This is a genomic window from Streptomyces sp. NPDC094143, assembly GCF_040303825.1.
In the GTDB taxonomy this organism is placed as follows: Bacteria; Actinomycetota; Actinomycetes; order Streptomycetales; family Streptomycetaceae; genus Streptomyces.
In genome coordinates, this window is sequence record NZ_JBEOTZ010000031.1 from 1 (window position 1) to 96980 (window position 96980).

Sequence of the window (96980 nt, forward strand, 5' to 3'; positions counted from 1 at the left end):
CGTGCCGGGCCTGCGCCGGGGCTTTTGAGCCGCTGCTCCCCCTCGCCGGGACACGGGCCCCGGCCGGGCGGCCGACCGGAGGGGGCCTCGGCGCACCGGGTCAGCGGGTGAGCTCGCCCGCCTCCGCGGCGAACACGACGGTGCCGCGGCGCAGTTCGCCCGCCTCCCCGGCGAACGCGACGGTGCCGCGGCGCAGTTCGTGGACCAGCGCGGGCCGGTTCCGCAGGGCGGGCGGCAGCCGCTGCCCGGCGATCACCACACACGCCCGGAGCGCGGCCAGCAGCTCGTACGTGCGGGCCGCCAGCGCGGGCGACATGCCCTGAGCGGGCTCGTCGACCAGCACCACACGCGCGCGTGCCAGCAACGCCCGGGACAGGGCGAGCATGCGCTGCTCCCCACCGGAGAGCGTGCCGGCGCGCCGCTCCAGCAGGGGACGCAACTGGGGGTAGGCGTCCAGGGCCGTGCCGTGGTCGGGTGCGACCAGGCCGAGGTTCTCGCGGACGGTGAGCGAGCCGAACACCGCCTGCCGCTCGGGCACCAGGCACATCCCGCGCCGGGCCCGCTCGTACGGCGGTACGCGGGTCACGTCGGTGCCGTCCCACACCACCGCGCCGCCCGACAGGGGCACCGTCCCGGCCAGTGCGCGCAGGGCGGTGGTGCGGCCCGAGCCGTTTTCGGCCCAGCAGCACGGTCAGACCCGGGCCCGCGGCGGCGAGCGTGACGCCGTGCAGGGCCTCCACGGGGCCGTAGCGCACGCGCGCGTGGCACAGGGAGACGGTGGTCACCGGCCGGCCCCCGTCGCCAGGGCGTCCAGCACGCGCCCGGGCGGGCCCGAGGCGACGATCCGGCCCGCCGTCATCACGTGGACGACGTCGGCGAGACCGGCGACCAGGTCCAGGTCGTGTTCGACGACCAGGAGGGCTGTGCCGTCGGCGGCCAGCGCCCTGAGCACCCGGGCCAGGGCGGTCACCTCCGCGGTGTCCAGACCGGCGGCGGGCTCGTCGAGCAGTAGCACGCGAGGGGCGCCCGCGAGGATCCGCGAGTTCGACGCGGCGCACCGTCCCGGTGGGCAGCCCGGCGGCGGGCCGTGCCCGTACCGGCCCGTCCAGCCCGAGCAGCCTGAGGGTCCGCTCGACAGCGCCCGGATCGGCCACCCGGCCCTGCTCGGCACCCACCCGGACGTTCTCGACCGCCGTCGACGAGGGGAAGACGGCCAGTCGCTGGAAGCTCCGCGTGACACCGAGCCGGGTGCGGGCGTGGGCGGGCAGCGCGGTGATGTCCCGCCCGGCGAACAGCACCACCCCGCGCGCCGGCCGCAGCGTCCCGGCCAGACAGTGGAACAGGGTGCTTCCCGGCCCCGTTGGGCCCGACGACCGCGGTGACCCGCCCGGGGAACAGGCCCAGGTCGACTCCGTCGAGAGCGGTGAATCCGCTGTAACGGGCGTACAGGCGGCGGGCGGTGAGGACGGGGGGGGGAGGCGGGGGAGGGCGACCGTATGTCGCGCGCGGGCGGGGCCGGGCGCGGGGGTACCGGCGAGGCGGGGCCCGCCTCGGGCCTTGCCGGGGTCGGGGGAGGGGCCTTGGGGGTGCGCTGAGGGCATGCCCTCGGCCGCAACCGTGGCCTCGGCCGCTCGGCCGCTCGGCCGCTCGGGCTGCTCGGGCTGCTCGGGCCGCTCCGGCTGCTTCGTCCGTTCCGTCCGCTCTGGTCGTTCCGGTTGTGCCGTCCGTTCCGGTCCTCCCGGTCGCGCAGTCCGCTCCGTCTGCACCGTCTGGCCCGGCTGCTCCGTCCGCTCCGGCTGCCGGAGCAGCCGGGACGACCGGCATAACCGGAGCCTCCGGAGCAGCCGGGAGGACCGAAACGGCCGGCGCCTTGAGGGACAGACGCCTTGAGGACAGTGGCTGTCCGCAACGGCTGGCAGACTCGCCCCCATGTTGGAGACCTCGGCACGCCTGCTGCGTCTGCTGTCCCTGCTCCAGGCCCACCGCGAGTGGTCCGGCGCCGACCTGGCCGGCCGGCTCGGGGTCAGCGCCCGCACCCTGCGCCGGGACGTCGACCGGCTGCGCGAACTCGGCTACCCGGTCAACGCCAGCCCCGGCACCGGCGGCGGCTACCAGCTCGGCGCCGGTGCCCAGCTGCCGCCGCTGCTCCTGGACGACGACGAGGCGGTCGCCGTGGCGGTCGGGCTGCGCACCGCCGCCGGCCAGGGCATCGAGGGCATCGGCGAGACCTCCGTGCGCGCCCTGGCCAAACTGGAGCAGGTGCTGCCCAGCCGGCTGCGCCGCCGGGTGAGCGCCCTCAACGCCGTCACCGTGCCGATGCTGCGCGGCTCGCTGCCCTCCTCGGTCGACCCGGCCGTCCTCACCGAACTGGCGCACCTGTGCCGGGACGCCGAACGGCTCCGCTTCGCCTACGAGGGCCACGACGGCACCCCGTCCCGCCGCAGCGTCGAACCGCACCGGCTGGTGTGCACCGAACGCCGCTGGTACCTGGTCGCCTGGGACCTCGACCGCGAGGACTGGCGGACCTTCCGCGTCGACCGCATCACCCCCCGGCCCCCGCACGGCCCGCGCTTCGTCCCCCGCGACCCGCCCGCCGAGGACCTGGCCGCCTACGTCTCCCAGGGCGTCTCCACGCGCGCGTACGCCACCCACGGCGTCGTACGGCTGCTGGCGCCCCTTGAGGAGGCCGCCGCGCACATCTCGCCCTCCGCCGGAGTGCTGGAGGCCGAGGGTCCGGACACCTGCCTGCTGCGCTGCGGGGCCGGCAGCCTCGACGTGATGGTCATCCACGTCGTCATGCTGGGCTTCGAGTTCGAGGTGCTGGAGCCGGTCGAACTGATCGACGCGGTCAGGAGGACTCGGGACCGGCTTGATGGCGCTCTGGCTCGGGCTGCGCAGTCACCGCCGCGTACTGCGGATGGTGCAGGTCGAACGCCGGCGACTCCGACCGGATCCGGGGCAGCGTGGTGAAGTTGTGCCGCGGCGGCGGGCAGGAGGTCGCCCACTCCAGGGAACGACCGAAGCCCCAGGGGTCGTCGACCTCGACCTTCTCGCCGTACTTGGCCGTCTTCCACACGTTGTAGAGGAACGGCAGCGTCGACATGCCGAGCAGGAACGCGCCGATCGTCGACACGGTGTTGAGCGCGGTGAAGCCGTCGGCCGCGAGGTAGTCGGCGTAGCGGCGGGGCATGCCCTCGGCGCCCAGCCAGTGCTGCACCAGGAACGTGGTGTGGAAGCCCGTGAACAGCGTCCAGAAGTGGATCTTGCCGAGCCGCTCGTCGAGCATCCTCCCGGTGAACTTGGGCCACCAGAAGTAGAACCCGGCGAAGATCGCGAAGACGACCGTGCCGAAGACCACGTAGTGGAAGTGCGCGACCACGAAGTACGTGTCCGTCACATGGAAGTCCAGCGGCGGCGAGGCCAGGATCACCCCGGTCAGCCCGCCGAACAGGAACGTCACCAGAAAGCCCGTCGCCCACAGCATCGGCGTCTCGAACGACAGCGAGCCCTTCAGCATGGTGCCGGCCCAGTTGAAGATCTTCACGCCCGTCGGCACCGCGATCAGGAAGCTCATGAAGGAGAAGAACGGCAGCAGCACCGCGCCGGTGGCGAACATGTGGTGCGCCCACACGATCATCGACAGGCCGGTGATCGCCATCGTCGCCCCGACCAGTGTCAGGTAGCCGAACAGCGGCTTGCGGCTGAAGACCGGGATGATCTCCGTGATGATGCCGAAGAACGGCAGCGCGATGATGTACACCTCGGGGTGGCCGAAGAACCAGAACAGGTGCTGCCACAGGATCGCCCCGCCGTTGGCCGCGTCGAACACCTGGGAGCCGAACCGCCGGTCCGCCTCCAGCACCAGCAGCGCCGCCGCCAGCACCGGGAACGCCATCAGGATCAGGATCGACGTGAACAGCGTGTTCCAGGTGAAGATCGGCATCCGGAACATCGTCATGCCCGGGGCGCGCATCCCGATGATCGTGGTGATGAAGTTGACCGCGCCGAGGATCGTGCCGAAGCCCGACAGGGCCAGCCCCATGATCCACAGATCGGCCCCGATGCCCGGCGAGCGCTCCGCGCTGCTGAGCGGGGCGTAGGCCGTCCAGCCGAAGTCGGCCGGGCCCGAGGGCACCAGCAGCGAGCCGAGCACCATGAGCCCGCCGAACAGGAACAGCCAGTACGAGAACATGTTCAGCCGCGGGAAGGCCACGTCGGGCGCGCCGATCTGCAACGGCATCAGCTCGTTGGCGAAGCCCGCGAAGGTCGGGGTGGCGAACAGCAGCAGCATGATCGTGCCGTGCAGCGTGAACGCCTGGTTGAACTGCTCGTTGTCGATGATCTGCAGGCCGGGGCGGGCCAGTTCGGCCCGCATCAGCAGCGCCATCACCCCGGCGACCAGGAAGAACACGAACGCCGTGACCAGGTAGAGGTGGCCGATCTTCTTGTGGTCCGTCGTCGTGAGCCAGTCGACCGCCACCCGGCCGTGCCGCGTCCGCTGCTCGGGCTCCACCGTCGCCTGTACGGTCTGCGTCCCCATCGCTCGCTCGCCCCTTCGCTCCTCGCGTGCCGGGCCCGCCGCAGCCCGCGCCTGACGTACCCGCGAGCTCACGCCATGATGCTCGCGTCGCCGCGGCCCGGACAGGGGGCGTACCGGCCTCTTCCGTGCCGGAGGCCTGCATTTCCCCGCGCGGGGCCGGCTCTGCCCGGCCGGTCCGGCGCCGGAATGGAAGCAGGCGCGGGGAGCACTTCTCCCCGCCCTTTCCGCCGGTCTTTTCCAGGGGCTCACGGAACGCGCGGGAATTACGGCCGAATGCCTGCGGAAGGCCTACGGAACCGCTCGTCCGTGTGACCGGCACCGCCCGAAACGCCTGTCGTGATCTTGTGACAGAAGCGTGACCGGGAGCGGACAGTGACCGCCGGTGCGGGCCCGGACTTCCGTGCCCGACGGACAGGACATAGCGTGGCGGCATGGCACCGACACCTTCCGCGGAACCCGACGACAGTCCGGACGCCTACGTCGGCCTGGAGGCCGGCCGGGCCGAACGCCTCGCGCGCGAGCGCGGCTGGCCCACGGTGCGTTCCCTGCCGCCGGGGACGATCATCACCATGGAGTACCGGGTGGGACGGCTGAACTTCGAGGTCAAGGGCGGCCGGGTCGCCCGGGCCTGGAAGGGCTGAGACCCGGCGAAGGCCCCGGTTCCGCGCGGAACCGGGGCCTTCGCGCTGCCGGCCGGGGTGCGTACCGGGCCGTGGTCAGCCGCCCGTGAGGGGGCGGGCCGAGGAGGCGGAGCCGCGCGGGTGCCGCTCCGGGTGGGGCGGACGGCGGCTGCCGGCCGGGGTGATCGGCGTGCGCTCGGAGCGGGCCGTGTGCGGGCCCGGCGCCAGGAAGACGGGGGCCCGGGAGGAGCGGGCCGGTACGTCGTCCCGGTCGACGGGCAGCGGCGTGACCACCACGGGCGGCACGCTGACCGGGGCGGCCGCGGTGCTGCGGCGGTCCCGCCAGCGGTCGCGCAGATCGAGGATCCGGGCCTCGCTGCGGGCGATCAGCGGCTCGAACCAGGGCAGGGCCAGCAGGATCAGCAGGCCGGCGGCCCAGCCGAGCAGCACGTCGCTCAGCCAGTGCGTACCGAGGTAGACGGTGGCCATGCCGACGCCGAGCGAGGTCACGGCGGACACGGCGGACAGCCAGCGGCGCGCTCTCGGGGTGGAGGCCATGTAGGCCAGAATTCCCCAGGTCACCACGGCGTTGGCGGTGTGACCGCTCGGAAATATATCGCCGCCGCGCCACATCTCGTTCGAGCCGATCACGGTCGCGTAGTGCGGGCCCAGCCGCCCCATGCCGTACTTCGCCGCGCCGACGGTGACGTTCAGCAGCAGCAGCGAGACGCCGAGGGCGAGCAGGGGGCGCAGGGTGTGCTGCCGCCAGGAGCGCCAGCCCAGCCAGGCCGCGACCATCACGGCGGTCGGGCCGCGCTGGCCGAGCACGACGTAGTAGTCGACGAACCAGTGGATCTCCGACCACTGCTGGTACGGCCGGAAGAACATCACCTGCCAGTCGAGCCGGACCAGCCAGGACGTGATCACCACGGCCCACACGATGGCGCCGTAGAAGGCGAGCGTCGCCGCGAGGAGCACGATGCGGTGTCTGCTCATCTTCGGCACATCGATGTGGGCCGGTCGTTCCGGCTCACGGTCCAGCCGGGCGAACACCCGGTCCAGACGGGTGAGCTTCGGTTCGGTACGCACCCAATCGACGTTACAGCGAGTGAGCTCGGATCCCGGTCGAATCAACGGCTTTGTGATGACGATGTGATGTGGGATTCCTCTCAGGAGCAGGTTTATTTCCAGCGAATCCACAATCGCCGGGGGCTGCGACCTTCAATTCCTTTGATCATTCCGGAGGCGGGTTTTATTGCGCTTTTGAATTCGTTCACCGGAGGATGGGCCGGAATTCTCCCGGCGCTCACAGCCGGTCAGGGCGGACCGGAGCCGTTCAGCCAGAACGCCCCGTACCCCGCACAGACGACGGCGGCGACCCCCAGCACCCATGCTGACCTGCGCGTACGCTGCCTCGCCAGGGCCAGGGCGAGCGGCAGCAGGAGGGGGAAGGCGGGCATCAGCAGCCGCGGTTTCGAGCCGAAGTAGCTCGACGCGCACAGGGCGAGCGCGGTGACGACCCCGGTGTAGACGAGCAGCGGCAGCGGCTGGCGCTGACGAACGCCGACCGCGTACAGCCAGACGACTGACACGACCCCGAGGAGCAGCCCCGCACCGGCGAGCGCCGAGGGGAACGAGGTGAACTTCCCGGCGACGAACCGGGCGAAGGCGTAACCGCCGTCGAAGCCGTTGCGCCATCCCGCCTGCACGTAGAGATAGCCGAGCGGGCCCTCGCCGGTGCGGTGTCCGACCCAGAGCACGTAGCCGGCGGTGCCGAGGGGAGCGAGGAGCATGCCGAGGACACGACGGGCCCGGGGGGCCGCCGGGCCGGGCACACCGAGCGCCTCGGACCCGCTCCCCTCCACGACGGCGGTCGTGCGCCCGTCCTGCTCGACGGTGTTCGCGCTTCTTTCCCGCTCGACGGTGTTCGCGCGCCTTCCCCGCTCGGCGGCGGTCGCGTGCCCGTTGTGTTCCGCGCCGGCCGCGCGCCGCTGCGCGAGGAAGGAGGCGATCGCCGCCGCCCACACCGCCGCCGCCACCGCCGTCCCCACCGGCCGGGTCAGCCCGGCCGCCAGGGCCAGCGCGCCCGCCGTCACCCAGCGGCCGGTCAGCACCGCGTACAGCGACCACGCCGCGAGCGCGGTGAACAGCGACTCGCTGTACGCCATCGACTGCACGATCCCGACGGGCAGCACGGCCCACAGCAGCACCGCGCACACCCCCGCCCGGCGGCCGTACAGGTGGTCCGCCACCGCGAAGATCCCCCAGGCCGCGGCGACCGAGGCCAGCAGGGCGACGAGAAACCCGCCGTCGGCGTACGACAGCGGCGACACCGCGGCCACCAGCCGCTCCAGCCAGGGAAGCAACGGGAAGAACGCCAGGTTCGAATGCACGTCCCCGTTGGCCAGACGCACCTCGTAGCCGTATCCCAGCTCGGCGACCCGGACGTACCAGAGCGCGTCCCAGCGGGCCGTCAGCAGGGTGTACGCGCTCTTGTCCCGCGCCGCGCTCCACACGAACAGGGCGAGCAGACCCAGGGCGCGGACGGCCGCGTACCCGAGGAGCGCCGGAGCCGCCCGGCGCAGCGCCCCGGCGCGGGCCGGAACCGCGCGCGTCTCAAGATCGGTCACGGGCCCGATTATCGACCGCGGCGGGAACCGGCCGGTCGGGCGGGGGCGTGCTGGACGGAGAGGACAGTGGCGTACGCCACATCCTTCCGCGGGATGTGTGAGAGGTCCGCCACTAGGCACCGGCGCGGACTCGCGTACGCTGACGTGTCACTCGCTTTTCGTTTGCGCGGGCCGGAGACCACCGCTCCTCTCCGGCCGAGTCGCGGGGGCGTCCCCCACCCCGTGAGCCCGCCGATCGCGAGGAACATCTTGGAGGTACGTACATGTCCGGGACGACCACGGCCGCCGCTGCGCTGCGCCGTCGGGCGGCCGGGGCCGGTGCCAACCGCTGGGTGGTTCTGGTCGTCCTCTGCGTCAGCCTGCTGCTGGTCGCCGTCGACGCCACCGTGCTGCACGTGGCGGTCCCCGCCGTCACCGAGGACCTCAGGCCCGGCGGGATAGAGCTGCTCTGGATCGTCGACGTCTACCCACTGGTCTGCGCCTCGCTGCTGATCCTCTTCGGAACGCTCGGCGACCGCGTCGGCCGCAGGCGGATCCTGCTCCTCGGCTACGCGCTGTTCGGCGTCGCCTCGGGCCTCGCGGCCCTGGCCGACAACGCCCAGGTGCTGATCGTGGCGCGGGCGCTGCTCGGCGTCGGCGGCGCGATGATCATGCCCGCGACGCTGTCGATCCTGCGGCAGGTCTTCCCCGACCGGCGCGAGCGGGCGCTCGCGATCGGCGTCTGGAGTGCCGTGGCCGCGGTCGGCGCGGCGGTCGGGCCGCTGCTCGGCGGCTTCCTGCTGGAGCACTTCTGGTGGGGTTCGGTCTTCCTCGTCAACATCCCGTTGATGCTGGTCAGCCTCCCGGTGGGGCGGCTGCTGCTGCCCGAGTCGAAGGGCGAGCGCGACGGGCCCTGGGACGTGGTCGGCGCGCTGATGGCGGCGGCCGGTCTGTTCGGTGCGGTCCTGGGCGTCAAGCGGCTCGGGAGCGGGGAGCCGGTGGGGAGCCCGGCCACCGTGCTGCCGCTGGTGGTGGGCGCGGCGCTGCTGATCGCGTTCGTGCGGCGGCAGCGGCGGCGGACGCATCCGCTGGTCGACCTCACGATGTTCGCGCGGCCGGCCTTCAGCACGTCCGTCGGGTGCATCGTGCTGGCGATGCTCGCGCTGGTGGGTCTTGAGCTCATCGCGGCGCAGTACCTGCAGCTGGTGCTCGGACTGTCGCCGCTTGAGACGGGGCTGCGGCTGCTGCCGCTGACGTTCGCGGCGATGGCGGCCGGGCTGGCCGGGGCGCGGATGCTACGGCGGTTCGGGCCGCGGCGGATGGTGTGCACCGGGTTCTGCCTGACGGCGTTCGCTGTGGTGCTGCTCACGGCGCTGGGGCCGACCGACGACTGCGCGCTGATGGTGGGCGGGTTCGTGCTGCTGGGCTTCGGCCTGGAGACGACGCTGTTCGGGGCGTACGAGTCGATGCTGAGCGAGGCGCCGCCGGAGCAGGCCGGCGGGGCGGCGGCGATCGGGGAGACGTCGTACCAGCTGGGGGCGGGGATCGGGATCGCCCTGCTGGGCACGGTGATGAACGCGGCGTACGCGCCGGGGCTGTCGGGCGTGCCGGGCGTTCCGGAGCCGGCGTCGTCCGCGGCGGGGCATTCGCTGGGGGAGGCGTACGAGGTCGCCGGGCAGCTGGGCGGGGCGGCCGGGACCGCCCTGCGGCATGCCGCGCGGGACGCCTTCGTGCACGGGCTGCATGTGACCTTGCTGGTGAGTGCGGGGTTGTTGCTGCTGGGGGCGGCGATGGCGTTGCGGTTGCCGCGGGTCATGCAGTGTGAGGCGGGGCCGGTGGAGGTACCCGCGCCCAGGGAGCCGGCGGACTCACGCGTCTCGGTGTGACGCACCCCTTCGCCTCCCCCACGCGCCCCCAGTGACTGCCGGTCGAGTCGTTGAGGCCGCCCCTGGGGGTGGCGCGCCATCGGCGGCTGCCGGGCGTGGGGCTTTGCCGCTTGCGGCTTGTGGTCTCGGGGCCTTGTGGTCGTGGCTCGCCCGCGGGTCGAACCGTGGCGGTCCGCTGTGACGTTGTCCGGGGGCAGGTGCAGGTGGCCCGCGGGCGCCGATGGTGAAAGGCCCCCGAGGGCGACCTCTACCTCGCGATTGGCAGGTACGGGTGGTGCGTGGGTGGGCCGAGGCCTTAGCGTCTCGGCTAGCGGTGCTAGTTAAAGAGTCTCGGAGGGATGTCGATCATGTCCGGTTCGTCCAAGCTGCCTCCCTTCGATCCCGGCGATCCGCTCGGGCTGGACGACCTGCTGGAGCCGGAGGACCTCGGTATCAGGGACACCGTGCGGTCCTGGGCCGCGGACCGGGTGCTGCCGTACGTCGCCGAGTGGTACGAGACGGGTGAACTGCCGGGGATCAGGGAGCTGGCCAGGGAGCTCGGGAGCATCGGCGCCCTCGGCATGTCCCTGGAGGGATACGGCTGTGCCGGTGCGAGCGCCGTGCAGTACGGCCTGGCCTGCCTGGAACTGGAGGCCGCGGACTCCGGCATCCGCTCCCTCGTCTCCGTGCAGGGCTCCCTCGCCATGTACGCCATCCACCGCTTCGGCAGCGAGGAGCAGAAGCAGCAGTGGCTGCCCCGCATGGCCGCCGGCGAGGTCATCGGATGCTTCGGGCTCACCGAGCCCGGCCACGGCTCCGACCCCGCCTCCATGCGCACGTACGCCAAGCGCGACGGCACGGACTGGATCCTCAACGGCCGCAAGATGTGGATCACCAACGGCTCGGTCGCCGGGGTGGCCGTCGTGTGGGCGCAGACAGAGGACGGCATCCGCGGTTTCGCCGTGCCCACCGACAGCGACGGCTTCTCCGCGCCGGAGATCAAGCACAAGTGGTCCCTGCGCGCCTCCGTCACCAGCGAGCTGGTCATGGACGACGTACGGCTGCCCGCCGACGCCGTCCTGCCGGACGTCACCGGCCTGCGCGGACCGCTCAGCTGCCTGTCCCACGCCCGGTACGGGATCGTCTGGGGCGCCATGGGCGCGGCCCGCAGCTGTTTCGAGGCCGCGGTCGACTACGCGAAGTCACGGGAGCAGTTCGGCCGGCCGATCGGGGGCTTCCAGCTCACCCAAGCCAAACTCGCCGACATGGCGGTGGAACTGCACAAGGGGATTCTGCTCGCCCACCATCTGGGGCGGCGGATGGACGCCGGCCGCCTGCGGCCCGAGCAGGTCAGCTTCGGCAAGCTCAACAACGTGCGGGAGGCGATCGAGATCTGCCGTACGGCCCGCACGATCCTCGGGGCCAACGGGATCTCCCTGGAATATCCCGTCATGCGGCACGCCACGAATCTGGAGTCGGTGCTCACCTACGAGGGCACCGTCGAGATGCACCAGCTCGTGCTGGGCAAGGCGCTCACCGGACTCGACGCCTTCCGGTAGACCCGGTCCGGTAACCCTGCGCGGGGGCAGGGCCGGTGAGCGGCCCTGCCCTAGCTCTGGTTGAAGAAGCCGTCCGCGCGGTGCGCGGCCGGGTCGCCGTTCACGATCTCCGTGTGGGCGGGGGTCAGCAGGAACACCCGGGTCGACACTCTTTCGATCGAGCCGCGCAGGCCGAAGATGAGTCCGGCCGCGAAGTCGACCACGCGCTTGGCGTCGGCTGCCTCCATGGCCGTGAGGTTCATGATGACGGGCACGCCCTCGCGGAACAGCTCGCCGATCGCCCGGGCGTCCCGGAAGCTGTCCGGGGTCACCGTGCCGATGCGGCGGCCCTTCTCCTCGGCGACGTCCGTGGCCACCTTGACGCGCGGATCGGTGACCCAGGCATCCCCGGGCTCGGTCCCGTCGGAGTAGTCGTCGTCGTAGTAACGCTCGTCTTCGTTGTCGTCGACGAGGCCAAGCCAGGCACTTGCCTTGCGTACCGATCCCATGGACGCCTCCTCTCACAGCGGTCTTTCTGCTTTCCGCATCCCTATGGTCGTCCATGATGCGGATGGCGCGCCAAGTGGATAGACGCCGCGCGGGGGGTTTGTGACGGTACTGGTGCACAGCGAATCCGTCGAGAGTCCGTGTGTCCCAAGGGTCGTTTCTCAAACGGCTGCTGACTGTGAGTGAAATATGATTCTTCTCGGCGTCCGGGTGACGGCCGGGGCGTACGGGTGAATGCGCGGGCCGATACGATGCCGCGGCAAGGCGTCGCAATGAAGCTCGGGGGAGCGCCGTGTTCGGAATCGTCAGGCCCTGCAGACACCATCTCGGGGAGAAGCTCACCAGCCAGTGGATGGCGCATTTGTGCGGACTGTGTCTCGCGCTGCGCGGAGACCACGGACAGTTCGCTCGAATCGTGACGAACTATGACGGGCTCCTCATATCGGTTCTGACGGAGGCTCAGAGCGAGCTGCCCGGTGCCGGGCGGCGCAAGGCCGGTCCGTGCCCGCTGCGCGGAATGCGCACCGCCTCCGTCGCGCACGGCGAGGGCGCGCGGCTCGCCGCGGCCGTCTCGCTGGTGCTGGCCTCCGCCAAGGTGCGCGACCACGTCGTCGACGGCGACGGGCTGCTGGCCCGCGCGCCGGTCGCCCGCGCCGCGCGCCGGGTCGCCGCGGGCTGGGACCGGGCCGGGGCGCGCACCGGCTCCGCCGTCGGCTTCGACACGGCCGTCCTGGTCGACGCCGTGGACCGGCAGAGCGGCATCGAGGCGCTGGCCGGGCCCGGGACGCCACTGCTGACGGTCACCGAACCGACCGAGACCGCGACCGCCGCCGCCTTCGCGCACACGGCCGTCCTCGCCGGCCGGCCGCACAACGCCGGGCCGCTCGCCGAGGCCGGACGTCTCTTCGGACGCCTCGCCCATCTCCTGGACGCCGTGGAGGACCTGCACGCCGACGCCGCGTCCGGCGCCTGGAACCCGATCGCCGCGACGGGCACACCCCTGATCGAGGTCCGGCGGCTCGCCGAGGACGCGGTCCAGGGGGTGCGACTCGCGCTGCGCGACGCCGAGTTCGCCGACGCGAAGCTCGTGCACCTGCTGCTCGTGCACGAACTGCGGCGTTCGGTGGACCGGGCGTTCGGCACGGTGCCGGTGTGCGCGTCGCACCAGGGCGGCGGACCGTACGGACAGCAGCCGCCGCACGGACCGTACGGGCAGCAGGGGCCGTACGGGCAGCAGGGGGCGTACGGCTCTCCGCAGCACCCTTACGCGGGCGGGGGAGGGAACCCCTACGGCGGGGGCGGTATCGGCGGGGGCGGTTTCGGTGGGGGCGCGCCGGTGCCCCAGCCGCCGCGGCGCGGGTTCTGGGCCGGCTGCGGGATGTTCTGGCTGCTGTGCTGCACCTGCAAGCTGTGCTGCGCCAAGGAGTACGAGGGGCCTTGGTCCCGCAAGAAGCGCGAGGGCTGCTGCCGGGACTGCGACTGCGACGGCTGCGACTGCTGCTGCCCCTGCGACGGCTGACCCCTCCCCGTCCGGCAGGGGCGCCCGTATGACGACGGACGCATCCGAGGACTGGCGGCGCCGGCACGAGGGGCGCGTCGAGACGGTGTCGGCCCCCTACGGGCCGCACGCCCTCGTCGGCGCGCACGGGATCCCGGACTATCCGGATGGTCGACTTCCGGACATCCCCGGGCTCTGGCGGGCCTACGGTGACGCGGTCGTGCTGGTCGCCGCCGAAACGGACCGTCTGACGGTGGACGAACAGCCGTTCACCGGCGAGGTGCGGCTCACGGCCGACCCGGGACCGGTCGGCCGGGCGCGCGTGGCGTACGGCGAGCGGAGGCTGGTTGTGCTGGTGCGCGAGGGGTTGTGGGGCGTGCGGGACGACGACCCGGAGTCCTCCGCGCGCCGGGCGTTCCGCGGCCTGCGCGTCACGCCGTACGACCCGCCTGGGTGGTGCCCGGGCGCTTCACGCCTCACGACGCCGGCGCCCGTACCGTTCGGGTGCCGAACGCCGACGGGCGCGTGCGGGGGCTCGGGCTCGGCGGGGAGCCGGCCTTCGAGCTGGGCGGCCGGGAGCCGAGCCTTCAGGTGACGGTCGAGCAGGACGGTTCGCCGTGGGCCGTGTTCGCCGACGCCACCAGCGGGAACGGCAGTTACCGCTTCCGGTTCCCGCGGCCCGGCGCACCGGACGCCGGGGGCGCACGACGGTCGACTTCAACCGGGCGCTGCTGCCACCGTGCGCCTTCGCCGACCACTTCGTCTGCCCCTTTCCGTCGCCGGGGAACACCCTGGATGTCGTAATTGCCGCCGCAGAGCGCACACTCGGGTGACGGGGGTGTTCCGAGGGGCTGAACGCAAAGATCGTTCAAAGGTTGACGGCCGAAAGGCACCCTTGCGCCGACCGGCCGTTCGGCCGAATACTCCCCCTCAGCGCTTGTCAGGGACACGGTGTGTTCGGAATCCGGACAGCCGGTCCCGGACTGCGCCTCACGGGCCCACAACCCCACGAGGGCCCCCTACTTCCTTTGTGGAGGAACGAAAAGTGAGGATCAAGCGCACCACCCCCCGTAGCGGCATTTCGAGACGGACCCGGCTGATCGCCGTTTCCACCGGCCTCGTCGCCGCTGCAGCGATCGCGATCCCCAGCGCGAACGCGGCCGACACCCCCAGCACCTTCAGCGCTGCCGAGCTCAAGAGCGCCAGCAGCTCCATACTCAAGGCCGACATCCCGGGCACGGCCTGGGCCGTCGACAGCAAGACCAACCGCGTGCTGGTCACGGTCGACAGCACGGTCAGCCAGGCCGAGATCGCGAAGATCAAGCAGCAGGCCGGCGGCAACGCCGACGCGCTGACGATCAAGCGCACGCCCGGCAAGTTCAACAAGCTGATCCAGGGCGGCGACGCGATCTACGCGAGCAGCTGGCGCTGCTCCCTCGGCTTCAACGTCCAGAACAGCAGCGGCCAGCAGTTCTTCCTGACCGCCGGCCACTGCACGGACGGCGCGGGTACCTGGTACTCCAACTCCGGCCGCACCACGGTCATCGGCTCGACGACCGGCTCCAGCTTCCCGGGCAACGACTACGGCATCGTCCGCTACAGCGGCTCCGTCAGCCGGCCCGGCACCGCCAACGGCGTGGACATCACGCGGGCGGCCACGCCGAGTGTGGGCACCACCGTCATCCGCGACGGTTCCACGACCGGTACGCACAGCGGCCGGGTCACCGCCCTCAACGCCACGGTCAACTACGGCGGCGGCGACGTCGTCTCCGGCCTGATCCAGACCACGGTCTGCGCCGAGCCCGGCGACTCCGGCGGCCCGCTCTACGGCAGCAACGGCACCGCGTACGGTCTGACCTCCGGCGGCAGCGGCAACTGCTCCTCCGGCGGTACGACGTTCTTCCAGCCGGTCACCGAGGCCCTGAGCGCCTACGGCGTCAGCGTCTACTAGGCCGGTCCGGCCCGCAGTTCGCAGCATCCTGTGCCCCCGTGCGCTTCGGCGTGCGGGGGCTTTTTCCGCTGTGCGGCGGGGGCGAGAATCAGCCAGGTGTAGATCTCACAGAGTACGCACATATTACTCACGCGTAATGTTTGCAGTGGGAACGGGAGTTGATTGGGTCCGATTTGACCATGGACGGTCAAAGTAAGGGGGCGTGCGAAGCGCCGTCTACGCGCGTCTCGAACTCACCCTTGTGTGCTCCCCGTTGTCCTCGGAATAGTGGGCGCTCGTCAACGAAGCCTTCCGGCCCGGCCAGGTCCCCACAACCTCCCGGGCCGACCCCCCACAGGAGGACAGAAGTTGAAGCACCGACGCATACCCAGGCGGCGTGCAGCCGTGGCCGGTGCGGGCATCGCCGCACTCGTCGCCGCGGGAGTGACGTTCCAGACCGCGAACGCCAGTGAGACCCCTGAGGCGTCCGCACCCCGCACGCTGTCCGTCGCGGCGGCCGGAAAGCTCGCCTCGACGCTGGCGGCGGACCTGGGCGCCGACTCGGCCGGGACGTACTACGACACCAGGAGCCGGACGCTCGTGGTGAACGTGCTCGACGAGGCCGCCGCGCAGGCCGTCGAGAAGGCCGGCGCCAGGGCGAGAGTCGTGGCGAACTCCCTCGCCGAGCTCAAGAGCGCCCGCGGCACGCTGAAGCAGGACGCGACGATCCCCGGCACCTCCTGGGTGACGGACCCGACGACGAACAAGGTCGTGGTGACCGCCGACCGCACGGTCTCCGAGGCCGAGTGGGCGACGCTGACGAAGGTCGTGGACGGGCTCGGGGCGAAGGCCGAACTGAAGCGGACGCGGGGGGAGTACAAGCCCTTCATCGCCGGTGGCGACACGATCACCGGGGGCGGCGGCCGCTGCTCGCTGGGCTTCAACGTGGTCAAGGGCGGCGAGCCGTTCTTCCTGACCGCAGGGCACTGCACCGAGGGCATCTCCACGTGGTCCGACTCCAGCGGCAACCAGATCGGGACCAACGCGGACTCCAGCTTCCCGGACAACGACTACGGGCTGGTCAAGTACACCGCGGACGTGGCACACCCGAGTGAGGTGAACCTGTACGACGGGTCCACCCAGACGATCTCCGGTGCCGCGGAGGCGACCGTCGGCATGCAGGTCACCCGGAGCGGGTCGACCACGCAGGTGCACGACGGGAAGGTCACGGGGCTGGACGCCACCGTGAACTACGGCAACGGCGACATCGTGAACGGGCTGATCCAGACCGACGTGTGCGCGGAGCCGGGGGACAGCGGAGGGGCGCTGTTCTCGGGTGACAAGGCGATCGGGCTCACGTCCGGTGGCAGTGGTGACTGCACCTCGGGCGGGGAGACGTTCTTCCAGCCGGTGACCGAGGCGCTGTCCGCCACGGGGACGCAGATCGGCTGATCATCGCCCGGTGAGCCCCGCCCCCCTGTTTCCGGGGGGCGGGGCTTTCGTGCGTGGGTGCGACTGTTCGGTGCGCGGCCCACGCCGGGTGCTGGTCGGGGCCGCGCCGGGGGATGTCCGTCCTCGGAACGGCGCGATGGACCCACTTACCGACTCGCTCGCGTTGACGCGCCAACCGCTGCGGGCGGACACCCCCCGACACGGCCCCTTGCGTACGACGGCGAGTGCGGGAGCGTCGTGGCTCACGTCCTGCGACGCGTCGCCGCTGCCATCGTGATGGCCGTGCCGACGGCTGCCCAGGCCGCCAGTATGAGGAGGGGGCCGGTCATCGCGTTGTTGTCGAAGTAGGCGATCGAGCGGGTCGACCAGGTGCCGGCGCCCGGGGGCAGGGCCGGGCCGATCGCCTGCCAGAAGGGCGGGAGCAGGGGTGGGGGCAGGGCGCCGCCCGCGCTCGGGTTGCCGAGGACGACCACCAGCAGGATGACCAGGCCGATGCCGATCGTGCCGAAGAGGCCTTGCAGGGCCAGGGTGGCCGCTCCCACGGCGAAGACGATCAGGGCGCCCAGGCCCCAGAGGGCAGCGCCCCCACGTACGAGGCGATGAAGAGCAGCTGGAGTGCGACCACACCGAGGATGAGCAGGGTGGCACGGGGGGTGACGGCGTCGGTCACCTCGGCGCGGAACGAGCGGTGCGGCATGCCCCCACGGTCGGGGGCCGCCGGGTGTTTCCGCAGGTGGGGCGGGGCCGAACGGATGTCGCACATACATTCGAGGATGGGGGTATGGTGGGGGTGAGGTAGCTGGGAACAGATGTTCGAGAGCGGGTTGCTCACGAGTGCGGGAGGTGCGTGTGCCGGGGTTCACGCATCTGCACACCGTCTCCGGATTCTCCTTGCGCCATGGCGCCTCGCACCCGGAGCGGCTGGCCGAACGTGCCTCCGAGCGGGGCATGGAAGCCCTGGCCCTCACCGATCGCGACACGGTCGCCGGTGCGGTCCGGTTCGCCAAGGCCTGCGCCAAGCACGGGGTCCGTCCGCTGTTCGGGGCGGATCTCGCGGTCGGGCTGGGCGCCGGGAAGCAGGAGCGGCGCCGGACGCCGGTGCGCGGAGGTGCCTTCGTCGACGAGTCGGCCCCCCGTGCGGTCTTCCTCGCCCGGGACGGTGCCAGGGGATGGGCCGCGCTGTGCCGGCTCGTCTCGGCGGCGCACGAGGGGGAGGGGACGACGCCCCTGCTGCCCTGGGAGCACAACCGTGGCGAGGGACTGACCGTGCTGCTCGGGCCTGACTCCGACGTCGGGCGCGCCCTGGCCGCGGGACGCCCCGACCGGGCGGCCCGGCTGCTGGCGCCCTGGCGGGAGGTCTACGGCGACGACCTGCGGCTGGAGGCCGTCTGGCACGGCCGGAACGGGACCGGGCCCGGATCGCTGCGGCTGGCCGCCCGTACCGTCGGGTTCGCCGCCGAGCAGGGCGTCCGGCCCGTGCTCAGCAACGCCGTACGGTACGCCGACCCGGGTCTGGGGCCGGTCGCCGACGTCCTGGACGCGGCCCGGCGCCTGGTGCCCATCGACCCCACCAAGGAGCTGGACTCCGGTGAGGCCTGGCTCAAGGACCCGGGGGCCATGGCGCACGCGGCCGAGCGGATCGTGGAGGCCGCCGGGTTCCGGCGGGAGCTCGCGCACCGGCTGCTGGAGCAGACCGCGGCCACCGCCGCCGCGTGCCTGGTCGACCCCGAGGACGATCTCGGGATCGGCACCGTCCGCTTCCCCGAGCCGCATCTGGTCGGTGCCGGGCGCCGCACCGCCCAGCGGGCACTGGCCTCACGGGCGGCGGCGGGGATGGTGCTGCGCGGATACGACCGGCGGCGGGAGTACTGGGAGCGGATGCACCACGAGCTGGACATCATCGCCCACCACGGGTTCGCCTCCTACTTCCTCACCGTCGCCCAAGTGGTCGACGACGTCCGGGAGATGGGCATCCGGGTGGCCGCCCGGGGGTCCGGGGCCGGGTCGCTCGTCAACCATCTGCTCGGCATCGCGCACGCCGACCCGATCGAGCACCGGCTGCTGATGGAGCGGTTCCTGTCCAAGGAGCGGGTCGTGCTGCCCGACATCGACATCGACGTGGAGTCCGCGCGCCGGCTGGAGGTGTACCGCAAGATCATCGACCGGTTCGGCGCCGAGCGGGTCGCCACGGTCGCGATGCCGGAGACGTACCGCGTACGGCACGCGATCCGGGACGTGGGGGCCGCCCTGTCCATGGACCCGGCCGAGATCGACCGGGTCGCCAAGTCCTTTCCGCACATCCGGGCGCGGGACGCCCGGGCCGCGCTGGAGGAACTGCCCGAGCTGCGCGCGCTGGCGGGGGAGAAGGAGAAGTACGGCAGGCTGTGGGAGCTGGTCGAGGCGCTGGACGCCCTGCCGCGCGGGGTCGCCATGCACCCGTGCGGGGTGCTGCTGTCCGACGCCTCCCTGCTGGCGCGCACGCCGGTCATGCCGACCAGCGGCGAGGGCTTCCCGATGTCGCAGTTCGACAAGGACGACGTCGAGGACCTCGGGCTGCTGAAGCTGGACGTGCTTGGTGTGCGGATGCAGTCGGCCATGGCGCACGCGGTGCGGGAGGTGGAGCGGGTCTCGGGGGAGAAGGTCGACCTGGACGCCCTGCCCGAGGGGGATCCGGAGGCCTACCGGCTGATCCGGTCCACCGAGACGCTCGGCTGCTTCCAGATCGAGTCGCCCGGGCAGCGGGACCTGGTCGGGCGGCTGCAGCCGGCCACCTTCCACGACCTCGTGGTCGACATCTCGCTGTTCCGGCCCGGGCCGGTCGCCGCCGACATGGTGCGGCCGTTCATCGAGGCGCGGCACGGGCGGGCGCCCATCCGGTATCCGCACCCGGATCTGGAAGGGCCGCTGGAGGAGACGTACGGGGTCGTCGTCTTCCACGAGCAGATCATCGACATCGTCGACATCATGACCGGCTGCGGGCGCGGTGAGGCCGACCGGGTGCGGCGCGGGCTGTCCGACGCCGAGTCGCAGGGGCGGATCAAGGTGTGGTTCGCCCAGCACGCGGCGGCGAACGGCTATGACGCAGAAACGATTCAGCGCACCTGGGAGATCGTCGAGGCCTTCGGGTCCTACGGCTTCTGCAAGGCGCACGCGGTCGCCTTCGCCGTGCCGACCTACCAGTCGGCGTGGCTGAAGGCGCATCACCCGGCCGCCTTCTACGCGGGGCTGCTCACGCACGACCCCGGGATGTATCCGAAGCGGCTGCTGCTGGCGGACGCGCGGCGGCGCGGGGTGCCCGTGCTGCCGCTGGACGTGAACAAGTCGGGCGTCGCCCACCGTATCGAACTGGTGTCCGGTAAATGGGGCCTGCGGCTGGCGCTCTCCGATGTGCACGGCATCAGCGAGGCCGAGGCGGCGCGGATCGCCGAAGGGCAGCCGTACGCCTCGCTGGTCGACTTCTGGGAGCGGGGCCGCCCCAGCCGTCCGCTGGCCCAGCGGCTGGCGCAGGTGGGCGCGCTGGACGCGTTCGGCGCCAACCGCCGCGACCTGCAACTGCATCTGACCGAGCTGCACCGGGGCGCGCGGGGCGCGGGCGGTGGACAGCTGCCGTTGGCCGACGGGCGGCGGACGGCACCGGCCGGACTGCCCGACCTCACCTCCGCGGAGCGGCTCAGCGCCGAGCTGGGCGTGCTCTCCATGGACGCCTCGCGCCATCTGATGGACGACCACCGGCAGTTCCTCGACGAGCTGGGCGTGGTGTCGGCGCGCCGGCTGCGCGAGGCGCGGCACGGGGAGACGGTGCTGGTCGCAGGAGCCAAGGCGGCCACCCAGACGCCGCCGATCCGGTCCGGCAGGCGGGTCATCTTCTCCACCCTGGACGACGGCACGGGCCTGGTCGACCTCGCCTTCTTCGACGACTCCCACGACGCCTGCGCCCACACCGTCTTCCACTCCTGGCTGCTGCTGGTGCGCGGGGTGGTGCAGCGGCGCGGGCCGCGCAGTCTCAGCGTGGTGGGCAGCGCCGTCTGGAACCTCGCGGACCTGCTCGACGTGCGCCGGGAGGAAGGTCTTGAGGGGGTCGCGGCCCGGCTGGCCGGGGGCGGAGAGGCCGGCGGTGGCGACGGTTCCGGTGAGGACGGCGAGGGAGCCGCGCGCCGGCGGCTCGCCGGGTCGGAGGGCGCGCCGGCGCCGACGGGTTCCGCCGCCCAGGACCCGATGGAACGGCGGAGGATCCGCATGGCCACGGGGTACGAGATGCACCCCTGGGCCGATCTGCGTCCCGCGGGTGAAGGGCCCGCGGTGGGAAGGAAGTTGTGGCACCAGAGTCCGGGGAGTGCGGGATGACCATCCTCTGCGTACGTTTCCAGCTGCCTCCGACGAGCGAGGGCGGGCTGCCGCGGCTGCTCGGGATGCTGGAGGAGTTCACACCCGTCGTCCAGGCCCTGCCGCCGGACGGGGCGCTGGCCGACCTGCGGGGTGCCGAGCGGTACTTCGGGCGGGACGCCGTCGAACTGGCCTCGGTGATCCGGGTGCGCGCCCTCGCCCTGTACGGCGTGGACTGCGTGATCGGCGCGGGGCCCGGGCCGATGCTGGCCCGGGTGGCGCTGCGCCACGCCGTGCCCGGGGTGACGTGCGCGGTGCCCGAGGAGCCGGACGCCATCGCGGAGTTCCTCGCGGACAAGCCCGTCTCGGCGCTGCCCGGCGTGGGCGCCGCGACCTCGCGCACCCTGACCGACTACGGCCTCGACACCCTCGGCCGGGTCGCCACCGCGCCGCTGTCCACACTCCAGCGGCTGGTCGGCGCGAAGGCGGGCCGCGAGCTGCGCGAGAAGGCGAACGGTGTCGACCGCGGCCGGGTCGTGCCGAACGCCGTCTCCCGCTCCCTCGCCGCGGAACGCCCCTTCGGACGCGACGAGCTGGACCCGGACCGGCACCGCCGGGCGCTGCTCTCGGCCGCCGAGGAGATCGGCGCCCGGCTGCGCGCCCTGGAGAAGGTCTGCCGTTCGCTCACCCTGACCGTGCGCTACGCCGACCGCTCGGCCACCACCCGCAGCCGCACCCTGACCGAACCGACCGCGCACTCGCCGGCGCTGACCAGGGCCGCGTACGGCATGTACGAGGCGCTCGGGCTGCAGCGCGCCCGGGTGCGGGCGATCGCCCTGCGCGCCGAGGGGCTCGACCCCGCCGAGCAGGCCGCCCACCAGCTGACCTTCGACCCGGTGGACGAGAAGGTCCGGCGCATCGAGGAGGTCGCGGACCGCGCGCGGGCGAAGTTCGGGCCGCGGGCGGTGATGCCCGGGGGGTTGGGCGGGGTGGCGGCGTAGAGCCGTCCCCCTGACGTCAGTTGGCCCACGGCGGCGTGATGCGGGTGCCGTCGGCCAGTCGTGCCTCCAGGCCGATCGAGGTGGTGACCCAGGAGTGCGCGGTCCGGTCGGTGGGGTTCTCGACGGTCAGGGTGGCACCGGGGTTGACGATCACGGTGTCACCCGCCGCGATCCGCTCGGTGCGGCCGTCGAGGGTGATCAGCAGTTCGCCGTCGAGCAGGTGGAAGATCTCCTCCCGGTTGACGGTGTGCGCCGGTGCCCTGAGGCCGGCGGGAATCTCACCGCGCCAGGCGCACAGCTCCGTGCTGCCGCTGCGGGGCGTGGCGTGGGAGACGAAGCGGGCGCCGTGGATCTCGTGGGTGACGGCCTCGGACGAGCGGACGACGGGCATGACGGCCTCCGGAGTAATGGTCAAGTTGCTTGACTATATGGTCAAGGAGCTTGACCATCGCGTCAAGGGTGTTTCAATGCAGGCGTGCAGAACTCCGAGGCCATGGCCCTGTCCGCCACCCTGCTCGCCGTCGCCGGCGGGCTCACGCACCGCATCCACGAGGGTGTCCTCGCCCGCGGGTTCGAGGGGCTGCGGCCCGCGCACGGATTCGCCTTCGCCCGGCTCGCCCCCGACGGCGCGACGGTCACCGACCTGGCCGTCCACCTCGGGGTGACCAAGCAGGCGGCCAGCCAGCTGGTCGACGAGCTGGTCCGCAAGGGGTATGCCGAGCGGCGGCCGCACCCCGGGGACGCCCGGGCGCGGCTGGTCGTGCTGACCGGACGCGGACGGGAGTGCACCCGGGCCGCGGAGGAGGCGGCCGCCGAGGCCGTGGGGGAGTGGCAGGGTCTGCTGGGGGAGCCCGGACTGCGGGTGCTGCGCGAGCAGTTGCTGCGGATCGCGCCCCACGGGCCCGTGCGGCCCGCCTGGTGAGAGAGCGTCAGGCGGCGTCGGTTACCACCGCAAGTTTTTACTGACGCGTAACTTCCCACTTTGACTACTCACCCGTAACTTGACGAGTGAACAGCATCCCGTGATCCGGATCACAGGGCGTCGTGCCGTCGCACCTCCCTTGAGCCGCAAGGAGATCACCCGATGCTGCCCTGGAAACGAGTGCTCAGACCCCTGGCCGCGCTGCTGCTGACCGCCGCGGCCGTCACCGTCCCCGCCACCACCGCCCAGGCCGCCGGTGCCCCGGGCTCCGGCTGGAACGACTACTCCTGCAAGCCCTCCGCCGCCCACCCCCGCCCCGTCGTCCTGGTCCACGGCACCCTCGGGAACTCCGTCGACAACTGGCTGGGCCTCGCCCCGTACCTCAAGGTCCGCGGCTACTGCGTCTTCTCCCTCGACTACGGCCAACTGGAAGGCGTCCCCTTCTTCCACGGCCTCGGACCCGTCGAGAAGTCCGCCGCACAACTGAGGGACTACGTCGACCGGGTGCTCGCCGTGACCGGCGCCGCCGAGGCCGACCTCGTCGGGCACTCGCAGGGCGGCATGATGCCCCGCTGGTACCTGCGCTTCCTCGGCGGGGCCGCCAAGGTGAACGCCCTCGTGGGCATCGCGCCCAGCAACCACGGCACCGACCTGGGCGGCTTGACCCGCCTGCTGCCCTACTTCCCGGGCGCCGCCGACCTGCTCTCGGAGAACACGCCCGCCCTCGCCGACCAGGTCGCCGGCTCCGGCTTCCTGACGAAGCTCAACGCCGGCGGCGACACCGTCCCCGGCGTGCGCTACACCGTCATCGCCACCAAGTACGACGAGGTCGTCACACCGTGGCGCACCCAGTACCTGAGCGGGCCGGACGTGCGCAACGTCCTGCTGCAGGACCTGTGCCCGCTGGACCTGTCCGAGCACGTGGCCGTCGGGCTGTTCGACCGGATCGCCTTCCACGAGGTGGCCAACGCCCTCGACCCGGGCCGCGCCACGCCCACCACCTGTGCTTCGGCGTTCGAATGACACGTGTCAGGGAAACGTTTCGGGGCCTGTCCGGCCTGAGCCGCCGGACAGGCCCCGAGCCCTGGGTCAGCGGCCGTGCCGCCCGCCGCTCACGGCCCGGCGCCGGGCCGACAGGAACAGGGCCGACGCACCCAGCGCCAGTGCCGCCGCGCCGCCGATCGCGACGTACGGGGTGCTGCCGTCACCGCCGGTCTCGGCGAGGTTCGCCGGGGCACCGGCGGCCTTCGGCGCGTTGGGAGCGGGGACGGCCGCTTCCGTCTCGTCCCGGGTGGTGTCCCGCGGGGCCGACGCGGGCTCCGCCGAGGTGCTGGGGTCGTCGTCGCCGTGCCCGCCGTGCTCGATCGTCGACTTGTCGTTGCCCTGCTCGATCTGCTCCTCGGTGGGGGCGGAGGCGGACGGGGCCGGTGCGGTACCCCCGCCCGCGGACTCGCCGCCCTCAGCCGCGTCGCCGCCCCCGGCCGCCGTACCACCGCCGAAGCTGACGTCCGAGCAGGAGTAGAACGCCTCCGGGCTGTCCGAGCGCTGCCAGACCGCGTACAGCACGTGCCGGCCGGAGCGCTCGGGCAGGCTGCCGGAGAAGGTGTAGAAACCGCCCGTGGCCGCCGGGTCGGTGGACGTCGCCACCGGGTTCTGCAGGTCCAGGTCGCTCCAGGCGAGCGGCTTGGCCGGATCGTAGCCGGGCTTGGTGACGTACACCTTGAAGGTGCCCTTGTGCGGGGCCGTCACGCGGTACTTGAAGGTGTGCGCGCCGCTCTTCACGGTGGTCGCCGGCCAGTCGGCGCGGGCCAGGTCGAGCCCCTTGAACTGCTCGTTGTTCGCGCTGCACAGCTTGCCGTCGGGTATGAGCTGCTGGTGGCGTCCGCCCGCGTCACCGATGCGGATGCCGTTCCAGTCGTAGAGGGCCTGGGTGCCGCCCGCCGCCACCGCCGCCTTGCAGGCGGCCGACTTCGGGCTCTCCGGACCCTCGCCGAAGCACTGCGCGACCCGGCTGACCGGGTCGCCCATCGAACCGTGCGCGGCCGCCGGCGTGGCAGTCAGCGCGGTGAGGGCGAGCGGGAGGGCGCCGAGGGCGGCGACGCTGGCTACCGAGCGGCGTGCGGGCATGCGGGAACTCCTCGAAACGGTGCGTGGATCAGGGCCGGGCCCGAACGGGCCGAATCCCGTGGGGTGATCCGAAGCTAGCCCCCGGCGAGCGGGAAATCGCCTGCTGAGGACGGACGGAGGAAATCCTTATGGTCGCGTTAAGGGAGTGCTCAGACTGGCATCAGGTAGGTACCGTCACGGCATGGCGGACGAGGAGATGTGCCGCAGCCCATGGAGGAGGACCACGCGGCGAACGTGGCCGCCGGGAAGGTGTTCGTGACGGGGGATCCGGTGGCGGCGGCTGCTGCGTTTCGTGGACGCACACGCGCGTGCGCTGGGGCTGCCCGAGGTCAGGCTCTGCACGAACGCGCTGATGTGGGAGAACCGGAAGATCTGTCCGAGGTACGGCTACGAGTTGGTGGAGCGCCGCGCCGACGGTCCCTACGACCGTGTCCACTACCGCAAGCGGCTGCTGCTCCGACACGTCTCATGAGGGCGCCGGCCGGTCAGCCTTCCGGCCACCAGGTGCGTGCGATGTCCTTGCGGACCTCCGGGCGCCCGGCCGGGCGCGCGTCGGCGTCCTCGCGGATCCGGCGGAGGTCCGTCTTCTTCAGGGGCTTGTGCACGGTCACACGGCGCATGGCTGCCTCCTTCAGGGTCTACCGGGTTCCGCGTTCTCACGGAGGTAGACCTTTCGGGGGAGAGTTCCTCATCACTCCTGGTCTGTCTGTGGCCGCAGTCACGAATGGACTGTCAGTGGTGGGTGTAATTCTTGGGCCCATGACGAACGACCGTGACGGGATGACCTGGGCGGACACCGGCGGAGCCGTGGACTGGGACGCGCGGGCCGCGCTCTTCGACGAGCAGCCCGACCACGGGCTGCGCGACCCCGAGGTGCGTCGCGCCTGGGCGGAGCGGCTGCGCGGCTGGCTGCCCGGGCGCGCGGGCGACGTCCTCGATCTCGGCTGCGGCACGGGCAGTCTGTCACTCCTCGCCGCCGAGCAGGGACACCGGGTGACGGGCGTGGACCTCTCCGCGGCCATGGTGCGGCTCGCCCGGGAGAAACTGGCCGGCCGTGACGCCGTGTTCGTCGTCGGTGACGCGGCGGCACCGCCGGTCGGAGGGCAGCGCTTCGACGCCGTGCTGGTACGGCACGTCCTGTGGGCCCTGCCCGACCCGGCCCGTGCCCTGCGGCACTGGTACGGGCTGCTGCGGCCGGGCGGACGGCTCGTGCTGGTCGAGGGCGTGTGGGGGAGCACCGACCCGGTGGGCATACCGGCGGAGCGGCTCACCGGCCTCCTCGCCCCGATCGCCGGGCGGGTGCGCGTGGAGCGGCTGTCGGGCGACGCGCTGCTGTGGGGCGGGGAGGTCACGGACGAGCGGTACGCGGTGGTCGCGCCGGTGCCCTGACCGGACGGACGCGGGGACTCGTCGCGCCGGTGCCCTGACGGACGCTAGGCGGCCGACGCGCCGGTGCCCTGACGGACGCGCGGGCGGTCGACGCGCCGGTGCGGTGAGCCGCGGTCAGGCCAGCAGCGCGGTGAAGCCGCCGCCGCGGGCCAGGGCCTCCAGCTCGTCGAGCGCGCCCAGGGCGGCCCGTGCCGCTACGGGGTCCGTCGCGGCGAGGCCGCTCGCCGTGAACTCGTCCTCGTCCAGGCGCCGCACGTCCGCGCCGTCCGCGGAGCGCCACAGGTCCAGGTCGAGGTCCTCCACGACCAGCTCCGCACCGGACAGGACGGCCGGGCGGGTGACGTCGCAGTACCAGCCCTTCAGCGCGCCCGTGGCGGAGCGGACCTCCTTGACCGCGTACCAGCGGTCGCGCCAGTAGTACTCGGTGAAGACATCCCCCGGCTCGAAGCGGACGAAGCCGAAGTCGCGGACGCCGGAGCCCGCCCACGAGGCCCGCACGGCGAGCCGGGTGCCGTCGTCCGCCAGGAGTTCACCGGCGTAGCGGATCTTCGTGCGGCCCGCCTTGACGAGCACCACGTCCAGCCGCGCGGGACGGTCAGCCGAGTTCGCGGACATAGCGCACCTCCGTCGCGCCGATCTCGTAGCCGAACCACTTGTTGATGGCGATCATCGGCCCGTTGCCCGTGTCGTTCCCGGTGAACGCCTCCGTGTACCCCGCGGCGCGCGCCCGGTGCAGGGAGTCGTTCTTGGCGAGCTTCGCCAGGCCCCGGCCGCGGAAGTCCCGGGCGGTGCCGGTCATGGCGGTGCCGTAGCGGGTGCCGTCGGTGTGCGCCACGCTGAAGGCGGCCGGCCGGCCGTCGACGACGGCGACCGTCGTCAGGTCGCGGTCCAGCAGCGGGTGCCGCCAGTTCTCCTCCAGCCACGCCTGGTAGTCGGTGAACTCCACGGCGATGTCGCCGGGTTCGTCCGACACCACCTCCGCGTCCAGTTCGAACAGCGGGCGCGGGTCGTCCGCGAAGTCGGCGGCGGTGCGCAGCTCGACGCCGGGCGGCGGGGCCTGGCGGGGCGGCAGGCTGCCCGCCGCCAGGTCGAGGCGGAGGAAGCAGGCGGACCGGCTGGCCCGGAAGCCGTGGCGCTCGGCGAAGGCGCGGTTCTCCGGCTCGTCCAGCACCCAGGCGAACAGCTTGGTGACCCCCAGCGCCGCGAGACGCTCCTCGGCGGTGCGCAGCAGGAGCGAGCCGGCGCCGCGGTGCCTGCGGTCGGGACGCACGTAGATGTTGGCGGAGCCCTGGCCGGGCTCCGGGCTCTCGTGGGCGACGCTGACCTGGGCCGTGCCGATGATCTCCCCGTCCTCCTCGGCGACGAGCTGGGTGAAGTGGGCGTCCGGGTGGGCGTGGGTCAGGGTGTGCACCACGGACTCGGGCGTGGAGAGCATGAAGGGGAGAGCCAGGCGGCGGGTGGCGGAGAACCCCTCGGCGTCGGCTCGGACATCGGGTCGCAGGTCGCGCACGGTCACGGTCATGGGGGCGCACGTTACGTCGGGGGGTGCCCCGGGTGCCTCTCATTTTCCGTCCCGTGCGGGACAATCGGCCCTGTGACCTTGAAGATCGACATCGACGACAGCGCCCCTCCGTACGAGCAGGTGCGGGCGCGGATCTCCGAGCAGGCGAGGTCGGGCGAACTGCCGGTGGGATACCGGCTGCCGACCGTGCGGGGGCTGGCCGAGTCGCTGGGCCTCGCGGCGAACACGGTCGCGAAGGCGTACCGCGCGCTGGAGGCGGACGGGGTGATCGAGACGCGGGGCCGCAACGGCACGTTCGTGGCCGCCGCCGGCCCGGCGGCGGAGCGGGAGCTGGCGGCCGCCGCCCAGGCGTACGTGGAACGGGCCCGCCGGCTGGGGCAGGGGGAGGACGAGGCGCTCGCCGCGGTCCGGGACGCCCTGCGGGCGGCCTACGGGGAATGACCGCGGCGCGCGTCGCTCACGTGCGGACGCCGCGCGTCCCTCACGTACGGACCAGGTGTTCCGGCGTGCGGGTGATCTCCAGGCCCGCCGCCCTCCCCGCCCGCGCGAACGCCATCGCGTCCACCACGGCCGCGCCACCGGGGTCGTTGTTGAAGTACGCGTAGACCTCCTCGCCGCCCGGCCAGGTGGTGGCGATGCGGTCGAGCCAGGTGGCGAGGGAGCGGCGGCCGTAGCGGGGCCACGGGTGGGCCCGGCCCTGGTGGAAGCGGACGTAGCCCCAGTCGGCCGTGCGCCACAGCGGCGTCGCGGGGCGGGCCAGCACGTCGGCCCAGCACAGGGCGGCGCGCCGGGCCTTTAGGACCGCGCGGACCTGCGGCGTCCACCAGGAGTCGTGACGGGGCTCGACCGCGACCCGGGTCGAGGCCGGGAAGCAGGCCAGGCAAGCGTCGAGCAGACCGGGGTCGGCGCGCAGGGTGGGCGGGAGCTGCAAAAGGACCGGGCCGAGCCGGTCGCCGAGGCCCGCCGCGTGGGTCATCAGCCGGTGCACCGGCTCCTCGGGCTCCTTGAGCCGCTTGATGTGGGTCAGATAGCGGCTGGCCTTGACCGCCACGACGAAGTCCGGCGGCACCCGGCCGCGCCAGTCCTCGAAGGTCTCCCGGGACGGCAGCCGGTAGAAGGCGTTGTTGATCTCGACGGTGGCGAAGTGCCCCGTGTACTCCTCCAGCCAGAGCCGCATCGGCAGCCCGGACGGATACAGGACGTCCCGCCAGTCCTTGTACTGCCATCCGGACGTGCCGACGAACAGGGTCATAGACCCATCAAAACACCGGCGGGCGCGGACCTCCTACAGATACAGGCCCGCGTCGACGTCCCCGCGCGGCTCGGGCAGCGACGTCGGGGAGGTGCCCCGGCGCAGCGCGTACAGCTCCGCCAGCGTCGCGCCCTCGCGGCCGACGCCGTCCTCGCGGCCGAGCCAGCCCACCGCCTCCGCGCGGGTCAGCGGGCCCACCTCGATCCGGGCGAGACACCGGCCGGGGCGGACGACAGCGGGGTGCAGGCGCTCCAGGTCCTCGTTGGTGGTGACGCCGACCAGGACGTTGCGGCCCTGACCGAGCAGACCGTCGGTCAGGTTCAGCAGCCGCGACAGGGCCTGGCCCGCCGTGTGCTTGGCCTCGCCGCGGATCAGCTCGTCGCAGTCCTCCAGGAGCAGCAGCCGCCAGCGGCCCTTGCCCGTCGCGTCCTCCTCGCCGATGGCGATGTCCATGAGGTAGCCGACGTCGCCGAAGAGCCGCTCGGGGTCCAGGACGCAGTCGACCTGGCACCAGTCGCGCCAGGACCGGGCGAGCGTGCGCAGCGCCGACGTCTTGCCGGTGCCCGGCGGGCCGTGCAGCAACAGCAGGCGGCCCGCGATGTCCTCCGGGGTGGTCTTCATCAGCCGGTCCATCGCGTCCGCCACCGGCGCGGTGTAGTTGGGCCGGACCTCGTCCCAGGTGCCCGCCGCGATCTGGCGGGTCGTGCGGTGCGGTCCGCGGCGCGGGGAGACGTACCAGAAGCCCATCGTGACGTTCTCCGGCTGCGGTTCGGGTTCGTCCGCCGCGCCGTCCGTGGCCTGGTCGAGGATCTTCCGGGCCAGCTCCGCGCTGGTCGCCGTCACCGTGACGTCGGCGCCCCGGTTCCAGCGGGAGACCAGCAGGGTCCAGCCGTCGCCCTCCGCCAGCGTGGCGCTGCGGTCGTCGTCCCGGGCGGCGCGCAGCACCCGGGCGCCGGACGGCATCAGCGTCGCGCCGGAGCGGACGCGGTCGATGTTCGCCGCGTGGGAGTACGGCTGCTCGCCCGTGGCGAAGCGGCCGAGGAACAGCGCGTCGACGACGTCGGACGGGGAGTCGGAGTCGTCGACGGTGAGCCGGATCGGCAGCGCCTCGTGCGGGTTGTCAGGCATGCCGACATGATCCGGCACGGGCGCGCCGCGTGCACCCGGTTTCCGGGTGCCCGCGGCATGTCGCCCGGGCGCAGGTCAGCCGCCGGAGCGCGCGAGGAGCCGGCGCGCCTGCCGGGCCCTGCGGACCAGGGCGTACCCCTTCGTCAGGGCCCGGTCGCCGGCGAACGTACGGGCGATCGCGCGGCCCTCGACCAGTCGTTCGAACTCCGCGATGTCCGTGCTGCGGCGCACCGTCACGCGCCGCAGGGCGTACGGCCCATGCGCCCGGCGCGCCAGACCGTTGCCGACGGCGAGGGCCTGGGCGTAGCCCGTCTCGCGCACCGCCTGCCGGACCCGCCGGCTGGAGTAGCCGTACGGGTAGGCGAACGAGGCCGGTACGGTCCCCAGTTGGTCCGAGACGATCTCCTTGCAGTGGATCAGCTCGAACCGCAGGGTGGCGTCGGAGACCTGGTCGAGCTGCGGGTGGCTGTGGCTGTGCCCGCCGATCTCGACGCCCGCGGCCGCGAGCTCGCGGACCTGGTCCCAGTCGAGCATGGTGTCCAGGCCACCGCCGGTGTCGTAGGGGCCCCTCAGCCACCCGGTCGAGACGAACAGGGTGGCCGGGAAGCCGTGCTCGGCCAGGGCGGGCAGGGCGTGCCGGTGCACGCCCTCGTAGCCGTCGTCGAAGGTGATGAGGACCGGCCGTTCGGGCAGCGGGCGGCCCGAGCGCCAGCGGGCCGCGAGGCCGGCCGTGGTGAGCGGGGTCATGCCCCGGTCCGCGAGCACCGCCATCTGCCCGGCGAACGCCTCCGGGGTCACGGACAGGGCACGGGTCGCCTCGTTCGGGTCGGTGGCGACCGCGTGGTACATGAGGATGGGTACGCGGGTGTCGTCACTCACGGGCCGTCACCTCCACGGCGGGCACCTGGAAGGTGGTGCCGCCGCGGCGTGCCCGGACGCTGCCGACGACGTAGCCGCCCGCCGCCGTCAGCACCCCGGCCATGATCGCGCCCGCCCGTCGCGCGCCCCCGGGTCTGGCCAGCAGGGCGTCCCGCAGCCCCCGGGCGACCCCGGCCGGCAGCACGTGGGTGGCGTACCGGCGTTCGGACTCCAGGCCCTTGTCCGCGCCGACGCTCCGGGCCACCAGGGCCTTGGACAGGCCCTCGGCGTAGGCGCGCGTGCGGAAGTAGCGGAAGCGCTCGCGCACCTCGGGCACCCGGTGGTGGATGACGGCCCGGTCGTCGATCAGCAGCACCGCGTCGGGCCGGGCGCGGCTGAGCCGGATGCACAGTTCCGTCTCCTCGCAGCCCAGCGGGCGTTTGTCGCCGTCCCTGCCGATGCCGGTGGCGAAGCCACCCGCCGTGTCGAAGGCGCTGCGCCGGAACGAGGCGTTGCCGCCCAGCACGTTGCGCACCCGGACCCGGCCGCGCGGCAGGCCCCGGTAGGTGCAGCCCACCACCCAGTCGAACTCCTCCGGGAACCAGCCGGGGCGCCGCCCCGACGCCCAGACCGGCACCGTGCGCCCGCCGACCGCCAGCACCCGGGGGTCCTCGTACCCCTCGGCGAAGTACCGCAGCCAGTCGCGCTCGGCCACGGCGTCGTCGTCGAGGAACGCCACGATCTCACCGCGCGCGGCGGCGATGCCGGTGTTGCGGCCGGCGGACAGGCCGCGGGGGCCCGCGTTGGCGAGCACCCGCACCTCGTCGGCTTCCTTGTACTCCTTGCCGAGCCGGTCCAGCAGGGCCTGGTTGTGGTCGACGACCAGCAGCGTCTCCAGGGCCGGCCGGGACTGCGCCCGCACCGAGGAGACCGCCGCGAGGATGTCCTCCCAGCGGTCCTCGGTGTAGGCGCAGATCACGACGGAGACGTCGGGACCGCTCAACGCGCCTCTCCCCGGACGGCGTCGAGCATCGGCGACGGTGCCGAACGGCGGCGCAGCGCCCGGCGGTTGGAGCGCTCCTGGAGGATCACCCTGAGCACGCGCAGCCCGTCGCGCACGGCCCGCAGGTTGCTGGTGCCGTGGATGCGCAGATACTCGTGGCTCGGGATCTCCTGCACCTTGAGGCCGGCCTTGACCACCCGGATGTTCATCAGGGTCTCGACCTCGAAGCCGGTGCAGTCCAGGTCGATCTTGTCGAGGCAGTGCCGCCAGAAGGCGTTGTAGCCGTAGCACAGGTCGGTGTAGCGGGCGCCGAACTTGCGGTTGACGACCGTGCACAGCGCCCAGTTGCCCATCTTGCGGATGAAGGTCATGTCGTCGGTGCCGCCGCCGTTGGCGAAGCGGGAGCCCTTGGCGAAGTCGGCGCCCGAGACCAGGGCGGAGACGTAGGAGAGGATCTCGCCGCCGTCGGCCGAGCCGTCCGCGTCGACCATCACGATGATGTCGCCGGTGCACGCCTGGAACCCGGTGATCAGGGCGTCGCCCTTGCCCTTGCCGCGCTGCTCGACGACCTTGACCTCGGGCCACAGCTCGCGCGCCACCTCGACGGTGTCGTCGGTGGAGTTGCCGTCGACCAGGACCACCTCGTGGATCCAGTCGGGCAGGGTCTTGAAGACGTACGGAAGGTTCTCCGCCTCGTTCATGGCCGGGATGACCACGCTCACCGGCGGGGCTATCGCCAGGTGCGAGGAGACGGGCCGGTACCTGGCTGCGGTCGGCGGATGCTCTTCCGTCACGGCCGGCTGCAGAACTGAGCTCATGAGTCTGGTCCCTCTCGTCCGGTGGACCGCCCCCCCAGGGCAGTCCGGATCCAGTCCGGTTCGAAAGGGGGGTTCTCACCCGGGGCACGCCGACATGGAGCTTCGGCACGCCGGGTGAGCTGGCAAAGCTGGCCGGCCCCGAAAACGGCAGCCGACCGCGCGGCACGGCCCGGAGCCCTTGCGGTCACCGAGCACGGCACCCCCCTACCGCGCCCCGCGCCGGTACGTCGCGGTCCTTGAGCCCTCCCCTAGAGCCGCGTACTGACGGACCGATGCGGGTGAGATGTATGACGGTATTGACGATTGAACCCGTATGGCAAGACCTGGAACGGCCTCGCACGTTTTTGATGGTTTGGTCGTTGCGGGAGGTGCATGGTGGGGCGCAAGTTGACAGGTTCCCGCTCCATGAACGTCCGTTCCCCGACAGGCGCGTCATGCCTGCCGGGGAACGGACGTTCAGATGTTCGTGCTTACGGGACGAGCTGCAGCAGCCGGTTCGGCGAACCCGAGCCCGCGCTCGTGACCTTGCCGGTGACGGCGCCGCCCACCAGGGCCGAGGCGACCTGGGCCGGAGTGGAGGCGGTGTGGCCGGCCAGGTAGACCGCCGCCGCGCCCGCCACGTGCGGGGTCGCCATCGAGGTGCCGGAGATGGTGTTGGTGGCGGTGTCGCTGGTGTGCCAGCCCGCGGTGATGGAGGAGCCGGGCGCGAAGATGTCCAGGGCCGAGCCGTAGTTGGAGTAGCTGGCCTTGGCGTCCGTGCTGGTGGTGGCGCCCACCGTGATCGCCTCGGCGACCCGGGCCGGGGAGGACGAGGAGGCGGTGGTGCTGCTGTTGCCCGCGGCGACGGCGTAGGTGACGCCGCTGGCTATGGAGTTGCGGACGGCCGTGTCGAGGCTGGTGGAGGCGCCGCCGCCGAGCGACATGTTGGCGACCGAGGGGCCCGAGTGGTTCCGCGTCACCCAGTCGATGCCCGCGATCACGCCGGCGGTGGTGCCGGAGCCGCTGTTGTTCAGCACGCGCACGCCCACGATCTTCGCCTTCTTGGCGACGCCGTAGGTCGAGCCCGCGATCGTGGTGGCCACATGGGTGCCGTGGCCGTTGCCGTCGGAGGCGTTGGTGTCACCGTCGACGGCGTCGTAGCCGTGGGCCGCACGGCCGCTGATCTGCTGGTGGGTGATGCGCACACCGGTGTCGATCACATAGACCGTCACGCCGCTGCCCGCGCTGTCCGGGTAGGTGTAGGTGCCGGAGAGCGGGAGCGAGGCCTGGTCGATGCGGTCCAGGCCCCAGGGGGCGTTGGTCTGGGTGGCGGCGAGCGTGACGCGCTGGTTCTGCTCGACGGAGGCCACCGCCGGGTCGGCGGCAAGCCGCCGGGCCTCGGTGGCGGAGAGCTCGGCGGAGTAGCCGTTCAGGGCCGTGCCGAACGTCCTCTCGACCGTGCCGCCGTACTCCTTGACGAGGCCCTTGCCCGCGGCCGAGGACGCCTTCAGGCCCGCGCTCTTCTTGAGCGTGACGATGTAGCTGTCCTTGATCGCGGCCGGGGAGTCCGCGGCGAGCACCCGGCCCTCGGCGGGGGCGGCCTGGGCGGGGAGGGCGGTGAGGCCGCCGACGAGGGCGGCGGTCGCCGACAGGGTGATGGCGGCGAGTCCGAGTCTCTTGCTACGCAGTTGTGCCATTACGAGGGAGTCCTCCTCTAGGCGGCGCGCGCCTGGGTGGGGCGCGCGTCATGTGGGGGAGTGCGCGTGCTCGCGCACACGGCCGGGGGAGCGTCGCGTTCCGCTCCCGGCCGGAGTAAAGCGTCGACCATCTACCGGGGTAGAACAAGGGAGTTGAGCAGCCATCAACAAATCTGTCATGAACACGCAACACGAGTGGCCGGATACGTGGGCACAGGCGCGGTGAACGCGCCATGTGTCGTGAAAAGGGCTGAAAGACTTGGCATGGACACTTCCTGTCAACACGCGTAGCTGCTACGACGGTTGTGGCAGAGATCCTGCTAAAGGGAGGTTCCATGAGACGTTCCCGATTTGTCGTGCTCGTGAGCTCGCTCCTCCTCGCCGTCGGCACTGCCCTCACCGGGGCAGCCACGGCGCAGGCGTCCTCACAGGCCGCAACCGGTGGCTACGTGGCCCTCGGTGACTCCTATTCATCCGGAGTCGGAGCCGGCAGTTACATCAGCTCCAGCGGCGACTGCAAGCGCAGCACGAAGGCCTACCCGTACCTCTGGGCCGCCGCCCACTCACCCTCCACCTTCGATTTCACGGCCTGTTCCGGCGCCCGAACGGGTGATGTTCTCTCCGGACAGCTCGGCCCGCTCTCCAGCGCCACCGCCCTCGTCTCCGTCAGCGTCGGCGGCAACGACGCCGGGTTCGCCGACGTCATGACGACCTGTGTGACCCAGTCCGACAGCGCCTGCATCTCCCGCATCAACACCGCCCGCGCCTACGTCGACTCCACGCTGCCCGGCAAGCTCGACAGCGTGTACTCGGCGATCCGCTCCAAGGCGCCGAGCGCCCGGGTCGTCGTCCTCGGCTACCCCCGCTTCTACCAGCTCGGCACCACCTGCCTCGGCTTGTCCGAGGCCAAGCGCAAGGCCGTCAACGACGCCTCCGACCACCTGAACACCGCGATCGGCAAGCGCGCCGCGAGCCACGGCTTCGTCTTCGGCGACGTCCGCTCCACCTTCACCGGCCACGAGATCTGCTCCGGCGACTCCTGGCTGCACAGCGTCAACTGGCTCAACATCGGAGAGTCCTACCACCCGAAGGCCCCCGGCCAGTCGGGCGGCTACCTGCCTGTGCTCACCGCCAACGACTGACCGCTCAGGAGGACCCGGACCCGCCGTCCGGGTTCTCCTCCGTGTCCGGCTCCGTGTCCGGCTCCGTGTCCGAAGGAGAAGGGGAGGCCCCGCCCGTCGGGGTCTCCGTCTCGCACGTGATCGAGAACGGCACCGACTCGGACGTCGTCCGTACCGGCTCCCGCACCTCGACGGCGATCTCGTTCCCGAACGTGCCGGACCGCGCCTCGGTCGTGACCGTCACGGCGTCCTGCTTCGTCCGGCCGCCGCCCTCGGGGAACGACGCCGTCTTCCAGCCCCCGTCCAGCACCGAGCCGTCCCGCGTCACCCAGCGGTAGCGCACCTCGGCCGGCAGCCGCCCCACCGTGAGCGTCGCCGTGAACCTCGGCGCCCGCGCGCCCGGCGGCGGGCACGGGCCCGTGTAGTCCGTGCGCGACCCCTCCAGCGCGACCCGCACCGACTGCGGCGGGGGACTGCTCCGCTCGCTCTCGCTCGGCGTCGGCGAAGGACTGGACTTCCCGCTCCCCGTGTTCCGCGGCGGGTCCTTCGTCTCGGCGGGCGTGCTCGCCTCCGCGCCCCGGTCGCCGTCCCCGCCGCCGTCGTTCAGCAGCGCGTAGGTCAGCCCGCCCACCGCGACCGCCAGCGCGACCACGCCCGCGACCAGCACCCGGCCCGCCCGCCGGTCGCGTTCCTGCCGGGCGACCGGCGCCGTCCCGCCCGGGTCCGTGGCCGCCGGCTGTCCGGGGAAGGCCATCGGCGGGGTCGGGGAGGGCTCGGCGCGGGCCGCCGCGGCCGGCGGGTACGGGACCGCCCGAACGGTGTCCGCGCGGGGTGAGCCGCCCGCGCCGATCACCCGCAGCTCCTGCTCGGCCCGCTCGGCCGGCAGCCGCTGCTCCGGCTCCTTGCGCAACAGCCCCTCGATCACCGGGGCCAGCGGCCCGGCCCGGTACGGCGGTGGCAACTCCTCGTCCACGATCGCGCGCAGCGTGCTCAGGGGCGTGTCGTGGCGGAAGGGGGAGTGACCCTCCACCGCCGCGTACAGCAGCACGCCGAGCGACCACAGATCGGACTCGGGACCCGGCGTGCGCCCGAGCGCACGCTCCGGGGCGAGGAACTCGGGCGAGCCGATCACCTCCCCGGTCATGGTCAGCGCGGAGCTGCCCTCCACCATGGCGATGCCGAAGTCGGTGAGCACGATCCGGCCGTCATTGGCGATCAGCACGTTGGCTGGCTTCACGTCCCTGTGCAGCACCCCGGCCTCGTGCGCGGCCCGCAGCGCGGCCAGCACCTCGGCGCCGATGTGCGCGGCCCGCTGCGGCGACAGCGGTCCCTCGGCGTCAAGGACCTCGGCCAGGGACAGGCCACGGACCAGCTCCATGACGACCCAGGGCCGGCCCTCGTCCGTCGCCACGTCGTACACCGTGACCACGTTCCGGTTGGTGACCCTGGCCGCCGCCCACGCCTCCCGCTCCAGCCGGGCGTACATTCGCTGGACGTCGTCGCCCCCCAGCCCGGCCGGGGCGCGCACCTCCTTGACGGCCACCTCGCGGTGCAGCAACTCGTCGCGGGCGCGCCAGACCGTGCCCATGCCGCCCTCGCCGAGCGGTGCCAGGAGCCGGTAGCGGCCCGCGATCACCCGCTCATGGCCCGGTTCTTCGGACACGGCGCCCCCATTCGCAGCCGGGCGGAATCTCCCTGAGGCCCGTATTCCCCAGGACGTCGGATTTTCTCACGAACGTAACTCAGCCCAGCGCGGATGCCGCCCCCTTGAACACGAGTCCGGCGCCGAGGACGACGACGGCGAAGGCCGAGCCCAGCGGGGCGGTCCGGCGCACCAGGGCCGCCAGCGGGCCCGCCGTCCAGCGGGGGCGCCGGTCCAGGAGCCGGGTCATGCCGCTGCCGGCCTTGACGACGGCGTACCCGGCGGCCGTGAGGGTGAGGGCCAGGCCCACGCCGTAGGCCACGACGAGCAGCAGGCCGAACCAGGCCTGCCCGAGCGCCGCGGCACCGACCAGCACCACCACGGCCGAAGGGCTGGGCACGAGCCCGCCCGCGAAGCCCATGAGGATCGTGCCGCGCAGGGTCGGGGCGACGGGGTGGCTGTGGGTGAGCCCGCCGTGGGTGTGCTCGACCGTGTGGGGGTGGGGGTGGGGGTGGGTGTGGGTGTGGTCGTGCGGGTGGCTGTGGGCGTGGGCGTCGTCGTGGGCGTGGGTGTCGTGGTGATGGTGATCGTCTTGCTCGTGCTCGTGCTCGTGCTCGTGCTCGTGCTCGTGCCCGTGCCCGTGCCCGTGCCCGTGCCCGTGGCCCGGGGCGTGCGGGTGGGTGTGCGTGCGGTTGCGCAGGGCGCGGCGGAGGAGGCTCGCGCCGGCCAGGGTCACCAGGATGCCGCTGGCGACGCCGAGCCAGGCGATCACCGACGGGGCCGCCGCCGAGCCCGCCGTGACGAGGAGGCCCAGGGCGACCACGCCGAGGGTGTGGGTGACCGTCACCGAGGCGGCCATGGGCCAGACGTCCTTCATCCGGGCCCGGCCGCCCCGGGCCGCGGCCGTCGCGGCCATGATGGTCTTGCCGTGGCCCGGGGCGAGCGCGTGCATCGCGCCGAGGACCACGGCGATGCCGAGGGCGAGCGCGGCGAAGCCCGCGGTGAGGTCGTGCCGGGCGACCAGCTCGTCCAGCGCGCGCGTCCAGCGGTCGGCGCCGCGCGGCAGCACCGAGGCGGCGGGGGCGTCCGACTCCTCGTCGGCCAGGGCGGGTCCGCCCGGGCGGACCCGCAGCGCGGCGGCGGCCGTGTCGGCCGGCGAGGACAGCAACTCTTCCGGATAGCCGGTCAGTTCGCCCGAGACCGACGTCTCCGGCACGTCCGACGCGGCGAGCGTCATACGGTCGCCGCGGGCCGTGATCTCCCGCCAGCCCGGCCCGGACGAGGCGCCCGCGCCGCGGAAACCCAGCAACACGGACTTCCGGTCCCGGGGAAGGGGAGCGGTCAGCGCGCACTCCACCCGGAGGGTGTCGAGCCCCGCCTGCCCGGGCCGCACGCGCGCGTGACTGCGCTCGGCGGTCAGGGCGACCGCGCGGCCGTCGACGGTGACGCGGCTGTCCTCGGCGGCCGTGGCGCACCGCTCTCGGGCCCACATCGCCATGCCGAGGCGCTCGATGTCCGGCTTCGCCTGGGTCGCCGGGATCTCGGCGAGGTCCTCGACGTGCCGGACCCGCAGTTCGCCGGGCGCGGCGACCAGGCCGTCGTAGCGGTTGACGGTGAAGTTGCCCAGCGGGTGGGCGCTCGCCGTGGCGGCGGGCAGCAGGGTGAGCGTGCAGGCGGCCGTGAGGACGGCGGCGCCGGACGCGAACAGCCGGCGCACGGTCACCGGTTCCCCTCCAGGGCGTCGAGTGCGGTCCGGGCCTCACGCGCGCCGAGGGGCGAGAAACCGGGGTTCAGGTCGAGCGCGGCCTTCAGGTGCTCGCGGGCCGCGCGCTCGTTCCCGGTGGCGCGCTCGATGACCCCGCGGTGGTACAGGAAGGCCGCGTTGCGGTAGCCGGTGGCGGTGGCCCGGCGGGCGTACGGCAGGGCCTCCTCGTCGCGGCCGTTGACGTGCAACGCCCAGGCGAGGGCGTCGGCGGTGTGCACGCTGTGGCGGCGGTCCCACTCGGCGCGGGCGGCGCGCAGGGCCGCCTCGTGGTCGCCGTGGTCGGCGGCGGCCAGGGCCGCGTCGAGGTCGGCGTTGACACCGCCCGCCCGGGCGAGGGACGTCCAGGCGTCCACGAGGGCGTACTGGTCACCGGCCCTGGCCCGGTCGCCTTCGCCGCCGCGGGCCTCGTACAGCTCGCCGAGCGCGACGAGGGGGCCGGGCAGCGGGGAGCGCGCGACGACCTGCTCCAGTCCCCGTACGGCGGCGGCCCGGTCGCCCCGCGCGGCCTGGGCGCGGGCGCGGCCCTCCAGGGCGGGGAGGTACTCGTCGTCGGCGGCGAGGGCGCGGGCGTAGAGGCCGAGGGCCGACTCGTAGTCGCCCTGGTTCCAGGCCAGTTGGCCGAGTGCGGTGGCCACGTAGGCGACATCGGCGGGAGCGCTCGCGGCGTCCAGGGCGCGCTGGAGCACCTCGCGCGCCGTGCGGATGTCGCCGCGCAGTTCGTGCACGTACGCGTACCGCGTGAAGACCGGCACCCCGGGGCGCCGGTCGTCGGCGGTCCCGGCGGCCTCGGCGGCGTCGTCGTAGCGGCCGAGTTCGACGAGCGCGTCGATACGGGTGCACAGGGCGCGTTCGTTGTAGGGGTTCTGCTGCAGGGCCCGGTCGGCGTGGGCCAGGGCGCCGGGGAAGTCGTGCCGGGCGGCGGCGAGGGCGGCCCGGCCGGCGAGGGCCTGGTCGTTGCCGGGCCGGAGGGAGAGGGAGCGCTGGAGCGCGCGTTCGGCCTGCGGGTAGCGCGAGGGGTCGCCCTTGGCGCGGGCCTGCTCGACGTAGGCGACGCCGAGGGTGGCCCAGCTGCCGAAGTCCCGGGGCTGGGCGCGCAGGTGCCGCTGCAGGGACGCGATGCCCGCGCCGAGATCGCCCCGGGCGAGATCGCCGGGCGACAGGGCCCCGGCGGCGGACACGGCGGCGACCCCGCCGGCCTCGCCCCCACCGCCCCCGAAGGCCACGGCCCCACCGGTCAGCGCCACGGCCAGCAGCGCGGCACACCCGGCCAGATGAGCGGCCCGCCAGCGCCGCCCCCGGTCGGCGGCCCGTCGCACCACGTCCACGCGCCGGCCGGTGTCGGTGCCGGTGCTGTCGGTGGCGTCGGTGGCGTCGGTGTCCTCGGTGTGAGGCGAGCCGGCGTCGGTGCGGCGGGTGCGGGCAGCGCTGTCCGTGCGGCCGGTGCCGTCGGTGTCGGCGGCGTCGGCGTCCGCGTCCGACTGGTCGGTGGCAGGGGAAGCCGGCGCGGCGGGGCAGGTGTCCGGGTGGGCCCCGGCCCCGGCCGTCTCGGTCCTCGCGTCGCTCTCGGTCCCCGCCTCCTCCGCAGCCGGCGTCACGGCAGCCGCACCGCCGGCCCGTCCCACGGGCCCCGGTGCGCCGGTCCCGGCCTCGGGGTCCGGCGACGGCGGCCGGTCGCCGGACCTGCCCGGTGTGCTGTCGGTCGTACGCGGAGGCATGACCTCTCCTCGGTCGGATGTGCGGGTGGGGATGCGGGAGGTGGCGGCGCGGCCCGTGCCGTGGGGGGTGGGGGACGGGCCGCGCCGGTCGGGGGCGGAACGGGGCGGTGCGGTCAGTACGCCCGGTTCCGCATGCGGCGCCACCACATCAGGGCCGCGCCGATCAGGACGATGCCGCCCGCCCCGGCGCCGGCGGACGCGGCGATCAGGCGCATGTCGTCCGAGCCCTGCGCGCCGGCCGGCTGGAGCGCGTCGCCCAGCTGGCTGCGGACGTCGTTGCCGCCGTCCACGCCCTTGGCGAGCGGACCGCGCGAACCCTCCGTCGGCAGCGCGACGTACGGGAAGGACTTCTCGAACTCCTTGTCGTTCTTGTCGACCGCGTCACCCAGGTCGTTCTTCGCGCCCAGCAGCTCGCCCTCGACGACCTGGAGCGAGGCGTCGATCACGTCGTCGGTGAGGCGGCGGCCGTTCGGGAAGCCCGCGGTGTCACCGTCCAGGACGCCCAGCCGCTTCGGCTCGGCGGCCGGCTTGACGGACGTGTTCAGCCGCAGTTGCTCCGACGGCGTCACGTGCGGCGGCTGGTTGAGGTCCTTGACACCCTTGAGGAAGACGTCGACCAGGTCGTTGCGCGGCTCGTCCGGGGCCGGGATCTTGTAGATCGCCTCGATGAGCTTCGGCAGCTCCGGGTTGGTGACGTTCCTCAGGAACTGGGCGTCGTCCCGCGGCGCGGACGCGTTGAACTTGTCCTTGTCCTTCAGCGGGTTGACGACCTCGTTGACCAGCGGGTTGCCGAGGCGCGAGACCTGTGAGAAGTAGCCCCGCGCGTTCTTGCGCTGGGTCGTGGACCAGATGCCGACGACCGGCTGGTCGTGCGACTCGGTCAGGAAGCTGTTGGGGACCTGCAGGGCTATGGAGTTGACGTTGTAGCCCTTGAGGGTGTCGTTGCCGACCTCGGAGAGGTTCCCGCCGTACAGCAGGTCGAAGACGCGCAGATCCAGGAAGAACGGGTCGTCGGCCTGCCCGGCGAACGTCTGCGCGCCCCCGGCGAGCTTGTGCACCGCCTGCTTGCGCAGCGCGGCGTAGTCCCGCATCGACGCCTTGCCGACGTTCGACGGCGCCACCGGCACGTCGTCGGCGACCTTGGTCTTCGACACCGCCTTCAGATGGCGCAGCTTGATCAGTTCCAGGTCGTACGTCTGCGTGATGTTCAGATCCGGATCATCCAGGCTCTCGACGGGACCGGTGTTGTAGAGGAACGTCTTGTCGTTCTTCGTGTGCGTCTTGAACGTGTAGCGGAACAGCAGGTCTTCCTGCGCGTCCCCGTCGTTGTCGACGCGCAGGTCGTACTGCGCGTCCTCGGCGAAGGTGAAGAAGTTGGGGCCGCCGGCCGGTTCCTCGAAGGGGATCCAGTTGGCGATGATGGTCGTCGTGTCCGGCTTGTCCGGGCTGACGAACGCGTACACGTCCGTGTTGTCGTACTGCGGGGTCCCCGAGATCAGCGGGGCCTCCCGGTGACTGGAGGCGGAGGCCGCCTCAGGTTCCAGCGCGGTCACGCCGGCGGCCGCGAGCCCGCCGGCGGCCAGCGCACCACAGATCGCGGTCGCGATGCTCCCGCGTCCCGCACCGGTCCTGGAGATAGGTGTCATGCCGTCCGTCCTCCGTGCCAACTTGCCTGACACACACCCTTCGGAGCGGCCGGCGAAGCGGATTGGTCGAATCCCAAACGTTCTTACGGCGCGCCTGAAAAGTTGTTTCATCGCCGGCGACCCGCGTTTTCGGCGCGCTGATCCGTAACCCCGTCCGGAGGTGTGTGCGTTGCGAATGCCTCGCGTGAGGGGACAGGCCCGGTGCGGCCTCGGAGAGGGGGACCGAGTGGAGGCGGACGAACTGCTGCTGCTCGTGGCGAGCGGAGACCAGAGGGCGTTCGAGGATCTGTACGGACTGGTGTCCGGCCCGGTGTTCGGGCTCGTACGGCGTGTGGTGCGCGACCCCGCCCAGTCGGAGGAGGTGGCTCAGGAGGTGCTGCTCGAACTGTGGCGGTCCGCCGCGAGGTTCGACCCGGGGCGCGGCAGCGCCATGTCCTGGATCCTCACCCTGGCCCACCGCCGTGCCGTCGACCGGGTGCGCAGCGCCCGCGCGGCCGGGGAGCGGGAGCGGCGCGAGGCACTGCGCGCCGGCCAGCCGGCCTTCGACCACGTCACCGAGGAGGTCGAGGCGGGCCTGGAACGCGAGTGGGTGCGCCGCTGCCTGGACCGGCTCACGGTCCTGCAGCGCCAGTCCGTCACCCTCGCCTACTACGAGGGCTACACCTACCGTGAGGTGGCCGAGCAGCTCTCCTTGCCGCTCGGCACGGTCAAGACGCGGATGCGTGACGGGCTGACCCGGATGCGCGAGTGCCTGGGAGGCGTGGCATGAGCCTGTTCCGCCGCGAGGACCTGCACTCGCTCGCCGCGCCCTACGCGCTCGACGCTCTCGAACCGCCCGAGCGGATCCGCTTCGAGAGGCACCTGACGGACTGCGACCGCTGCGCCGCCGAGGTACGCGCCCTGTCCGAGGACGCCGTCCGGCTGGCCTGGTCCACCGCCGCCCCGGCCCCGGCCGCGCTGCGTGACCGGGTGATGGCCGCCGTCCGGACGACGCCGCAGGACCCCGCGCCGCAGGAGGCGCGCGAGAGGGCACGCGCGCGTGTGCCGCAGTTGCCGCCGCACGTGTGGGGCGCCCAGCCGCCGCCCCGGCAGCGGGCGCGGACCCGGATGCCGCTGTTCGTGCCCTTCGCCACGGCCACCGCCGCCGCGGCCCTCGTCGTCGCCTCGCTGTTCGCCGTGCAGGCGAACCGGACCCAGGACGAACTGGCCGCCGAGCGCGACCGGTCACGTGAGATCGCCCACGTTCTGGCAGCTCCGGACGCCCGTGCGAGCAGCGGACGCGACGGGCGCGGCCGCACGATCGGAGTGATCGCTTCCGCCACGGAGGGGAGCGCGGTGGTCACCCTCGGCGGATACGACGCCCCGCCGGGCGGCCGGGTGCACCAGTTGTGGCTCATGCGCCCGGGCGCGCAACCGCGCTCCCTCGGCCTCTTCCAGGGCGACACGCCGCTGGTCGCGACGGGTCTCGGCACCTCCGCGACGTCACTGGCCGTGACCGTCGAGCCCGCGGGCGGATCGCCGCAGCCCACTACGCTGCCGATCGTCCAACTCGCCCTGAAATCTGTAGGATTCGGAGAGTGACCGGGGATACATCGTCAACCCCCTTATGGGGAAGGTGAATCCTGTGACCGCGATACACGTGTGCCGGGACGGGGCGATAGGGTTAACCTGCCCGGGCCGGGTGGACTCGTACGGGTGGGGAGTGACATGGAACAGATAACAGTGCGCAGCAGGGCCAGGGTCCCTGCGATCACCTGCGGGAGCAGCGCGACCAGTTCGCGCCTCGACCGCCACCTCTCGGTGCTCGGCGGCCCTGCCGTCCCGCAGCGGGAGACGGTCGAGGCGACCTCGCTGATGCGTGAACTGACCGCGCGTCAGCCGCACGACCGCAGCGGCAGGGGTGCGCGCGTGCGTCGCGTCTCGCTCTTCGCGCCGCTGCGCCGGCTGCGCCGTTCGCTCTTCGGCAGCAGGTAGGGGTCCGTGCTCGGGCGGTCGCACCGCCCCCGGCGCACGCTGCGCACTCGTCGTCCGTCATCCCCGCGGCACGCAGCGGCGCCAGGTGTGTTCCCGAGCGCGGTACGCCCCCGGTCGGTGTCCCGACCCACCCGGCAGTGACCGGGGGCTCCGCGCGGCCCCGGTGTCCGAACCGCCCGCTCACCGCTCGCCGTGCGCGTACCGCCGCACGGCCAGGGGCACGAACACCCCCAGCAGTACGGCGCACCACAGCAGTGACCCGGCGACCGGGTGGGCCACCGGCCAGGCCGCCCCGTCGGGCACCGGGGCGTTGCCGAAGAGTTCCCGCAGAGCCGTCGCCACCGCGCTGATCGGATTCCACTCGGCGACCGTCCGCAGCCGGCCCGGCAGCCCGCTCGTCGGGATGTACGCGCTCGACAGCAGCGGCAGCAGGAACGTCGCCCCGCCGAGCTGACCGGCCGCGTCCTCACTCCGGGTGAGCAGGCCGAGGTAGATTCCGGCCCAGGTGCACGCGAAGCGGAACAGCAGCAACAGCCCCATGGCCCCCGCCGCTTCCAGCGGCCCGCCCTCGACGCGCCAGCCCACCGCGAGCCCCACCAGCAGGAACGGCACCGTCCCGGCCGCCGTCACCACCAGGTCCGCGACGGCCTGCCCCAGCGGTACGGCCGCCCGGCTCATCGGCAGGGTGCGGAAGCGGTCCGTCACGCCCCGGTGCGTGTCCTGGGCCGCCTGGAACATGCCGGTCATGATCCCGCCCGCGGCGGTCGCCACCAGCAGGCCTGGCACGAGGAACGACCGGTAGGCCTCGCCCGGCACCGCCAGCGCACTGCCGAAGACGTAACCGAAGAACAGCAGCATGCTGACCGGCATCGTCTGGGTGAGGATCAGCAGACCCGGGTTGTTGCGCATCCGCAGCAACTGGCGGCCCAGCATGGCGGTCCCGTCGTGAGCCAGCGTGCTCATGCGGCACGCTCCTTCACGGCGCCGGCGGTGCCGGTCCCGGTGAGGCGCAGGAACACGTCGTCCAGAGTCGGGGGCCGCAGGCTCACGTCGAGCAGGGGCACGCCCGCCGTGTCCAGGGCGCGCACCAGCAGCGGCAGCGTGAGCGTCGGGTCCTTGCTGACCGCGCCGACGGCGTTGCGCTCCCGGTCGAGCGAGGGCTGCGTGCCCGTCAGCCGGTCGAGCACGCCCGCCGCCTTCGCCAGTACGTCCGGGTTCGTCACGACGACCTCGGCGTGCGCCCCGACGAGCGCCTTGAGCTGCGCCGGCGACCCGGTGTGCGCGACCCGGCCGCGATCCACCAAGGCGATGTCGTCGGCGAGGCGGTCGGCCTCCTCCAGGTACTGCGTGGTGAGCAGCACGGTCGTGCCCCCGGCGGTCAGGCCGCGCACCGCGTCCCAGATGAGCGTGCGGCTGGCCGGGTCGAGTCCGGTCGTCGGCTCGTCCAGGAACAGCGCCTCGGGGCGGCGGATCAGACTCGCGGCGAGGTCGAGGCGGCGCCGCATGCCGCCGGAGTAGGTGGAGGCGGGCCGGTCGGCGGCCTCCGTCAGGCCGAAGCGGTCGAGGAGTTCCGCGGTCCGGTCCGCCGCGCCACGCACTCGGTGCAGCCGGCCGAACAGCCGCAGGTTCTGACGCCCCGTGAGGTCGCCGTCGATCGAGGTGTCCTGCCCGGTGACGCCGATCCGGCTCCGCACGGCGGCCGCCTCGCGGACCAGGTCGTGGCCCGCGACCCGAGCGGAGCCCGCGTCCGGCCGCAGCAGCGTGGTCAGCAGGCGCAGGGCCGTGGTCTTCCCCGCCCCGTTCGGCCCGAGGATCGCGCACACCGTCCCCTCGGCCACCGCGAGGTCCAGCCCGCGCAGGGCACGGACCTCGCCGAACCGCTTTTCGAGACCTTCACTAAGTACAGCGTACGTAGAAGTCATGGCAGGACCATAGCGCACTACGTACGATGTACGTAACTAGGATGGTGGCCGAGGTGATGACCGATGGCGGGCCGACCGGCCGTACCCGAAGTGATCTGGGCGCGCCCCGAGCGCACCGGCCGTGGACCGAAGCCGGCGTTCACGCGCGCCGACATCGCGGCGGCGGCGGTGCGGATCGCGGACGAACGGGGGCTGGACGCGGTGTCGATGCGGCACGTGGCCGCCGAGCTGGGCTGCGGCACGATGTCGCTGTACAACTACGTCCCCCGCAAGGAGGACCTGTACGAGCTGATGATCGACGCCGTCGGTGCCGAACACGAGCTGTTCGAGCCCACGGGCGACTGGCGCGCCGACATGCTCCGCAACGCTGAGGAGACCCGGGCCATCATGCGCCGCCACACCTGGCTGCCGCGGCTGATGGCCGGCGTGTACGGCTTCAGCCCCAACACCCTGCGCTACCTGGAGCACTGCCTGGCCTGCCTCGAACCGCTGGACGTCCCGGCCGGCACGAAGACGGAGCTGATCGCGCTGCTCAACGGCGTGGTCACGACGTACACCGCGAACGACATCGCGACCGTCGAACGCACCCGCTCCATGCCGTGGTCGGTGGCGGAGGAGAACGCCGCCCGCATGGCCTACCTGGGCAGCCAGGTGGCCACCGGCGCCTACCCGCGGCTGGCCGCGGCGTTCGCAGAGCAGAGCGGGCAGAGCGACCCGATCGACCTGGAGGAGGTCTTCCGGCGGGCACTCGAACGCGTCCTGGACGCCTTCGACCCGAAGCGGCGCTGACCATACCGCGGGAAACCGACGACGAGCCCTGCGCAGGCGTGGACCAAGCCCCGTTCGCTACGCCGGCCCCCGCGCTAGAGCAGCGCCAGCTGTCCCTCGGGGCCTTCCTCCGGGCCGGTCAGGACCGAGGCGGGGTGGCGGGCCGTCGCCGGCACCGGGAGCACGCCCGCCGCGCGCAGCTCCGCCGCCGTGATCGGGTCGGGCACCGAAGACTCCTCCAGGGGCCGCAGGTCGGACAGCAGGGCCAGGACCGTGATCAGCTCCAGGAGTTCCGACGTCCACACCTGCGGCCAGGTCGCCGGGCGGATCGCCGCCAGCGTGCCCGGCTCGGGTGCGGTGACGCGGGCCGCGAACCACTGCTCCAGGACGCGCACGCCGCCCACCTCGTAGTCCCAGGCCTCCGGCGGAACCGGGGAGACGCGGCCCTCGTCCAGCAGCAGGGCCTCCTCGTCCCGGTCGTAGCGCAGGGCCACGGGCCGGGACGGCAGCGGGGCGCGGACATACGGGCGGCGACCGCCGGGGAGCCTCGGGCGCTCACCGTCGCGGCGCATCAGCCACAGCAGCCGGTGGCCGTGCTCCAGGCCCCGCTCCCACGCGTCGGCGTCCCCGGTGAGCGGGACGGTGCGGTCCGGGCGGGCCGTGGCCGTGATCCAGGCCAGCACGTCGAGCGGCGCGGGGGCGCCGCCCAGGCGCCCGGCCAGGTGCTCCAGCAGACCCGGGGCCAGGTTCGGCTCCAGGCCACCGGGGCGGCGGAACAGCGGACGCACGCGGCCGGGGCGGAGCAGGGGGAGCAGCGAGGTGGCCAGGAGGGTCTCCGGCGCCTCCACCAGGAAGACCTGCCGTTCGTCCGACACCCGCCACAGCTCCGGGCGGGCCGCGTCGATCAGCCGCTGGTCGGGGATGAGCCACTGCTCGTCGAAGGGCGCGTACAGCACCCGCACCGGCTCCGGGCACGGGCCCGAGGCGCGGACCAGCTTCTCGGTGCCGCTGTCCGCCCGGCCGGGCAGCTGACCGACCGCGCTGTGCAGCGTGCGCGAGCGGCTCGGCTCGAACAGGGCCTCGCGGTCGGGTCCCCCGGCCTTCACCAGGGCGTCCCAGCGGGCCTTCAGGGACCCCGCGTCGGGCCCCGCCGGCCAGCCCCGGCCGAGCCGCGGCGGTGCGACGGACCACGGCATGAGGTCCGCCAGCAGCGGAGCGTCGTCGTGCGTCACGCCCCGCATCGTACGACGTGTCCCGGGCTCCCCAGGGGCGCGGGGAAGCCCGCTCGCGGGCCCGCGGCGCTCACGTGGCCTCCAGGGTCACCGTGAAGGAGAACCGGTCACCGCGGTAGTGGATGACGGCCACGTCCAGGGGGCGCCCCTCGGCGTCGTACGTGACGCCCGTGTAGTGCAGGATCGGGCTCAGCAAAGGGACCTGCAGCAGCCGGGCCGTCTCCGGATCGGCCAGCCGCGCCTCGACCGTGTCCGTGATGCGGCTGATGTCCACCCCCACCACGTCCCGCAGCACCTTGGTCATCGGCCACCGGGCCAGATCGTCCAGGTCGATCCGCGCGGCCAGCTCGGGGCGCACGTAGTTGCGGGCGTGGTTGGTCGGCTCACCGGTCTTCTCGTCGCTGCGCAGCCGGTGGTACGTCGCCACCTCCGCCACCTCCGGGAAGAACTCGGCGAGTTCGCCCGGCACGGGGGTCGTGCCGTGGTCCAGCAGCCGGGTCGTCATGCCGGACTGCTGGGCCACGATCGCGTCCACCGAGCCGAGCAGCCGCACCGGCGCTCCCCGGCGCGCGTCCGGCTCGATGAACGTGCCCCGCCGCCGGTGGCGTGAGATCAGCCCTTCGTCCTCCAGCTCCTTCAGCGCCTGCCGCATGGTCAGCACGCTCACCCCGTAATGCCCGGCCAGCTGCTCCTCCGTGGGCAGCCGCAGCGGGTCCTGGGGCGAGCGGCCGAGGATCGAGGCGCGCAGCGACTGCGACACCTGGTACCAGAGCGGCAGCTTGCGGTTCAGGACGATCGAGTCCGGGGCGAAGGAGGTCACGGGCCATCCGTACCGTCAGGAAATGATCAGTGCAAGGGGCGGAAGTGCCGCTGCAGGCCCTGCCACACGTCGTCGTAGCGCTGCTGGAGGTGCTCGGCCCGGGCCGCGTGCGGCGTGAGGGTCACCGGCCAGCGGGTCTCGAACATGAAGGCCAGGCCGTCGTCGATCTTCTGCGGCTTCAGCTCGGCGGCGCTCGCCCGGTCGAAGGTCTCCCGGTCCGGGCCGTGCGCCGACATCATGTTGTGCAGTGAGCCGCCGCCCGGCACAAAACCTTCTGCCTTGGCGTCGTAGGCGCCCTCGATCAGGCCCATGTACTCGCTCATCACGTTCCGGTGGAAGTACGGCGGACGGAACGTGTCCTCGCCCACGAGCCAGCGCGGCGCGAACACCACGAAGTCGACTCCGGCCAGGCCCGGGGTGTCCGACGGGGAGGTCAGCACCGTGAAGATCGACGGGTCCGGGTGGTCGTAGGTGATGGAGCCGATCACATTGAACCGGCGCAGGTCGTAGACGTAGGGCACATGGTTGCCGTGCCAGGCCACGACATCGAGCGGGGAGTGGTCGTAGGTGGCGGTCCACAGGTTGCCACAGAACTTGTTCACCACCTCCACGGGGCCCTCGACGTCCTCGTAGGCGGCGACCGGGGCCTGGAAGTCCCGGGGGTTGGCGAGGCCGTTGGCGCCGATCGGACCCAGGTCGGGCAGCCGGAAGGGCGCGCCGTAGTTCTCGCACACATAACCGCGGGTGGACTCGTCGAGCAGCTCCACACGGAAACGGACCCCACGCGGGATCAACGCCACATGTCCCGGCTCCGCATGGAGCAGCCCGAACTCCGTGCGCAGCAGCAGTCCGCCGCGCTCCGGGACGATCAGCAGCTCGCCGTCGGAGTCGCTGAACACCCGCTCCATGGAGGCGTTGGCGGAGTAGAGGTGGATGGCGATGCCGGTGCGCTGGGTGGCGTCGCCGTTGCCGCCGAGCGTCCACAGACCCCCGAGGAAGTCCGTCTCGGGCGCCGGGTCGGGCAGGGGGTTCCAGCGCAGGCGGTTGGGGTCGGGCACGGTCTGGGTGAAGGGGGCCGTGCGGAGCGTGCCGTTGTGGGTCCGGGTGAACGCCGGGTGCGCCGCCGACGGGCGGATCCGGTACAGCCACGAACGGCGGTTGTTCGCCCGGGGCTCGGTGAAGGCCGTGCCGCTCAGCTGTTCCGCGTACAGCCCGAGCGGGGCCCGCTGGGGCGAGTTGCGGCCCTCGGGCAGTGCGCCCGGGACGGCCTCGGAGCTGTGCTCGTTGCCGAAGCCGGAGAGATAGGTCAGCCCTTCGGCGGTCTTCCGCGCGTCCGCGCCCATATTCGCTGCTCCTTGCGGTCCGATTCCTATATATCACCGTAGGATTGCGTTTTCCCCCGCGCAAGAGGGACGCGGCCCTCCTCTCGACGGATGACCCGAACCCGACTTGAGGACGATCCGCCGTGCCGGACGTGTGTTCTAGGCTCCCCGCCATGTCGTGGACACGCAGACCCCTCGCCGTGCTCGCGGTCTGTGTCCTCTCCCTGGCCGGATCAGCGGGCTGCGGCTCCAGCGACGCGCCGGACAGCGGTGCGTCGCCCTCACCGGTGGGCAAGCTCCTGGAGGACCGGGACAGGGAGGGGCGGCCCTATCGCGAGGTGGAGCGCGACGGCGCCCCCGACGTCGGCGTCGAGGTGCAGCCCGACGCGGACGGCGGCTGGGACGTGCGCCTGACCGTGCGCAACTTCCGCTTCTCGCCGGCCGGGTCGCCGGCACGGGCGGTGGCCGGGCGCGGCCTCGCGCACCTCTACGTCGACGGTCGCCTGGTCGCCCGGCTGCGCGTCCCCGAGTACCGGCTGTCCGCCCGTCTCGTCCCGCGCGGCACGCACCAGGTCACGGCCCGCCTCTACGCCGACGACGGCACGGTGTGGGCGGTGGACGGCGACCCGGTGGAGACCACCGCCGACGTCACGACCTCACAGCCGGGCCCGGCCGAGACCTCGGCCCCCGCCGGCCGACGGTGGGCACGCACGCACGTGGCACGGAACGCGACCGCCGTCCGGGGACGGGCCGGTATGGACGCGGCGGAGCTTCGACGGTGGGCCGGCACGGGCGCGACGGGCGCGACGGGCGCGACGGGCGCGACGGGCGCGACGGGCGCCCGGGAGCGGGGCCCTGCCGACGCGGCGGGCGCCCGGCCGGGGGTGCGGGCCGGGGTGGCGGGCCGAGGTGGCGGATGTCGGGCCGGGGTGGCGGGCCGGGGTGACTGACGCCGGGCCGGGGGTGCGGGCCGAAGCGGCGGACGTCGGGCCGGGGGTGTGGGCCGAGGTGGCGGACGTCGGGCCGGGGGTGCGGGCCGAGGTGGCGGGTGCCGGGCCGGGGGTGTGGGTCGGGGTGTCGGGCGCCCGGCTGGGGGCGCGTGCCGAGGTGGCGGACGTCGGGCCGGGGTGGCGGGCCGAGGTGGCGGACGTCGGGCCGGGATGGCGGGCCGAGGTGGCGGATGTCGGGCCGGGATGGCGGGCCGAGGTGGCAGACGCCGGGCCGGGGGTGCGGGCCGAAGCGGCGGACGTCGGGCCGGGGTGGCGGGCCGAGGTGGCGGATGTCGGGCCGGGGTGGCGGGCCGAGGTGGCGGATGTCGGGCCGGGGTGGCGGGCCGAGGTGGCGGATGTCGGGCCGGGGGTGCGGGCCGAAGCGGCGGACGTCGGGCCGGGGGTGCGGGCCGAAGCGGCGGATGTCGGGCCGGGGGTGCGGGCCGAAGCGGCGGATGTCGGGCCGGGGGTGTGGGCCGAGGTGGCGGACGTCGGGCCGGGGGTGCGGGCCGAGGTGGCGGGTGCCGGGCCGGGGGTGCGGGTCGGGGTGGCGGGCGCCCGGCTGGGGGCGCGTGCCGACGCGGCGGACGTCGGGCCGGGCGCGCGTACCGAATTGGCGGGCGTCCGGCCCTGGGTGCGCGTCGAGGTGGCGGACGCCTCGTGGGCGACGAGGGGGCGAGGTTCACCGGAGTGGGCCGGAAGGGCATCATGAAGCCCGTGCCCCACGCGACATCGCTCCGTCGTGCGCCCGTGCAGCGGCGCAGTGCCGAACGTCTGGCCAGGATCCTCGACGCCTGCGCCGACCTTCTCGACGAGGTCGGTTACGACGCCCTGAGCACCCGCGCCGTCGCCGAGCGCGCCGGTGTCCCCATCGGCTCCGTCTACCGCTTCTTCGGCAACAAGCGCCAGATGGCCGACGCGCTGGCCCAGCGCAACCTGGACCGGTACTCCGCACGCGTCACCGAGCGCCTGCGCGAGGCCGGCGGCGGGGGCTGGCGCGAGGCCATGGACGCCGTGCTCGACGAGTACCTGGAGATGAAGCGCACCGCGCCCGGCTTCTCCCTCGTCGACTTCGGCAACCAGATCCCGGTCGGCGCCCGCCACGCCGAACCGAACCACCGCGTCGCCGACCGCCTCACCGAGCTGCTCTCCGGCTACCTCGACCGCGAGCCGGACGAGGATCTGCGCCGGGTGTTCCTGATCGCCGTGGAGACCGCCGACACCCTCGTCCACCTGGCCTTCCGGGTCGCGCCCGAAGGGGACCGGAAGATCATCGACGAGGCGCGGGAACTGCTGCGCTCCTATCTGGCCCGGGCCCTCGACTGACCTTGTGACCCCCGAGGCCTCGCCGCCATGCATACCGATCGGTATGCTCGGCCGCGTCAGCGCGTCGCCGTAGCCGCCGCCCCGGGAGGACCCGTGTCCCGCACCGCCCTGCGTATCTGCCCCCTGTGCGAGGCCACCTGCGGCCTGACCCTCACCATCGAGGGAACGCGCGTCACCCACGCCCGCGGTGACCGCGACGACGTGTTCAGCCAGGGGTTCATCTGCCCCAAGGGCGCCTCCTTCGGAGCCGTCGACTCCGACCCGGACCGGCTGCGCACCCCCCTGGTGCGCCAGGACGGCGAGCTGCGCGAGGCCACCTGGGAGGAGGCCTTCGACGCGGTCGCCGCCGGCATCCGGCCGGTCGTCGAGCAGCACGGCCCGCACGCGGTCGGCGTCGTGCTCGGCAACCCCAACGTGCACACCATGGCCGGGGGCCTCTACCCGCCGGTCCTGCTCGCCGGGCTCGGCACCCGCAGCGTCTTCACCGCCTCCACCGTCGACCAGATGCCCAAGCACGTCTCCAGCGGCCTGCTCTACGGAGACGCGAACGCCATCCCCGTGCCCGACCTGGACCGCACCGACCATCTGCTCCTCATCGGGGCCAACCCGCTGGAGTCCAACGGCAGCCTGTGCACCGCCCCCGACTTCCCGGGCCGGCTCAAGGCGCTCAAGGCCCGCGGCGGCACCCTCGTCGTCATCGACCCGCGGCGCACCCGCACCGCCCGGCTCGCCGACCGGCACATCGCCGTGCGGCCCGGCACCGACGCGCTGCTGCTCGCCGCGATGGCCCGCGTGCTGTTCGACGAGGGCCTCGTCGACCCCACCCCGCACGTCCAAGGCGTCGAGGAACTGTCCGTCGCCCTGAGGGAGTTCACCCCCGAGGCCGTCGCCGGGGCCTGTGACGTCGACGCCGGGCTCATCCGCACCCTGGCCCGTGATCTCGCCGCCGCCCCGACCGCCGCCGTCTACGGCCGCATCGGCAGCTGCACCGTCCCGCACGGCACCCTCGCCAGCTGGCTCGTCGACGTACTGAACATCCTCACCGGCAACCTCGACCGCCCCGGCGGCGCGCTCTTCCCGCAGTCCGCCACCGACCGGACCCCGCGCCCCGCCGGACCCGGCCGCGGTTTCGCCCTAGGGCGCTGGCACTCCCGGGTGAGCCGGCACCCCGAGGCGAAGGGCGAACTGCCCCTGTCCGCCCTCGCCGAGGAGATCGACACCGCCACCGAGAAGGGCGAGCCGGTCCGCGCGCTGATCGCCGTCGCCGCCAACCCGGTGCTGTCCGCGCCCGACGGCGACCGGCTCGACAAGGCGCTCGCCTCGCTCGACTTCATGGTCAGCGTCGACCCGTACCTCAACGAGACCTCGCGTCACGCCCACGTGGTCCTGCCCCCGCCCCCGCCCGCCCAGAGCCCGCACCACGACTTCGCCTTCAACACCCTCGCCGTCCGCAACCAGGTCCGCTACACCCGCCCCGCCGTCCCGCTGGAGCCGGGCCGCATGGCCGAGACGGAGATCCTGGCCCGGCTGATCCTCGCCGTGACGGGGATGCACGGGGCCGATCCCGGAGCCGTCGACGACATGGTCGTCGGCCAGACCCTCGGCAAGGCCGTCAAGGAGCCCCACTCGCCCGTGCACGGCCGCGATCCGCGGGAGCTGGCCGCCGCGCTCACCGGCGACAACGGCCCCGAGCGCCGGCTCGACCTGATGCTGCGCCTCGGCCCCTACGGTGACGGCTTCGGCGCGACGCCGGACGGGTTGACCCTGGAGAAGCTGCTCGCGCACCCGCACGGCATCGACCTCGGCCCGCTGCGCCCCCGCCTGCCGCAGCCGTTGAAGACCGCAAGCGGCAAGGTGGAGCTGCTGCCCGGCCCGATCGCCGCCGACCTGCCCCGCCTGCGCGCGGCCCTGGCCGAACGCCCCGAAGGACTCGTCCTGGTGGGCCGCCGGCACCTGCGCTCGAACAACAGCTGGATGCACAACGTGCCCGCCCTCACGGGCGGTTCCAACCGCTGCACCCTGCACATCCACCCCGAGGACGCCGAGCGGCTGGGCGTCGAGGACGGCGCGCCGGTGCGGGTGCGGGGCGCCGGGGGAGAGGTCATCGCGCCCGCCGAGGTCACGGACGCCATCCGGCGGGGCGTGGTGAGCCTCCCCCACGGCTGGGGCCACGACCGCCCCGGAACCCGCCTGCGCCATGCCTCGACGGACCCGGGCGTCAACGTCAACCAGCTCCTCGACGGCCGGCTGCTCGACCCGCTGTCGGGCAACGCCGTGCTCAACGGAGTGCCCGTCGACGTCGCCCCCGCGCCGGCCCCGGGAGGACCGGCGGTGACCGAAAAGCACACCGCTCTGACCTGAGCAAAGCTGTGACCAGCAGTTTTGCGCTTATTGCTCGCACGTCAACGTCTTGTTAACGCTGCTTGAACGGACCTAACGTCTCGGACACCGCCGGCCCTGGTGGGATGTTCAAGGGCGAACGTTAGGTATCCACTCATGCTGACCATCCTCGGCTTCGCCATGATCGCGACCTTCCTGGTCCTGATCATGATGAAGAAGATGTCGCCGATCGCGGCGCTCGTGCTGATCCCCGCGCTGTTCTGCGTGTTCGTCGGCAAGGGCGCCCACCTCGGCGACTACGTCATCGACGGCGTGACCAGCCTCGCCCCCACCGCGGCGATGCTGATGTTCGCGATCGTCTACTTCGGCGTGATGATCGACGTCGGTCTCTTCGACCCGATCGTCCGCGGCATCCTCAAGTTCTGCAAAGCCGACCCGATGCGGATCGTCGTCGGCACCGCCGTGCTCGCCGCGATCGTGTCGCTGGACGGCGACGGCTCCACCACCTTCATGATCACCGTCTCGGCGATGTACCCGCTGTACAAGCGCCTGAAGATGAGCCTGGTCGTGATGACCGGCGTCGCCGCCATGGCCAACGGCGTGATGAACACCCTCCCCTGGGGCGGCCCGACCGCCCGCGCCGCGACCGCGCTCAAGCTCGACGCCAGCGACATCTTCGTCCCGATGATCCCCGCGCTCCTGGTCGGCCTGCTCTTCGTCTTCGTCCTCTCCTACGTCCTCGGCGTGCGCGAGCGCCGGCGGCTGGGCGTGCTGACGCTGGACGAGGTGCTGGAGGAGGAGAAGGAGACCGAGACGGTCCTCGTCGGTGCCGGTGCCGGTGCCGGTGCCGGTGCCTCCGGCGACGACACGGTCTCCCTGCGCAAGACCGGCCCGGGCGGCGCCGGTTCCGGCACGGACGCGCCCGAGGGCACCGGCGGCGCCGGGGGCCCGGCCGAGGACGACGGCTTCCAGGGCCTCGACCCCGACCGCTCCACCCTGCGCCCGAAGCTCTACTGGTTCAACGCGCTGCTCACGGTCGGCCTGCTGACCGCCATGATCCTGGAACTGCTCCCCATCCCGGTGCTGTTCCTGCTCGGTGCCGCACTCGCCCTGTCGGTGAACTTCCCGCACATCCCCGACCAGAAGGCCCGCATCGCCGCGCACGCCGACAACGTCCTGAACGTCTCCGGCATGGTCTTCGCCGCCGCCGTCTTCACCGGCGTCCTCCAGGGCACCGGCATGGTCGACCACATGGCCAAGTGGATGGTGGACGTCATCCCCGGCAGCATGGGCCCGCACATGGCCCTCGTCACCGGCCTCCTGAGCCTGCCGCTGACGTACTTCATGTCGAACGACGGCTTCTACTTCGGTGTCCTGCCTGTCCTCGCCGAGGCCGGCGCCGCGCACGGCGTCTCCCCGCTGCAGATGGCCCGCGCCTCCCTGGTCGGCCAGCCGCTGCACATGTCCAGCCCCCTCGTCCCCGCCGTCTACGTCCTGGTCGGCATGGCCAAGGTCGAGTTCGGCGACCACACCAGGTTCGTCGTGAAGTGGGCCGCCCTCACCTGTCTGGTCATCCTGGCGGCGGGCATGCTCTTCGGCATCATCTGACCGCGCGTACGACACTCCATGGAGGACATCGTGAGGCCCGGTGGGAACCGCGGCTGGCTGCTCCGCCTCGTCATCGCCTTCTCCTTCGCGCAGGGGGCGGTGTCGATGGCCCGGCCCGCCGTCTCCTACCGGGCCCTCGCGCTGGGCGCGGACGAGCGGGCCGTCGGTGTGATCGCCGGCGTGTACGCGCTGCTGCCCCTGTTCGCGGCCGTGCCCCTGGGCCGCCGCACCGACCACGGCCGCTGCGCGCCCCTGCTGCCCCTCGGAGTGGTCCTGATCGCCGGCGGCTGCGCCCTCAGCGGCGTGGCCGGGTCCCTGTGGACGATGGCGCTGTGGAGCGGGGTGATGGGCCTCGGCCACCTCTGCTTCGTCATCGGCTCGCAGTCCCTCGTCGCCCGCCAGTCCGCGCCGCACGAACAGGACCGCAACTTCGGCCACTTCACCATCGGCGCGGCCCTCGGACAGCTGGTCGGCCCCGTCGCCGCCGGCGCGCTGATCGGCGGCGAGGACATGGCCGGCACCAGCGCCCTGGCCCTGCTCGCGGCCGGCGCGACGGCGGCGGTCGCGTTCACCTCGCTCTGGCGCATCGAGCACCGCCGTACGGCGTCCGCGTCCCGCGCGGCCAAGGGCGAGCGTGTCCCCGTGCGGGGCATCCTGCGCACCCGGGGCGTGCCCGCCGGCATCTTCATCAGCCTCGCCGTGCTGTCCGCGACCGACATCCTCACCGCCTACCTCCCGGTGGTCGGCGAGCACCGGGGCATCGCGCCGTCGGTCATCGGCCTCCTGCTCAGCCTGCGCGCGGCGGCCACCATCGCCTGCCGGCTGGTCCTCACGCCCCTGCTGCGGCTGATCGGCCGGACCCTGCTGCTCACCGTCACCTGTCTGCTGGCGGCCCTGCTGTGCGCGGGCATCGCCCTGCCGGTGCCGGTGTGGGCGCTCGGGCTGCTGCTGGTGCTCCTCGGCTTCTGCCTCGGCGTCGGGCAGCCGCTGTCCATGACGACGGTCGTCCAGGCCTCGCCGGAGCACGCGCGTTCCACGGCCCTCGCGCTGCGCCTGACGGGCAACCGGCTCGGCCAGGTCGCCGCGCCCGCCTCGGCCGGTGTGGTCGCCGGGGTCGCGGGAGTGGCGGCGCCGTTCGTGATGCTGGGGGTGCTGCTGCTGGTCTCCGCCGGGGTGGCGCTGCGGTCGCGGGGGAGCGCCCCGCCCGAGCCGGCCGGAGGGGTGGCGAAGACCGGCCGGCGGCGGGTGTCACTGCGCCGTGAGAGCGATACCTGACGCGTCGCCGGGCGGCGCTGCACGTCTTCCGGGCGGTGAGGTGACACAGAGTCAGGTGGCGTGGGGTTTGTATGAAAATCGTCCGACTTGGAGGCAGCTCCCGGCCGCCGGCTTTCCTGCCCGTCGTACCCCTCGCGCGCCGTGCCGGCACCCGTACCGCCGTCCTCGCCGCGTCCACCTTCGACGCGGGGGAGGAGGTCAACTGGACCATCCAGACCCAGCCCGGAAAGGCCCGCCGGGCGGACGGGCGGACCGCCGTCCACGCCGTGGACCGGATCACGTCGTACGAGAAGCCGCACTTCCCGCGCCAGGAGGTGTACGGCGCCCGGGGCCGCCCAGAGTCGCGCCTGATCACCTGCGGCGGCACGTACGACCGCCGGAAGGGCTACTCGGGCAGCGTCGTGGTCTTCGCCCACCTCACCGGCATCCGCTGACGGCCGGGCACCGGCACCGCCCCCGCCCGAATCAGGGATTCCGCCTTCTCACCAGTCGGAACGCCGCCCCCGATCCGGTTCGGTGTCTTCCCCCGGCCGGGCACAATCCGTTAACTTCCGTGACCCACAGCCCCGTACGGCCCGTACGGGGCTTCCGACCGCGGAGCACCAGCGCCCTGAAGACCCCTCGGGGGCACCTCATGACACGCGCCATCTCCCTGCACGACGTGAGCAAGGCCTACACGCGGGGCGCCCGCGTGGTGGACCGGCTCTCGCTGGACATCGCACCCGGCGAGTTCCTCGTCCTGCTCGGCCCGTCCGGCTGCGGCAAGTCGACCGTGCTCAGGATGATCGCCGGACTGGAGGAGATCGACGAGGGCGAGCTGCTGCTCGACGGCGAGTACGCCAACGACCTTCCACCGTCCGGCCGGGACATGGCGATGGTCTTCCAGAACTTCGCCCTCTACCCGAACATGACCAGCCGGAACAACATCGGTTTCCCGCTGCGCCTCGAGTCCCCGGGCACGGACCCCGCCCCCCGCGTGGACGCCACCGCCCGCATGCTCGGCATCGAGGACCTCCTCGACCGCCTGCCCGGCCAGCTCTCCGGCGGTGAACGCCAGCGGGTCGCCATGGGCCGGGCCATCGCCCGCCACCCCTCCGCGTTCCTCATGGACGAGCCGCTGTCCAACCTGGACGCCAAGCTCCGCACCCATCTGCGCGCCGAGATCTCCCAGCTGACCAAGGAGCTGGGCGTCACCACCCTCTACGTCACCCACGACCAGGCCGAGGCCATGTCGCTCGGCGACCGGGTCGCGGTGCTGCGCGGCGGCGTGCTCCAGCAGGTCGGCACCCCACGGGCCGTCTACGCGCTGCCCGCCAACGTCTTCGTCGCCGCCTTCATCGGCACCCCGCGCATCAACCTGCTGCGCGGCCTGGTCCGTGCCCCGCTCGACGGGGCGATGACCATCAGCCTGGGCAAGCAGTTCCTGCGCCTGCCCGAGCCGCTCTCGCTGGACCACCAGCTGCTGCGGGTCCAGCAGGGCCGCGAGGTCATCGTGGGCCTGCGTTCGGAGGCCGTGCGGATCGCCAGGCACAGCGCGGCCCGCCCCGGTGAGGTGCCGCTCACCGGCCTGGTCGAGCACGTGGAGTTCCAGGGGCACGAGATCCTCGTCCACTTCGACACCGGCTCCAGCCCGGCCGTCGTCCCGGAGCTGGAGGCCCCGCGCCCGCGCCCCGGCCGTCCCGTACGGCGCCGCCGCCGGGAGGGCTCGGTCCTCACCCGGCTGCGGGAGCGGACCGGAGCCGGCCGGGCCGGGCCCGTGGTGGCCCTGGAACACCCCGGTGACGCCGATCCGCGCCCCACGGCCGCCCAGCCCCGGCTGCCCGGCGACCTCATCGTCCGCACCACCCCGGACCTGGCCCTGCGGCACGGCATGCAGGTGCCGCTCCTGGTCGACCTCGCCCACCTGTTCGTCTTCGACCAGCACGGCGACCGTATCTGCCCGAGCCCGGCGCACCTGCCCGACCTGGAGGAGTGAGCAGCGCAGGGTGAGCGGCGGGAGTGAGCAGCCGCACACCCGGGCCGGGCCCGGCCGTGCTGTGATGGGCCGGGACCCGGCGAGCCCGGGTCCCGGAACGTCTGGCGCCAGAAAACTATCGCCGCTAGTTTATGTGCCGGACGACGACGCCCCCGCCCCGGAGGAAGCGCGATGAAGGCACACGACGGCATGTACATCCAGGGCGCCTGGCGCCCCGCCGCCGGCCAGGACGTGATCGAGGTCGTGAACCCGGTCGACGAGCAGGTCATCGGCACGGTCCCGGCCGGCACCGCCGAGGACGTCGACGCCGCCGTACGGGCCGCCCGGGAGGCACTGCCCGGCTGGGCCGCGACCCCGCCCGCCGAGCGGGCCGCCCGCCTCTCGGCCCTCCGGGACGTCCTGGCGGCCCGGGCCGACGAGATCGCCGAGACGGTGACGTCCGAACTCGGCTCACCCCTGAAGTTCTCGCAGGCCGTCCACGCGGCCGTGCCCGTCGCGGTCGCCGGCTCCTACGCCGAGCTGGCGGCGACGTACGCCTTCGAGGAGAAGACCGGCAACTCGGTCGTGCACCACGAGCCGATCGGGGTCGTGGCCGCGATCACGCCGTGGAACTACCCCCTGCACCAGATCGTCGCCAAGGTCGCCCCGGCCCTCGCGGCGGGCTGCACGGTCGTGGTGAAGCCCGCCGAGGACACCCCGCTGGTCGCCCGTCTCTTCGCCGACGCCGTGCACGAGGCGGGGGTACCGGCGGGCGTGTTCAACCTGGTCACCGGCCTCGGCCCGGTCGCCGGGCAGGCCCTCGCCGAGCACCCCGGCGTGGACCTGGTCTCCTTCACCGGCTCCACCGCCGTCGGCCGCGGGATCGCCGCGATCGCCGGGGGGCAGGTCAAGAAGGTCGCCCTCGAACTCGGCGGCAAGTCCGCCAACGTCATCCTGCCGAGCGCCGACCTGGCCAGGGCCGTCAACGTCGGCGTCGCCAACGTCATGTCCAACTCCGGGCAGACGTGCAGCGCCTGGACCCGGATGCTCGTCCACCGCGACCGGTACGACGAGGCGGTGGAACTCGCCGCCGCGGCCGCGGCCAAGTACGGCGACCGCATCGGGCCGGTCGTCAACGCCAGGCAGCAGGCCCGGGTGCGCGGCTACATCGAGAAGGGCGTCGCCGAGGGTGCCCGCCTGGTCGCCGGCGGCCCCGAAGCCCCGCGCGAGACCGGCTACTTCGTCAGCCCGACCGTCTTCGCCGACGTCACCGAGGACATGACCATCGCGCAGGAGGAGATCTTCGGCCCGGTCCTGTCGATCCTCCGCTACGAGGACGAGGAGGACGCCCTGCGGATCGCCAACGGCACGGTCTACGGCCTGGCCGGCGCCGTCTGGGCCGGGGACGAGGCCGAGGCGGTGGCCTTCGCCCGCCGGATGGAGACCGGCCAGGTCGACATCAACGGCGGCCGCTTCAATCCGCTCGCCCCCTTCGGCGGCTACAAGCAGTCCGGCGTCGGCCGCGAACTCGGCGTGCACGGCCTGGCCGAGTACCTCCAGACCAAGTCCCTCCAGTTCTAGTCAGGGGAGTCCCTTCCGTCATGGCTGTCCGCGCCGCCGTCCTGCCCGCCGTCGGCTCCCCGCTGGAGATCACCGGCATCGAACTGCCCGACCCCGGACCCGGACAGGTCCACGTCCGGCTCGCCGCCGCCGGGGTCTGCCACTCCGACCTGTCCTTGTCCAACGGCACCATGCGCCTGCCCGTCCCGGCCGTCCTCGGCCACGAGGGCGCCGGCACGGTCGTCGCCGTCGGCGAGGGCGTCACCCACGTCGCGCCCGGCGACGGGGCCGTCCTCAACTGGGCCCCGTCCTGCGGCGTCTGCCACGCCTGTTCGCTCGGGGAGATCTGGCTGTGCGCCGACGCCCTGAGCGGCGCCGCCCGCGTCCACGCCCGTACCGCTGAGGGCACCGACCTCCACCCCGGCCTGAACGTCGCCGCGTTCGCCGAGGAGACCGTCGTCCCCGCGTCCTGCGTGCTGCCGGCCCCGGACGGCGTCCCGCTCGCCGACGCGGCCCTGCTGGGCTGCGCCGTCCTCACCGGCTACGGCGCCGTGCACCACTCCGCCCGCGTCCGGCGGGGCGAGACGGTCGCCGTCTTCGGTGTCGGGGGAGTGGGCCTCGCCGCGCTCCAGGCCGCCCGGATCGCCGGCGCCTCCAAGATCATCGCGGTGGACGTCTCCCCGGCCAAGGAGGAACTCGCCCGCACGGCCGGAGCCACCGACTACCTCGTCGCCTCCGGCACCACCGCCCGCGAGATCCGCGGCCTCACCGGCAAGCAGGGCGTGGACGTGGCCGTCGAGTGCGCCGGACGTGCCGTCACCATCCGCACCGCCTGGGACTCCACCCGGCGTGGCGGCCGTACCACGGTCGTCGGCATCGGCGGCAAGGACCAGCAGGTCACCTTCAACGCCCTGGAGATCTTCCACTGGGGCCGCACCCTGACGGGCTGCGTCTACGGCAACTCCGACCCGGCCCGGGACCTCCCCGTCCTGGCCGGGCACGTCCGGGCGGGCCGCCTCGACCTGAGCGCACTGGTGACCGAACGCATCTCCCTCGACGGCATCCCGGCGGCCTTCGAGAACATGCTGGCGGGCAAGGGCGGCCGCGCACTGGTCGTGTTCTAGCAGGCCCCCGTCCCCGTCCCCCGTCTCCCCGTTCCCCTCTCCCCTCCTGTGCCCCGGCCTTCCCGCGAGGCCGGGGCTTCGCCGTGTCCGCATCCGTCCGCCGAGCGCCATGTACAGGCGAAAAGTCCTGGTGCACGACCCGTTGACGTACATACCGTCCGGTCAGTACGTTCCCTGAACCCGAGCCACCCCCCGTTCCGTCCCCGCACCCCCGGAGCGCGCACCGCATGGACACGGCACCTTCCGCTCAGCCCGGCCCCACCCCGCCCGCCGCCGGCAACCGCCGCCGGGTCGCCACCGCAGCGGCACTCGCCTCGGCCGTCGAGTGGTACGACTACTTCGTCTTCGGCATCGCCGCCGCTCTCGTCCTGGGCGACCTGTACTTCCCCGCGGGCAGCCCCACCGCGGGCGTCCTCGCCTCGTTCGCCACCTTCGCCGTCGGCTTCCTCGCCCGCCCCCTCGGCGGCATCGTCGCCGGGCACCTCGGCGACAAGCGCGGCCGCAAGCCGATGCTGGTCCTCGCCCTCACGCTCATGGGCGTGGCCACCACCGGCATCGGCCTGCTCCCGACGTACGACACCATCGGCGTCGCCGCCCCGATCCTGCTCGTGCTGTTCCGCGTCGCCCAGGGCGTCGCGGTCGGCGCCCAGTGGGGCGGCGCGATGCTCCTGGCCACCGAGTACGCCCCGGAGGGCAAGCGCGGCGTCTACGGCAGCGTCGTCCAGCTCGGCGTCCCCATCGGCGTGGTCACCGCCAACACCGTCTTCCTGGCCGCCGGGGCCTTCACCACCGACTCGGCGTTCACCGCCTGGGGCTGGCGCGTGCCGTTCCTGGTCGGCCTGCTGGTGCTGGGCCTGGCCTGGTACATCCACACCCGCGTCGAGGAGACCCCGGCGTTCCGCGAGGCGGAGCGGGCGCTCGCGCAGCAGGAGAAGTCCGAGCAGAGCTCGCCGCTGCGCACCATCCTGCGCGGTCACCTCGGCACGGTGCTCCTGGCGGGCGGCTCCTTCGCCGTGAACACCGCGACCTTCTACATCCTCATCACGGGCGTCCTCGACTACACCACCCGCGAACTGGACATGGAGAAGGGCCCGGTCCTCACGGTCTCGCTCTGCGTCAGCCTGACCCAGCTCGTGCTGATCCCGGCCTCCGCCGCCCTCTCCGACCGCGTCGGCCGCATCCGGATCTACGCCCTCGGCGCGGTCGGCATCGCCCTGTGGGCCGTCCCGCTGTTCCTGCTGATCGACACCGGCTCGCTGCTGTGGCTCGCGGTCGGCACGTTCGTCGCCAGCTGCTTCCTGAGCATCATGTACGGCCCCCAGGCGGCGCTGTTCGCCGAGCTGTTCACGCCCGAGATGCGCTACACCGGGGCCTCCCTCGGCTACCAGATCGCAGCCGTCGCGGGCGGCGGGCTCGCCCCCTTCGTGATGGTGCTGCTGCTGGAGGCGACCGGCACCTCGATGGCCGTCTCCGGTTACATCATCGGGCTCGCGGTGATCGCCCTGGTCTCGATCAGGGTCCTCGCGAGCCGGGCCCGCGCGACGGAGCCGCAGGCCGTGTCCGAGGCCCGCGCGGATGCCGGGTCAGCGAGCTGAGTCCGGCGCCTGCTCGGGCCGGTGTTCCGGAACCACTTCCGGAACAGCGGCCCGGGCCGCCGCCCGCGAGCGCGACCGGGACACCGCCACGCCCGCCAGGCACAGCACACCGCCGAGCAGGGTGAGCAGCCCCGGCACCTCGCCGAGGAACAGCCAGGACATCAGGACGACCAGCGCGGGCGCCGCGTACGTCGTTGCGCCCATCCTGCTCGCGGTCGTACGGGACAGCGCGTAGGCCCAGGTGGTGAAGGCGAGGGCGGTCGGGAAGACGCCCAGATAGATCATGTTGAGCGTGGCGGAGGCCGGTGCCCGCGTGGCCTCCTGGACCAGCTGTCCCGCGAACGGCAGGCACACCACCGCGCCGACCAGGCAGCCGAACGTCGTCACCTGCAGCGGACTCGCCGAGCCCAGCGCCGGCTTCTGCGCCACGACGCCGCCGGCGTACGCGATCGCCGCCAGCAGGCAGAGCACCACCCCGAGCACCGAGGAACCGCCCTCGCCGGACATCGACAGACCCACGGTCACCGCACCGGCGAACGACACCGCCATCCCCGCCAGCAGCCGCGGCGGCATCGGGTCGCCGAGCAGGCGGGCGCCCAGCAGCGCGATCAGGATCGGCCCGGTGTTCACCACCAGCGCGGCCGTGCCGGCGTCGACCTGCTGCTCGCCCCAGTTCAGGGCGACCATGTAGAAGCCGAACCACAGCACGCCCGATATCGCGATCCCGCGCCAGGCCGAGCGCGGCGGCCAGGTCTCCCGCCGCACCAGGCAGAACACGCCCAGCGTCAGCGCGCCCGCCAGCAGCCGCCCGAGCGCCAGCGCGCCGGGCGAGTAGGCGTCGCCCGCGCTGCGGATCGAGACGAAGGCGGACGCCCACAGCACGACGGTGACCGCGGCCGCGGCGGCGGCCGTCATCTCGGCGCGACGGGCGGACGCGGGGGGAGGGGTGCTCATCATGCTCCTGAGGCTAGGGGGAGGCGGGGCGGGAGGCTCGCGGATTCCGGACGGGGCGCCGCCCGTCGGCGCGTGACGGGGCAGCGGCGGTCAGCGCAGGGCGGCGGGCTCGACGCCCAGGAGGTCGGACAAGGCCCGTTCACCGACCTCCGTCACCTTCACCGCCCGCTCCGAGCCGATGCGCACGCACCACCCCGACTCCAGGGCGTGCCGGCACAGGGCCGCGCCCGCCACGCCCGCCAGATGCGGCCGGCGCTCGGTCCAGTCCAGACAGGCCCGGGCCAGCGGCCGCCGCCCCCGCCGGTCGAGGCCGATCCCGGCCGCCTCGAACCAGGCGAGCCCGGCGTCGGTGAGCGCGAACCCGGTCTCCTGCACGAGCAGTCCGCGGACCGTCAGCGCGTCGGTGACCACGATGCCGAGCCGCCCGGCGAGATGGTCGTAGCAGGTGCGGCCCCGGGCCATCGCGGAACCGGCGCTCGACGCACGCAGGTTCCGCGGCCGTGCCGCCCGGTCCGGCGCCACCTGCGCCGCCAGGTCCTCGACCAGCTGCGCGACCCGCGCGTCGGCCAGCCGGACGTAGCGGTGCCGGCCCTGCCGCTCCTCGGTGAGCAGGCCGCCCGCGACGAGCCTGCCCAGGTGCTCGCTCAGCGTGGACGCGGCGACACCCGCGTGCCGGGCCAGCTCGCCCGCCGTCCAGGCCCGCCCGTCGAGCAGGGCGAGCAGGCACGTGGCCCGGGTCTCGTCGGCGACCAGCCCGGCGAGCCGGGCCAGCGCGCTGGCCTGTGGGGCCCTCGTCGTCATGCCCCCAGCATGGAACACGGATCCTTCGGCCGGCGCCGAAGTGTCCGGCCCGCGCGGCCTACGCGGTCCGCCGCACCTGCTCGTACTGGCGCGCCAGCCCGTCCAGCAGGGCCGTCAGGCCGGTCTCGAAGGCGCGCTCGTCGATCTTCTCCTGCTGCTCGGCGAGGAGGTGCGCCTGCTGGAGGTGCGGGTAGTCGGCGGGGTCGTAGGCGCTCGCGTCGTCCACGAAGCCGCCGGCGAAGGAGCCGAGCGCGGAGCCCATCACGAAGTAGCGCATCAGCGCGCCGATGGAGGTGGCCTGCGCCGGTGGCCAGCCCGCGTCGACCATCGCGCCGTAGACCGCGTCCGCGAGGCGCAGCCCCGCCGGGCGCCGGCCGGGGCCGCGGGCCAGCACCGGGACGATGTTGGGGTGGTCGCGCAGCGCGGCCCGGTAGGAGACCGCCCAGTCGTGCAGCGCGGTCCGCCAGTCCCGGCCGTCCTGGAACATCGACAGGTCCACCTGGCCGCTCACCGAGTCGGCGACCGCCTCCAGGATCTCGTCCTTGGTGCGGAAGTGGTTGTAGAGCGAGGGCCCGCTGACGCCCAGTTCGGCGGCGAGCCGGCGGGTGGAGAGGGCCGCGAGGCCCTCCGCGTCCACGAGCGCGCGGGCCGTCTCGACGATCCGGTCGGTGCTGAGCAAGGGCTTGCGCGGTCGGGCCATGGCGCACATAGTAGGGCTGCCGTCATAAACTAGCAGTGCTAATTAAAACGGTGCGGCATCCGCGCCGGACACGGTTTTCGAGGGGTGGCTTGTGGTGAACCTTGGGCTCAGCGAGGAGCAGACCGCCGTACGGCAGCTCGCCCGGGACTTCGTGGCGCGCGAGGTCGCCCCGCACGCCGTCGCCTGGGACCGTGCGGAGGAGGTCGACCGGTCGATCGTGAAGAAGCTCGGCGAGGTCGGCTTCCTGGGGCTGACGATCGACGAGGAGTACGGCGGCTCCGGCGGCGACCACCTCGCGTACTGCCTGGTCACGGAGGAGCTCGGCCGGGGCGACTCCTCGGTGCGCGGGATCGTCTCCGTCTCCCTCGGGCTCGTCGCCAAGACCGTCGCCGCCTGGGGGAGCGAGGAGCAGAAGCGGCGGTGGCTGCCCGGGCTGACCTCCGGCGCGGCGGTGGGCTGCTTCGGGCTGACCGAGCCGGGCACGGGCTCGGACGCGGGCAGCCTCACGACCCGGGCGGTGCGGGACGGCGACGAGTACGTCATCGACGGCACCAAGATGTTCATCACCAACGGCACCTGGGCCGACGTCGTCCTGCTCTTCGCCCGCTCCACCGACGCCCCCGGCCACCAGGGCGTCTCCGCCTTCCTGGTCCCCACCGACACGCCCGGCCTGACCCGCCGCACGATCCACGGCAAGCTCGGGCTGCGCGGCCAGGCCACCGCGGAACTCGTCCTGGAGGGCGTGCGCGTGCCGGCCTCCGCACTGCTCGGACCGGAGGGCAAGGGCTTCTCGATCGCCATGTCGGCCCTGGCCAAGGGCCGGATGTCCGTGGCGGCGGGCTGTGTCGGCATAGCCCAGGCCGCGCTGGAGGCGGCCGTGCGGTACGCGGGCGAGCGCGAGCAGTTCGGCAGGACCATCGCCCACCACCAGCTGGTCCAGGAGCTGATCAGTGACATCGCCGTGGACGTCGACGCGGCCCGGCTGCTGACCTGGCGGGTCGCCGACCTGATCGACCGGGGGCAGCCGTTCGCCGTCGAGTCGTCCAAGGCCAAGCTGTTCGCCTCGGAGGCGGCCGTCCGCGCCGCGAACAACGCGCTGCAGGTCTTCGGCGGCTACGGCTACATCGACGAGTACCCCGCCGGCAAGCTGCTGCGGGACGCCCGCGTGATGACTCTGTACGAGGGCACGAGCCAGATCCAGAAACTGGTCATCGGGCGGGCCCTGACGGGGGTCTCGGCGTTCTGAGTAGCGCCTGAGTACTTCGGCGGATGCGGCGCGGGGCACGGTGGCCGAAGCTGTCGCCATGAGTGACACACCGGGCAAGCAGCAGAACACGGCCGCCTTCTACGGCCAGGCCGTCGCCTCCTTCGCCGTCGCCATGGCGGCCACCGCGATCGGCATCTACCAGCTGAGCGCCGACGCCTGGGTGCGGGGCTTCCTCGCCATCGCCGTGCTGTACCTCGTCACCTCCTCCTTCACGCTGGCCAAGGTCATCCGCGACCGGCAGGAGGGGGCCGCGGCGCCGGCACCCACGTACACCCCCTTCGACAAGCACTGAGGCGGCTGCCGGGCGGCCGCGCTAAGCGCTCGCTCACCTTCGGCGGTATGGTGGTGGCCCTGTCAGTGGAGAGGGGCGAGTGATGAGTACGGCGGAGGAGACGGCCGACGGCGAGGCGCAGGCGTGGGGCGAGGTCACGCCCGACGCGGCGCGGCGGTTGCTGATCGCCGCGGTGGAGGCCTTCGCCGAGCGCGGCTACCACGCCACGACGACCCGTGACATCGCGGGCCGGGCCGGGATGAGCCCGGCCGCGCTCTACATCCACTACAAGACCAAGGAAGAGCTGCTGCACCGCATCAGCAGGATCGGGCACGAGAAGGCCCTGGAGATCCTGCGTACCGCGTCCCGCCGCGAGGGCAGCCCCACCGAGCGGCTCGCCGACGCGGTCAGCTCCTTCGTGCGCTGGCACGCGGGTGGGCGGACCACCGCGCGGGTGGTGCAGTACGAACTCGACTCGCTCGGCCCCGACGCCCGCGCCGAGATCCTCGCGCTGCGGCGTCAGGTCGACGCGGAGGTGCGCGGGATCATCGAGGAGGGCGTGCGCTCGGGCGAGTTCGAGGTCATCGACGTGCACGGGACGACGCTGGCGGTGCTGTCGCTGTGCATCGACGTCGCGCGGTGGTTCAACGTGGGCGGGCCGCGGACGCCGGAGGAGGTCGGCGCGCTGTACGCCGACCTCGTGCTGCGGATGGTGGGCGCGGCGGGTTCCGCGGCCGTCCCGGCGGAACCGGCGGCGCCTCAGACGTAGTAGCGCGAGACGGACTCGGCGACGCAGACGGGCTTGTCGCCGCCCTCGCGTTCCACGGTGAAGGCGACCGTCACCTGGACGCCGCCGGGCACGTCCTCGACGCCGGTGATCGTCGCGGTGGCGCGCAGGCGGGAGTTCACGGGGACGGGGGAGGGGAAACGGACCTTGTTCGTGCCGTAGTTGACGCCCATCTTCACACCCTCGACGGAGATCAGCTGGGGGCCGAAGAGGGGGAGCAGCGACAGGGTCAGATAGCCGTGCGCGATGGTCGTTCCGAAGGGGCCCGCGGCGGCCTTCTCCGGGTCGACGTGGATCCACTGGTGGTCGCCGGTGGCCTCCGCGAAGAGGTCGATGCGCTTCTGGTCGATGTCGAGCCAGTCGGTGTACCCCAGCTGCTCGCCGACCGCCGACTTCAGGTCGTCGACGGACGTGAAGATCCTCGGCTGTGCCATGTCTTCCAGGCCTCTCGTGCGGGGAGCATCTCTAAGCGACTGCTTAGCATGGTCGCCCGCGCGGGTTGTGTCAACGGACTGGGTAGGGTTCGAGGGGTGCCTCAGATTCCAGAGAAGATCCACGAACTCACGGTCGGGCAGCTGTCGGCGCGCAGCGGGGCGGCGGTGTCCGCGTTGCACTTCTACGAGTCCAAGGGCCTGATCAGCAGTCGGCGCACGGCGGGCAATCAGCGTCGGTACTCCCGTGACACGCTGCGGCGGGTCGCGTTCATCAGGGCCGCGCAGCGGGTCGGGATCCCGCTGGCGACGATCCGCGAGGCGCTGGCGCGGCTGCCGGAGGAGCGGACGCCGACCAGGGAGGACTGGGCGCAGCTGTCGGAGGCGTGGCGATCGGAGCTGGACGAGCGCATCAAGCAGCTGAACCGCCTGCGGGACCACCTCACCGACTGCATCGGCTGCGGCTGCCTCTCCCTCGACACGTGCGTCCTGTCCAACCCGGGTGACGTGTTCGGTGAACGCCGGGCGGGTTCGCGTCTGATGGTGGAACGCAACGGGGGCGGGGGCGCGCGGGGCGCCTAGGCGGCGGGGGGTGGGGGTGCGCGTGGCGCGTGACGCCGGGTGGGGGGCGGGGCCGCGCCGGGGGGTGTCCGTCCTCGGAACGGCGCGATCGACGTGCGTGCCGACTCACTCCTCGTTGACGCGCCAACCGCTGCGGGCGGACATCCCCCGGCACGGCCCCTTGCGCCGTCCGGCGGGTGCGGGTGCGTCTCGGCTGCCGCGAAGGGCGCGTCGGCGCTGGGGGTGCCCTCTGCTCGGACAGTACGGGGGACCCCGTTCCGCCGGGCTGTGTGCGCCCCGGCCCTCAGCGCCCGTGCTCCACCAACCCCGCCGCCACCAACTCCGCGTTGGAACCGGCCCGTTGCCCGTCCGGCAGGTGCAGGACGTCCTCCAGCCCGATCCGCGTCGCCAGCCCCAACTCGCCCGCCAGCCGCAGCACCGGCCACGCGCCCCCGTCCTCCCCGTGCAGCAGCACGGGCCGGCCGTGGGCGGAACCCAGCTCGGACAGCAGCTCCCGGGCGGACGTCACCGCCGTCGCAGGGTCCGGGTCCGTCACCTCGGCGAGAACCCGCAGCACCCTCGGCCCGAGCGGTGAGGACGCGAACCGCCGTGCCCCGTCCGTGCCGGACCAGATGCCCGCCTCCACGCCCACTCCGAGATCGAGCAGCGCGGCGGCGACCTCCTCCGCGCCGGGCTCGTGCCAGTTGACCGAGGCGTGGTCGGGCAGGACGGTCCAGCCTCGGATCCGGTCGAGCCGCGCGGCGGGGTCCGGTTCGGCCCACGCCCCCGTGGTCACCCCCACCGGCACCGGCACGCGCGCACGCAGCGCCGTCAGGGTCTCCGCCAGCACCCGCGGCGACAACGTGTCCCTTCCGCACGGCGTCTTGGGATGGACATGGACGTCCGTGGCCCCGGCCGCGACGGCGGCCGCGGCGGAGGCTGCCATCGCCTCGGGCGTCAGCGGCACCGCCGTACCGTCAGCGGCCGTCCGCGGACCGTTCAGACACACCTGCACCATGTCGACGATGGTGCCAGGCCCCACCGGCAGTGGGGGTGCGGCATCCCCGGCGCACCCCCCGCGCACCCGCATCCGTCAAGCCGACACCAGCAACCTCGCCCGCCTGGCGTCCGCCAGGGCTTCGGGCGTGAGCACGGGACGCGGCACCAGGATTCCGCAGTCCGTGCAGACCGGGCCCGTCGAGGGCTCGTGGTCCAGGTCGTACCTCCAGGTGAGTCGTTCCCCACCGCACACCGGGCAGCCCGAGCCCGGTTCCCGCTCCAGCGCGGCGATCAGCCGGCGCAGTACCTCCGCCAGCGGTTCACGGGGATGGACCGCCGGATCGTCGCACCACGCCACGCCGAAACCGCCCCAGGTCAGCCGGTGCCAGTCGTCCACGCTGCCCGGCCGGCGCAGCCCGTCGTGCTTCTCCTTCTTGCGGCGCTCGGCGAACTCGACCTCGTAGGCCAGCCAGACCGCCCGCGCCTCCTCCAGTTCGTCCAGTGCGGCCACGAGCCGCGCCGGATCGGGGGAGCGGTCCTCGGGACCGAACCCTGCCCGGGAGCACAAGTGGTCCCAGGTCGCCCTGTGCCCGTACGGCGCGAACCTCTCAAGGCACTTGCGCAGCGAATAACGCCGCAAGGCCAGATCGCACCGCGGATCGCGGACCTGTCTCGCCAGACTCCGGAAACCGGCCATCGTCCTGCACCTCCGTCACACCTGCACCTGTACATCCGGTCACTTCGGCGTCGTCGTACGGACGTCGCCGAATAGACGTATCGACAAGCGAATCGGCTCCATCCGATTTCAAATGCCCTCCATAAGCCGTCCGACGAGGCTCACTTGTCGACTGCCGTGATCCGTGTGCCTGTTGTGCTGACTTCCAAAAGTGACGCTTGTTCATCTTCAAAGGCGGGGATACCGGCGGTAACATCCCGCCCACCCCACGTCGGGAGGAGCCCTCATGCCACGGCGTCACCCACGCACCGTTCTCGACAGACTGAGAACTCCCCGCGGAATCCCCGGGTTCCTGAAGACCGCATCCGTATGCGCCCTGATCGCGGGTCTTTTGTCGCCACTCGCCCCAGCGGCGGCCGCGGAGACGGCGAACGCGCAGGCCGCGGCGGCCGCCAACGACCACTGCGGGAACCAGTGTTCGGACATCCTCCCGCCCGGTCAGAACGGCAACGCCACCCTCGCCCAGATCCTCCTCAACCAGGCCTTCGGCACCCAGCCCGAACACGCCGAGGACCAGCTCGGGCCCTACAACGACCTCGCCAAGGGCTACCCGGGGCTCACCAACGAAAAGATCAACACCTTCTTCAACGACGCGTCCTTCGGCGTCCCGGCGGACCAGGTCGCCTCCACCGTCAAGCCCGCCGGGCGCGGTGACGTGACGATCGTCAGGGACAAGAAGACCGGCGTGCCGCACATCACCGGCACCACGCGGTACGGAACCGAGTTCGGCGCAGGCTGGGCGGCGGCCCAGGACCGGCTGTGGCTGATGGACGTCTTCCGGCACGTCGGGCGGGGACAGCTGACCTCCTTCGCGGGTGGCGCGCCCTCCAACCAGGGGCTGGAGCAGCAGTTCTGGCGGCACGCCCCGTACACCGAGGCGGAGCTGCAGGCGCAGATCGACAACGCCGTGGCCACGAACGGCGAACGCGGCGCACAGGCCCTCGCCGACGCCGAGGCCTACCTCGACGGCATCAACGCCTATGTCGACGCCTCCGACAGCGGCCGCTACTTCCCCGGTGAATACGTGCTCACCGGGCACAAGGACTCAATCACCAACGCCGGGAAGATAGAACACTTCAAGATCACCGACCTGGTGGCGCTCGCCTCGGTCATCGGCGCGCTGTTCGGCTCCGGTGGGGGCGGCGAGGTCGACAACGCGATCTCCCTGCTGGCCGCCCAGGAGAAGTACGGCGTCGCCGAGGGCACCAGGGTCTGGGAGTCCTTCCGGATGCGCAACGACCCGGAGGCCGTCCTCACCCAGCAGACCGGCAGCTTCCCGTACGCGACCAGGCCCGACACCCCGCAGGGCACGGCCCTGCCCGACGCCGGCTCGGTGCGCGCGGAGCCGCTCGTGTACGACCGCACCGGCAGCGCCGCCGCGCCGAGCGCCACCGGCGCCTCCCGCGAGGCGGCGAAGACGGCCCTGTCCTCCGCGAAGCGCGGCATGTCCAACGCCCTCGTGGTGAGCGGGAAGCACACCGCCAGCGGTCATCCCGTCGCCGTGTTCGGCCCCCAGACCGGCTACTTCGCTCCGCAACTTCTGCTGCTCCAGGAGATCCAGGGTCCGGGCATCAGCGCCCGCGGCGCCTCCTTCGCCGGCCTGAGCTTCTACGTCGAGCTCGGCCGCGGCCAGGACTACGCGTGGAGCGCCACGACCTCGGGCCAGGACATCATCGACACGTACGCCGTCGAACTGTGCCGGGACGACCACCACTACCTCTACCGCGGCACCTGCACGCCGATGGAGAAGGTCGAGCAGAAGAACGCCTGGAAGCCCACGGTCGCCGACGGCACCGCGGCCGGTTCCTACACGATGCGCGTGTGGCGCACGAAGTACGGGCCGGTGGAGTACCGCGCCACGGTCGGCGGCAGGAAGGTCGCCTACACCACCCTGCGCTCGTCCTTCCTGCACGAGGCCGACTCCATCATCGGCTTCCAGATGCTGAACGACCCCGGCTACGTGCAGGGCCCGGAGGACTTCCAGAAGGCGGTGCGGCACATCAACTACACCTTCAACTGGTTCTACGCCGACTCCGACCACACCGCGTACTACAACAGCGGCGACAACCCGGTCCGCGCCGGCGGCGTCGACGCCGAGTTCCCGGTCTGGGCCCGGCCCGCGTACGAGTGGCGCGGCTGGGAGCCGGCGACCAACACCGCCGACTACACCCCGCCCTCCGCGCACCCGCACTCCGTCGACCAGGACTACTACGTCTCCTGGAACAACAAGCAGGCCAAGGACTACACGACCGCGCCCTGGGGCAACGGATCCGTGCACCGCGGCAACCTCCTTGAGGACCGGGTGCAACGGCTGGTCCGGCAGGGCGGGGTGACCCGGGCCTCGCTGGTCAAGGCCATGGCGGACGCCGGGCTCGCCGACCTGCGGGCCGAGGACGTCCTGCCCAGGCTGCTGAAGGTCGTCAACAGCGCGCCGGTCACCGACCCCGCGGCGGCGGCCGCCGTGAGCAAGCTGCAGGCCTGGGTGGCCGCCGGGGGCAAGCGCACCGAGACCTCCGCCGGCTCCCGCAAGTACGCCGACGCCGACGCGATCCGCATCCTGGACGCCTGGTGGCCGCTGCTGGTCGAGGCCGAGTTCCGGCCCGGGCTCGGCGGCGAGCTGTACCAGGCCATGACCGCCAACCTGCCCGTCGACGAGTCCCCGTCCGCCGCGCACGGCCCGACCGGCTCGCACGCCGGGAGCTCCTTCCAGTACGGCTGGTGGAGCTACGTCGACAAGGACCTCCGGGCCGTCCTCGGCGAGCAGGTGAAGGGCCCGCTGGCCCGTGCGTACTGCGGCGACGGCAGTCTCGGCGCCTGCCGCGACACCCTCGTGCGCACCCTGAAGGAGGCGGCCGGGAAGACCGTGGCACAGGTCTACCCGGGCGACGGCGTGTGCGCGGCGGGCGATCAGTGGTGTGCCGACTCGATCAACCACCGCACCCTCGGCGGCATCAGGCACGGCCCGATCAGCTGGCAGAACCGGCCCACCTACCAGCAGGTCGTGGAGTTCACCTCGCACCGGTGAGCACGCCGGGTACGCGGTGACGTACCGTCCGGCGGCGGGTCAGCGGACGCGGCCCGCCGCCGGGACCGGCCGGGCCGGTTCCGCGTGCAGGATGTCGCTGTGCGCGCCGGCCGGCCCGATGCGGGGCGGCCGGCCGCGCGCTCAGCGGTACAGGAGGTACTTCCGCCGGGTCCGGCGGAACGCCGCGAGCTCCTCCTGCCACCCGGCCACGACCTCGTCGGTGTCCGCGCCCGCGTCGATCATCGTGCGCACGCGCGTGCTGCCGGTGAGCCTGTCGATCCAGTGGTCCGGGCGCCAGGCGAAGCCGCTCCAGACCCGCTTGGCGGTGACCAGCAGGCCGATCCCGGTGCGGACGGGGTCGAAGGCCACCCGGTCGTGCACATGCAGCTGCACCCCGCCGATCGTCCTCCCCTGGAACTTGGAGAAGGTGGGCGCGAAGTACGCCTCCCTGAACCGGACGCCCGGCAGGGCGAGTTCGTTCGCGGCGGCCGCCCAGCGCCGGTCGATCCCCTCCGCGCCGAGCAGCTCGAACGGCCGGGTGGTGCCGCGCCCCTCCGACAGGTTGGTGCCCTCGAACAGACACGTCCCGGAGTACACCAGCGCCGTCTCCGGCGTGGGCATGTTGGGGCTCGGCGGCACCCAGGGCAGCCCGGAGGCGTCGTAGAAGTCCGAGCGCCGCCAGCCCGACATCGGCACGGTCTCCAGCGGCACCGGCTCGGTCAGGAACTCCCCGTTGAACAGCCGCGCCAGCTCCGCGACGGTCATGCCGTGCGCCTGGGAGATCGGCTGCCGTCCGACGAACGTCGCGAACTCCCGGTGCAGGACGGGCCCGAGGGCCGCCCGGCCGGTCACCGGGTTGGGCCGGTCCAGCACCACGAACCGCTTCCCCGCGAGCTGCGCCGCCTCCATGCAGTCGTACAGCGTCCAGATGTAGGTGTAGAAGCGCGCGCCGACGTCCTGGATGTCGAAGACGACCGTGTCGACGCCGGACGCGGTGAAGATGTCCGCGAGCGGGCGGCCGCTCTTGAGGTACGTGTCGTAGACGGGCAGTCCGGTGGCCGGGTCGTCGTGGCGGCCCTCGGAGCCGCCGGCCTGGGCGGTGCCGCGGAAGCCGTGCTCCGGGCCGAAGACGGCGGTGAGCTCGACACGGTCGTCCGCGTGCATGACGTCGACGATGTGACGGGCCTCGCGGGTGATGCCGGTGGGGTTGGTGACGATGCCGGCCTTCTGGCCGGCCAGCAGGGCGTAGCCGTCACGGGTGAGTCGTTCGAAGCCGGTGCGGAGCCGGTGGTGGGGCGGGGCTGCGGCGGCGGTGGGCGCCGTCGAGACGGCGGCCGTGGCGGCTGCCGTGAGGACGGCTCGTCTGGAAGGGCGCATGAAGTGGCCTCCGTGATCCGTTTTCTGCCGGTTCGTCGTGGCTGGTCGCGCGTTCCTCGCGCCCCTAGGGTGCTGCGCCGCCCCCTTCCTTCAAACATACCGACCGGTTAGTCTGGGCCTGTTGCTGAGCCGCGTCTTAAGGAGACCGATGGTGGGAGCCTTTCAGGGGTCGGGCGTCGTTGTCACGGGAGCCGGGGGCGGGATCGGAAGCGCGCTCGCCCGGCGGTTCGCCGCCGAGGGTGCCCGGGTGATCGTCAACGACCTGGACGCCGAGCGGGCCAGGCGCGTCGCGGAGGAGATCGGCGGGACGGCCGTGGCCGGTGACGCCTCGGCGATCGTCGACGACGCCCGGGACGCGCTCGACGGGACCGTCGACGTCTACTGCGCCAACGCCGGAGTCGCCTTCGGGGGCAGTGACGCGGACGGGCCGCTGGACGAGACGGCCTGGGCCGCCTCCTGGGACGTGAACGTGATGGCGCACGTCCGGGCCGCCCACGCCCTGCTGCCCCACTGGCTGGAGCGCGGCAGCGGACGGTTCGTCTCCACCGTCTCCGCCGCCGGGCTGCTCACCATGATCGGCGCCGCCCCCTACGCCGTCACCAAGCACGGCGCCCTCGCCTTCGCCGAGTGGCTGTCGCTGACCTACCGGCACCGGGGCGTGAAGGTCCACGCCATCTGCCCGCAGGGCGTGCGCACCGACATGCTGGCCGCGACGGGCAGCGCGGGCGACCTGGTGCTCCAGCCGACCGCGATCGAGCCGGAGGACGTGGCGGACGCCCTGTTCAAGGGCGTCGAGGAGGACCGCTTCCTGATCCTGCCGCACCCCGAGGTCGCCGGGTACTACCAGGCCCGGGCCGGTGACCCCGACCGGTGGCTGTCGGGCATGAACCGCCTCCAGCAGCAGTGGGAGGCCGGCCGGTGACCGGATCCCGTTACGCGGCCAAGCCCTGGCTCGCCCTGCTCAGCGACGCACAGAAGGGCCCGATCGACCCCGCGGACTCCCTGGTGCACGCCCTGCGCCGGGTGGTGGCCGAGGCGCCCGATGCCGACTTCCTGGCCTACTTCGACGGCCGGCTGACCTACCGGGACGTCGACGCGCTCAGCGACTCCGTCGCCGGGCACCTCGCGGCACGGGGCCTGGAGCGCGGCGACCGGGTCGCGGTGCTGCTGCAGAACTCCCCGCACTTCGTGCTCGCCGTGCTCGGCGCCTGGAAGGCGGGCGCGGTCGTCGTGCCCGTCAACCCGATGTACAAGTCGGGCGAGGTGGCCCACGTCCTGCGCGACGGCGAGGTGGCCGCGCTGATCTGCTCGGACCGGGGCTGGGAGTCGTACCTGCGCGAGACGGCGGCCGACTCGCCGGTGCGGATCGTGCTCACCGGGTGCGAGCTGGACTTCCAGACCCGGGGCGATTCGCGCGTGCTGACCTTCGAGCGGCTGCCGCAGGCCCCGGACGCGGACGACCTGGTGGCCGTGGCGCGGGCCGGGCACAAGGCGCCGGAGGACCGGGACCCCGACCCGGCCGCCATCGCGCTGATCAGCTACACCTCCGGCACCAGCGGCACGCCCAAGGGCGCCACCAACACGCACCGCAACATCATGTACAACGCCGAGCGGCAGCGGACCGGCCTCGGCCTGCCCGAGCGGCCCGTGTACTTCGCGCTGGCACCCCTGTTCCACATCACCGGCATGGTCTGCCAGTTCGGTGCATGCCTGAACAGCGGGGGCACGCTCGTGCTGGCCTACCGCTTCGAGGCGGGCGTCGTCCTCGACGCGTTCGCCGAGCACCGGCCGCACTACACGGTCGGCCCGTCCACGGCCTTCATGGCCCTGGCCGCGCACCCCTCGGTCGCCCGGGACCACTTCTCCTCCTTCCGGGTGATCTCCTCCGGCGGCGCCCCGCTGCCCCCGGCGCTGGTGGAGAAGTTCCGGGCGGGCTTCGGCCCGTACATCCGCAACGGCTACGGACTGACCGAGTGCACGGCCCCCTGCGCCTCCGTGCCCCCCGGCCTGGAGGCGCCCGTCGACCCGGTCTCCGGAACCCTCGCCGTGGGCCTGCCCGGCCCCGACACGGTCGTCCGGATCGTCGACGACCACGGTGACGAGGTGCCCTTCGGCGAGCAGGGCGAGATCGTCGTCAGCGGACCCCAGGTCGTGCCCGGCTACTGGCGCCGCCCCGACGCCACCGCCGAGACCTTCCCCGGCGCCGAGCTGCGCACCGGCGACATCGGCTTCGTGGACGAGCAGGGCTGGCTGTACGTCGTCGACCGCAAGAAGGACATGATCAACGCGTCCGGCTTCAAGGTGTGGCCGCGCGAGGTCGAGGACGTGCTCTACACGCACCCGGCGGTGCGGGAGGCCGCCGTGGTGGGCGTGCCCGACGGGTACCGCGGCGAGACCGTCAAGGCGTACATCAGCCTGCGCCCGGGCGCCGAGACGGACCCGGATGCGCTGGCCGCCCACTGCAAGGAGAGACTGGCCGCCTACAAGTACCCGCGCCAGGTGGAGATCCTGCCGGACTTGCCGAAGACGGCCAGTGGGAAGATCCTCCGTCGGGAGCTCCGTTCCCGGACGCAAGGCAACTGACAGCAGTACGGAAAGGCAGGTGGCGGCAGTGCCCAGGACCACGGACCCGGACGGCACTCCCGTCCCTCAGCGGCTCCTGGCCGCCGCCACCCGGCTCTTCGCCGAGCAGGGCTACGACCGCACCTCGGTGCAGGAGATCGTCGAGGCGGCCGGTGTCACCAAAGGGGCGCTGTACCACTACTTCGGCTCGAAGGACGACCTTCTGCACGAGGTGTACGCGCGCGTGCTGCGCATCCAGCAGGAGCGGCTGGACGCGGTGGCGGGTGCGGACGAGCCGGTCGAGAAGCGGTTGCGGGCCGCGGCGGCGGACGTCGTGGTGACGACGATCGACAACCTCGACGACGCGTCGATCTTCTGGCGGTCGATGCACCACCTGAGCCCGGAGAAGAACAAGCAGGTGCGGGCGGAGCGGCGGCGCTACCACGAGCGCTTCCGCGCGCTGGTCGAGGAGGGCCAGGAGGCGGGCGTCTTCTCCAGGGCGACCCCGGCCGACCTGGTCGTGGACTACCACTTCGGCTCGGTCCACCACCTGTCGACCTGGTACCGCCCGGACGGCCCGCTCAGCCCCCAGGAGGTCGCCGACCACCTGGCCGACCTGCTGCTGCGCGCCCTGCGCCCGTGACACGCCGACCGGGGTTCAGAGGCCCCGCCCCTGAACCCCCCGGCCTCACACGTACCGCTTCAGCTCCCGCCGGGCCAGCGACCGCTGGTGCACCTCGTCCGGCCCGTCCGCGATCATCAGCGTCCGCGCCCCCGCGTACAGCTCCGCCAGCGGGAAGTCCTGGCTGACCCCGCCCGCCCCGTGCAGCTGGATCGCCCGGTCGAGGATCTCCACCACCGCCCGTGGGGTCGCGATCTTGATCGCCTGGATCTCGGTGTGCGCCCCGCGGTTGCCCACCGTGTCCATCAGCCACGCCGTCTTCAGCACCAGCAGCCGCAGCTGCTCCACCGTCACCCGCGCGTCGGCGATCCAGTTGTGCACCACGCCCTGCTGCGCCAGGGCCTTGCCGAAGGCGTTGCGGGACACCGCCCGCCGGCACATCAGCTCGATCGCCCGCTCGGCCATGCCGATCAGCCGCATGCAGTGGTGGATGCGGCCGGGCCCGAGCCGCGCCTGCGCGATGGCGAATCCGCCGCCCTCCTCACCGACCAGGTTCGACACCGGCACGCGCGCGTGGTCGAAGACCACCTCGGCGTGCCCGCCGTGGGAGTGGTCCTCGTACCCGAACACCTGCATGGCGCGCGTGATCGTGACGCCCGGGGTGTCGCGCGGCACCAGCACCATGGACTGCTGGCGCCGGATGTCCTCCCCGTCCGGGTCGGTCTTGCCCATGACGATGAAGATCCTGCAGTCGGGGTGCATGGCCCCGGAGATGTACCACTTGCGGCCGGTGATGACGTACTCGTCGCCGTCCCGCTCGATGTGGGTGGTGATGTTGGTGGCGTCGGAGGAGGCCACGTCCGGCTCGGTCATCGCGAACGCCGAGCGGATCTCGCCCGCCAGCAGCGGCTCCAGCCACTGCTTGCGCTGCTGCTCGTCACCGAACTGGGTGAGCACCTCCATGTTGCCGGTGTCGGGCGCCGCGCAGTTCGTCACCGTCGGCGCCAGCTGCGGGGAGCGGCCCATGATCTCGGCGAGGGGCGCGTACTGCAGGTTGGTGAGCCCGGCGCCGTACTCGGAGTCCGGCAGGAAGAGGTTCCACAGGCCCTGCCTGCGGGCCTCGGCCTTCAGCTCCTCCACCACGGGCACGGTCTCCCACGGGGAGTCGAGCCGCTCGCGCTGCTCGTGCGCGACGGCCTCGGCCGGGTAGACGTACTCGTCCATGAAGGCGAGGAGCTTGGCGCGCAGCTCTTCGGTGCGCGCGTCGAAAGCGAAGTCCATACGGATCAGCCCTCCTGGAGGCCTTCGTTGAGCGTGGTCAGTCCGTGCCGGACGAAGACGGGCACGAGGTCGCCGATGCGGTCGAAGCCGCGCCCGACCGTCTGGCCGAGCGTGTAGCGGTAGTGGATGCCCTCCAGGATCACGGCGAGCTTGAACCAGGCGAAGGCCGTGTACCAGGAGACCGCGCAGACGTCGCGTCCCGAGCGCGCGGCGTACCGCTCGATGAGTTCGGACGGTGCCGGATGCCCGGGCGCCTCGGCGGTGGTGGAGACGGGGGACCCGGGCATGCCGAGCGGCATGCTGTACATGACCAGCAGGCCGAGGTCGGTGAGCGGGTCGCCCAGCGTCGACATCTCCCAGTCGAGGATCGCCCGGATCGAGTCGTCCTCGCCGATCAGCACGTTGTCGAGCCGGTAGTCGCCGTGCACCACGGCCGGGGCGGGGGAGCGGGGCAGCTCGCGCCCGAGCGCGGCGTGCAGCTCGTCGATGCCGTCCAGGTCGCGGTTGCGGGAGGCGTCCAGCTGCTTGCCCCAGCGCCGCAGCTGCCGGTCCAGGAAGCCCTCGGGCCGGCCGAAGTCGGCCAGACCCACCTCGGCCGGGTCGACCGCGTGCAGCTCCACGAGCGTGTCGACCAGGTTCAGCACCGCGCCCCGGGTGCGCTCCGCACCGAGCGGGACGAGCTGGTCGGCCGTGCGGTAGGGCGTGCCCTCGACGAACTCCATGACGTAGAAGGGCGCCCCGAGCACCTCCTCGTCCTCGCACAGCAGCACCGGCCGCGGCACCGGCACCGCGGTCGGGTGCAGCGCGCTGATCACCCGGTGCTCGCGCTTCATGTCGTGCGCGGTGGCCAGGACGTGGCCGAGCGGGGGCCGCCGTACGACCCACCGCTCGCTGCCGTCGGAGACCGCGTACGTGAGGTTCGACCGTCCGCCCTCGATCAGCCGGCCGGACAGCGGTCCGCCGACCAGTCCGGGCCGCTCCCGGTCGAGCAGGCCGCGCAGCCGGTCGAGATCGAGTCCGGGCGGGTGGTCGGGGCTCATGCGTCGCTCCTACGGGCAGGGGAACAGTTCCCGACTCATGATGCCGACCGGTCGGTATGTCGTCCAGAGGGGGGCCGAAACGTGATCGGAACCACGATAGGCCGACGGCGGCCCGCGCGGGGCGCCGGGGGCTTTCCGGCCGGTTCGTTCAGGCCATCCGGCTTGCGCGCCGCCCGCCGAGCCTTGAGGGTCGGATCCATGAAGGCGATCAGCTACTCCCGGTACGGCGGGCCCGAGGTGCTGGCGTTCGGGGAGGTGCGCGACCCCGTGGTCGGCCCGGACGCGGTGCTGGTGAAGGTGCGGGCGGCGGCCGTGAACCCCATCGACTGGAAGGCCCGCGAGGGTTATCTGGACCCTGTCCTCGCCCCCGTCTTCCCCGTGGTGCCCGGCTGGGACCTCGCGGGCGTCGTCGTCCGGCCCGGCGTGGCCGTCTCGGAGTTCGACGTCGGGGACGAGGTCATCGGCTACGTCCGGGAGGACTTCCTCTCCCGCGGCACCTTCGCCGAGTACGTGGCCGCGCCCCTGCGCACCCTCGCGCCCAAGCCGCGCAACCTCACCTGGGAGGAGGCGGCCGGCCTGCCCCTGGTGGGGCTCACCGCCTACCAGGTGCTGCGCGGGGTGCTCGAAGTGAAGCGGGGCGAGACCGTCCTGGTGCACGCGGCGGCCGGTGGCGTGGGCTCGATCGCCGTGCAGCTCGGCATCCACCTCGGGGCGCGGGTGATCGGTACGGCGAGCGAGGCGAACCATGACTTCGTGCGGGGCCTGGGCGGGGAGCCGGTGTCGTACGGGGAGGGCCTGGGGGAGCGGGTGCGGGGGCTGGCGCCCGAGGGGGTGGACGCGGTCTTCGACACGGTCGGCGGGGACGCGCTGAAGGTCTCCGCCAACCTGCTCGCCCCCGAGGGCCGGCTGGTGTCCATCGCCGACAACGAGGTGGTGAACTACGGTGGCCGCTACTACTTCGTCCGCCCCGACGCCGAGGACCTGCGCCGGCTGTCCGGACTGGCGGAGCAGGGCGTGGTGAGCGTGCACGTCGATCGGACGTTCCCGCTGGAGCGGGCGGCGGACGCGCACCGGCTGAACCAGGAGGGCCGCACCCGGGGCAAGATCGTCGTGACGGTGGACTGGGAGAGCGACGGCGAGTGAGAGTCGCGCGGTCCTGAATGGGAGTCCGCCGTCCTAGAGGACGAGAGCCGCCCCGCACACCGCCATCGCCACCGTGCACAGCACCGCCGCCGCGGCGTGCCGGGGCGCGAACGCCACGGGACCGGGCGTCGCCGCGAGGACGCGGATCCGGCGGTGGGCGATGCCGAGGACGCCCAGCCAGAGCACACAGCACAGCGCGCACGCCAGGATCCCGGCCGGGGACGCCCCGCCGTGCAGCGTGGTCTTCACGGCGAGCACGGCGACGACCGTGCCGGAAAGCGTCGTACGCCGCCACGCGAGCCGGGTCCGTTCCGGCTGCAGCCCGGGATCGCGGCCGGCATCCCGCCGGACCGCCGCCGGGCTCACCCCTCCCACCCGACGAGCACGACGAAGACCATCGCGACGGCCACGACCGCCACGACGAGGCTCAGCAGTGCGGGGAACCGGGACACCGGCAGGTCCTCGCCCCGGCGCATGGCCCGCTCGCAGCGCACCCAGTGGTTGACCGCCCGGAGCGAGCAGAGCACGCCCGCGGCCAGCAGGGCGAGTGCCAGCCCGACCCGCCAGCCCCAGCGCAGGTCCGGCAGGAACTGGTCCACGGCGAAGCCGCCGCCGATCAGCGCGAGCGCGGTGCGCAGCCAGGCGAGGAAGGTGCGTTCGTTCGCCAGCGAGAACCGGTAGTCGGGCGTCTCACCGTCCCGCCGCACCTCCGCGGGCGCGAACCACAACCGGACGTTCCGTACGAACTCGATCACGTGCGCGACCCTACCCGGGGCGGGATGGCCCACCGCGTCAGCCCGTCGCCCGGAACGCCCTGAGCCGTTCGTACGCCGCGAGCCCGTCCGGCACCCACTCCCAGTCGGCCAGGCGCCGCTCCACCTCGTCCTCGGGCAGGAAATCGTGCCAGTCGACCTCCTCCACCTGCGGGCTCACCGGCAGCTCGCAGCGCACCTCGTACACCGCCGACCACCAGCTGCGGCCGGCGCCGTCGTCGTAGCGGAACTTGAAGAGGAAGCGCGGGTCCGGAAGGCCGCAGACGCCCAGTTCCTCCTCGGCCTCGCGCAGGGCGGCCGTGCCGTAGGCCTCGCCCGCGCCGACGACCCCGCCGACGAACATGTCGTACAGGGAGGGGAAGACCAGCTTGGTCGGGGTCCGCCGGTGCACGAAGATCCGGCCCTCGGCGTCCCGGGCCTGGACGAACACGCAGCGGTGCCGCAGTCCCCGGGCGTAGGCCTCGCCCCGGGGGGACTGACCGACGACCCGGTCGTGCTCGTCGACGATGTCGAGGATCTCGTCAGCAGCGCTCATGGCCTCATCCAAGCAGGGGCCGGGCAGGGGTCGTCAGGAGGAGGCCGGGCTCACGGCGGGCGCGGCGACCGGCGCGGGCCGCGCCGCCCCCGTGGGCATCGCCGGATGCAGCCCCAGCAGCACGATCCCGGCGACCACGGCCGCCAGACCTCCGGCCTCCCAGGTCAGTGCCACCGCGTCGGTGCGCAGCCGGTCGCCCAGGAACCCGACACCGCAGACGATCCCGGCGAGCGGCTGCGCCGCGGTCAGGGCGGGCAGCGACTTGCGCAGGGACGCCGTCTCGAAGGCGCTCTGCACGAGGACCAGCCCGGTCACGCCGAGCGCCAGGACCGCGTAGGGCTGCCAGCCGGTCATCAGCTCGGCCAGACCGCCCTCCGCGACCGTCTGCCCGCTCACCCGGGTCAGCGCGTCCTGCACGCCGTACAGCAGCCCGGCGGCCAGCGCCAGCAGCACCGGCCCTGAGCCCAGCCGGGAGCGCCGGCCGCGTGCCGTCAGGAGCAGGGCGAGCCCGATCATCACGCCGATGATCAGCCACTGCCGTACGGGATCGGCGCTCGCCGTGCCGCCCTCGGGACGCCCCGCCACGATGAACGCCGTGACGCCGCCCGCGAGCAGCAGCAGACCGGCCCAGCCCTGGCGGCCCAACGGCTGCCGGGACTGCTTGCGGGACAATGCGAGCGCGAAGAGCAGATTCGTGGCCAGCAGCGGCTCCACCAGCGACAGCTCACCCTGCCCGAGGGCGGCGGCGCCCAGCGCCATGCCGGCCACCATCAGGCCGATGCCGCCGAGCCAGCGGGGCACCTTGACCAGGTCGAGCAGGAGCCGGAAGGAGAGGAAGTCGCTCAGCGGGGCCCGCTGGGCCGCGTTCTGCTGCAGGACGAACCCGAAGCCCAGGCAGCAGGCGGCGCTCAGGGCGAGGGCCAGGACAAGAACCGACACGCGGTGTACCTCGATGATCAGGTCGGGTCACGGTTGCGTAGGGGCCGACTGTCCGGGCCGGTCCGCCCGGCGCACCCGTACGTCCTGCCATCGTCGGGGTCGCCGCCCGCGCACGCTATGACGTACGCCACAAAGGGCGAAAGGGATGATTCGACTGCCTGGCACCTGCTCATCAGGTGTTTCGTCCATCACAAATCCCTCACGAGCAACGGCACTTGACGCGTGTAACGCGACGGCGGGCCTTGACGGCAACCGTTGGTGGGGGGTTGGCTGTCCGTGATCAGTTCATGGCGGTGCGCACACCCGCGCACCGGTGACCACCGTGAGCCGAAACACCAGAAGAGCGCGTGAGGAAGTCCCGCGGTGTCCCCACCCCCGCCTCCCCTCGGCCGTGGCCGCAAACGCGCGGCGCAGGCCTTCGACGAGGCCCTCGACGACGCCGACCTCGTGACCGCGCGCGCCGCCCTGGCACAGGGCCGCTGGCAGAACGCCCGCTCCCTGCTGGTCCACACCGGGGACGACTGGGACCGCCGCGGCCACCGCGTGGCGGTCCTGGCCCGCGAGTCCTACACGGCCGCCTGGGCCCGGGAGTGGCTGCTCGCCGAACCCGAGTCCGCCGACGCCCCCGTCCTGCTCGCCGTGGCCGAGGTCCGGCGCGTCCTGCGCGGCAAGGCCAGACCGGCCCGCGCCCGCGAGGCCTGCCAGGAGGCCGCCGGCCGCCACCCCGCCGACCCCACCCCCTGGCTCGGGCTGCTCATGCTGGAGTGCGCGGTCGGCGGCGACCAGGACGTCATCCGGACCTTCGAGCAGGTCCGCGCCCGGTACGCCGACCACCACCACGCCCACCACCTGATGGTCGCCCGCCTGGCCTGCCGTCGCCCGGAGGCCGGCCCCGACCCCCTGCACGAGGTCTACGACTTCGCCAACTGGGCCGCCGAACAGGCACCCGCCGACTCCCCGCTCGCGATCCTGCCGGTCATCGCCCACGCCGAGCGCTATCGCGCGCTGGCCGCCGCCGGGCATGAGTCCCCCGATCCGGTCGCCTCCGGCCACTGGAACGGGCGCCGTGCCCGGCAGGTGATGAAGGCCGCCTTCGACTGGTGGCTGGAGTGGGAGCTGGAAGGCCATCCGCGGCGGCTGATCGACCTGAACTTCCTCGCTCACGCCAAGTTCTGCGAGGGGCGGGGCGCCGAGGCCGCCGCCCTGTTCCACCGGATCGGCCGCCACGCCACTCCGGCGCCCTGGTCGTACCCGGACCGCGACCCGCACACCGCCTTCGCCGCCGCCCGCGCCGGCGCGCTCGGCACGGCCTGACCCCCCGTACCCCACCAGTGAGGACGCCCTCCCGATGACCACGGACAGTTCGAGAACGAACACCTCCGCCCCCGGCGGCGGCATCAGTACGTTCAAGGGGCAGGAGCGCGCCCTGCGCGCCGACCGGCTCGGCACCGGGGGCCTGCTGCTCTCCGTGCTCGCCGCGACCGCCCCGCTCATGGTCGTCGCGGGTGTCATGCCCACCACATTCGCGGTGATGGGCATCGTCGGCCAGCCCCTGCTCTTCGTGGTCCTGGGCGTCGTCCTGATCCTGTTCGGCATCGGCTACGCCGAGATGAGCCGCCACGTCCACAACGCGGGCGCCTTCTACGCCTACATCTCCCGCGGCCTCGGCGGCACCGCCGGAGCGGGCGCCGCCCTGGTCGCCCTCGTCGCCTACAACGCGCTCCAGATCGGCATCTACGGCATCCTCGGCTTCGAGGTCTCCGGGCTCCTCGCCACCTACGCCGAGATCGAGGTCGCCTGGTGGATACCGGCGCTGGTGGCGGCGCTCGCCGTCGGGCTGCTGGGCTGGCTGAAGATCGACGTCAACGCCCGCGTGCTCGGCGTCCTGCTGGTCATCGAGGTGCTCCTGGTGGTGATCTTCGACATCGCGGCCCTCGCCGACCCCGGCAAGGAGGGCCTGTCGCTGCACGCCTTCAACCCCGACACCCTCACCGGCGCGGGCGTCGGCACCGCGCTGTGCTTCTGCGTCGCCGCGTTCCTCGGCTTCGAGCAGGCCCCCGTGTACGCCGAGGAGACCAGTCGCCCGCACGTGCTGGTGCCGCGCGTGATGTTCCTCGCCGTCGGCGGGGTCGCCGTCTTCTTCGCGCTGAGCAGCTGGGCCCTGACCGTCGCCACCGGCCCCGCCGCGATCGTCGGCACGGCGCGGAAGCAGAGCGCCGGACTGCTGTTCTTCCTCACCGAGTCCCGCCTCGGGGGCACCTTCACGGACGTGCTGCACGTCCTGTTCGTCACCGGCATGTTCGCGGCCCTGCTCAGCTTCCACAACGTCGTCGCCCGGTACGCCTTCGCCATGGGCCGCGAGGGCCTGCTGCCCGCCGCCTTCGGCCGCACCAGCGGCAGCAGCGGCGCCCCCGGCACCGGTTCGCTGCTGCAGAGCGTGGTGGCCGTGGTGGTCGTGGCCGCCTTCGCGATCGCCGACGACAGGCCGGCCGGCGACCCGACCGCCCCCGTCCTGCACCTGTTCACCTGGCTCGGCAACATCGGCGCCCTCGGCGTGATCGTCCTGATGGCGGCGGCCTCCCTGTCGGTCGTCGTCTTCTTCGTCCGCCGCGGCGCCGCCGGCGCCCAGGCCTGGCGGCTGGTCACCTCCACACTGGCCGGGATCGCCCTGCTCGTCATCGCCGGCTACACCGTCAGGGACTTCGACGTCCTGGTCGGCGCCGGCCCCGGCTCCGCGCTGAGCTGGGTGCTGCCCGGCATCATCGGCCTCGCGCTCGTCGCCGGCCTGGTCCTCGGCCTGGTGCTGCGCGCCCGCGCCCCCGAGAAGCACGCCCGGATCGGGCTCGGCAACGAGGCGTTCCAGCTGGACAAGGCGGCGTCGTCCTGACCGTGCCCGCACGAGAAGTGGTTACGTAACTCTGACGAACACCCGCGATCCCTGTCCTGGAGGGACCGCGGGTGTTCGAATGAGGACGTGAATCAGGACGTACCCGAGGGCGTGGACGCAGACCACCCCGAGGACCGGGGCACCCCGGTCGGCCGCCGCGTCTTCCTCGGCACCCTCGCCCTGGGCGCCCTCGGCGTGGTCGCCGCACCCCCGCTGCAACGCGGCCTGGAGGGCTTCCTCGGCAGCGCCGCCGACAGGGACCCCACCGGCCTGACCGGCCTGCTCCCGAACGGCGGCGGCTTCCGCTACTACTCGGTCGCCTCGTCGGTCCCGCGCAAGAACGCCGGCACCTACCGCCTCAGGGTCGACGGTCTGGTCGACCACCCCACGACCTACACCCTGGCCGACCTCAGAGCCCTCCCGCAGACCCGCCTGGTCCGCGACGTCCAGTGCGTCACCGGCTGGCGCGTCCCGGACACCCCCTTCGAGGGCGTACGCCTGTCCCGCCTCCTGGACGCGGCCGGGGTCCGCCCCACGGCCCGGGCGATCCGCTTCACCTGCTTCGACGGCACGTACACCGAGAGTCTCACCCTCGGCCAGGCACGCCGCGCCGACGTCCTGGTCGCCCTGCGCATGCAGGACAAGGACCTCGGCCACTCCCACGGCGGCCCGGTCCGCCTCTACGTGGCGCCCATGTACTTCTACAAGTCCGCCAAGTGGCTCTCCGGCGTCACCGTCACCGACGAGGTCCGGCCGGGCTACTGGGAGGAGCGCGGCTACGACGTCGACGCCTGGGTGGGCCGCTCGAACGGACGGGACGATGAGCCTACGAGCTGACCCGCGCGCGGCAGTGGCCGACGTGCGCCGCTTCACCCCGGCCCAGCGCTGGATCCACCGCACCACGGCCGCGCTGACGGGCGTCTGCGTGGTGACGGCGGCCTGCCTCTACGTCCCGCAGCTCGCCGAACTCGTCGGCCGCCGCGCCCTCGTCGTGACACTGCACGTCTGGTCGGGACTCGCCCTGCCCGTCCCCGTGCTGGCGGGCCTGGCCTCCCGCGCCTTCCGCGCCGACCTGGGCCGCCTCAACCGCTTCGGCCCGCACGACCGCACCTGGCTGCGCGCCGCCCTGCGCCGCGACACAAGGGACGGCTCCCGGCCGGCGGGCAAGTTCAACGCCGGCCAGAAGATCTACGCGGCCTGGATCGCCGGAGCGAGCGTGGTCATGCTCGTCACGGGCCTGATGATGTGGCTCACCCACCTCACCCCGCTTCTCTGGCGCACCAGCGCGACCTTCGTCCACGACTGGCTGGCCCTCACCCTCGGCGTCGTCCTGGCCGGCCACATCGGCATGGCCCTGGCGGACCCGGAGGCGAGAAGGGGCATGCGCACGGGCAGGGTGAGCAGAGAGTGGGCCGACAGGGAACACCCTCTGTGGCGCGAGTAGTCCGTCACCCCAGGGCGCGGGGATCCGCGCGACGAGCCACGACGCACCCGTGGAGGCACGACCACCGACGGCTCACGGCGCCGTGGCGCGGCGCTCCTAGATCACCAGGGACAACAGCAGGACCAGACCGCCGGCGACCACCGAGATGATCGTCTCCATCACGGACCAGGTCTTGATGTTCTGGCCGACACTCAGCCCGAAGTACTCCTTCACCATCCAGAACCCGGCGTCGTTGACATGGCTGAAGAACAGCGAGCCGGCGCCGATGGCCAGGACGAGGAGGGCGGCGTGCGTGGTGGACATGTCCGCCGCGAGCGGGGCGACCAGACCGGCCGCCGAGACCGTGGCCACCGTCGCCGAACCGGTCGCGAGCCGGATCACCACGGCGATCAGCCAGGCCAGCAGCAGCGCGGGGATGGCCCAGTCCTCGGAGATGTCGAGGACCATCTGCCCCACGCCCGTGTCGATGAGCGTCTGCTTGAAGCCACCGCCCGCGCCGACGATCAGCAGGATGCCCGCGATCGGCATGAGGCTCTTCTCGACGAGCGGCGAGATCCGCTCCTTGGAGAACCCGGCGGGCCGCAGCAGCGTGAAGATGCCGACCAGCACCGAGGCGAGCAGGGCGATCATCGGGGCGCCGATGACGTCGAAGACGCGCTGCACCGGGTTCTCGGGGTCGTCCACGACGATGTCGACCAGCGCCTTGGCGAGCATGAGGATCACCGGGAGCAGCACGGTGAAGAGCGTGGCGCCGAAGCCGGGACGCCTGTCCAGCTCCTCGGAGGCGCGCTGCGGGATCATCTTCTCGGGGGCCGGGACGTCGACCCAGCGGGCCGCGTACCTGGAGAACACCGGCCCGGCGATGATCACCGTCGGGATGGCGACGAGGACGCCGAGCGCCAGCGTCACGCCGAGGTCGGCCCCGACGGCGTCGATCGCGACCAGCGGACCGGGGTGCGGCGGCACCAGGCCGTGCATCACGGACAGGCCCGCGAGCGCCGGGATGCCGATGCGCATCAGCGAGTAGTTGCCGCGCTTGGCCACCATCAGCACCACCGGGATCAGCAGCACGATGCCGACCTCGAAGAACAGCGGCAGTCCGATCACGGAGGCGATGAGCACCATCGCCCACGGCATCGAGCGACCGCCCGCCTTGGCCAGGATGGTGTCGACGATCTGGTCGGCACCGCCGGAGTCGGCGAGCATCTTGCCGAGGATCGCGCCGAGGGCGATCAGCACACCGACACCGGCGACCGTGGAGCCGAGGCCGGCGCTGAAGCTGGTGAGGACCTTGTCCAGGGGCGCCCCGGCGATCGCGCCGAGCGCCAGCGACCCGATGGTCAGCGCCAGGAAGGCGTGCAGCTTGGACTTGGTGATGAGCAGGACGATGACGGCGATGCCCGCCAGGACGGCGATGCCCAGCTGAGCGTGGCCGGCCGAGGTGATCGGCTCGGGTGCGTCCGCTGCCAGCATCTCGACGCTGAGTCTGGTCACGGGGTGTTTCCCTTGCGTTGGGGAGTCGGGGGAGAAGGGGACCGGTGAGGGGCTAGCCGATCGGCTCGGGGAGCGAGCCGAGGGCGTTCGCCGCCCGCTCGGTGATCTCCGCCGGGCTGCCCGCGACGTCCACGGCGACCCCCGCCTCGTCCGCCTGGAGCGGCTGGAGCGTGGCGAACTGGGAGTCGAGCAGCGCCGTGGGCATGAAGTGCCCCTGCCGGTGCGACATCCGGTCCTCGATCAGCGCGCGGTCACCCGTGAGGTGCACGAAGACCACGCCGGGCGCGGCGGCCCGCAGCCGGTCGCGGTACGACCGCTTCAGCGCCGAGCAGCTGACCACGCCGCCGAGCCCGGCCCGCCCCTGCGCCCAGTCGCCGATGGCGTCCAGCCAGGGCCCGCGGTCCTCGTCGGTGAGCGGCGTACCGGCCGACATCTTGGCGATGTTGGCCGGCGGGTGGAAGTCGTCGCCCTCGGCGTACGGAACGCCGAGCCGGGCGGCGAGCAGGGGACCGATGGTGGTCTTGCCGGTGCCCGCGACGCCCATGACCACGACGACCTGGGGGGTGTTCATCGCTGCCTCACTGTCCGCTGTCTTCGTCGACACGTGATGTCGACGCAACTGAAACCCATTAGGTACGACGAATTCAAGAGCCTGTGATGAATAAGTCTGACTTTTTGTCTCCGTGATCTACCCCGTACGCTGAGTGCATGAGCGCACCGGGCCGGGGGCTGCACGGCCACGTACTGGACACCCTCGGCCCCGAGATCACCGCGGGGGAGTACCCGGCGGGCAGCGTCCTGCGCACGGACGAACTCGCCCAGCGCTTCGACGTGTCACGCTCCGTGATGCGCGAGGCGGTCCGGGTCCTGGAGTCCATGCACCTGGTCGAGTCCCGCCGCCGCGTCGGCGTCACGGTCCGCCCCGAGTCCGAGTGGAACGTCTACGACCCGCAGGTCATCCGCTGGCGGCTGGCCGGCGCCGACCGGCCGCGGCAGCTGCGCTCCCTGACCGTGCTGCGCTCGGCGATCGAACCGGTCGCGGCCGGCCTCGCCGCCCGGCACGCCACGTCCGAACAGTGCGCCGAGCTCACCGAGTGCGCCCTCGGCATGGTCGCCCACTCACGCGGACACAAGCTCGAGGGGTATCTCCTCCACGACGTCGCCTTCCACCGCGTCATCCTGTCGGCCTCGGGCAACGAGATGTTCGCCCGCCTCGGGGACGTGGTCGCCGAGGTCCTGACCGGCCGCACGCAGCACGACGTGATGTTCGAGGACCCCGACCCGGCCGCCGTCACGCTGCACGTCCGGGTCGCCGAGGCGGTCCGCGCGGGCGACGCGGCCCGGGCCGAGGAACTGACCCGCGAGATCACGGTCGGCGCCCTCCAGGAACTCGACATCCTGGCGCCGTGACGCCGCTACGGCAGGTAGTCCCCGTCGACGTACACCCACGCCCCGTCGACCCGCTCGAAGCGGCTCCGCTCGTGCAGCGACCCGCCCCGGTAGGACGCCCGGAACTCCACGGTCCCGGCCGAGTGGAACGCCGATCCGTCACCCGTGCCCAGGATCTCCAGCCCTGTCCAGCGCATCCCCGGGTCGAGCTCCAGCGTCCCGGGCCGGGTCCGCGGGTGCCAGGTCCGCAGCAGATAGTCGGCGTCGCCCTTGACGAAGGCGCAGTACCGCGACCGCATCAACGCCTCGGCGGTCGGCGCGGCGGCGGAGCCTGAGTGGTAACGGCCACAGCAGGCCTCGTAGGGCTGGGGGAGCCCGCAGGGGCAGGAACGCCTGGTCATGGTCACCTCTTCGCGGGAAACGCCCGAGGGCCGTGACCTCGCGGTCACGGCCCTCAGTTCAAGTGTCCGAGGGGGGACTTGAACCCCCACGCCCGATAAAGGGCACTAGCACCTCAAGCTAGCGCGTCTGCCATTCCGCCACCCGGACAAGGTGTCTGTCGCGCGGGCTCTCCCTGCGGCGACGACGTAAACATTACCAGGCTTTCGAGGGTGACCGATCACCCCCCGTCCTCGCCCCGGCCGGGCGTGAACGACGTGTGACGGGCCGGGCGGGCCCTTGGGGAGCGGGCCGGACAGAGGGAGGATGAAGGGGACCCACCAGCAGTGACACCGGGAGGAAGCACGTGAGCGAGACGGACACGGCCAGGAGCGTCACCGGCGAGGACGAGGTCGTGGACCTCTGCCGCGAGCTGATCCAGATCGACACCAGCAACTACGGCGACCACTCGGGACCGGGCGAGCGCAAGGCGGCCGAGTACGTCGCCGAGAAGCTCGCCGAGGTCGGACTCGAACCGCGGATCTTCGAATCCCACCCGGGCCGCGCCTCCACGGTCGCCCGCATCGAGGGCGAGGACCCCTCCCGGCCCGCGCTCCTCATCCACGGCCACACCGACGTCGTTCCGGCCAACGCCGACGACTGGACCCACCACCCCTTCTCCGGGGAGATCGCCGACGGCTGCGTCTGGGGCCGCGGGGCGGTCGACATGAAGGACATGGACGCCATGACGCTGGCGGTCGTCCGCGACCGGCTGCGCAGCGGGCGCAAGCCCCCGCGCGACATCGTCCTCGCGTTCCTCGCGGACGAGGAGGCCGGCGGCACCTACGGGGCGCGCTACCTCGTCGACCACCACCGGGACCTCTTCGAGGGCGTCACGGAGGCGATCAGCGAGGTGGGCGGCTTCTCGTTCACGGTGAGCGAGCAGCGGCGGCTGTACCTGATCCAGACGGCCGAGAAGGGCATGCACTGGATGAAGCTCACCGTGGCCGGCACCGCGGGGCACGGTTCGATGATCCACCGGGACAACGCGATCACCGAACTGTCGGAGGCCGTCGCCCGGCTGGGACGGCACAAGTTCCCGGTGCGGGTCACCAAGACCACCCGCGCCTTCCTCGACGAACTCGGCGACGCGTTCGGCACGGAACTCGACCCGGAGGACATGGAGTCGACCCTCGCGAAGCTCGGCGGCATCGCCAAGCTCATCGGCGCGACGCTGAGCAACACGGCCAACCCCACGCAGCTCGGCGCCGGCTACAAGGTCAACGTCATTCCCGGAGAGGCCACCGCCCACGTCGACGGCCGCTTCCTGCCCGGGTTCGAGGACGAGTTCCTCGCCGACCTCGACCGCATCCTCGGCCCGAAGGTGCGGCGCGAGGACGTGCACGCCGACAAGGCCGTCGAGACCACCTTCGACGGTGCGCTCGTGGAGGCCATGCAGTCCTCGCTGCTGGCGGAGGACCCGACCGCCAAGGCGATCCCCTACATGCTCTCCGGCGGGACGGACGCCAAGTCCTTCGACGACCTGGGCATCCGCGGCTTCGGCTTCGCGCCGCTGAAGCTGCCGCCCGAGCTGGACTTCGCCGGCATGTTCCACGGCGTGGACGAGCGGGTGCCGGTCGACGGCCTGAAGTTCGGGGTGCGGGTGCTCGACCGGTTCATCGACGCGTCCTGAGAAGGGGCCGGACACGAGCCGGTATTCGGGCGCGTGTACGGGATCGACCGGCAAGAGTGAATGCGACCATAAGCTCGTAGCCTCATTACTCCAGCCTCGTTACAGGTAATGCGATCGCAAGATGGGTCGCTTTGCCAACTAGGAGGAATAATGATCAAGAAGGTCGTCGCTGCTGCGGCTGCCACCGGTGGGCTGGTTCTCGCGGGGGCGGGCCTGGCCGTCGCCGACTCCGGTGCCCAGGGTGCCGCGGTGAACTCCCCGGGTGTCGTGTCCGGCAACGTCATCCAGGTGCCCGTTCACGTTCCGGTGAACGCCTGCGGCAACACGGTCTCCGTGATCGGGCTGCTGAACCCCGCCTTCGGCAACACCTGCATCAACAAGTGATGCTTCCCCCTCTCTGAGGGGAGTTCAAAGCCACCGGTCCCGGAGCGCGAGCCATGCGCTCCGGGACCGAACGCTTCTTCACGGGATTTCGAGAAGAATTCGAAAAGGGTCGAAGGCAGGTATTCAGCAATGCGACAGGTCACCCGCAAGGGTTTGATGACCGTGGCGGCCGCGACCGGCGTGATCGCCGCCGCGGGCGGCTCCGCTCACGCCGCCTCGGGTGCGCAGGGCTCCACGTCGGACTCGCCCGGCGTGCTGTCCGGGAACACGGTGCAGGCGCCCGTGCACGCGCCGGTCAACGTCTGCGGCAACACGGTCGACGTCGTCGGCGTGCTCAACCCGTCGGTGGGCAACTCCTGCGCCAACCAGGGCGGTGGATCGCCGTCGGGGGGATACGGCGATCACGGCGGCCACGGCGGCTCGCACGCGGGCGGTCACGCCACCGACTCGCCCGGCGTCGGCTCGGGCAACCACGTACAGGCCCCGGTGTACGCGCCGGTGAACGTCTGCGGCAACAGCGTCGACATCATCGGCATCGGCAACCCCGGCACGGGCAACGACTGCTCGAACGGCGGTCACGGCGCCCCGCACGGCAACCCGCCCGGCGGCGGCCACGAGACCCCGGGACAGCCGGGCGGCCCGGGACTCCCCGGGAACCCGGGCGACCCCGGCGGTCCGGGCGTCCCCGGCAACCCCGGACATCCGGGCGGCCCCGGGACCCCGGACAACCCCGGACATCCGGGCGGCCCCGGGACCCCGGACAACCCCGGACACCCGGGCGGCCCCGGGACCCCGGACAAGCCCGGTGACCCCGGAGACCCGGGTGACCCGGGTGACCCCGGCCACCCGGGCAATCCCGGCGAGCCCGGCCGCCCCGGAACCCCTGGTACGCCGCCCACCACCGGCGTCGAGACGCCGGGCGGCTCCTCGCACGGCAACGAACCGGGCGGCCAGTTCGTCACCCAGCCCCGCGGCGAGCTCGCCGCCACCGGCAGCGAGCTGCCGCTCGGGCTCGCTCTCCCCGCCGGCGCCGGCGCCCTGCTGGCGGGCTCGATCCTCTACCGCAAGGCGCGCGCCTCCGCCTGAGGCACCCGGCCGGACGACCCCCACCGACGGAGCGGGCCCCGCCGAGGGCGGGGCCCGCTCCGTCATGTGCCTTCTCCGGGCACCGTCTCAGCTCACCACGTGGCCCGCACCTGGCGGATGATGCGCCGCCGCAACCGCACCTTGCGGCTGCCGTCGCGCAGCAGGCTCAGACGGTGCAACTCCCAGTGTCCGTACTCCGCATGGTCCGTCAGCAGACGTGCCGTCTCCTTGCGGGAGACCCCGCGCGGTACGTACACGTCGACAAATTCGTATTCCGGCATCGCATCTATTGTGCGGGCTGGGGCCTCGTACGGATAGCGTCTGCACTATGTCTGATGCTGCGCAGCCCACCGCTGCCGAGGTACGCGCCGCCGCCGAGGCGGTCAAGACCGCGCTCGACCGCCACCTGGCCGCGGTCGAACGCAGGTCGGGGGAGGACGACCCGGCCGTCTACGAGGCGTTCAACCAGCTGGCCGCGGCCGCAGAGGTGTACGACGAACTGCTCTACGACCGCTACGACGAGGTCACACCCTTCGAGATCCCCGGTGCGGAGGACGCGCTTCCCCCGTACACCGGCCCCGAGGAACCGAACGCGCTGAGCGTACTGATCCGCCGCGACTACGCCGTCGCCGAACCGCAGCGGCTGCTCGCTCATGCGCAGCGGATCGAGGCGGCCGACGGCGACGAGGGCTCTCCGGCCTCCGGGACGGTCCACGGCGCGCTGGGCCTGCTGTTCGGCGAGTTCGAGCCCGACGAGATCGCCTCCCGGCACAAGGAGTTCGGTCTTGAGGAGGGCGACTCCACGCTCTGGGTGACGGCGGCGGACGAACCGGCCGAGCCCGGGGAGTGGCTGGAGGCGCCGTTCGAGCAGGTCGACGCGCAGCAGGTGGTGTGCCGCTTCGACGTCAGCGCCGTCTTCGACGACGAGGTCGACGCCCTCCACGACGAGGACGACGAGGACGACGAGGACGCCGAAGACCTGGAGGACCTCGACACCGACTTGGACGAAGTCGACGGCGAGGACGAGGATCTGGAGCCGCTGGACGCGGATCGCCGCTGAGCGCGCTCCCCCAGACTTCGTCCGGGGGGACCCCACGCAGCGGGTGGGCCCATCAGCAGGTCGGTGGCGGGCGGGGTGACCTCCA

86 protein-coding genes, 1 tRNA gene and 8 pseudogenes are annotated in these 96980 nt (G+C 72.8%); 49 read left to right on the forward strand and 46 right to left on the reverse strand.

The features are described from left to right. Positions 1 to 100 precede the first annotated feature (100 nt). Positions 101 to 785: pseudogene (locus ABTZ58_RS30660) on the reverse strand (ATP-binding cassette domain-containing protein). Beyond that, positions 782 to 1470 (reverse strand): annotated as a pseudogene (locus tag ABTZ58_RS30665) (ATP-binding cassette domain-containing protein); the annotation flags it as partial. The pseudogenes ABTZ58_RS30660 and ABTZ58_RS30665, both read right to left, overlap by 4 nt. A 459-nt stretch (positions 1471 to 1929) precedes the next feature. Here ABTZ58_RS30665 and ABTZ58_RS30670 point away from each other — a divergent pair. Then, the gene (locus ABTZ58_RS30670) at positions 1930 to 2970 is read left to right on the forward strand and encodes a helix-turn-helix transcriptional regulator (protein WP_351363630.1); all 1041 of its coding nucleotides are present in this window, start codon (positions 1930 to 1932) and stop codon (positions 2968 to 2970) included. Here the strand turns inward: ABTZ58_RS30670 and ctaD are convergent. Beyond that, positions 2855 to 4540, reverse strand: a pseudogene (gene ctaD / locus ABTZ58_RS30675) (aa3-type cytochrome oxidase subunit I); the annotation flags it as partial. The gene ABTZ58_RS30670 and the pseudogene ctaD sit on opposite strands and share 116 nt — an antisense overlap. Before the next feature lie 431 nt (positions 4541 to 4971). Here ctaD and ABTZ58_RS30680 point away from each other — a divergent pair. After that, positions 4972 to 5181 carry an I78 family peptidase inhibitor gene (locus tag ABTZ58_RS30680; protein ID WP_309097207.1) on the forward strand — a complete coding sequence of 70 codons (210 nt, stop codon included), beginning with the start codon at positions 4972 to 4974 and terminating at the stop codon, positions 5179 to 5181. Positions 5182 to 5256: 75 nt separating this feature from the next. Here ABTZ58_RS30680 and ABTZ58_RS30685 read toward each other — a convergent pair whose 3' ends face one another. Together ABTZ58_RS30685 and ABTZ58_RS30690 are read right to left on the reverse strand one after the other, a co-directional pair. Beyond that, entirely contained in the window at positions 5257 to 6249 is a 993-nt protein-coding gene (locus ABTZ58_RS30685; protein WP_351363634.1) for a phosphatase PAP2 family protein, read from the reverse strand. A 227-nt stretch (positions 6250 to 6476) separates the two neighbouring features. After that, positions 6477 to 7790 carry a putative hexosyltransferase gene (locus tag ABTZ58_RS30690; RefSeq protein WP_351363637.1) on the reverse strand — a complete coding sequence of 438 codons (1314 nt, stop codon included), beginning with the start codon at positions 7788 to 7790 and terminating at the stop codon, positions 6477 to 6479. Positions 7791 to 8053: 263 nt separating this feature from the next. Here ABTZ58_RS30690 and ABTZ58_RS30695 point away from each other — a divergent pair, with 263 nt between their 5' ends. Then, positions 8054 to 9655 carry an MFS transporter gene (locus ABTZ58_RS30695; RefSeq protein ID WP_351363640.1) on the forward strand — a complete coding sequence of 534 codons (1602 nt, stop codon included), beginning with the start codon at positions 8054 to 8056 and terminating at the stop codon, positions 9653 to 9655. A 347-nt stretch (positions 9656 to 10002) separates the two neighbouring features. Then, on the forward strand, positions 10003 to 11193 hold the full coding sequence (locus ABTZ58_RS30700) for an acyl-CoA dehydrogenase family protein (protein WP_351363643.1): 1191 nt from the start codon (positions 10003 to 10005) through the stop codon (positions 11191 to 11193). Positions 11194 to 11243: 50 nt separating this feature from the next. Here the strand turns inward: ABTZ58_RS30700 and ABTZ58_RS30705 are convergent, their stop codons facing one another. Next, positions 11244 to 11681, reverse strand: a complete 438-nt coding sequence (locus ABTZ58_RS30705; protein WP_351363646.1) for a cell division protein SepF — start codon at positions 11679 to 11681, stop codon at positions 11244 to 11246. A 290-nt stretch (positions 11682 to 11971) separates the two neighbouring features. On the opposite strand from ABTZ58_RS30705, the gene ABTZ58_RS30710 reads away from it, so the two are divergent. The 4 genes and pseudogenes from ABTZ58_RS30710 (at position 11972) to ABTZ58_RS30725 (ending at position 16559) form a co-directional block, all read left to right on the forward strand. Then, positions 11972 to 13198 (forward strand): DUF5685 family protein, encoded by a 1227-nt coding sequence (locus ABTZ58_RS30710; protein WP_351363649.1) that lies wholly within the window; start codon positions 11972 to 11974, stop codon positions 13196 to 13198. Positions 13199 to 13633: 435 nt separating this feature from the next. Then, positions 13634 to 14010: pseudogene (locus ABTZ58_RS30715) on the forward strand (DUF1684 domain-containing protein). Between the two features lie 212 nt (positions 14011 to 14222). Continuing rightward, positions 14223 to 15128, forward strand: coding sequence for a S1 family peptidase (locus ABTZ58_RS30720; RefSeq protein WP_309097213.1), 906 nt, complete (start codon positions 14223 to 14225; stop codon positions 15126 to 15128). Positions 15129 to 15476: 348 nt separating this feature from the next. After that, positions 15477 to 16559, forward strand: coding sequence for a S1 family peptidase (locus ABTZ58_RS30725; protein WP_351363653.1), 1083 nt, complete (start codon positions 15477 to 15479; stop codon positions 16557 to 16559). Between the two features lie 242 nt (positions 16560 to 16801). Here the strand turns inward: ABTZ58_RS30725 and ABTZ58_RS30730 are convergent. Beyond that, positions 16802 to 17140 (reverse strand): annotated as a pseudogene (locus ABTZ58_RS30730) (DUF3533 domain-containing protein); the annotation flags it as partial. Then, positions 17113 to 17256, reverse strand: coding sequence for a hypothetical protein (locus ABTZ58_RS30735; RefSeq protein WP_351363866.1), 144 nt, complete (start codon positions 17254 to 17256; stop codon positions 17113 to 17115). The gene ABTZ58_RS30735 and the pseudogene ABTZ58_RS30730, both read right to left, overlap by 28 nt. A 152-nt stretch (positions 17257 to 17408) precedes the next feature. Here ABTZ58_RS30735 and ABTZ58_RS30740 point away from each other — a divergent pair, with 152 nt between their 5' ends. After that, on the forward strand, positions 17409 to 20903 hold the full coding sequence (locus ABTZ58_RS30740) for a DNA polymerase III subunit alpha (protein WP_351363656.1): 3495 nt from the start codon (positions 17409 to 17411) through the stop codon (positions 20901 to 20903). Continuing rightward, positions 20900 to 21883 (forward strand): DNA polymerase Y family protein, encoded by a 984-nt coding sequence (locus ABTZ58_RS30745; RefSeq protein ID WP_351363659.1) that lies wholly within the window; start codon positions 20900 to 20902, stop codon positions 21881 to 21883. The genes ABTZ58_RS30740 and ABTZ58_RS30745 overlap by 4 nt, the downstream gene beginning before the upstream one ends. Before the next feature lie 16 nt (positions 21884 to 21899). Here the strand turns inward: ABTZ58_RS30745 and ABTZ58_RS30750 are convergent, their stop codons facing one another. Then, positions 21900 to 22274: a cupin domain-containing protein gene (locus ABTZ58_RS30750; RefSeq protein ID WP_351363854.1), complete on the reverse strand. Its 375-nt coding sequence runs from the start codon at positions 22272 to 22274 to the stop codon at positions 21900 to 21902. Between the two features lie 84 nt (positions 22275 to 22358). Here ABTZ58_RS30750 and ABTZ58_RS30755 point away from each other — a divergent pair, with 84 nt between their 5' ends. Both ABTZ58_RS30755 and ABTZ58_RS30760 read left to right on the forward strand, forming a co-directional pair. Then, a complete protein-coding gene (locus ABTZ58_RS30755) occupies positions 22359 to 22805 on the forward strand; it encodes a MarR family winged helix-turn-helix transcriptional regulator (RefSeq protein WP_351363662.1) in 447 nt (148 codons plus the stop codon). A gap of 162 nt (positions 22806 to 22967) precedes the next feature. After that, positions 22968 to 23828 (forward strand): esterase/lipase family protein, encoded by an 861-nt coding sequence (locus ABTZ58_RS30760; protein ID WP_351363665.1) that lies wholly within the window; start codon positions 22968 to 22970, stop codon positions 23826 to 23828. A gap of 66 nt (positions 23829 to 23894) precedes the next feature. Here the strand turns inward: ABTZ58_RS30760 and ABTZ58_RS30765 are convergent, their stop codons facing one another. Next, a complete protein-coding gene (locus tag ABTZ58_RS30765) occupies positions 23895 to 24932 on the reverse strand; it encodes a lytic polysaccharide monooxygenase auxiliary activity family 9 protein (protein WP_351363668.1) in 1038 nt (345 codons plus the stop codon). 192 nt (positions 24933 to 25124) lie between these two features. On the opposite strand from ABTZ58_RS30765, the pseudogene ABTZ58_RS30770 reads away from it, so the two are divergent. After that, positions 25125 to 25404: pseudogene (locus ABTZ58_RS30770) on the forward strand (GNAT family N-acetyltransferase); the annotation flags it as partial. Between the two features lie 13 nt (positions 25405 to 25417). Here the strand turns inward: ABTZ58_RS30770 and ABTZ58_RS30775 are convergent. Then, positions 25418 to 25552 carry a hypothetical protein gene (locus ABTZ58_RS30775; protein WP_351363671.1) on the reverse strand — a complete coding sequence of 45 codons (135 nt, stop codon included), beginning with the start codon at positions 25550 to 25552 and terminating at the stop codon, positions 25418 to 25420. Positions 25553 to 25691: 139 nt separating this feature from the next. Between ABTZ58_RS30775 and ABTZ58_RS30780 the strand changes: the two genes are divergently transcribed. Then, a complete protein-coding gene (locus ABTZ58_RS30780; RefSeq protein ID WP_351363674.1) occupies positions 25692 to 26321 on the forward strand; it encodes a class I SAM-dependent methyltransferase in 630 nt (209 codons plus the stop codon). 114 nt (positions 26322 to 26435) lie between these two features. Here ABTZ58_RS30780 and ABTZ58_RS30785 read toward each other — a convergent pair whose 3' ends face one another. Then, a complete protein-coding gene (locus ABTZ58_RS30785; protein ID WP_351363677.1) occupies positions 26436 to 26936 on the reverse strand; it encodes a ribonuclease FAU-1 family protein in 501 nt (166 codons plus the stop codon). Continuing rightward, entirely contained in the window at positions 26917 to 27843 is a 927-nt protein-coding gene (locus ABTZ58_RS30790; protein ID WP_351363680.1) for a GNAT family N-acetyltransferase, read from the reverse strand. The genes ABTZ58_RS30785 and ABTZ58_RS30790 overlap by 20 nt, the downstream gene beginning before the upstream one ends. Positions 27844 to 27915: 72 nt before the next feature. Between ABTZ58_RS30790 and ABTZ58_RS30795 the strand changes: the two genes are divergently transcribed. Then, positions 27916 to 28284 carry a GntR family transcriptional regulator gene (locus ABTZ58_RS30795; protein ID WP_351363683.1) on the forward strand — a complete coding sequence of 123 codons (369 nt, stop codon included), beginning with the start codon at positions 27916 to 27918 and terminating at the stop codon, positions 28282 to 28284. Positions 28285 to 28324: 40 nt separating this feature from the next. On the opposite strand, the gene ABTZ58_RS30800 is transcribed toward ABTZ58_RS30795, so the two are convergent. From ABTZ58_RS30800 to ABTZ58_RS30825, 6 genes are all read right to left on the reverse strand, one after another. Continuing rightward, positions 28325 to 29095: a DUF72 domain-containing protein gene (locus tag ABTZ58_RS30800; RefSeq protein WP_351363686.1), complete on the reverse strand. Its 771-nt coding sequence runs from the start codon at positions 29093 to 29095 to the stop codon at positions 28325 to 28327. A 33-nt stretch (positions 29096 to 29128) separates the two neighbouring features. Continuing rightward, complete coding sequence (locus ABTZ58_RS30805) at positions 29129 to 30223, reverse strand: DUF5925 domain-containing protein (RefSeq protein ID WP_351363689.1); 1095 nt, start codon at positions 30221 to 30223, stop codon at positions 29129 to 29131. Between the two features lie 75 nt (positions 30224 to 30298). Continuing rightward, positions 30299 to 31072, reverse strand: a complete 774-nt coding sequence (locus ABTZ58_RS30810; protein ID WP_351363857.1) for a polysaccharide deacetylase family protein — start codon at positions 31070 to 31072, stop codon at positions 30299 to 30301. A 22-nt stretch (positions 31073 to 31094) separates the two neighbouring features. Continuing rightward, the gene (locus ABTZ58_RS30815) at positions 31095 to 32084 is read right to left on the reverse strand and encodes a glycosyltransferase family 2 protein (protein ID WP_351363692.1); all 990 of its coding nucleotides are present in this window, start codon (positions 32082 to 32084) and stop codon (positions 31095 to 31097) included. After that, a complete protein-coding gene (locus tag ABTZ58_RS30820; RefSeq protein ID WP_351363695.1) occupies positions 32081 to 32902 on the reverse strand; it encodes a glycosyltransferase family 2 protein in 822 nt (273 codons plus the stop codon). Before ABTZ58_RS30820 ends, ABTZ58_RS30815 begins: the two co-directional genes overlap by 4 nt. A 470-nt stretch (positions 32903 to 33372) precedes the next feature. Further along, positions 33373 to 34578 carry a S8 family peptidase gene (locus ABTZ58_RS30825; protein WP_309095731.1) on the reverse strand — a complete coding sequence of 402 codons (1206 nt, stop codon included), beginning with the start codon at positions 34576 to 34578 and terminating at the stop codon, positions 33373 to 33375. A gap of 335 nt (positions 34579 to 34913) precedes the next feature. On the opposite strand from ABTZ58_RS30825, the gene ABTZ58_RS30830 reads away from it, so the two are divergent. After that, positions 34914 to 35720 carry an SGNH/GDSL hydrolase family protein gene (locus ABTZ58_RS30830; RefSeq protein ID WP_351363698.1) on the forward strand — a complete coding sequence of 269 codons (807 nt, stop codon included), beginning with the start codon at positions 34914 to 34916 and terminating at the stop codon, positions 35718 to 35720. A gap of 4 nt (positions 35721 to 35724) precedes the next feature. On the opposite strand, the gene ABTZ58_RS30835 is transcribed toward ABTZ58_RS30830, so the two are convergent. The 4 genes from ABTZ58_RS30835 to ABTZ58_RS30850 form a co-directional block, all read right to left on the reverse strand. Further along, positions 35725 to 37362, reverse strand: coding sequence for a serine/threonine-protein kinase (locus tag ABTZ58_RS30835; RefSeq protein WP_351363701.1), 1638 nt, complete (start codon positions 37360 to 37362; stop codon positions 35725 to 35727). 79 nt (positions 37363 to 37441) lie between these two features. Further along, the gene (locus ABTZ58_RS30840; RefSeq protein WP_351363704.1) at positions 37442 to 39064 is read right to left on the reverse strand and encodes a nickel transporter; all 1623 of its coding nucleotides are present in this window, start codon (positions 39062 to 39064) and stop codon (positions 37442 to 37444) included. Then, a complete protein-coding gene (locus ABTZ58_RS30845) occupies positions 39061 to 40821 on the reverse strand; it encodes a tetratricopeptide repeat protein (RefSeq protein WP_351363707.1) in 1761 nt (586 codons plus the stop codon). The genes ABTZ58_RS30840 and ABTZ58_RS30845 overlap by 4 nt, the downstream gene beginning before the upstream one ends. A gap of 113 nt (positions 40822 to 40934) precedes the next feature. Next, on the reverse strand, positions 40935 to 42467 hold the full coding sequence (locus tag ABTZ58_RS30850; protein ID WP_351363710.1) for a DUF4331 domain-containing protein: 1533 nt from the start codon (positions 42465 to 42467) through the stop codon (positions 40935 to 40937). A gap of 226 nt (positions 42468 to 42693) precedes the next feature. On the opposite strand from ABTZ58_RS30850, the gene ABTZ58_RS30855 reads away from it, so the two are divergent. The 3 genes from ABTZ58_RS30855 (at position 42694) to ABTZ58_RS30865 (ending at position 44441) form a co-directional block, all read left to right on the forward strand. Further along, positions 42694 to 43236, forward strand: a complete 543-nt coding sequence (locus tag ABTZ58_RS30855; protein ID WP_351363713.1) for a sigma-70 family RNA polymerase sigma factor — start codon at positions 42694 to 42696, stop codon at positions 43234 to 43236. Then, positions 43233 to 44048: an anti-sigma factor gene (locus ABTZ58_RS30860; RefSeq protein ID WP_351363716.1), complete on the forward strand. Its 816-nt coding sequence runs from the start codon at positions 43233 to 43235 to the stop codon at positions 44046 to 44048. The genes ABTZ58_RS30855 and ABTZ58_RS30860 overlap by 4 nt, the downstream gene beginning before the upstream one ends. Before the next feature lie 126 nt (positions 44049 to 44174). Then, complete coding sequence (locus tag ABTZ58_RS30865; protein WP_033312817.1) at positions 44175 to 44441, forward strand: hypothetical protein; 267 nt, start codon at positions 44175 to 44177, stop codon at positions 44439 to 44441. Positions 44442 to 44621: 180 nt separating this feature from the next. On the opposite strand, the gene ABTZ58_RS30870 is transcribed toward ABTZ58_RS30865, so the two are convergent. After that, the gene (locus tag ABTZ58_RS30870; RefSeq protein ID WP_351363719.1) at positions 44622 to 45404 is read right to left on the reverse strand and encodes an ABC transporter permease; all 783 of its coding nucleotides are present in this window, start codon (positions 45402 to 45404) and stop codon (positions 44622 to 44624) included. Beyond that, positions 45401 to 46363 (reverse strand): ATP-binding cassette domain-containing protein, encoded by a 963-nt coding sequence (locus ABTZ58_RS30875; protein ID WP_351363722.1) that lies wholly within the window; start codon positions 46361 to 46363, stop codon positions 45401 to 45403. The genes ABTZ58_RS30870 and ABTZ58_RS30875 overlap by 4 nt, the downstream gene beginning before the upstream one ends. 63 nt (positions 46364 to 46426) lie before the next feature. On the opposite strand from ABTZ58_RS30875, the gene ABTZ58_RS30880 reads away from it, so the two are divergent. Continuing rightward, a complete protein-coding gene (locus tag ABTZ58_RS30880; protein ID WP_351363725.1) occupies positions 46427 to 47152 on the forward strand; it encodes a TetR/AcrR family transcriptional regulator in 726 nt (241 codons plus the stop codon). Positions 47153 to 47226: 74 nt separating this feature from the next. Here ABTZ58_RS30880 and ABTZ58_RS30885 read toward each other — a convergent pair whose 3' ends face one another. The 3 genes from ABTZ58_RS30885 to hmgA form a co-directional block, all read right to left on the reverse strand. Further along, a complete protein-coding gene (locus tag ABTZ58_RS30885; protein ID WP_351363728.1) occupies positions 47227 to 48372 on the reverse strand; it encodes a type ISP restriction/modification enzyme in 1146 nt (381 codons plus the stop codon). A 61-nt stretch (positions 48373 to 48433) separates the two neighbouring features. Further along, on the reverse strand, positions 48434 to 49183 hold the full coding sequence (locus tag ABTZ58_RS30890; RefSeq protein WP_351363731.1) for a GntR family transcriptional regulator: 750 nt from the start codon (positions 49181 to 49183) through the stop codon (positions 48434 to 48436). 26 nt (positions 49184 to 49209) lie between these two features. After that, positions 49210 to 50526 carry a homogentisate 1,2-dioxygenase gene (gene hmgA, locus ABTZ58_RS30895; RefSeq protein ID WP_351363734.1) on the reverse strand — a complete coding sequence of 439 codons (1317 nt, stop codon included), beginning with the start codon at positions 50524 to 50526 and terminating at the stop codon, positions 49210 to 49212. Positions 50527 to 50678: 152 nt separating this feature from the next. On the opposite strand from hmgA, the pseudogene ABTZ58_RS30900 reads away from it, so the two are divergent. From ABTZ58_RS30900 to ABTZ58_RS30950, 11 genes and pseudogenes are all read left to right on the forward strand, one after another. Further along, positions 50679 to 51194 (forward strand): annotated as a pseudogene (locus tag ABTZ58_RS30900) (hypothetical protein); the annotation flags it as partial. A gap of 253 nt (positions 51195 to 51447) precedes the next feature. Beyond that, complete coding sequence (locus ABTZ58_RS30905; RefSeq protein ID WP_351363737.1) at positions 51448 to 52206, forward strand: hypothetical protein; 759 nt, start codon at positions 51448 to 51450, stop codon at positions 52204 to 52206. Continuing rightward, positions 52203 to 52820, forward strand: coding sequence for a TetR/AcrR family transcriptional regulator (locus ABTZ58_RS30910; RefSeq protein WP_351363740.1), 618 nt, complete (start codon positions 52203 to 52205; stop codon positions 52818 to 52820). Before ABTZ58_RS30905 ends, ABTZ58_RS30910 begins: the two co-directional genes overlap by 4 nt. A 93-nt stretch (positions 52821 to 52913) precedes the next feature. Then, positions 52914 to 55181 carry a molybdopterin oxidoreductase family protein gene (locus tag ABTZ58_RS30915; RefSeq protein ID WP_351363743.1) on the forward strand — a complete coding sequence of 756 codons (2268 nt, stop codon included), beginning with the start codon at positions 52914 to 52916 and terminating at the stop codon, positions 55179 to 55181. A 135-nt stretch (positions 55182 to 55316) separates the two neighbouring features. Then, positions 55317 to 56768 (forward strand): CitMHS family transporter, encoded by a 1452-nt coding sequence (locus ABTZ58_RS30920; protein ID WP_502996155.1) that lies wholly within the window; start codon positions 55317 to 55319, stop codon positions 56766 to 56768. A gap of 30 nt (positions 56769 to 56798) precedes the next feature. Then, positions 56799 to 58043: an MFS transporter gene (locus ABTZ58_RS30925; RefSeq protein ID WP_351363749.1), complete on the forward strand. Its 1245-nt coding sequence runs from the start codon at positions 56799 to 56801 to the stop codon at positions 58041 to 58043. 230 nt (positions 58044 to 58273) lie between these two features. Further along, a pseudogene (locus ABTZ58_RS40285) lies at positions 58274 to 58477 on the forward strand (class F sortase); the annotation flags it as partial. A 200-nt stretch (positions 58478 to 58677) separates the two neighbouring features. Further along, positions 58678 to 60018, forward strand: a complete 1341-nt coding sequence (locus ABTZ58_RS30935; protein ID WP_351363755.1) for an ABC transporter ATP-binding protein — start codon at positions 58678 to 58680, stop codon at positions 60016 to 60018. Positions 60019 to 60189: 171 nt separating this feature from the next. Further along, positions 60190 to 61578 carry an aldehyde dehydrogenase family protein gene (locus ABTZ58_RS30940; protein WP_351363758.1) on the forward strand — a complete coding sequence of 463 codons (1389 nt, stop codon included), beginning with the start codon at positions 60190 to 60192 and terminating at the stop codon, positions 61576 to 61578. Between the two features lie 20 nt (positions 61579 to 61598). Continuing rightward, positions 61599 to 62681 carry a Zn-dependent alcohol dehydrogenase gene (locus ABTZ58_RS30945; RefSeq protein ID WP_351363761.1) on the forward strand — a complete coding sequence of 361 codons (1083 nt, stop codon included), beginning with the start codon at positions 61599 to 61601 and terminating at the stop codon, positions 62679 to 62681. A gap of 227 nt (positions 62682 to 62908) precedes the next feature. Continuing rightward, positions 62909 to 64276: an MFS transporter gene (locus tag ABTZ58_RS30950; protein ID WP_351363764.1), complete on the forward strand. Its 1368-nt coding sequence runs from the start codon at positions 62909 to 62911 to the stop codon at positions 64274 to 64276. Here ABTZ58_RS30950 and ABTZ58_RS30955 read toward each other — a convergent pair. From ABTZ58_RS30955 to ABTZ58_RS30965, 3 genes are all read right to left on the reverse strand, one after another. Beyond that, a complete protein-coding gene (locus ABTZ58_RS30955) occupies positions 64265 to 65230 on the reverse strand; it encodes a DMT family transporter (RefSeq protein WP_351363860.1) in 966 nt (321 codons plus the stop codon). The two genes, ABTZ58_RS30950 and ABTZ58_RS30955, sit on opposite strands and share 12 nt — an antisense overlap. 90 nt (positions 65231 to 65320) lie before the next feature. Then, positions 65321 to 66031, reverse strand: coding sequence for an ArsR/SmtB family transcription factor (locus ABTZ58_RS30960; protein ID WP_351363767.1), 711 nt, complete (start codon positions 66029 to 66031; stop codon positions 65321 to 65323). Between the two features lie 58 nt (positions 66032 to 66089). Further along, the gene (locus ABTZ58_RS30965) at positions 66090 to 66731 is read right to left on the reverse strand and encodes a TetR/AcrR family transcriptional regulator (protein WP_351363770.1); all 642 of its coding nucleotides are present in this window, start codon (positions 66729 to 66731) and stop codon (positions 66090 to 66092) included. A gap of 94 nt (positions 66732 to 66825) precedes the next feature. On the opposite strand from ABTZ58_RS30965, the gene ABTZ58_RS30970 reads away from it, so the two are divergent. From ABTZ58_RS30970 to ABTZ58_RS30980, 3 genes are all read left to right on the forward strand, one after another. Further along, on the forward strand, positions 66826 to 67977 hold the full coding sequence (locus ABTZ58_RS30970) for an acyl-CoA dehydrogenase family protein (protein WP_351363773.1): 1152 nt from the start codon (positions 66826 to 66828) through the stop codon (positions 67975 to 67977). A gap of 58 nt (positions 67978 to 68035) precedes the next feature. Beyond that, positions 68036 to 68290 (forward strand): YiaA/YiaB family inner membrane protein, encoded by a 255-nt coding sequence (locus ABTZ58_RS30975; protein ID WP_351363776.1) that lies wholly within the window; start codon positions 68036 to 68038, stop codon positions 68288 to 68290. An 82-nt stretch (positions 68291 to 68372) separates the two neighbouring features. Next, positions 68373 to 69038, forward strand: coding sequence for a TetR-type transcription factor C-terminal domain-containing protein (locus ABTZ58_RS30980; RefSeq protein WP_351363779.1), 666 nt, complete (start codon positions 68373 to 68375; stop codon positions 69036 to 69038). Here the strand turns inward: ABTZ58_RS30980 and ABTZ58_RS30985 are convergent. Then, entirely contained in the window at positions 69029 to 69490 is a 462-nt protein-coding gene (locus ABTZ58_RS30985) for a MaoC family dehydratase (protein ID WP_351363782.1), read from the reverse strand. The genes ABTZ58_RS30980 and ABTZ58_RS30985 overlap by 10 nt on opposite strands. Before the next feature lie 96 nt (positions 69491 to 69586). Here ABTZ58_RS30985 and soxR point away from each other — a divergent pair, with 96 nt between their 5' ends. Continuing rightward, positions 69587 to 70069, forward strand: coding sequence for a redox-sensitive transcriptional activator SoxR (gene soxR, locus ABTZ58_RS30990; protein ID WP_351363785.1), 483 nt, complete (start codon positions 69587 to 69589; stop codon positions 70067 to 70069). Positions 70070 to 70352: 283 nt separating this feature from the next. Here the strand turns inward: soxR and ABTZ58_RS30995 are convergent, their stop codons facing one another. Continuing rightward, positions 70353 to 71066 (reverse strand): 3-keto-5-aminohexanoate cleavage protein, encoded by a 714-nt coding sequence (locus ABTZ58_RS30995; RefSeq protein ID WP_309096406.1) that lies wholly within the window; start codon positions 71064 to 71066, stop codon positions 70353 to 70355. A gap of 75 nt (positions 71067 to 71141) precedes the next feature. Then, positions 71142 to 71744, reverse strand: a complete 603-nt coding sequence (locus ABTZ58_RS31000; protein WP_309096407.1) for a hypothetical protein — start codon at positions 71742 to 71744, stop codon at positions 71142 to 71144. Between the two features lie 265 nt (positions 71745 to 72009). Between ABTZ58_RS31000 and ABTZ58_RS31005 the strand changes: the two genes are divergently transcribed. Further along, positions 72010 to 74808 (forward strand): penicillin acylase family protein, encoded by a 2799-nt coding sequence (locus tag ABTZ58_RS31005; protein ID WP_351363790.1) that lies wholly within the window; start codon positions 72010 to 72012, stop codon positions 74806 to 74808. Between the two features lie 141 nt (positions 74809 to 74949). Here the strand turns inward: ABTZ58_RS31005 and ABTZ58_RS31010 are convergent, their stop codons facing one another. Next, positions 74950 to 76185, reverse strand: coding sequence for an exo-beta-N-acetylmuramidase NamZ family protein (locus tag ABTZ58_RS31010; protein WP_351363793.1), 1236 nt, complete (start codon positions 76183 to 76185; stop codon positions 74950 to 74952). Positions 76186 to 76333: 148 nt separating this feature from the next. On the opposite strand from ABTZ58_RS31010, the gene ABTZ58_RS31015 reads away from it, so the two are divergent. Genes ABTZ58_RS31015 through ABTZ58_RS31025 form a run of 3 tightly spaced genes read left to right on the forward strand, consistent with a single transcriptional unit; the run spans position 76334 to position 79390 of the window. Next, complete coding sequence (locus tag ABTZ58_RS31015; protein ID WP_351363796.1) at positions 76334 to 77107, forward strand: SDR family oxidoreductase; 774 nt, start codon at positions 76334 to 76336, stop codon at positions 77105 to 77107. Further along, the gene (locus ABTZ58_RS31020; RefSeq protein WP_351363799.1) at positions 77104 to 78768 is read left to right on the forward strand and encodes a class I adenylate-forming enzyme family protein; all 1665 of its coding nucleotides are present in this window, start codon (positions 77104 to 77106) and stop codon (positions 78766 to 78768) included. The genes ABTZ58_RS31015 and ABTZ58_RS31020 overlap by 4 nt, the downstream gene beginning before the upstream one ends. Positions 78769 to 78796: 28 nt before the next feature. Continuing rightward, positions 78797 to 79390: a TetR/AcrR family transcriptional regulator gene (locus ABTZ58_RS31025; protein WP_309096412.1), complete on the forward strand. Its 594-nt coding sequence runs from the start codon at positions 78797 to 78799 to the stop codon at positions 79388 to 79390. A 45-nt stretch (positions 79391 to 79435) separates the two neighbouring features. Here the strand turns inward: ABTZ58_RS31025 and ABTZ58_RS31030 are convergent, their stop codons facing one another. Continuing rightward, positions 79436 to 80650, reverse strand: coding sequence for an acyl-CoA dehydrogenase (locus tag ABTZ58_RS31030; protein WP_351363802.1), 1215 nt, complete (start codon positions 80648 to 80650; stop codon positions 79436 to 79438). 5 nt (positions 80651 to 80655) lie between these two features. Further along, positions 80656 to 81690: a phosphotransferase family protein gene (locus ABTZ58_RS31035; protein ID WP_351363805.1), complete on the reverse strand. Its 1035-nt coding sequence runs from the start codon at positions 81688 to 81690 to the stop codon at positions 80656 to 80658. A gap of 198 nt (positions 81691 to 81888) precedes the next feature. On the opposite strand from ABTZ58_RS31035, the gene ABTZ58_RS31040 reads away from it, so the two are divergent. Beyond that, positions 81889 to 82833 (forward strand): NADP-dependent oxidoreductase, encoded by a 945-nt coding sequence (locus ABTZ58_RS31040; RefSeq protein ID WP_351363808.1) that lies wholly within the window; start codon positions 81889 to 81891, stop codon positions 82831 to 82833. A gap of 33 nt (positions 82834 to 82866) precedes the next feature. On the opposite strand, the gene ABTZ58_RS31045 is transcribed toward ABTZ58_RS31040, so the two are convergent. From ABTZ58_RS31045 to ABTZ58_RS31060, 4 genes are read right to left on the reverse strand one after another with little or no spacing between them, the layout of a single operon-like run. Then, entirely contained in the window at positions 82867 to 83199 is a 333-nt protein-coding gene (locus ABTZ58_RS31045) for a DUF202 domain-containing protein (protein ID WP_351363811.1), read from the reverse strand. Continuing rightward, entirely contained in the window at positions 83196 to 83588 is a 393-nt protein-coding gene (locus ABTZ58_RS31050; protein ID WP_309096417.1) for a YidH family protein, read from the reverse strand. Before ABTZ58_RS31050 ends, ABTZ58_RS31045 begins: the two co-directional genes overlap by 4 nt. A 37-nt stretch (positions 83589 to 83625) precedes the next feature. Further along, positions 83626 to 84141 carry an NUDIX hydrolase gene (locus tag ABTZ58_RS31055; protein WP_351363814.1) on the reverse strand — a complete coding sequence of 172 codons (516 nt, stop codon included), beginning with the start codon at positions 84139 to 84141 and terminating at the stop codon, positions 83626 to 83628. Between the two features lie 33 nt (positions 84142 to 84174). Then, entirely contained in the window at positions 84175 to 85080 is a 906-nt protein-coding gene (locus tag ABTZ58_RS31060; protein ID WP_351363817.1) for a DMT family transporter, read from the reverse strand. A 363-nt stretch (positions 85081 to 85443) separates the two neighbouring features. Between ABTZ58_RS31060 and ABTZ58_RS31065 the strand changes: the two genes are divergently transcribed. The 4 genes from ABTZ58_RS31065 (at position 85444) to ABTZ58_RS31080 (ending at position 89411) form a co-directional block, all read left to right on the forward strand. Further along, complete coding sequence (locus ABTZ58_RS31065; protein WP_351363820.1) at positions 85444 to 86394, forward strand: tetratricopeptide repeat protein; 951 nt, start codon at positions 85444 to 85446, stop codon at positions 86392 to 86394. A 34-nt stretch (positions 86395 to 86428) separates the two neighbouring features. Further along, positions 86429 to 87967 (forward strand): APC family permease, encoded by a 1539-nt coding sequence (locus ABTZ58_RS31070; RefSeq protein ID WP_351363823.1) that lies wholly within the window; start codon positions 86429 to 86431, stop codon positions 87965 to 87967. Positions 87968 to 88054: 87 nt separating this feature from the next. Further along, positions 88055 to 88804: a molybdopterin-dependent oxidoreductase gene (locus ABTZ58_RS31075; RefSeq protein WP_502996156.1), complete on the forward strand. Its 750-nt coding sequence runs from the start codon at positions 88055 to 88057 to the stop codon at positions 88802 to 88804. Beyond that, positions 88788 to 89411 carry a cytochrome b/b6 domain-containing protein gene (locus ABTZ58_RS31080; protein ID WP_351363826.1) on the forward strand — a complete coding sequence of 208 codons (624 nt, stop codon included), beginning with the start codon at positions 88788 to 88790 and terminating at the stop codon, positions 89409 to 89411. Before ABTZ58_RS31075 ends, ABTZ58_RS31080 begins: the two co-directional genes overlap by 17 nt. Before the next feature lie 96 nt (positions 89412 to 89507). On the opposite strand, the gene ABTZ58_RS31085 is transcribed toward ABTZ58_RS31080, so the two are convergent. After that, positions 89508 to 90905: a GntP family permease gene (locus tag ABTZ58_RS31085; RefSeq protein ID WP_351363829.1), complete on the reverse strand. Its 1398-nt coding sequence runs from the start codon at positions 90903 to 90905 to the stop codon at positions 89508 to 89510. 52 nt (positions 90906 to 90957) lie between these two features. Next, positions 90958 to 91476 (reverse strand): gluconokinase, encoded by a 519-nt coding sequence (locus ABTZ58_RS31090; RefSeq protein WP_351363832.1) that lies wholly within the window; start codon positions 91474 to 91476, stop codon positions 90958 to 90960. A gap of 137 nt (positions 91477 to 91613) precedes the next feature. Here ABTZ58_RS31090 and ABTZ58_RS31095 point away from each other — a divergent pair, with 137 nt between their 5' ends. Beyond that, positions 91614 to 92315: a FadR/GntR family transcriptional regulator gene (locus ABTZ58_RS31095; RefSeq protein WP_351363835.1), complete on the forward strand. Its 702-nt coding sequence runs from the start codon at positions 91614 to 91616 to the stop codon at positions 92313 to 92315. 5 nt (positions 92316 to 92320) lie between these two features. On the opposite strand, the gene ABTZ58_RS31100 is transcribed toward ABTZ58_RS31095, so the two are convergent. Continuing rightward, entirely contained in the window at positions 92321 to 92695 is a 375-nt protein-coding gene (locus ABTZ58_RS31100; protein ID WP_351363838.1) for a YchJ family protein, read from the reverse strand. A gap of 63 nt (positions 92696 to 92758) precedes the next feature. Next, positions 92759 to 92843 (reverse strand) — tRNA-Leu (locus ABTZ58_RS31105). A gap of 196 nt (positions 92844 to 93039) precedes the next feature. Between ABTZ58_RS31105 and ABTZ58_RS31110 the strand changes: the two genes are divergently transcribed. The 3 genes from ABTZ58_RS31110 (at position 93040) to ABTZ58_RS31120 (ending at position 95835) form a co-directional block, all read left to right on the forward strand. After that, on the forward strand, positions 93040 to 94365 hold the full coding sequence (locus tag ABTZ58_RS31110; protein ID WP_351363841.1) for a M20/M25/M40 family metallo-hydrolase: 1326 nt from the start codon (positions 93040 to 93042) through the stop codon (positions 94363 to 94365). Positions 94366 to 94515: 150 nt separating this feature from the next. After that, positions 94516 to 94749: a chaplin ChpH gene (chpH, locus tag ABTZ58_RS31115; RefSeq protein WP_351363844.1), complete on the forward strand. Its 234-nt coding sequence runs from the start codon at positions 94516 to 94518 to the stop codon at positions 94747 to 94749. Positions 94750 to 94878: 129 nt separating this feature from the next. Continuing rightward, complete coding sequence (locus ABTZ58_RS31120) at positions 94879 to 95835, forward strand: chaplin (protein WP_351363847.1); 957 nt, start codon at positions 94879 to 94881, stop codon at positions 95833 to 95835. 92 nt (positions 95836 to 95927) lie between these two features. Here the strand turns inward: ABTZ58_RS31120 and ABTZ58_RS31125 are convergent, their stop codons facing one another. Beyond that, positions 95928 to 96116, reverse strand: a complete 189-nt coding sequence (locus ABTZ58_RS31125) for a DUF5703 family protein (RefSeq protein ID WP_010045410.1) — start codon at positions 96114 to 96116, stop codon at positions 95928 to 95930. 47 nt (positions 96117 to 96163) lie between these two features. On the opposite strand from ABTZ58_RS31125, the gene ABTZ58_RS31130 reads away from it, so the two are divergent. Continuing rightward, entirely contained in the window at positions 96164 to 96895 is a 732-nt protein-coding gene (locus ABTZ58_RS31130) for a hypothetical protein (protein WP_351363851.1), read from the forward strand. The last annotated feature ends 85 nt before the right edge of the window (positions 96896 to 96980 follow it).

Excerpts from the sequence above, each read along its gene's own strand:
- ABTZ58_RS30670 (WP_351363630.1), top strand. The coding sequence starts at position 1,930 with ATGTTGGAGACCTCGGCACGCCTGCTGCGTCTGCTGTCCCTGCTCCAG.
- ABTZ58_RS30680 (WP_309097207.1), top strand. The coding sequence starts at position 4,972 with ATGGCACCGACACCTTCCGCGGAACCCGACGACAGTCCGGACGCCTAC.
- ABTZ58_RS30695 (WP_351363640.1), top strand. The coding sequence starts at position 8,054 with ATGTCCGGGACGACCACGGCCGCCGCTGCGCTGCGCCGTCGGGCGGCC.
- ABTZ58_RS30700 (WP_351363643.1), top strand. The coding sequence starts at position 10,003 with ATGTCCGGTTCGTCCAAGCTGCCTCCCTTCGATCCCGGCGATCCGCTC.
- ABTZ58_RS30705 (WP_351363646.1), bottom strand. The coding sequence starts at position 11,681 with ATGGGATCGGTACGCAAGGCAAGTGCCTGGCTTGGCCTCGTCGACGAC.
- ABTZ58_RS30735 (WP_351363866.1), bottom strand. The coding sequence starts at position 17,256 with ATGCCGCACCGCTCGTTCCGCGCCGAGGTGACCGACGCCGTCACCCCC.
- ABTZ58_RS30745 (WP_351363659.1), top strand. The coding sequence starts at position 20,900 with ATGACCATCCTCTGCGTACGTTTCCAGCTGCCTCCGACGAGCGAGGGC.
- ABTZ58_RS30750 (WP_351363854.1), bottom strand. The coding sequence starts at position 22,274 with ATGCCCGTCGTCCGCTCGTCCGAGGCCGTCACCCACGAGATCCACGGC.
- ABTZ58_RS30760 (WP_351363665.1), top strand. The coding sequence starts at position 22,968 with ATGCTGCCCTGGAAACGAGTGCTCAGACCCCTGGCCGCGCTGCTGCTG.
- ABTZ58_RS30765 (WP_351363668.1), bottom strand. The coding sequence starts at position 24,932 with ATGCCCGCACGCCGCTCGGTAGCCAGCGTCGCCGCCCTCGGCGCCCTC.
- ABTZ58_RS30775 (WP_351363671.1), bottom strand. The coding sequence starts at position 25,552 with ATGCGCCGTGTGACCGTGCACAAGCCCCTGAAGAAGACGGACCTCCGC.
- ABTZ58_RS30780 (WP_351363674.1), top strand. The coding sequence starts at position 25,692 with ATGACGAACGACCGTGACGGGATGACCTGGGCGGACACCGGCGGAGCC.
- ABTZ58_RS30785 (WP_351363677.1), bottom strand. The coding sequence starts at position 26,936 with ATGTCCGCGAACTCGGCTGACCGTCCCGCGCGGCTGGACGTGGTGCTC.
- ABTZ58_RS30790 (WP_351363680.1), bottom strand. The coding sequence starts at position 27,843 with ATGACCGTGACCGTGCGCGACCTGCGACCCGATGTCCGAGCCGACGCC.
- ABTZ58_RS30800 (WP_351363686.1), bottom strand. The coding sequence starts at position 29,095 with ATGACCCTGTTCGTCGGCACGTCCGGATGGCAGTACAAGGACTGGCGG.
- ABTZ58_RS30805 (WP_351363689.1), bottom strand. The coding sequence starts at position 30,223 with ATGCCTGACAACCCGCACGAGGCGCTGCCGATCCGGCTCACCGTCGAC.
- ABTZ58_RS30810 (WP_351363857.1), bottom strand. The coding sequence starts at position 31,072 with ATGTACCACGCGGTCGCCACCGACCCGAACGAGGCGACCCGTGCCCTG.
- ABTZ58_RS30820 (WP_351363695.1), bottom strand. The coding sequence starts at position 32,902 with ATGAGCTCAGTTCTGCAGCCGGCCGTGACGGAAGAGCATCCGCCGACC.
- ABTZ58_RS30825 (WP_309095731.1), bottom strand. The coding sequence starts at position 34,578 with ATGGCACAACTGCGTAGCAAGAGACTCGGACTCGCCGCCATCACCCTG.
- ABTZ58_RS30830 (WP_351363698.1), top strand. The coding sequence starts at position 34,914 with ATGAGACGTTCCCGATTTGTCGTGCTCGTGAGCTCGCTCCTCCTCGCC.
- ABTZ58_RS30845 (WP_351363707.1), bottom strand. The coding sequence starts at position 40,821 with ATGCCTCCGCGTACGACCGACAGCACACCGGGCAGGTCCGGCGACCGG.
- ABTZ58_RS30850 (WP_351363710.1), bottom strand. The coding sequence starts at position 42,467 with ATGACACCTATCTCCAGGACCGGTGCGGGACGCGGGAGCATCGCGACC.
- ABTZ58_RS30860 (WP_351363716.1), top strand. The coding sequence starts at position 43,233 with ATGAGCCTGTTCCGCCGCGAGGACCTGCACTCGCTCGCCGCGCCCTAC.
- ABTZ58_RS30865 (WP_033312817.1), top strand. The coding sequence starts at position 44,175 with ATGGAACAGATAACAGTGCGCAGCAGGGCCAGGGTCCCTGCGATCACC.
- ABTZ58_RS30870 (WP_351363719.1), bottom strand. The coding sequence starts at position 45,404 with ATGAGCACGCTGGCTCACGACGGGACCGCCATGCTGGGCCGCCAGTTG.
- ABTZ58_RS30875 (WP_351363722.1), bottom strand. The coding sequence starts at position 46,363 with ATGACTTCTACGTACGCTGTACTTAGTGAAGGTCTCGAAAAGCGGTTC.
- ABTZ58_RS30880 (WP_351363725.1), top strand. The coding sequence starts at position 46,427 with ATGGCGGGCCGACCGGCCGTACCCGAAGTGATCTGGGCGCGCCCCGAG.
- ABTZ58_RS30885 (WP_351363728.1), bottom strand. The coding sequence starts at position 48,372 with ATGCGGGGCGTGACGCACGACGACGCTCCGCTGCTGGCGGACCTCATG.
- hmgA (WP_351363734.1), bottom strand. The coding sequence starts at position 50,526 with ATGGGCGCGGACGCGCGGAAGACCGCCGAAGGGCTGACCTATCTCTCC.
- ABTZ58_RS30910 (WP_351363740.1), top strand. The coding sequence starts at position 52,203 with ATGAAGCCCGTGCCCCACGCGACATCGCTCCGTCGTGCGCCCGTGCAG.
- ABTZ58_RS30920 (WP_502996155.1), top strand. The coding sequence starts at position 55,317 with ATGCTGACCATCCTCGGCTTCGCCATGATCGCGACCTTCCTGGTCCTG.
- ABTZ58_RS30935 (WP_351363755.1), top strand. The coding sequence starts at position 58,678 with ATGACACGCGCCATCTCCCTGCACGACGTGAGCAAGGCCTACACGCGG.
- ABTZ58_RS30940 (WP_351363758.1), top strand. The coding sequence starts at position 60,190 with ATGAAGGCACACGACGGCATGTACATCCAGGGCGCCTGGCGCCCCGCC.
- ABTZ58_RS30945 (WP_351363761.1), top strand. The coding sequence starts at position 61,599 with ATGGCTGTCCGCGCCGCCGTCCTGCCCGCCGTCGGCTCCCCGCTGGAG.
- ABTZ58_RS30950 (WP_351363764.1), top strand. The coding sequence starts at position 62,909 with ATGGACACGGCACCTTCCGCTCAGCCCGGCCCCACCCCGCCCGCCGCC.
- ABTZ58_RS30955 (WP_351363860.1), bottom strand. The coding sequence starts at position 65,230 with ATGAGCACCCCTCCCCCCGCGTCCGCCCGTCGCGCCGAGATGACGGCC.
- ABTZ58_RS30960 (WP_351363767.1), bottom strand. The coding sequence starts at position 66,031 with ATGACGACGAGGGCCCCACAGGCCAGCGCGCTGGCCCGGCTCGCCGGG.
- ABTZ58_RS30965 (WP_351363770.1), bottom strand. The coding sequence starts at position 66,731 with ATGGCCCGACCGCGCAAGCCCTTGCTCAGCACCGACCGGATCGTCGAG.
- ABTZ58_RS30975 (WP_351363776.1), top strand. The coding sequence starts at position 68,036 with ATGAGTGACACACCGGGCAAGCAGCAGAACACGGCCGCCTTCTACGGC.
- ABTZ58_RS30980 (WP_351363779.1), top strand. The coding sequence starts at position 68,373 with ATGAGTACGGCGGAGGAGACGGCCGACGGCGAGGCGCAGGCGTGGGGC.
- ABTZ58_RS30985 (WP_351363782.1), bottom strand. The coding sequence starts at position 69,490 with ATGGCACAGCCGAGGATCTTCACGTCCGTCGACGACCTGAAGTCGGCG.
- ABTZ58_RS30995 (WP_309096406.1), bottom strand. The coding sequence starts at position 71,066 with ATGGTGCAGGTGTGTCTGAACGGTCCGCGGACGGCCGCTGACGGTACG.
- ABTZ58_RS31000 (WP_309096407.1), bottom strand. The coding sequence starts at position 71,744 with ATGGCCGGTTTCCGGAGTCTGGCGAGACAGGTCCGCGATCCGCGGTGC.
- ABTZ58_RS31005 (WP_351363790.1), top strand. The coding sequence starts at position 72,010 with ATGCCACGGCGTCACCCACGCACCGTTCTCGACAGACTGAGAACTCCC.
- ABTZ58_RS31010 (WP_351363793.1), bottom strand. The coding sequence starts at position 76,185 with ATGCGCCCTTCCAGACGAGCCGTCCTCACGGCAGCCGCCACGGCCGCC.
- ABTZ58_RS31015 (WP_351363796.1), top strand. The coding sequence starts at position 76,334 with ATGGTGGGAGCCTTTCAGGGGTCGGGCGTCGTTGTCACGGGAGCCGGG.
- ABTZ58_RS31030 (WP_351363802.1), bottom strand. The coding sequence starts at position 80,650 with ATGGACTTCGCTTTCGACGCGCGCACCGAAGAGCTGCGCGCCAAGCTC.
- ABTZ58_RS31035 (WP_351363805.1), bottom strand. The coding sequence starts at position 81,690 with ATGAGCCCCGACCACCCGCCCGGACTCGATCTCGACCGGCTGCGCGGC.
- ABTZ58_RS31040 (WP_351363808.1), top strand. The coding sequence starts at position 81,889 with ATGAAGGCGATCAGCTACTCCCGGTACGGCGGGCCCGAGGTGCTGGCG.
- ABTZ58_RS31055 (WP_351363814.1), bottom strand. The coding sequence starts at position 84,141 with ATGAGCGCTGCTGACGAGATCCTCGACATCGTCGACGAGCACGACCGG.
- ABTZ58_RS31070 (WP_351363823.1), top strand. The coding sequence starts at position 86,429 with ATGACCACGGACAGTTCGAGAACGAACACCTCCGCCCCCGGCGGCGGC.
- ABTZ58_RS31080 (WP_351363826.1), top strand. The coding sequence starts at position 88,788 with ATGAGCCTACGAGCTGACCCGCGCGCGGCAGTGGCCGACGTGCGCCGC.
- ABTZ58_RS31090 (WP_351363832.1), bottom strand. The coding sequence starts at position 91,476 with ATGAACACCCCCCAGGTCGTCGTGGTCATGGGCGTCGCGGGCACCGGC.
- ABTZ58_RS31095 (WP_351363835.1), top strand. The coding sequence starts at position 91,614 with ATGAGCGCACCGGGCCGGGGGCTGCACGGCCACGTACTGGACACCCTC.
- ABTZ58_RS31100 (WP_351363838.1), bottom strand. The coding sequence starts at position 92,695 with ATGACCAGGCGTTCCTGCCCCTGCGGGCTCCCCCAGCCCTACGAGGCC.
- chpH (WP_351363844.1), top strand. The coding sequence starts at position 94,516 with ATGATCAAGAAGGTCGTCGCTGCTGCGGCTGCCACCGGTGGGCTGGTT.
- ABTZ58_RS31120 (WP_351363847.1), top strand. The coding sequence starts at position 94,879 with ATGCGACAGGTCACCCGCAAGGGTTTGATGACCGTGGCGGCCGCGACC.
- ABTZ58_RS31125 (WP_010045410.1), bottom strand. The coding sequence starts at position 96,116 with ATGCCGGAATACGAATTTGTCGACGTGTACGTACCGCGCGGGGTCTCC.
- ABTZ58_RS31130 (WP_351363851.1), top strand. The coding sequence starts at position 96,164 with ATGTCTGATGCTGCGCAGCCCACCGCTGCCGAGGTACGCGCCGCCGCC.